At 44.5% G+C, this 105,297-nt stretch carries 66 protein-coding genes and 1 tRNA gene (1 of these 67 cut by a window edge); 53 read left to right on the top strand and 14 right to left on the bottom strand.

Translation table 11 applies throughout. The annotated features are described in order from the left end of the window. From BUB99_RS17645 to BUB99_RS17635, 3 genes are all read right to left on the bottom strand, one after another. The coding region (locus BUB99_RS17645; protein ID WP_139281083.1) for a BspA family leucine-rich repeat surface protein at positions 1-4,169 on the bottom strand (4,169 nt) is incomplete at its 3' end. A gap of 131 nt (positions 4,170-4,300) precedes the next feature. Next, positions 4,301-6,355, bottom strand: coding sequence for a tetratricopeptide repeat-containing sensor histidine kinase (locus BUB99_RS17640; RefSeq protein ID WP_073124727.1), 2,055 nt, complete (start codon positions 6,353-6,355; stop codon positions 4,301-4,303). A 57-nt stretch (positions 6,356-6,412) separates the two neighbouring features. After that, positions 6,413-7,165 carry a LytR/AlgR family response regulator transcription factor gene (locus tag BUB99_RS17635; protein ID WP_073124726.1) on the bottom strand — a complete coding sequence of 251 codons (753 nt, stop codon included), beginning with the start codon at positions 7,163-7,165 and terminating at the stop codon, positions 6,413-6,415. Positions 7,166-7,484: 319 nt separating this feature from the next. Here BUB99_RS17635 and BUB99_RS17630 point away from each other — a divergent pair, with 319 nt between their 5' ends. The 3 genes from BUB99_RS17630 to BUB99_RS17620 are packed head-to-tail and all read left to right on the top strand — an operon-like array spanning position 7,485 to position 11,416. Beyond that, positions 7,485-8,855, top strand: a complete 1,371-nt coding sequence (locus BUB99_RS17630; protein WP_073124724.1) for a 3-keto-disaccharide hydrolase — start codon at positions 7,485-7,487, stop codon at positions 8,853-8,855. Positions 8,856-8,857: 2 nt separating this feature from the next. Further along, complete coding sequence (locus BUB99_RS17625; protein WP_221407528.1) at positions 8,858-10,063, top strand: Gfo/Idh/MocA family protein; 1,206 nt, start codon at positions 8,858-8,860, stop codon at positions 10,061-10,063. Between the two features lie 24 nt (positions 10,064-10,087). Continuing rightward, positions 10,088-11,416 carry a Gfo/Idh/MocA family protein gene (locus BUB99_RS17620; protein ID WP_073124722.1) on the top strand — a complete coding sequence of 443 codons (1,329 nt, stop codon included), beginning with the start codon at positions 10,088-10,090 and terminating at the stop codon, positions 11,414-11,416. 876 nt (positions 11,417-12,292) lie between these two features. On the opposite strand, the gene BUB99_RS17615 is transcribed toward BUB99_RS17620, so the two are convergent. From BUB99_RS17615 to BUB99_RS17605, 3 genes are read right to left on the bottom strand one after another with little or no spacing between them, the layout of a single operon-like run. Continuing rightward, complete coding sequence (locus BUB99_RS17615) at positions 12,293-14,215, bottom strand: AAA domain-containing protein (RefSeq protein ID WP_073124721.1); 1,923 nt, start codon at positions 14,213-14,215, stop codon at positions 12,293-12,295. 9 nt (positions 14,216-14,224) lie between these two features. Further along, a complete protein-coding gene (locus tag BUB99_RS17610; RefSeq protein WP_073124720.1) occupies positions 14,225-14,908 on the bottom strand; it encodes an HAD family hydrolase in 684 nt (227 codons plus the stop codon). Between the two features lie 44 nt (positions 14,909-14,952). Continuing rightward, entirely contained in the window at positions 14,953-15,495 is a 543-nt protein-coding gene (locus tag BUB99_RS17605; protein WP_073124719.1) for a hypothetical protein, read from the bottom strand. Positions 15,496-15,743: 248 nt separating this feature from the next. On the opposite strand from BUB99_RS17605, the gene BUB99_RS17600 reads away from it, so the two are divergent. Next, positions 15,744-18,101 carry a glycoside hydrolase family 2 protein gene (locus tag BUB99_RS17600; protein WP_073124762.1) on the top strand — a complete coding sequence of 786 codons (2,358 nt, stop codon included), beginning with the start codon at positions 15,744-15,746 and terminating at the stop codon, positions 18,099-18,101. A 117-nt stretch (positions 18,102-18,218) separates the two neighbouring features. Here the strand turns inward: BUB99_RS17600 and BUB99_RS17595 are convergent, their stop codons facing one another. Then, positions 18,219-19,277, bottom strand: coding sequence for a LacI family DNA-binding transcriptional regulator (locus tag BUB99_RS17595; RefSeq protein WP_073124717.1), 1,059 nt, complete (start codon positions 19,275-19,277; stop codon positions 18,219-18,221). A gap of 384 nt (positions 19,278-19,661) precedes the next feature. Between BUB99_RS17595 and BUB99_RS17590 the strand changes: the two genes are divergently transcribed. The 10 genes from BUB99_RS17590 (at position 19,662) to BUB99_RS17545 (ending at position 36,694) form a co-directional block, all read left to right on the top strand. Continuing rightward, positions 19,662-22,946: a SusC/RagA family TonB-linked outer membrane protein gene (locus BUB99_RS17590; protein WP_221407527.1), complete on the top strand. Its 3,285-nt coding sequence runs from the start codon at positions 19,662-19,664 to the stop codon at positions 22,944-22,946. Between the two features lie 18 nt (positions 22,947-22,964). After that, positions 22,965-24,563, top strand: a complete 1,599-nt coding sequence (locus tag BUB99_RS17585; protein ID WP_073124715.1) for a SusD/RagB family nutrient-binding outer membrane lipoprotein — start codon at positions 22,965-22,967, stop codon at positions 24,561-24,563. A 34-nt stretch (positions 24,564-24,597) separates the two neighbouring features. Then, positions 24,598-25,956: a glycosyl hydrolase family 18 protein gene (locus BUB99_RS17580; protein WP_073124713.1), complete on the top strand. Its 1,359-nt coding sequence runs from the start codon at positions 24,598-24,600 to the stop codon at positions 25,954-25,956. 59 nt (positions 25,957-26,015) lie between these two features. Next, the gene (locus BUB99_RS17575) at positions 26,016-27,230 is read left to right on the top strand and encodes a glycosyl hydrolase family 18 protein (RefSeq protein ID WP_073124712.1); all 1,215 of its coding nucleotides are present in this window, start codon (positions 26,016-26,018) and stop codon (positions 27,228-27,230) included. A 53-nt stretch (positions 27,231-27,283) separates the two neighbouring features. Continuing rightward, the gene (locus BUB99_RS17570) at positions 27,284-29,173 is read left to right on the top strand and encodes a beta-N-acetylhexosaminidase (protein ID WP_073124710.1); all 1,890 of its coding nucleotides are present in this window, start codon (positions 27,284-27,286) and stop codon (positions 29,171-29,173) included. A 25-nt stretch (positions 29,174-29,198) separates the two neighbouring features. Continuing rightward, a complete protein-coding gene (locus BUB99_RS17565; protein ID WP_073124708.1) occupies positions 29,199-30,092 on the top strand; it encodes an ROK family protein in 894 nt (297 codons plus the stop codon). A 308-nt stretch (positions 30,093-30,400) separates the two neighbouring features. After that, positions 30,401-30,955 (top strand): TetR/AcrR family transcriptional regulator, encoded by a 555-nt coding sequence (locus BUB99_RS17560; RefSeq protein ID WP_084190636.1) that lies wholly within the window; start codon positions 30,401-30,403, stop codon positions 30,953-30,955. A 103-nt stretch (positions 30,956-31,058) separates the two neighbouring features. Next, entirely contained in the window at positions 31,059-32,363 is a 1,305-nt protein-coding gene (locus BUB99_RS17555; RefSeq protein ID WP_073124706.1) for a TolC family protein, read from the top strand. A gap of 23 nt (positions 32,364-32,386) precedes the next feature. Beyond that, a complete protein-coding gene (locus tag BUB99_RS17550) occupies positions 32,387-33,499 on the top strand; it encodes an efflux RND transporter periplasmic adaptor subunit (RefSeq protein WP_073124756.1) in 1,113 nt (370 codons plus the stop codon). 30 nt (positions 33,500-33,529) lie between these two features. After that, entirely contained in the window at positions 33,530-36,694 is a 3,165-nt protein-coding gene (locus BUB99_RS17545; RefSeq protein WP_073124705.1) for an efflux RND transporter permease subunit, read from the top strand. Positions 36,695-36,924: 230 nt separating this feature from the next. On the opposite strand, the gene BUB99_RS17535 is transcribed toward BUB99_RS17545, so the two are convergent. The 4 genes from BUB99_RS17535 to BUB99_RS17520 all read right to left on the bottom strand — a co-directional run bounded on the left by BUB99_RS17535 (position 36,925) and on the right by BUB99_RS17520 (position 40,686). Continuing rightward, complete coding sequence (locus tag BUB99_RS17535) at positions 36,925-37,611, bottom strand: response regulator transcription factor (RefSeq protein ID WP_073124754.1); 687 nt, start codon at positions 37,609-37,611, stop codon at positions 36,925-36,927. Continuing rightward, on the bottom strand, positions 37,608-39,182 hold the full coding sequence (locus tag BUB99_RS17530; protein ID WP_073124702.1) for a sensor histidine kinase: 1,575 nt from the start codon (positions 39,180-39,182) through the stop codon (positions 37,608-37,610). Before BUB99_RS17530 ends, BUB99_RS17535 begins: the two co-directional genes overlap by 4 nt. 16 nt (positions 39,183-39,198) lie before the next feature. Next, positions 39,199-39,963 carry a type I methionyl aminopeptidase gene (map, locus tag BUB99_RS17525; protein WP_073124700.1) on the bottom strand — a complete coding sequence of 255 codons (765 nt, stop codon included), beginning with the start codon at positions 39,961-39,963 and terminating at the stop codon, positions 39,199-39,201. 147 nt (positions 39,964-40,110) lie between these two features. Then, positions 40,111-40,686, bottom strand: a complete 576-nt coding sequence (locus BUB99_RS17520; RefSeq protein ID WP_073124698.1) for a PhnA domain-containing protein — start codon at positions 40,684-40,686, stop codon at positions 40,111-40,113. A gap of 33 nt (positions 40,687-40,719) precedes the next feature. Between BUB99_RS17520 and BUB99_RS20475 the strand changes: the two genes are divergently transcribed. The 3 genes from BUB99_RS20475 (at position 40,720) to BUB99_RS17505 (ending at position 44,496) form a co-directional block, all read left to right on the top strand. Continuing rightward, positions 40,720-40,866, top strand: coding sequence for a hypothetical protein (locus tag BUB99_RS20475; RefSeq protein WP_170863837.1), 147 nt, complete (start codon positions 40,720-40,722; stop codon positions 40,864-40,866). 762 nt (positions 40,867-41,628) lie between these two features. Then, positions 41,629-43,773, top strand: a complete 2,145-nt coding sequence (locus tag BUB99_RS17510) for an AAA family ATPase (protein ID WP_073124695.1) — start codon at positions 41,629-41,631, stop codon at positions 43,771-43,773. Between the two features lie 171 nt (positions 43,774-43,944). Then, the gene (locus BUB99_RS17505; protein ID WP_073124693.1) at positions 43,945-44,496 is read left to right on the top strand and encodes a hypothetical protein; all 552 of its coding nucleotides are present in this window, start codon (positions 43,945-43,947) and stop codon (positions 44,494-44,496) included. A 288-nt stretch (positions 44,497-44,784) separates the two neighbouring features. Here BUB99_RS17505 and BUB99_RS17500 read toward each other — a convergent pair whose 3' ends face one another. Continuing rightward, positions 44,785-45,351: a helix-turn-helix domain-containing protein gene (locus tag BUB99_RS17500; protein ID WP_073124692.1), complete on the bottom strand. Its 567-nt coding sequence runs from the start codon at positions 45,349-45,351 to the stop codon at positions 44,785-44,787. Positions 45,352-45,599: 248 nt separating this feature from the next. On the opposite strand from BUB99_RS17500, the gene BUB99_RS17495 reads away from it, so the two are divergent. The 16 genes from BUB99_RS17495 to BUB99_RS17420 all read left to right on the top strand — a co-directional run bounded on the left by BUB99_RS17495 (position 45,600) and on the right by BUB99_RS17420 (position 67,756). Further along, a complete protein-coding gene (locus BUB99_RS17495) occupies positions 45,600-48,842 on the top strand; it encodes a SusC/RagA family TonB-linked outer membrane protein (RefSeq protein WP_073124690.1) in 3,243 nt (1,080 codons plus the stop codon). 38 nt (positions 48,843-48,880) lie between these two features. After that, positions 48,881-50,431, top strand: a complete 1,551-nt coding sequence (locus tag BUB99_RS17490; protein ID WP_073124688.1) for a SusD/RagB family nutrient-binding outer membrane lipoprotein — start codon at positions 48,881-48,883, stop codon at positions 50,429-50,431. Positions 50,432-50,592: 161 nt separating this feature from the next. After that, the gene (locus tag BUB99_RS17485) at positions 50,593-51,633 is read left to right on the top strand and encodes a sulfatase-like hydrolase/transferase (protein WP_245816873.1); all 1,041 of its coding nucleotides are present in this window, start codon (positions 50,593-50,595) and stop codon (positions 51,631-51,633) included. A gap of 9 nt (positions 51,634-51,642) precedes the next feature. Next, positions 51,643-53,310: a metallophosphoesterase family protein gene (locus BUB99_RS17480; protein WP_084190635.1), complete on the top strand. Its 1,668-nt coding sequence runs from the start codon at positions 51,643-51,645 to the stop codon at positions 53,308-53,310. A 44-nt stretch (positions 53,311-53,354) separates the two neighbouring features. Beyond that, positions 53,355-54,449: a phosphatidylinositol-specific phospholipase C1-like protein gene (locus BUB99_RS17475; protein WP_073124683.1), complete on the top strand. Its 1,095-nt coding sequence runs from the start codon at positions 53,355-53,357 to the stop codon at positions 54,447-54,449. Continuing rightward, positions 54,446-55,801 carry an alkaline phosphatase PhoX gene (locus BUB99_RS17470; protein WP_073124681.1) on the top strand — a complete coding sequence of 452 codons (1,356 nt, stop codon included), beginning with the start codon at positions 54,446-54,448 and terminating at the stop codon, positions 55,799-55,801. The genes BUB99_RS17475 and BUB99_RS17470 overlap by 4 nt, the downstream gene beginning before the upstream one ends. Continuing rightward, a complete protein-coding gene (locus tag BUB99_RS17465) occupies positions 55,798-57,681 on the top strand; it encodes a metallophosphoesterase (protein ID WP_073124680.1) in 1,884 nt (627 codons plus the stop codon). Before BUB99_RS17470 ends, BUB99_RS17465 begins: the two co-directional genes overlap by 4 nt. After that, positions 57,674-59,041, top strand: coding sequence for a (R)-1-hydroxy-2-aminoethylphosphonate ammonia-lyase (gene pbfA / locus BUB99_RS17460; protein ID WP_073124678.1), 1,368 nt, complete (start codon positions 57,674-57,676; stop codon positions 59,039-59,041). Before BUB99_RS17465 ends, pbfA begins: the two co-directional genes overlap by 8 nt. A 31-nt stretch (positions 59,042-59,072) precedes the next feature. Further along, positions 59,073-59,762, top strand: coding sequence for an HAD-IA family hydrolase (locus BUB99_RS17455; RefSeq protein WP_073124676.1), 690 nt, complete (start codon positions 59,073-59,075; stop codon positions 59,760-59,762). Between the two features lie 3 nt (positions 59,763-59,765). Beyond that, on the top strand, positions 59,766-61,049 hold the full coding sequence (locus BUB99_RS17450; RefSeq protein ID WP_084190633.1) for a DUF5690 family protein: 1,284 nt from the start codon (positions 59,766-59,768) through the stop codon (positions 61,047-61,049). Position 61,050: 1 nt separating this feature from the next. Beyond that, positions 61,051-62,211: a TIGR03364 family FAD-dependent oxidoreductase gene (locus BUB99_RS17445; protein WP_084190632.1), complete on the top strand. Its 1,161-nt coding sequence runs from the start codon at positions 61,051-61,053 to the stop codon at positions 62,209-62,211. Positions 62,212-62,715: 504 nt separating this feature from the next. After that, positions 62,716-62,931, top strand: coding sequence for a tyrosine-type recombinase/integrase (locus BUB99_RS17440; RefSeq protein WP_139281081.1), 216 nt, complete (start codon positions 62,716-62,718; stop codon positions 62,929-62,931). Positions 62,932-63,048: 117 nt separating this feature from the next. Beyond that, entirely contained in the window at positions 63,049-64,383 is a 1,335-nt protein-coding gene (locus BUB99_RS17435) for an AAA family ATPase (protein ID WP_073124672.1), read from the top strand. Positions 64,384-64,585: 202 nt separating this feature from the next. Next, positions 64,586-65,152: a cysteine hydrolase family protein gene (locus BUB99_RS17430; protein WP_073124748.1), complete on the top strand. Its 567-nt coding sequence runs from the start codon at positions 64,586-64,588 to the stop codon at positions 65,150-65,152. A gap of 444 nt (positions 65,153-65,596) precedes the next feature. After that, positions 65,597-67,555, top strand: a complete 1,959-nt coding sequence (gene rpsA, locus BUB99_RS17425; protein ID WP_084190631.1) for a 30S ribosomal protein S1 — start codon at positions 65,597-65,599, stop codon at positions 67,553-67,555. A 127-nt stretch (positions 67,556-67,682) separates the two neighbouring features. Next, a tRNA-Cys gene (locus BUB99_RS17420) sits at positions 67,683-67,756 on the top strand. A gap of 319 nt (positions 67,757-68,075) precedes the next feature. On the opposite strand, the gene BUB99_RS17415 is transcribed toward BUB99_RS17420, so the two are convergent. Continuing rightward, on the bottom strand, positions 68,076-69,374 hold the full coding sequence (locus BUB99_RS17415) for a cryptochrome/photolyase family protein (protein WP_073124671.1): 1,299 nt from the start codon (positions 69,372-69,374) through the stop codon (positions 68,076-68,078). A 274-nt stretch (positions 69,375-69,648) separates the two neighbouring features. Between BUB99_RS17415 and BUB99_RS17410 the strand changes: the two genes are divergently transcribed. The 14 genes from BUB99_RS17410 (at position 69,649) to BUB99_RS17345 (ending at position 89,125) form a co-directional block, all read left to right on the top strand. Continuing rightward, positions 69,649-70,650: a glycoside hydrolase family 11 protein gene (locus BUB99_RS17410; protein ID WP_170863835.1), complete on the top strand. Its 1,002-nt coding sequence runs from the start codon at positions 69,649-69,651 to the stop codon at positions 70,648-70,650. A 710-nt stretch (positions 70,651-71,360) separates the two neighbouring features. After that, positions 71,361-74,471, top strand: a complete 3,111-nt coding sequence (locus tag BUB99_RS17405; RefSeq protein ID WP_073124667.1) for a SusC/RagA family TonB-linked outer membrane protein — start codon at positions 71,361-71,363, stop codon at positions 74,469-74,471. Positions 74,472-74,482: 11 nt separating this feature from the next. Further along, positions 74,483-76,123 (top strand): RagB/SusD family nutrient uptake outer membrane protein, encoded by a 1,641-nt coding sequence (locus tag BUB99_RS17400; protein ID WP_073124666.1) that lies wholly within the window; start codon positions 74,483-74,485, stop codon positions 76,121-76,123. 25 nt (positions 76,124-76,148) lie between these two features. Further along, positions 76,149-77,417, top strand: a complete 1,269-nt coding sequence (locus BUB99_RS17395; RefSeq protein WP_073124664.1) for a hypothetical protein — start codon at positions 76,149-76,151, stop codon at positions 77,415-77,417. Between the two features lie 77 nt (positions 77,418-77,494). After that, positions 77,495-78,259: a rhamnogalacturonan acetylesterase gene (locus BUB99_RS17390; protein WP_073124663.1), complete on the top strand. Its 765-nt coding sequence runs from the start codon at positions 77,495-77,497 to the stop codon at positions 78,257-78,259. Beyond that, positions 78,259-79,623: a pectate lyase family protein gene (locus tag BUB99_RS17385; protein ID WP_073124661.1), complete on the top strand. Its 1,365-nt coding sequence runs from the start codon at positions 78,259-78,261 to the stop codon at positions 79,621-79,623. Before BUB99_RS17390 ends, BUB99_RS17385 begins: the two co-directional genes overlap by 1 nt. Further along, positions 79,620-80,834 (top strand): glycoside hydrolase family 88/105 protein, encoded by a 1,215-nt coding sequence (locus tag BUB99_RS17380; protein ID WP_073124659.1) that lies wholly within the window; start codon positions 79,620-79,622, stop codon positions 80,832-80,834. The genes BUB99_RS17385 and BUB99_RS17380 overlap by 4 nt, the downstream gene beginning before the upstream one ends. Before the next feature lies 1 nt (position 80,835). Beyond that, entirely contained in the window at positions 80,836-81,816 is a 981-nt protein-coding gene (locus BUB99_RS17375; RefSeq protein ID WP_073124657.1) for a pectinesterase family protein, read from the top strand. A gap of 23 nt (positions 81,817-81,839) precedes the next feature. Next, positions 81,840-83,540, top strand: a complete 1,701-nt coding sequence (locus BUB99_RS17370; protein WP_073124655.1) for a glycoside hydrolase family 28 protein — start codon at positions 81,840-81,842, stop codon at positions 83,538-83,540. A 71-nt stretch (positions 83,541-83,611) separates the two neighbouring features. After that, entirely contained in the window at positions 83,612-85,048 is a 1,437-nt protein-coding gene (locus BUB99_RS17365) for a right-handed parallel beta-helix repeat-containing protein (protein ID WP_073124653.1), read from the top strand. Positions 85,049-85,054: 6 nt separating this feature from the next. Further along, entirely contained in the window at positions 85,055-86,023 is a 969-nt protein-coding gene (locus BUB99_RS17360; protein WP_245816872.1) for an alpha/beta hydrolase, read from the top strand. 120 nt (positions 86,024-86,143) lie between these two features. Next, positions 86,144-87,403 carry a DUF4861 family protein gene (locus BUB99_RS17355; RefSeq protein WP_139281079.1) on the top strand — a complete coding sequence of 420 codons (1,260 nt, stop codon included), beginning with the start codon at positions 86,144-86,146 and terminating at the stop codon, positions 87,401-87,403. A 124-nt stretch (positions 87,404-87,527) separates the two neighbouring features. Then, on the top strand, positions 87,528-88,697 hold the full coding sequence (locus tag BUB99_RS17350; RefSeq protein WP_221407526.1) for a glycoside hydrolase family 88/105 protein: 1,170 nt from the start codon (positions 87,528-87,530) through the stop codon (positions 88,695-88,697). Between the two features lie 20 nt (positions 88,698-88,717). Further along, positions 88,718-89,125, top strand: coding sequence for a cupin domain-containing protein (locus BUB99_RS17345; RefSeq protein ID WP_073124739.1), 408 nt, complete (start codon positions 88,718-88,720; stop codon positions 89,123-89,125). Positions 89,126-89,189: 64 nt separating this feature from the next. Here the strand turns inward: BUB99_RS17345 and BUB99_RS17340 are convergent, their stop codons facing one another. Then, positions 89,190-91,661 carry a glycoside hydrolase family 9 protein gene (locus BUB99_RS17340; protein WP_073124651.1) on the bottom strand — a complete coding sequence of 824 codons (2,472 nt, stop codon included), beginning with the start codon at positions 91,659-91,661 and terminating at the stop codon, positions 89,190-89,192. Between the two features lie 283 nt (positions 91,662-91,944). Here BUB99_RS17340 and BUB99_RS17335 point away from each other — a divergent pair, with 283 nt between their 5' ends. The 6 genes from BUB99_RS17335 to BUB99_RS17310 all read left to right on the top strand — a co-directional run. Continuing rightward, positions 91,945-96,291, top strand: a complete 4,347-nt coding sequence (locus BUB99_RS17335; protein ID WP_084190629.1) for a two-component regulator propeller domain-containing protein — start codon at positions 91,945-91,947, stop codon at positions 96,289-96,291. Positions 96,292-96,478: 187 nt separating this feature from the next. Further along, the gene (locus BUB99_RS17330; protein ID WP_073124647.1) at positions 96,479-98,191 is read left to right on the top strand and encodes a hypothetical protein; all 1,713 of its coding nucleotides are present in this window, start codon (positions 96,479-96,481) and stop codon (positions 98,189-98,191) included. 26 nt (positions 98,192-98,217) lie between these two features. Continuing rightward, positions 98,218-101,460 carry a SusC/RagA family TonB-linked outer membrane protein gene (locus BUB99_RS17325; RefSeq protein ID WP_073124645.1) on the top strand — a complete coding sequence of 1,081 codons (3,243 nt, stop codon included), beginning with the start codon at positions 98,218-98,220 and terminating at the stop codon, positions 101,458-101,460. Between the two features lie 15 nt (positions 101,461-101,475). Then, entirely contained in the window at positions 101,476-103,209 is a 1,734-nt protein-coding gene (locus BUB99_RS17320; RefSeq protein ID WP_073124643.1) for a RagB/SusD family nutrient uptake outer membrane protein, read from the top strand. A 186-nt stretch (positions 103,210-103,395) separates the two neighbouring features. Then, complete coding sequence (locus BUB99_RS17315; protein WP_073124642.1) at positions 103,396-105,015, top strand: arabinan endo-1,5-alpha-L-arabinosidase; 1,620 nt, start codon at positions 103,396-103,398, stop codon at positions 105,013-105,015. A gap of 68 nt (positions 105,016-105,083) precedes the next feature. After that, a protein-coding gene (locus tag BUB99_RS17310; RefSeq protein ID WP_073124737.1) for an alpha-L-arabinofuranosidase C-terminal domain-containing protein crosses the window boundary here: on the top strand, positions 105,084-105,297 show its 5' portion. 1,802 nt of this gene lie beyond the right edge of the window; 214 of the gene's 2,016 nt are visible here — the first part of the coding sequence; it begins with the start codon at positions 105,084-105,086; the stop codon falls past the right edge of the window.

Here is a 105,297-nt window from a genome sequence, read left to right as displayed (position 1 = left end):
GGGGCTGTCACGTCTGCGAAAACGACCTCTTGCGTTTGCGTACTTGTATTGCCATTGGCATCACTGTATATCCAAGTCACTGTTGTTGTACTTGTAATCGGGAAGGTCGTTTCAGTAGTGGCAGTGATCACACTGGTACAGTTGTCTGTAGCAGTAGGAGCAATCAATGTTTCTACTTCACCACACTCGATATTTACAACGGCAAGTGTCATTACATCAGCAACGGGAGACTCACTATCGGTGATTGTTACTTGTTGGGTTTGCGTCGAGCTGTTGCCTTCACGGTCTGTGAATGTCCATGTGATCTCAGTACTTGCGAATATTGGAAACTCTGATTCCGTTACACCCGTGATGGTTTCATCGTTCTCGGCATCATAGGCAGTCGGCAGTACAGTCGGCATATCTACGCTACAAGCACCTACTAAGTCGTCCAACTCTTCGGCGACCGTAGGGGGACAGTTTTGCTCATCGCCATCGAAGCTCCATACATAGCCAATGCCTAGTGTCGCTCTTGGGTTTCCGTCACAATAGTACAACCCCTCAACACCTAGACTGATATTCGACGGGATGAGTGTTTCTCCTGCCTCGGTATCCAGTGTCGACCAACCAGCTAGGGTGAGATCATAATTTTGGACGGAAAGTCCAGAATAATTAAGCATTTCTTCCATGTTTAGAACCGAGCTAATGTCCCAATGGCCCAAACTTTGATCGAAGGAAGAAGCTCGGTAAAACATGTTTTCCATGTTTTCCACCTGACTCACATCCCAGTTGCTCAGATCTCCATTGAAAGAAGACGCGTAATAAAACATGTCGCTCATGTCAGTGACGTAGGACAAGTTAGGCGCATCTGTAGCGTTGTATACCATGTTTTCGGTGTACCTAAATGCAGACTCCATGGTTTCCCATTCGATATCCCCCCATTGTTCGATACTCATCAAGAATTCTCCTCCGGGTCCATTTGAGGCACTTAAGCCAGGAAATTGGCCGTAGATAGATACCGTGTAGATGCCTGCAGTGGCATAGCTATGTATAGGGAAGGAGTTTTTGGTGTAGACAGTATTGTCTACTGTGCCATCGCCCCAATCTACAATAAAGTTAAAAGGAGAATCTGTATTCGTATTGATTGGAATAAAAACAAAATTGCTAAACCCGAAATCATCGATGGTTTGCCAGGTCGTGACGAATGGTCGTCCGACAAATACATATTGCTCCTGCGTTGCGGTACTACCGTCCGTTGCGGTATAATTCCAGACGATAGTCTGTGGTTCGGTGATTGGGAATATGGTCTCTGTTGTTGCGGTGATAGCTTCTCCATCGCAAGTCGTAGCAGTCGGTGCGTCTATTGTCTCTATAGACTCTTTACTGATTACACTAGCCAAGTTGTTGGTGTTGGGTACTATTCCGTTTTCGGCTTCACCGTCCCCGTCAATAGTCCAAGAGTATGTATCTATGAGGATATTTCTGTCCGTATCGTCACAATAGCGCAGCCCTTCTGCTCCTAAATAGATGTCAGTAGGCACACTTGTCTCTCCGTTGTCTGTATCCAGTGTAGACCAACCTGCCAAGGTCTGCTGATAGTTTTGTGCAGACAATCCTGTCCCACTCAACATCTCTTCCATGTCTTCGATACTGCTGATGTCCCAATTCCCAAGGTTTTGATTGAAGGATGAGGCGCCATAGAACATATCGTCCATGTATTCGATTTGACTCACATCCCAGTTGCTCAAATCAGCATTGAAAGAAGTTAAGCCATAAAACATACCCGAAAGGTCCGTGACATATGAAAGATCAGGTGTGTCAGTGGCATTGTAGACCATCTTTGTGGCTCCTTCAAACATGTAGCTCAGATCATCCCATTGGATATCTCCCCATTGATCTATGCTCACCAATTTGTCAGGAGAGTAGCTGTCGTAGGCATAAAAATATGGAAACTGCCCATTCACAGAAACCGTATAGGTCCCAGCAGTAGCGTAGCTGTGCACCGCATCGACATCTTCAGAGTATATTGTTTCGTCTACAGTGCCATCTCCCCAGTCTACCACGAAGTTAAAATCTTCGTCGTATCCAGGGATATATACTACATTGTTCTGTCCTTCCAAATTGTCAATTGTTTCCCATGTGGTGACAAAAGGCCTTCCTGCAAAAACATATTGCTCTTGGGTCGTGGTGTTGCCTCCAGTAGCGGTGTAAGTCCAAGTGATGGTCTGTGGAGAAGTGATTGGTAAGACTGCATCTGTGGTCGCAGTGATGATCTCTCCATCACAAGCAGTCGCCGTAGGCGCTACTAAGCTCTCAAGGCTGCTTTTGCCTATGACTGTAGATAAAAATTTGGCATCTGGCACGATACCTCCGTCAGCCTCTTGATCACCTGAAATATTCCAAGAGTAGTTGTTGTTTAGCGTAGAGCGGCTTGTGGCATCACAGTAGATCAGTCCATAGGGTGATGGATACTGATTCGTTGGAATCTTCGTTTCTCCTCCCTCAGTATCCAATGTTGCCCAGCCAGCCAGTGTCTGGTCATAGTGAGGAGTAGAAAAACCAGAGTAGCTGAGCATGCTTGACATTTGCGTCACCGAACTGATATCCCAGTTGGCTAGACTCTGATCAAATGAAGACACTCTGTAAAACATGTACGACATGTTGGTCACGTGGCTGACGTCCCATGCACTAAGGTCACTGTTGAAAGATTGGGCGTTGTAGAACATACTGGACATATTGGTCACATGACTCACATTCCATCCACTGAGATCTCCCGTAAAGCGCGTAGCATTGTTGAACATGTTGTACATGTCTGTCACCTGCGTGAGGTTAGGTACGTCTGTCGCATTACAAACCATGTTTGATAGGTTGGCAAATGCACTATTCATTGACTTCCACTCGATATCCCCCCATTGTTCGATTGTCATGAACTTGGATCTGTCAAATGCGGAACTTGATGAGATAGCCGGGAAATCACCATATATCGAAACGGTATAAGTTCCCTCAGAGGCATATTCGTGAATTGCCTGGTTAGCTTTCGTGTAGATGGTATTGTCTGTACTGCCATCGCCCCAGTCTACCTTATAGCTATAATTATAAATCAATCCGCTGTTGATTGGAATTCTAATGAAATTTTGGGCATCTATGAAATTGGCTGTTTCCCATGTGGTAACGAAGGGTCTACCTACCCAAATTTCTTGTTCTTGGGTTCTACTAGCTCCGCTTGTCGACGTATATGTCCATGTGATGGTCTGTGCTTCACTGATTGGAAATGTTGCATCTGTCGTAGCAGTGATTGCCTCTCCATCACATGTCTCTGCGGTGGGAGGGGCTAAACTTGTGATAGGCTCTTGACTGATGATGTATTCTAAACTTGCATTGTGCAGTATAATCCCTTGTTCTACAGGCGCGTCCCCGTTGAGGGTCCAACCATAAGTGTCTGCTAGCAAGGTCCTAGAAGAATTGTCACAGTAGCGGAGTCCTTGAGCACCAAATGTAACGCCTGTGGGTATACTGGTTTCATCTGTGTCTAGTGTGGACCACCCTGCTAGTGTCTGCTCGTAGTTGTCAACAGAGAGATTTGTGCCATAGAGCATTTGGCTCATGTTGGTCACATGACTAATGTCCCAAGCACCCAGATCCGCATCCAGTGATGAAGCTCCCTGAAACATCCCAGACATGTCCGTCACAGCAGACAAGTTCGGTACGTCAGTGGCATTGATCTGCAAGTTGGTAGTATTTGCGAATGCGGAGCTCATCGTCCGCCAGGGGATGTCTCCCCATTGTTCGATACTGAGCAAGTTAGAGCTGCTACCATTGGGCATGAGTATGGCGTCAAAAAAACCACTGATTTGTACTTCGTAAATCCCTGGTTCGGCATAGGTATGATTGGCATCATTTGCTACGTGTGTATCGACAGAGCCATCACCCCAGTCCACCGTATAATCCAAACTGTATGTGTTGGAATTCCAGGGAATTCTGATGGATTGATTAGAACTTGTCGTCTCCCAAGTCGTGATGAAAGGGCGATCCTGCGCCTGAGCCAATCCTGCAATAAGCATGAGCAGCATGGCGATTAGCACTGTCTTGGTTTTGAAAGAAGGGATAAAGCGCCATCTTGAGACAGCAGATGACTCGGCAAGAGTTGCATTGAGTCGGTGGAATAGGGAAGTAAAAAATTGTATAATCATCGATTCACGGTTTTATTATCAACCGTGAATTTCTTCAATCCAAAAACCTTACTTTGATGACTTGTACATGAGTTGCTCAAATCCCTTCATGAGTAGTTCAAATTGCTACACGAAATCGATGACTGAGCTTCTTATTGTTCGTGCAAGATGCTCGTTTTCACCAGTTCTAAGGAGAAACTGACAGTGGTACCTTCATGGATCGTCACGTTGAGTTGACTGCCATGTATTTCTACAAATTTTCGACAGAGTATCAGTCCGAGTCCTGTGCCTTTTTCTCCGTCGGTACCAGTTGCGCTGGCGTTTAGACTTTCTTCCATGATTCGGCTTTTTGCCTCTTCGCTCATCCCGATTCCTGTATCACGGACATGGACAATCAACTGATCCGACCGTGACTCAATAGCAATTGTCACTTGCCCAAGTCGTGGGGTGAATTTGATAGCATTGCTCAGTAAATTACGCAGTACGGTGCCTATCATATTGATGTCTGCACGTACCCAGACACCTTCCTCTTCATAGATAGAGTCGACGATCAATTCTACCTCTTTGGCTCGTGCACTGGGGGCAAATATCGTCACCGCATCATCTATCAGGAGTTGGAGGTTGATCTCCTGCGGTTGGTAAGGCAAAGTGCCAAGCTGGTTCAAGGTCCATTTGAGGAGGTTATCCAATAGGTGATTGACTTTGTCTGCAGATTTGTCTACTTGTTCTATCAGTTGGTTTACCTTTTGAGTGTCGCCCTTTTTCATTTGGTAGTGGAGCATGCGTCCAATCCCCTGAAAGGACGTCAGAGGTCCTCGGATATCGTGAGCGATCAGTGCAAAGAACTTGTCCTTCATCTTGTTGCTTTCCATCAGCGCGTCTTGAGAGGCATTCAGTTTTTTGTTGATATCAGTGATAATTAGGTTTCGCTTGTCCAGTGCTCGTTTGGATCTTCGGGTCTGGATGAACCCAAAGATGAATCCTCCACAAGCGAGTAAGGCTACTCCTGCCAAGATAGTCAAGCGCATTTTTTCCATCCGACCCTGTTCCAGGTCCAAAGTAGCCAATTGGTTTTGCTGTTGGAGGGTTAAGATTTCATTCTCTTTCTTTTCTGCTTCGTACTGTTCTTGTAGTGCCAGTTTATTTCGTTGGACTTCCTCACCTGACAGGCTATCTCCTAATGTTTTGAACTGCTTGTAAGCAGCGAGTGCTAGATCATATTGTCCAAAGGATTTATACGCTTCTGACTCAATCTCATAGACCATCACCATGGTATGCCATGCGTCGTATTTTTCGACGATTTGTTTGGCTCGATCCAAGTGATACATCGCCAGATCTCTGTTCTGAAGTTGGGCATACGCAGAAGCAAGGTTGGCATGAGACTCGATAGATATCACCTCATCATTGCGCTCTTCTTCCATCGCCAATCCTTTCTTCTGATAGTCAATGGCTTTTTGTAAGAGGTTCTGCTCTAGATAGACAGAGGCCATGTTGCCATAGCTATAGGCTTCTAGGTCGTTCCATCCATTTGGTTTTGACAACTTGATGGTCTTCTCGTAATAATACAACGCACTGTCATAATTTGGCCCCCCGGAGTAGGCGTTGCCCAGACCCAAATACGACAAAGCTTCGCCGCGTAGGTCTCCAGTATCCTGGTGATAAGCCAAGCTCTTTCGGTGGTAATCGATGGATTTTTCATTGTCTCCCATCTCGTGCAAGGTAGAGGCAAGGTTGGCCAAAGTACTGGCGTAAAGTCCGCCGTGTAACTTTGGGTCTATTAAGCGTAAGGCTTGATAAAACAGAGCGATGGATTCATCAAATCGACCAAACTGACTCAGTGCAAATGCCTTTAGTTCTAACCCCTCCGCTGTGAGCATCTTGTGATCGATTCCCTCACTCAATCGAATTCCTTCATCTATTAGGGTAATTGCTTCAGAAGCACTTTTTCCCGTAATAATGGGAGCAGCTACATCATAATAGAAATCTATCAAGATAGAGTCCGAATCAATTGACGCAGACAACGAGTCAAAATATGAAGCCCAGTCTAACGTACTAGATTTGGCATACATCTGATTGATCAAGGAGTCCAACAATATTTCATTATCTGCCTGCTGCGCTTCTATCATTTGTCGCAGGATAGGTGATTGGGCATAGGATGTCCCGACGAGAGTCAGGCATAGTGCTAAAAGGTAATTTCTAATTTGCATGAACTGGTTCAATCTTAAAATCATTCTCAATATTATCGCCCCTCTTTGAACAGGTAATTAGTGTAGCATTTGTAATCTTTTAAACAAAACGGTCTTGTAGCTGCGACCAAAAGGGATCTCCCTGCCTTCAATACCGATCATTAGATCAGCTTCTTCTATACTATTAATTCGGTCTATGCTGACGATGTAGGCTCGATGTACCCTCAAAAACAGCTTAGGGTCGAGCTGTTGTTCCAGTGCCTTGAGCGACATGCGCAAATGATATTGGTGTGTAGTAGTGATGATTTGACAATAGCGTTCATCTGTTAATTCTATCCAGAGTATATCTTTGACCTGTACTTTCTCAAGTTTACTTCCTCTTTTGAGGAAAAAACTGTTTTGAACGAGTACGTCAGTATTCCACTCCGATTGCTGAGTGTGAGAGGTCGTCTCCTGTCGACTAAATTTGTGGATGGCGAGTTCTATCGCAGCTTGTAGGTTGCCTCGCTCGACGGGTTTGATAAGATAGGCATAGGGATTTGTCTCCATGGCTTTGCCCAAAGTTTCTTTGTCATCAAATGAGGTCACAAAGAGAAAAGGAGTAGGGCGAATGCGTTGTATTTTTTGAGCAATACTGATGCCGCTGTCTGTGTTTTTGAGTGAAATATCTAAAACAATCACATCGGGTTTCATGATTTGAATGCTGCGAAGTAAATCCTTCTCATTGTCGTGAACCCCGACACAGTTGTATTCCATTTCATCGAGTAGCATTTCCATTTTAGTCGCATGAGTCGTGTCATCCTCAGCAACGAGTATCTTTAATTTGGCCATAATTACTTCTGTAATAGTAGGTTGTGGTTGGCTGTTTAGTATAAGGATACGATGGAACGTGAATTTAGCATAAATTCGCTATTACAGATTAAATACTTCATGTATGATTAAAATAATTCTAGAGAAAGAATGACTTGATCGAATAAATACAATAAGGATGGATTGTACAGACGATAAAAGATTAACAGTATGAATTTTATTCTAAGGAATAATCTTTAATACGTAGTATTATTTAGTTCTCTTATATATTTTTGAAATACGTGTGTACGTTAACACAACTTGTCGAATGACAAGAAATTGAAAGCAAACGAAGATAAGCATGATTAGGAAAGTAGGATTAGCACTATGCTTAGCATTAAGTGTAGGGACAGTGAGTGCACAATGGGTGGACTTGTTCAACGGCAAAGATCTAAAAGGATGGACTCAATTAGGAGGAAAAGCGACGTATGAAGTCATTGATAACGAAATAGTTGGTGCAGCCGTGCCAGACACACCCAATAGTTTTTTGACTACCAAAAAGAAATACGGTGACTTCATTCTAGAACTGGAAGTTTTTATTAATTCTGGTCTCAACTCAGGAATACAAATAAGATCAAATACCGACAAGGACTACAGAGATGGAGTAGTTCATGGATATCAAGTGGAAATCGACCCATCGAGTCGTGGTTGGTCTGGCGGTATATACGATGAGCAGAGACGGGGATGGATCTATCCCTTGAGTCGAAACTATAAGGCAGCTTCAGCGCTCAACAAAGCAGGTTGGAACAAAATTCATATAGAAGCAATCGGCTCTGAGATCAATACATGGGTTAATGGTGTGCAATGTGCCAGACTCGTTGACGATATGACCGCTGAGGGATTTATTGGGTTGCAGGTGCATAGCATCTGGGAAGATCATCTCAAAGGTGCTCAGATCAAATGGAGGAATATCAAGATACTGACGAGTGGGTTTGAAAATGAGGAGTGGGACAGAGCCCCTGCCGTTCCAGAGTTGAGTTACTTGAAAAATCAACTGACTGACTGGGAGCAGCGCAACGGATTTAGATTGTTGTGGGACGGAACGACGAATGCTGGATGGAGAGGTGCAAAATTGGATGAGTTTCCAGTGTCTGGTTGGAATATGGCCGATGGAGTATTGACAGTACAAAAGACAGATGGAGGAGAATCTACGGGTCCAGGTGATATAGTGACCATCAATAAATTTGCCAATTTCGAGTTGGAATTGGAGTTTAAAATCACAGAAGGAGCCAATAGCGGCATCAAATACTATGTTGATCCCAGTCTCAACAAAGGAGCAGGCAGTGCCATTGGTTGTGAGTTTCAAATCCTAGATGATGAAAAGCACCCTGATGCCAAAAAGGGTGTCAACGGCAACCGTACCGTTGGATCGTTATACGATTTGATCACCGCAGACAACCTATCTGTGAAAGACCGTGGTAAGCAATTCAAAGGTATAGGTCAATGGAATAAAGCCAGAATAGTAGCTAAAGATGGCAAAGTAGAGCACTGGCTCAACAACGAAAAAGTAGTAACGTATGACCGTCATTCGCAGCTATTTAAAGCACTGGTGGCCTATAGCAAATATGCGAAGTGGGAGAATTTTGGTCAGTGGCCTGAGGGCTGTATTTTGCTCCAAGATCATGGAGATGAGGTCAGCTACCGTAGCATTAAAATCAGAGAACTGAACTAAGTATGAGGGACAAGATTGATAGAAGAAAATTTGTAAAGGCTGGAGCTGTGACTGCTGGTGGTATGTTGTTGGGTGCCAACTATGCTACGGGGATGTTTGGGCGAAAGCCTGATGAGGTCGGTGTGGGAGTGATTGGTACGGGAGACCGTGGTACTGGGATCATCCATCTCATCGGTGAGATAGAGGGAGTGAAAGTCACAGCATGTAGCGATTTGATTCCCTTTAGGTTGGAGGCTGCATGCCAGAAGGCGCAGGTCAAGAAAAGCTACGAAGATTACCGAGAACTACTAGAGGACAAATCTGTAGATGCGGTCGTGATCACCACGCCATTTAGTACGCACGGGGAGATTGCTATCGCAGCATTAGCAGCAGGAAAGCATGTCTACTGTGAGAAAACTATGGTCAAAGGCGTATCGGAGACGCAGGCTGTGATTGATGCGGCCAAAAGAACGGACTTGGTCTTTCAGACCGGCCATCAGTACCACAGTAGTCCGCTTTATAACCGTGCACGAGAAATCATCCAGTCAGGCTATATTGGAGAGGTGACTGCCTATGAATGTCAGTGGAACAGAAACGGAGACTGGCGTAGACCCGTGCCAGATCTCAAATGGGAGCGACTGATCAACTGGCGCATGTATCGAGAATTTTCTGGAGGTTTGCCAGCGGAGCTCATGTCACATCAGATTGATTTCGTCAACTGGGTTAGCGAGAGCCATCCAGACAAAATCACGGGATTCGGTGGGATTGATCACTGGAAGGATGGTCGTGAGACCTTTGACAATGCGCACGTACTGTTTAGGTATCCATCGGGATTAAATGCGTCCTTCACGTGCACGACGACCAACGGATACGAAGACTATCAGATCAAAGTACTTGGCTCTGAGGCAACTTTGATTCTTGATTATACAGCTGGCAAGATATACCATGAAAAAAGAGGAGGGAAAGCAACAGGAGTCGTGGATGGCGTATCAGGTGCTACGATTCAGGCATGGCAAGAGGGAAAAGGTGCTCCGATAGATGCGCCAGGCAATGACCCGACGATAGATGCGCTACGCCAGTTTCATAAATCCATCGTTGATGGAGATGCCGTGATCTCAGATATTCAAACAGGAGCTACTACGGCTAAATGTGTACAAATCGTATTGGACGCATTGCACGAGGGTGGTGTCAGGCAGTGGTCTGACTATCCCGAACTCAACTTTAAATAGAAACACGACCTAAAGCGCAGGATTATGTCAACAAGAAGAAATTTTATAAAGAAGTCAGCCATTGCTGGAGCAGGAGCTTCATTTGTACTGTCAGGCACTGGAGCTTGGGCTTTCTCTCCTAACGAAACGATCAATGTAGCCATTTTGGGCACAGGAGGGCGGTCTTATGCCTTGATGCAAGCCATCAGTTTTTGTGATAATATCAACTTAGCCATGTTATGTGATGTGGATCAGGTTCGTTTGGATCAATCCAAAAGTCACGCAAAGGAGAAATATGGATTCAAAGTGAAAACAGAGACAGACTTTAGAAAGGTTCTAGAGAAAAAGCAGATAGATGCCGTGCTCATCGCGACACCAGAACATTGGCATGCGCCTATGGCCATCATGGCGATGCAGGCGGGCAAGCATGTGTACGTGGAAAAGCCCTGTAGCCACAACCTTCATGAAAATGAACTGCTCAATGCAGCGTACAAAAAGTATAACAAAGTCTGTCAGATGGGGAATCAGCAGCGTTCGGCACTGACTTCCATACAGGGGATAAAGGATATCCGCGACGGAAAAATAGGGGATGTATATGATGCCAAGGCTTGGTATGCTAATACGCGAGGATCGATAGGGATCGGCAAACCGACTCCTGTGCCAGAGACGTTGGACTGGGATCTATGGCAAGGGCCAGCGCCGAGAGAAGCCTATAGAGACAATGTGCATCCCTACAACTGGCACTGGTTTAGAAGCTGGGGTACTGGCGAAATCCATAACAATGGGACACATGAGATAGATATCTGTAGATGGGCACTAGGTGTGGATATGCCCAATAGGGTCGTGTCGACGGGTGGTCGGCTGCATTTCAAAAGCGACGACTGGCAGTACTATGATACCCAGTTGGTGAGTTACGAATTTGACGGAGGCAAAACGCTCAACTGGGAAGGGCGAAGTTGCAATGGCATGAGTTTGTACAATCGAGGTAGAGGAGCGATTATTCATGGTACCGAAGGATCGATACTGCTCGATCGTGAGGGATATCAATTGTTCGATTTAAAGGGGAAGGAAATAAGTTACCAAGCAGAAAAAAGCGTAGGTACCTCAAGCTCGACGCAGGATACTACGGGGTTTGACTGGCTAACAGTTAGACACATGCAGAACTTTGTGAATGCAATTCGTAGTGGGGAGCAATTACGCTCTCCGATTGATGATGGAAGTATTTCGACACATCTATGTCACTTGGGTAATATGGCGCAGCAGCTCGAAACGAGTCTCGACGTAGACCCAGAGACAGGTAGAGTGATAGATAACGCTGATGCGGATGCGCTCTGGAAGCGCACGTATGAGCCAGAGTGGGAGCCTAAGGTGTAAGTATTGTAAATAATACTGCACAGTGGTCGCAAAACCGAGATGTGCTAAAGTGCGTCTCGGTTTTAGCTTTAAAAGTGATTTCCTTGGTTTGTTGGGTAGTCTGTTATGATACTTTTATCTTATAGAGGTTTAACTAGTAACCTGAGTTCGATTAATAAAGGATATAAATCATCTTCTTAATTCAAGGTTTTTGAAAATTATACTGTCTGAGCGATAGCGAGTTTATAATTTCTAGCCTTTTTGCTTCCTTTTTTGGCAATGAAAAAGAAGCGTTTACCTGCCGGAAGCATGGCCTGTCTGGCTTGAAGACAAAGTACAATTGATGCATTTCAGAAACGGTTTTAATGAAAGTTAAAATCAAACTCAGGTTAGTAATTGGGCACAAGAGGGTATAGATGTAAGGTGATGCTGTGTGACTCCACAGCATCTTACAACAAAAAGATATATATCTAAACTTAAAAAGATTTATATCTAAATACAAAATGATATATATCTAAACTTGATAAGATATATATCTAAATATAGAATGGTATATATCTAAACTTAGAAAGATATATATCTAAAATGGTTTAGATATATATCAAAAGGCTACAACCTAACGAGGTTTGATACACTTTGTGCTTATGTCTAATGCTCATCTACCTTTTAACCTGAGTTTGATTAAAAATGAATCATGCTCTATATACTTTATTCAAGGGGATTGAAAATTATACTGTTTACACGGTAGCGCGTTTATAGGTTTCTAGCCTTTTTCATTGACAATGAAAAAAGAGGGAGCTATTTATCTACCGGAGACATGGTCTATCTGGCTTGAAGACAAAGTATGATTGATGCATTTCCGACAAGGGTTTAATGAAAGTTGAAATCTAACTCAGGTTAGTACATCAATTCAAATGCACTGCGGTAGGCGTCTATTTCGTGGATGTAGTCTAGGAATTTTTCGTAGAAGCTGTGCTGACCTATGGTGGCACTGTCTCCGATTACCACTAGCTTTTTCCTAGCGCGCGTCAGGGCGACATTCATGCGTCGGGTGTCTTTGAGGAATCCGATTTCTCCTTTGTCATTGGACCGAACGAGGCTGATGTAGATTACATCACGCTCTTGCCCTTGGAATGAATCGACGGTGTTGACTTGTACTTTTTTTGCTGTATCAGGTGCTAAACCGCTCGCGAGTAATTTTTCAGAGAGTAGTGCTGTCTGTGCCTTGTAGGGGGAGATAATGCCGACACTTTCTAAATCCTCTTGTCGCTCCATACTGTCTAGACTGCCAAGGTATTCGATGAGGTGTTTCATCACGATATCGGCTTCTTCTTCGTTGAACGAGCTGCGTGTTTCTTTGTCTACAGCTTCGTAAAATGCACAGCCTGCTGTATCGATGAACTCCACTACACTGTCCTCACCAAAGACTTTCCAATCCTTGACCATGGCATCTGCTGTCAGGTTGTTTTTGTAAAACGTTCGGCTGGAGAAGTTCATGATCTGCTCGTGCATGCGGTACTGGATAGAGAGCATTACGTCTGCTTCGTTGCGGTCTATGGCCTTTTCGAAGAGTGTCACTTCTAGTCCTTTTTTGGCTGCCTCGTAGGACTTAATCGTAGGTGGTAGTTGGCAGTGGTCTCCAGCGAAGATCACGCGCTGAGCCTTTAGGATGGGGATCCAAGTGGCAGCTTCCATGGCTTGAGCAGCCTCATCGATGAACACTGTACCGAAACTCATGCCTTTGATATAGCTGTTCGTCGACCCTACCAGGGTGCAGGCAATGACCTGCGTCTTTGCGACGATATCGTTGATGATGTAGTACTCTAGGTTGTTGGCAGCATCCTTGAGTTTTAGTGCTTCTGCTTTGATGGCGCGTCGCTGAGCTTTTTCGGCGTGACCAAAGTTTCGCTTGTACTTACTGGCGAGTTTGAAATACTCCTCGGCTTGCTTGCGCATGTCTTTGAGGCTCTTGAAGTCATCGTGGTTGGCTATTTTGGCATCCAGCGTTTTGTTGAGGATGTCTTCGTGTACACGAGCGGGATGACCGATACGGAGGACTTCTATGTTTTGCTGCCCGAGGCGGTCGGTCAGTAAATCTACCGCTGCATTGCTCGGAGCACAGACCATGACTTGTTTTTCCGATTTCAGTGTTTCGGCGATCGTGTGTACGAGTGTTGTGGTTTTTCCCGTGCCAGGAGGGCCGTGGATGATGGCTACATCTTGGGCATTGTGTACAAGTCGCAATGCCTCATTTTGGCTATCATTCAGGCCGATGTCTCGGATGACTTCTTGGTTGTCGAATCGTGCTGCAGTAGTGCCTAGGATCACGTTTTTTAGTTCCTCGATACGGTCTCCTTTGGATTTGATGACTTTGAAGAGTGCCTTTTCCATTTCTCGATAGGCATTTTCATCAAATAGCAATTGAATACCGAGCTGTCCGTGATGCACCCACTGAGGTACATCGTCTACATTGAGAGTGATGTGCATGTCAGTCTTGGTGACCGAGTTGACCACTCCAGATACCGCTTCTTCGTGTTGACTATCGCCCGTACTGTTGGAGAACATACTAATGAGCTTGCCAGACTGAAAAAGGTGCGCATCGGTGTGCTCGGGCTGCCGAGATACTTTGACGATGAGTCGTTCGCCTGCATCAAAGCGTGTCTTGTTGAGGTCTACGGGATACCAGCATACACCTGCTTTGCGTCGCTCTTTGAGGGATGTGCTAGACATCTTGAGACGATACTGACGTAGATCTTCTTCTTTCTCTTGGTGTAGGAGTTGTACTTGTAGTTTGAGTTCTTCCTGAATGTTTTTGGACATAAACGTGGGCTATAGATGCTGAAGGATTTGGCGGATATCGGTGAGTTGGATCAGTTGTTTGTGCTCGATTTTTCGGTCTACTTTTTCGTGTTCCCATGTGATGTGATAGGGGATGTGAAAGGCATGACCACCTAGGTTGAGTACAGGTAGTATGTCCGACTTGAGCGAATTGCCTATCATCGCAAATTCGGCGGGATTGATGTCGAGATGCTGGATGACGCGCTGATAGTCATTCTCTTTCTTTTCGGACATGATTTCTATGTGATGAAAATACTTTTCTAATCCTGATTTTTGGAGTTTGCGTCGCTGGTCTAGTAGATCACCTTTCGTTGCGAGTATTAGCCTGTATTTTTCTGATAGGGAAGAGAGAACATGCTCGACATCATCTAGCAGTATGACGGGTTTTTCGAGGAGTTCTTTGCCGATGCGCAGAATCTGCTCGATATCTGTGACGTTGATGGTACGACCGGAGATTTCGATGGCACTCTCTATCATCGACAGCATGAAGGCCTTGATGCCATAGCCATAACGTGTCATGTTGAGTAGTTCGATGCGGTAGAGTTCTTTGACAGAACTATGCTGCGGCATGTAGTCTTCGAGCAGCCGACAAAATTCAGTTTCGGCCTCTCGAAACAGACCTTCGTTGTGCCAGAGCGTGTCGTCCGCATCAAAGGCGATTGTTTGGATATTCATACTTTAAGATTGGAGTCCATTGTAGACCCAAAGTAAGAACTTTTTTAGCGTTTGAGCATAGGGAATGGACGGTTTAGATGACCGATGGCATAGCGCATTATTTTTTTGAATACTGTTTTTTGAAAGTTGAGAAAAGGGAACTCTTCTCGCAGGTGTATATAGCGTGAACGGGGCAGTCCGTGTCGTATCGTACCAAAGCTCAGATCCATCAGATCTGCTTTGCGAAAAGCCTCTATGAGTGACTGGTTAGCACCTTGGTAGGAGCTGATTTTGTGATGGGTGACGATGAGGTCATGCACCAGAGGGGTCAGGATGTCGCTATGGTTTTCGGATAGGTAGGCTTTGGCTAGGTCAGTACTGGGCTGTAGGTAGTCCATGGTATGATTGGACCAAATACCTAGGTCATGAAATGCCGCTGCTATAGCCAGTGCGGCTTGTTCCTCGGGAGTAGGTTCTTCGGTGTTGAGCAGTAGCGTGAGATGGTAGACCCGATAGACATGGTTGCGATAGGCATTGTAGTCAGCGCCTAGGGCAGGGGTGTAAAACTGTAGAATACCCTCGATGCGAGGGATGGATTTGTTAGCCATCTGGGGAGTGTTTCGTCTGGTTACGAAGCTACTAGATTTTGTGCGGTTTTATGTGTGTGTTGCATGCTTATGGAAATTGAGTGAGAAAACGGTAGGGGGATGTTTTCCTGTTAAAGCCTGTTTTCTCTCCGTATGGTGTGTTTTTTAGATGCGATGTAAGACAATTACCATTTTGTGGTCGATTAGTACAAGTGCTTTGAGATTGGATCAATGAATATTGTATTGTAAGCATCATGATTAATTTGGATATGAGACAAGGATTACTAACGACGATATGGATAGCCGCTGTAGCGGTTTGCTCTTTTCAGTGTAGCGCACCTGGTGAAGGAAATACACGGAGCGTTACTGGTTTTAATGAGGGGTGGAAGTTTACGAGAGATACGACAGAGACCATAATTTGGGAGGAGGTACAGCTGCCCCATACCGTGCAAATAGAGCCGCTGGTCGTCAACGACATGTGGCAAGGTACCAGTTGGTACGAAAAGGATGTTGACCTTTCGCTTCAGGATGGCCAGAGGGCGTTTGTGAGATTCGAAGGAGTCATGCACGAAGCAGACGTCTGGTTCAATGATAGATTCGTGACTCAGCATCAGGGAGGTTACTTGCCTTTTTCTATCGATATCACAGATTATCTCGATGAGGGGTCTTCTAATACATTGCGTGTACGTGTCAACAACGAAAACAATCCGGTCATTCCACCAGGGAAAGCTATTGAGGTGTTGGATTTTAGTTACTACGGAGGGATCTACCGAGATGTAACCCTTTCGGTTACCGATGATATTTATATCACGGATGCAGTGCATGCCAATCAGGTGAATAGTGGAGGCGTTTTGGTGCATTTTACAGAGGTCTCTTCGGAGGTAGCCAAAGGGATACTCAAAGTTCATATCAAGAACGATAGTCACAAAGAGCGTGAGGTATATATTAACTACAAGTTGGATGGTAAGGATTATACTTCAGAGACTGTACGATTGGCAGGGGAGTCCGATACGACTTTGATGCAGACTTTGGAGGTCAAAAGTCCGAGGTTGTGGTCGCCTCAAAGCCCTGAGTTGTATGAAATAGCGATTGAGGTGATGGCAGATCATAAGCCGGTGGATCAACTGATCGAAACGACCGGGATTAGAAAGATAGAACTAACCGATGACGGTTTTTTTATCAATGGTAAAAATACATTCATCCGAGGAACAAATAGGCATCAAGAGTATCCATATGTAGGTTATGCCATCTCTGATGCGGCGCAGTATCGTGATGCAGTTAAGATTAAAAATGCTGGTTTTGATATGGTGAGGCTGTCTCACTATCCACAGGATGAGGCGTTTTTGAAAGCCTGTGACGAACTAGGAATCATCGTCATGAACTGCCTAACGGGTTGGCAATTTGTAGGAAATGAGGCATTTGTAGCGAACTCCTATCAGGAGATTCGGGATATGATCCGTAGAGATAGAAATCATCCGAGTGTCTTCTTTTGGGAGGTGTCGCTCAACGAGTCAGGGATGAGCGACGAGTTCATGGTGATGGCCAATGATATATTGGATGCTGAACTGCCCTATCAGGATATATATAGTGCAGGGTGGATAGATCACCCATCCTATGATTTGTTCATTCCTGCCCGTCAGCACGGTAAGAGTCCTGATTATTGGAATAACTATCAGGGTGGTGTGCGAAAAGTGTTCATCGCAGAGTACGGAGACTGGGAGTATTATGCCCAGAATGCGGGATTCAACCAAAAGGCATTTGAGGATCTCGCGGAGGAGGCTCGTACGAGTCGTCAGCTCCGAAGTGCCGGGGAACAAAGATTGCAGCAGCAGGCACTTAACTATCAAGAGGCGACTAACTCTAATAGAAAAGGACGAGATGTGGGCACCATTGGAGATGCCAATTGGCTGATGTTCGATTACAACAGAGGCTATGCTGATGACTTGGAGGCTTCAGGGATTAGTGATGTTTTTCGCATACCAAAATTCGCACATAGTTTCTATAGAAGCCAGCGCCCAGCCGCGGAACAGTATGGTTTTGCTGGTATAGCCGATGGATCAATGGTGGATATCGCGACGTTTTGGACAGAAAGTTCTTCACCAGTTGTGAAAGTCTATAGCAACGCCGATGAGGTAGCACTTTACCTCAATGAGGAGTTGGTCGAGAAGAAATTAGCCGAACGAGATATATACGCTACGGACTTGGACTTTCCTCCATTCGTGTTTGACTTGGGAGAGTTTGAAGCAGGAACATTGAGAGCAGAAGCTTTTGTAAATGGCGAAGTAGTAGCGAGCGATACAGTGACTACAGCGCTAGAACCTACAAAACTAGGACTGAGCGTAGATTTATCTGGGGTGGCACTGACGACAGAGCGGTCGGATGTTGTATTTATCTATGCCACGGTCGTAGATCAAAACGGAACTTTAGTGAGTGATGATAGCCGTGAAGTAACGTTCGCACTACAAAGTGAGGAGGCTGAACTGATAGGGGAGAATCCTGTTAGGGCTGAGGCTGGAATAGCCACGATTTTGTTACGTACTACACGGTTTACGAAGGAGATTAAAATAACAGCTACTGCAGAAGGGATGTCTGAGGGTGAGCTAATCTTGAGTCCCGAGATGCAGTAAAAGAAAATAGTTTCAATACCTAGTTGTACTATTCTAAGTCTAGGCTTGGCGTTCATTCGCCAAGCCTTTCTTATGCTTATTTAAGATATGCTGGAGGCCTGTTGAGGAAACGGATGCCTAGTGGATTCGTGAGTTTAGGTAAGAGCCTACGTTTTGCTTGCTGATGATTTCTAAAGGAAACAGCTCTTCTCTTGGGAGTTCTTTGTGAAAGAGTAAATGGTTGGTTAGATGACTGATTCCGACTTGTGTCATGCGTTTCGGGTTTTGGTTGATCAGGAAGTTGATAACACCTTTTTCTAGGTAGTGGAGGTTGGCTGCTAGTAGGTCATAGCCCACGAGCTTGATGTGGGTACAGTTGTGCTTTTCCATGAGTGTAGCGATGATGTTGGTGCCTTGAGAAGTGGAGACAAATGCAGCGCCTAGATCTGATTGGTGTAAGATTTTTGAGACGATTTGATTCAATTCACCACTGTTCACATGGTTGAGATCATAGCTTTCTATATCATATGCAGTGCCGAGGAAGTCGCGCAATCCAGTTTCTTTGGCCTTGAGGTGGACTGAGTTGTCTATACTCTCGTGGATGTGAAACACTGCGACTCCTTTCTTTTCGGTATTGTCTAGGCTGAGTAATTCTCCTCCGACCTTTCCACTTTGATAGAGATCCTGACCGATGAAGGACAAAGGTTGGGCTTCTGGTATGTTGGTATTGAAGAGTACATAAGGAATCTGATCCCTATCTAGTTCCGCAAATAGGTTCAGAGATTCGTTGTGAAAAATAGGGGCAACGATGACACCATCTGGTTTACTCGACAAGACCTCTTTAGCAGATGTGGCAAAGGATGTGCTTTCATAGAGATCAAAAAAGTTCGGAGCGATCTCTAATCCATATTGTGACCACTCTTCTAAGCTAGGCTTGACACCCGATTCGGCCAATGCCCAGTATTCATCTTGTTTTGGATCGGGGATGAGTAGAGCGATTTTGAGTGCTTTTTTAGACCCGAGTGTTCTAGCGAGTAGGTTGGGTTTATAACCAGTCGACTGGAGTACATTCTCCACTTTTTTTCGAACTTCTTCAGCGACTTTTCCACGTTTGTGTATCACTCTATCGACGGTTCCTACCGATACACCAGCCATCTCAGCTATGTCTTTTATTCGTATGTTTTTGTTGTCGCTCATGTAGGTAGATTGTTTCAATGTCAAAAATAATCAAAGCACGTTGAATTAAAATTTTTAACCCTTATGAAAGCGGTTTGCTGTCAAAAGTCAGATTTGGCTCTGTACTTGCTTGTAAAAATTGTGTGCGAACACAAACTAATTGTGTGCGCACACAATTAGTTGTGAAATTGTTTTGTTTTTGTTAACTCTATTTCTATCTTGAACCCATCAAGTTGCAAAATGCCAGAATGTTAGCCTATAGCTAGAGGGGGATGAACTGTCGGTTTTGAGAGAAGAATGACGCTAGAGAATGAGCTATTGTGAGAGTGGTAGAAGGGGGGATTTAGTACGTGTGGATTTGATTAGAAACAATTACTAATTACTTATTAATACAAACCATTTTATATGATGAAACATTACAAAACACAAGTGAGGGCTTTGCTTGGTGTGAAGATTGACACGAGACCGGAGAAGGATCCTGGATTGATCTCCTTATGGGTATCGTCTACGAGTCAGTCATGGCTCAAAGGAGGTCTGACACTCTTAGTGGTATTGTTATTAGCGCTTAATTATGCGCAGGCACAAGTGGTCATATCAGGCACAGTAGCAGATGGGGCAAACGGATCTCCGCTTCCTGGAGTGACTGTACTGATGGACGGAAAAACGGGCGGTACCGTGACGGATTTTGATGGGAATTTCAAGTTGAACGCAGAAGAAGGGGATGTTTTGATCTTCTCTTTTATTGGTTATTTGAGTCAGCGTGTCACTGTAGGTAGTCAAACGATCATTGATGTGGAACTGGCAGAAGACTCCAAACAACTCGACGAAGTAGTTGTGACCGCATTAGGGATAGAGAGGGAAACTAAGTCTTTGGGGTATTCCGTGAGTCAAGTAGATGGAGACAATCTATCGAGAGCTAAGGAAGTGAATGTAGTCAATTCCCTTTCGGGTAAAGTCGCCGGAGTAGATGTGAATCTCTCAGGTGCTGGGCCGACTGGATCATCCAGTGTCACGATTCGAGGAAAAGCATCGCTGGGAGGGTCAAATGAACCGTTGTATGTAATAGATGGTGTACCTATGGATAACCGATCACAGGGAGAAGGAGCAGGCCAGTGGGGAGGATACGATTTGGGTGATGGAGTATCTAGTTTGAACTCTGACGATATAGAGTCTGTATCCGTACTCAAAGGACCATCGGCTGCTGCACTATATGGATCGAGAGCATCCAATGGAGTTATCCTCATTACGACCAAAAAAGGTAGAAAAAGAAACGGTATAGGGGTAGAATTTACCAGCAATGCGACCTTCGAAAAAGTCAGTGCTAGATTTGATGATTATCAGACAGTCTATGGACAGGGAAGAGACGGGCAGATTCCAGATGTGGACGATGCACAAAATACAACTCAGTCGGCTTGGGGAGCCAAAATGGATCCCAACTTGACGATTCCAATTTACAATGGTCAGTTGAAGCCTTATGGCGTAGTAGAGGACAATATATTAGACTTCTTCAGAACAGGTTCTACCTTCACCAATACCGTCGCACTGACGGGAGGTAGCGAAATCGCCAATATGCGTGTGTCGGTATCAGACATGAGAAACAAAGATATCATCCCAGGGTCAGAGATGGCTCGAAATACTTTTTTGGTCAACGGGTCGCTCAAATTGGCAGACCGCTTGACGATTACAAGTAAGGTAAACTACATACGTGAGTCGGCGACTAATCGTCCAGCACTATCTGATAACCCAAACAATGTGGGACTATCTCTCATCGGTCTCGCACCTAGTTTTGATCAAAAATGGCTGTCAGAAGATTACAAAGATGATGAGGACAGATATGTCGACTGGAATGGCGGCAATATCTACCGGATCAATCCCTACTGGTCGACACGAGAGATATCAAATGAGTCTTCGAGAGATCGCATCATCGGGTATTTGCAGGTGGATTACAGATTGACGGATTGGTTGAATTTGAATTTGCGTGGAGGTACTGATTTTTATCAGTCTAGATTCACCAATTTCTCACCTGTTAGCACGCCTACATTGGAAACAGGTAGTTTGACTGAGCAGAGTAGGTTCAATCGCGAGGACAACTACCAAGCGATGCTCGAAGTGCACAAGGATTTTAATGGAGGTTTTTCATTGTCGTCATACGTAGGCGGCAACATCATGACGTATAATGCGGAGACGTTTAACCAGGCGGGTACTGGAATCATACTCGAAGATGTGCAGACTATTCAAAATTTCCTGCAGGTCAACAATGGCTACTCGAATGTGCGCAAGCAGATCAATTCACTCTTTGGAGCAGTACAGTTAGGCTATAAGGATACCTACTTTTTGGATGCGACTTTGAGAAACGATTGGTCTTCTTCTCTAGACCCTGATTATAATTCATATATGTACCCATCTCTCTCAGGTAGCTTTGTGTTTTCTAATTTATTAGAGAGTAGCAAGTTTTTATCTTTTGGTAAGTTGAGGGCTTCTTATGCTGAAGTAGGTGGTGATACAGAACCGTATCGTTTGAGTCAAAACTATGGAGTAAAGGACTTTTCGTTGCTGGGCAAACCACTCGGAGAACTGTCAGGAGTCGAATTGGCCAAGGTGGATTTGAAACCGACGCGAACCTATTCGTACGAAGTAGGGGCAGACATTCGTTTTTTTCAAGATAGGTTGAGATTGGACGCAGCGTACTACTATCAGTTGACGAGAGATCAGATTTTGACACTCAACATCCCCGCGACGAGTGGGTACGATATAGCTGTCATCAATGCGGGAGAGATTCTCAACCAAGGAGTCGAAATCCAAATGGCAGCCACACCGATCCAAGTAGGCGATTTCCAGTGGAATGTGACGGTGAATTTTGCGAAGAATGTCAATTCTATCCCTGTGCTACACCCTGAGTCAGACACGTATTTGTTATCCAATGCAAGGTGGGCCAATGCGGCGATCGTGGCGACCGAAGGAGGCAAGTATGGAGACATCGTTGGCAAGAAATGGTTAAGAGATCCTGACGGAAATATCGTACACAATGCCGCAGGACTACCGGTACTCGATGATGAGGCAGGACAGCAGGTTTTGGGCAACGGTCAGTACGAATTCACTACGGGTATTATCAATGATTTCTCCTACAAAGGCTTCACGCTTCGTGCCTTGATTGATTACAAATCAGGAGCAGATGTGTACTCGATGAGTAGTGGTTTGGCGTATGCCAATGGTACTTCTAAGGAGACACTCGAAGGCAGAGATGCATGGTATGCGTCGGAAGAGGCTAGATTAGCAGCAGGTGTGACAGATATTGCGGCATGGACGCCTACGGGTGGATACGTCGGGAAAGGGGTCAAAAACACAGGTACAGCGGATAATCCAGTGTATGAGACCAACGACATCCCTACCAACCCACAAAACTACTGGGGGAGTTTATACACCCAATCACCGGAGTTGTTCATCTATGACGCATCTTATGTCAAGTTGAGAGAATTGGTGATTGGCTATAGTTTTCCTAAGAAGTGGTTGGGCAATATTTTGACGGCAGGATCGATCTCTTTCGTAGGTCGAAACCTCTGGCTGATCTACAGCAATGTGCCCAATGTAGACCCTGAATCAGGCTATAACAACAGCAATGGCCAAGGGTTTGAGTATGGATCGATTCCTTCTAGACGAAGCTATGGTGTCAACCTAAGCTTGAAGTTTTAATCACTAAATAGAAATCAGATGAAGACTTTCATAAAGAAAAATATATATATCATCGCGCTGATTATGACGGTAGGTTTTGCTGCCTGTGATGATTTTGAGGAGATGAATCAGAATCCTACCACGTCGACGGACATGGATCCCAATCTGATGCTGCCAACGATACAGATGCAGCTATCTGGGGAGCGCTACGAGACATGGAGAAACAGTTTCATCTATGCCTCAGATTGGATGCAACTATGGACAGGCGAGTACGCGACGGTGGAGATTGGCGGAAAAGGTCAAAAGAACGATACCTACATGAGTGCTCTTTGGGATAGAGAGTATTCTCGCGAGGTGCGAAACATCACGGACATGGTGGAGCGAACCAAAGACAGTCCAGAACAAGTCAATATCAACGCGGTCTCACGGATCATGAGGGTGCTGATCTTTCATCGATTGACGGATTTGTATGGAGATTTACCGTATTTCACAGCGGGTAAAGGATATTTCGAAGGAGTACTCAAGCCGGCCTATGATACGCAAGAGGATATTTACAATGATTTCTTCGAAGAACTCGCGCTGGCTACAGATGCTTTGGACCCTAGTGCAGATCAGGTGACCCAAGACTTTTACTTTGAGGGCAACATTGCACAATGGAAAAAATTTGGGAATTCGCTGCGATTAAAATTAGCCATGAGACTGGTCAAAGTGAATGCCGCCAAAGCACAGAGCGAGGCTGAGGCTGCCATCGCTGGAGGAGTCATGGAAAGCAATGCCGACATGGCGATCATGTATCACAACGACGCACCGTTCAACGGCGGAGGTATGGGGGGCAATGGTACTTCGTACACCTTCATGTCTGCATCGCCTGATGTGAGTAGTTTCAGAATCTGTACGACACTCGCTGAGCAGCTGGAGTCTACAGGCGATCCTCGCATCACTCTCATGGCTGGTAGCTATCTGGACAACAAAGACCGTACGGATGTGAGCCAAGAGGTATACGACGAGATTGGTAGCTATACAGACTTATCAGTATTGCCGAGCAATTTCATCTGGCAAGCAGCTGGCGGCACGATAGAGGTCGACGTAGACGGTACACCGACTGAGGTGACTGGGCCGCTACAGATATTACAGCCTGCTAAGGCATTGACAGCTATCGATGCGCCTTTCATCATGATGAGTTATGCTGAGGTCAAACTGTTGATGGCGGAGGCAGCCTTTAGAGGGTGGTCTGCTGGTGGTGATGCTGCGACGCATTATGCGGAAGCACTCGCAGCAGGGGTGATGCAGTACGATGCGTATGGTATCGAACTGCCGGATCAAGGCACGATCGATGCATTCGTAGCGGCCAATCCTTTGGGCGCAGGTACAGAGCTCGAGGATATCAATACGCAGCTATGGGTCAACTTTGCTTTCAACCCGATGGAGGCGTATAGCAACTGGAGGAGATCAGGCTTCCCTGCACTCGCGTATCCAAACGTCGACCCAGGGATCAACCAGACCAACGGGACGATTCCTCGCAGGATGCAGTATCCGATCAACGAGTACTTGCTCAATGAAGCCAATCTGCTAGAAGCGGTAGATCGCCTCGAGGGTGGAGACGATTGGACCTCACGTGTATGGTGGGATGTCCAGTAGTCCGGTGCTTATGTCAACTAAAAAATTGAACCAAATGAAAAATTATAGATTTATAAAGGAAGCATTTCTACTGATGGTCATCGTCTCGATGTTCGTCAGTTGTGCGGAGGAAGTAGAGAACCCGAGCTTTGATTCGGACGAATTGCCGAGGATATTTGGCTGGGAGCAGCTCTACGGTACCAATATCGAAGACTCACTAAAGATCGCCGTGCAGGTATCTCCGAGCGATGGGGTGACCTACAGCTGGACACTCGATGGAGTAGAGGTTTCTACTGAGCCTACTTTTGAATATCTCTTTGATGATCCCAAAACCTACGAAGTGCATCTAGCTATCGAGCGAAATGGTGTGCCCAATACCCGGACAGCTACTGTCGAAGTGAACCAGCCTTTTATCCCGAAGGACTATGCCAAAATGATGGTTGGCTTCCTCACGAGTGCTGGGTCGATTTCGGATGTTGATTTCAGTAGCTTGACGCACTTGGTGATCTCATCTGCCGTGGTGGATGAAGTGGCATTTCCTGAGACCATCGTGGATACGACATTCGCAGATGCGATGAATATCCCACAGATCGTGCAGTCTGCGCACAATGCTGGTGTGTATGTCATGCTGGACGTGACGGATGATATGGCAGCCATCACTGGTGGAGGTCTGTATGGAGATGTGACCTTCTTTGACGCGGTAGCAGACGCAGACAAGCGTGCTAAGGTCTTGGAAACGATCATGAAGTTTGCGGTGGACAATCAGCTGGATGGAGTTAATTTCTATCTTAACGATACTTGGGGAGGGCCAGGTAGTTTGGATGCTGCTGCGATTGGTGCATTCTATGCAGCGGTACCGGATTATTTGCCCGAAGGGCCAGGGCCTGACGGAGAGTTCTTTTATTCCGTGTCTGTACCGGGCGGTTGGACGACTAGTTTGTTGAGTCCATTGGCGGCAGTAGAGCGCATCGATTGGGTGAATATACAACCTTATCGATATGAAGATTTGTCTCCGACATCACACTCGCCTGGCTGGGCTTATACCAGTCTAGCGGATACTTGGATAGGTTTGGGGGTTCCCGCAGAGAAGATTGTAGGCGGGTTTCCAGCTTTCGGACTGAAGTACGACATGCCTACAGACGGCACGGTCGTCGGCTGGGGCAACTTGTGGATGTTTGCCACTTACCATACTTACAAAGAGATTTTATCGATGGATGCGGAAGCGTATAGTAAAAACATGCTCAGCGTAGACGATGGTTTATTCTACGATGGACACCCAGCGGTGACCGAAAAGGCCAACGCAGTACTCTCTCAAGGGTATGGAGGGATGATGATGTGGAGTATCGAGAGCGACACCAAAGACCCTGAAACCTCCTTATTGAAAGCTGCATATTCAGCATTAGGTAATAATTAGCGTTAAGTTTAAAGTAACTAGTCCCCGATGGAGAAACGGGGGCTAGTTTTTCTTATTGAATGAAAAAAGCAATCCTATTTTTTAGCTTGACAGTGTTCTGTATCACTGCGAGCATAGCCCAGTCCTCACCTTCGCGTGTGGTCGGGTATATACCTACTTGGGTCAATTTTAGTGCTCTACTTCATGAGACAGATTTTTCGTCGTATTCGCACATCATGTTGGCATTCGCCAATCCGGATATAGATGGGAATGTCAGTATCGGAGCATCGGAGGCAGATGTGAAGCGACTCATCCGCAAGGCCCACCAATCAGGGTGCCTAGTCCTCATGTCTATTGGTGGAGGATCTACTACCATCAATGATGCTTGGCACGAAAACATGAAATCTAGCAATCGCCCACGGGTCATCGGCAACTTGATTGCCTTTATGCAAGCGCATGGTTTTGATGGAATCGATGTGGATTTGGAGGGTGATTTGGTACTCAGCAGTGCCTACCCTGCATTCGTTCGGGAGTTAGACGAACGTTTGCCTGAGACTAAACTGTACACTGCCGCCATGGCAACTTGGAGCGCAACCAATTTGCAGTCCGAGACCCTAGATCGTTACGATTTCATCGGGGTGATGTCCTATGATCAGACTGGTCCATGGACGCCCAATGCACCGGGGCAGCACTCGAGCTATGAGAATGCCGTATATGACATTGATTATTGGAAGAATACAAAAAAACTATCTGCGGACAAAGTAGTACTTGGTCTGCCGTTTTATGGCTACAACTTTGAAAGTGCCACGCAAATCAGATCGATGGTCTACCGAGATATTGTTGCGCAGTACGAGGGGGCGGAGGCTCTCGATCAAGTGGACAACATCTACTACAACGGTCAGCCAACCATCCGAGCCAAATCAGAACTAGCACTGGAACAAGCAGGCGGAGTGATGATTTGGGAAATCACCCAGGATGTATCCTATAGCGACGAACGTTCACTTCTTCGGACGATACACGAGGTGATTGAGCCGGTTCATCAGGAGATATTGTCGACGGGTTTAGGCGTAGAGGTAGATAGTATTTACCCCAACCCAACGTATGATTTCTTGGTTTTACCAGAGCTGGGAGCAGATGATACCGTCACAATCGTTACTTTACAAGGAGCACACGTGTGGAGCGGAATGGCAGATACCGAGCGTCAAATTGATGTACGTTCACTCTCGTCAGGGATATACTTGGTAAGGATAGAGAATAACCAAAGAGTCAAAAGTCTCCGCTTTATCAAAGAGTAGCTTATCTGTCTTGATGAATTTTGAAAACAATTAAAATATTAACTGATCATAGCATGAGAAAGACATGGAATGTAATACTGAGCGTTGTGTTGGGAGGCCTGCTGGCCTGTAGCCCGAAACCTCAGGGAGAATACAAGGGAACTGTTCAGATTATCCCTGAGCCTGTATCCCTACAACAGTCAACTGGTCAACTGGTTCTCACAGAGGACCTGAAGTTGTTTGCACAGGCAGATAACGAAGAGGCGAATCGCGTGGCGCAGCATTTAGCGGAGGATTTGAGGCAAGTTACAGGCTGGGCTGTCCCAGTAGCCCCGATCACGAGTGACCAATCGGTGGGGGATAACCAGATCGTATTTACGTCTGAGGGAGTAGCCAATGATCAACCCGAGGAGGCTTATACACTCAGTGTCACCACAGATGCTGTGGTTGTACGTGCTGTATCTGGCGCAGGCTTGTTTTACGGGATGCAAACGCTGAAGCAGTTGTTGCCTGTAGAAATCTATGGCAAAGCGAAGGCTACTGAGGTGGAGTGGAGTCTGCCGCTGGTGCAGGTTGAGGATTATCCACGATTTAGTTGGAGAGGATTGCACCTGGATGTGGGACGCAACATGAGCTCCGTGGAGTTCATCAAGGAATACATCGACAACATGGCCATGCACAAACTCAATACCTTTCATTGGCACTTGACAGATGATCAAGGATGGCGGATTGAAATCAAAAAATATCCGAAACTGACAGAGATTGGAGGGTTTCGCAAGGAGAGCTTGACCATCACAAGTCGTCATCAGCCCAAAGTCTATGACGGCAAACGATACGGAGGGTTCTATACACAAGAGCAAATCAAAGAGATCGTGGCGTATGCTGCAGACAGGTATATCACGGTGATCCCTGAGATAGAGTTACCAGGGCATGCTACTGCGGCGATCGCTGCGTATCCAGAGTTGGGTACATCAGGTGAGCGTCCAGAGGTGGAAGTGAACTGGGGCATATTCCCTGATATCTTCAATGTAGAGGATGCCACTTTTTCCTTCCTCGAAGATGTATTGGCAGAAGTCATCGAACTGTTTCCGAGCCAATATATTCATATAGGTGGAGACGAAGCGATGAAGGTTCAGTGGGAGGAGTCGCCACGGATACAAGCCAAGATGAAGGAATTGGGACTGAAAGACGAACATGAATTGCAGAGTTATTTCATTACGCGCATAGAGAAATTTGTCAATTCCAAAGGGCGTCAGATCATCGGTTGGGACGAAATCCTCGAAGGAGGACTTGCACCCAATGCGGCGGTGATGTCTTGGCGTGGAGAGTCTGGTGGTATCGCTGCAGCGAGGAGTCAACACAGCGTAGTGATGGCACCTTATCAGTTTCTGTACCTCGATTATTATCAAGGAGATCCACGATTCGAACCGACTGTGGTGGGACGTGAGTTGACCATGGCTGATGTATATGCCTACGATCCGCTACCTGATTCGCTCACGGAGGAGGAGCAAAGCTACATCCTCGGTGCACAGGCCAATGTCTGGACGGAGTACATGCCTACCGAAGATCAAATCGAGTACATGGTCTACCCTAGGATCAGTGCACTCTCCGAACTGGTGTGGTCACCAGGCAGTACCAAGGATTGGGAGCGTTTCAAAGAGAAATTGCCAAGACAGACAGCGCGCTATGCTGCGCTCGATATCAACTATGCCAAGAGTCTATTTCATGTGACCTATACCGTGTCCGAGGATTCTACCGATGGTTACCAAGTCGAGTTGGACAACCAGATGGACTGGCCAGGGATGTATTACACCACGGACGGTAGTGAACCTACACTAGAGTCTTCACGCTATGAGTCACCGCTCATGGTGGCAGAAGGCACGAGGCTCAAGGCGATATTATATGCTACGGATGAAACCCTATATGGCAAGGTTACAGAGATCGTCGTAGGAGCAGAACAATAAGGTCAACGAATTATTTGTACAGAGAATGAACAACAGTCAATACATAGTAGGAGTGGATGTAGGCGGATCTACCATCAACCTAGGGGTGATTCGCAACGGGGAGATCGTGAAGAAAATCAGCGTACCGACTCCAGCTCAAGAAAGTAAGGATGTGGTGGTCGATGCGATTATAGCAGGGATCGAACAGGTGAGTATGGGTTTTGACATACTCGGTATCGGGATAGGTGTCCCGGGACTAGTTGATGAGAAACGTGGCATTGTTTATCAAGTGACCAACATACCGTCATGGGATGAGGTGCATCTCGTGGATAGCATCAGCGAGCATTTCGGGTTAGAGGTCTGCCTCACCAATGACGCCAACTGCTATGTACTAGGAGAGAAGTTTCATGGCAAAGGAAAGCCCTATGACAGTGTCGTGGGGATTACGCTCGGTACGGGACTGGGAGTGGGACTGGTCATCAACGGTAGTTTGCACGCTGGCCTCATGTCATGCGCGGGAGAGTTGGCGGTGCTTCCATACCTGGCGCACAACTATGAGCACTACTGTAGCGGACAGTTTTTCCAGAAAGAGCATGGGGAGGAGGGGAAAGTACTCTTTGCTCAGGCGGCGGCTGGTGACGAGCGTGCCTTGCGTATCATGGCAGAACTGGGGACGCATATAGGGCAGTTGGTCAAGTTGACCTTGCACATACTGTCCCCGGAGGCTATATTTTTTGGCGGTTCGATCAAGGACTGTTCCCCTTATTTTGAAGCTTCGATGCGAGAGGTGCTCAAGACCTTCCCTTATCAACGGGTATTGGATTTGTTGGTGATTGACTACTCAGGAGAGGCGGACATGGCTCTGCTAGGAGCCAGTGCCATCTTCGAAATGCGTAATCAGGAAATAGTAGAGTCAGGATTGTTAGAATCAAGACCCTAGACCAAGTGTCTCTAAAGGATCTCAAACTTTGGACAAGTTAATCTTAGAATATTTTCAAAGCCACTATAGCATTTTAACTATAGTGGCTTTGTGTTTCTGACCAATATTAGGTTCAGTCGGTATTTCTGGAGATACAAATCAACAACGGGTTTCGATCAATGAATCGTTGGATAACGAAGTGATCTACTATTCCCCTCCATAGGAGATTCTCCTAAATTTCATTTTTCTTCTTCAAATTGTATCAAGGGTGTAACCTTTTTGACAAAAGGAAAGTAAAACCGAATGAACATTCAATCTATATTTGCGGTATGGTAGAGAAGAAGCAAGCGATATTCGATAGTGCCCTAGAATTGATCAACGAATGTGGGTTTCATGGGACGTCTATGAGTCAACTGGCTAAGCATGCAGGTGTGGCGGCAGGGACGATATATCATTATTTTGAGAGCAAAGAAGCAATGATTTGTGCTTTGCATACGGATATCGTGGACAAGCTGTTGGAGAGCTTAACGACAAGTGACGACAAAAACCTTTCTTTCAAAGAGCGTTTTGAGAAAAGGTGGAAATGTATCTACCAGTTCCATATAGATCGTCCTCATGTCCTACGGTTTTACGAGCAGTTTGTCAATTCGCCATTCTATTTCAACTATCCCAAAAGGAAAGAGATTCAATTGTATTTTTCGGCATTTTTTCAAGAAGGAATCAGCCAAGGAATAATCATCGATAAAAACCCAGAATTGATTTCAGGGTTGTTTTTCGGGAGTGTGATTTCCGCCTTGAAAATGAAGTTTTACCGAAAGGTGGATATCGATGGGTCAGATTTGAATGACATCATTGACATGCAATGGAAGGGCATGATCATTTAAATGACTAAACTATTTTACTAGGAATGAATTGTGTCTGGGAGATAATCAGGCATAGGAAAACTATTGTCAAAACATAATTAACAACAAAGAGAGTAGAAATCATATGAAACAAAAACTCAGTTTCTTAATCATACTATGCCTGGTCACGACGCTTCACGTGTCGGCGCAGCAGAGTTATTCACTCGAGGAGTGTATTACTTTTGCGCTGGAGCACCGACCAGACATGGAGCAAACGATGATCGATGAGCAGATCGGTCACCATGAGATCAACGCCAGTTTGTCGGCTTGGCTGCCACAGATCACGGGGAGCTACAGCTTGGTCAACAACACCCAGTTGCAGAGTACTGTGTTTGCTGGCAATGTCGTGCAGATCGGTCAGAAGTACAATTCCAACTTGTCTCTGCGCGCTGACCAGACGCTCTATAGCAACGAGGTGCTCTTGGCGAGCAAAGCTGCGAAGCATAGCCGTCGACAGCTCGAACAAAACATCGTATCGAGCAAGATCAGTACGGTTGTGGATGTGAGCAAGGCGTTTTACGACATCTTGTTGACACGCGAGCAGCTCAATATCCTGCAGGGCAACATCGTGCGTCAGCAGAAGCAGTACAACGATTCGCGTGCACAGTACGACAATGGTATGGTGGACAAGACCGATTACCAGCGGGCTAGCATCACTTTGGCCAATTCGAGAAGTGCCAAGAAGAGAACCGAGGAGTCGCTCAAGGCCAAGTTTGCATACCTCAGACAGCTGATGGGCTTGCCGATGGAGGAGCAGTTCAATCTGGAGTACGATACAAAGCAGATCTTGGAGAGTGATATTCTGTTGGATACCACGCAGAATCTAGCGATCGAGAGTCGCATCGAGTACCGACAGTTGCAGACGGACATGGAGTTGCTCAAGCTCAACACGTCATACTATAAGATGGGCTTGATCCCGACGATTTCGGCGTATGCCAATTATAGCCCGCAGTACTTTCACGATGATTTCACGAGTCTGTACAACAACAACTACACCACGTCGAGCATAGGGTTGACGGCTAGCATTCCGATTTTCACGGGCAACAAGCGAAACCAACAAATCAAGATCGCCAAGCTCCAAGAAGAGCGACTCGACGTGACACTGGAAGATGCCAAGCGTGTGATCAGCACCGAGTATCAGACGGCACTCGCAGGATACAAGAGCGACTACTACGACATGGAAACACTCCGTAGCAATGCCGATCTCGCAGCGGATGTCTACAAAACCATCAAACTACAATACGACGAAGGCATCAAAACCTACTTGGAGGTAATCGTAGCGGAGACCGAATTGCAGACAGCCCAACTCAACTATCTCAATGCGGTATTTCAGTTGCTATCTAGCAAACTGGACTTCCAAAAATCCATCGGAACCATCGAAATCAATTGACAACAATGATCTTTCAAAAAACCATGAACATACATCGAAATTTATATCTCAACGCCATCCTGATAGTCCTAGCCGCAGTAGCCGTGACCGCATGTACGGGTGGGAATGGTGCGCCTCGAATGGCAGGAGCAGCGACTGTGACGGCCATGGACGTATTGTCCAAAGAAGTGGAAAGTTTGGATAGCTATCCAGCTACTGTCGTACCGGTCAACGAAGTGGAACTTCGTCCTCAACTGTCTGGATACATTACCGAAATCTTCGTCAAAGATGGCGAAACAGTCAAAAAGGGGCAGAAACTCTATGAAATAGACCGAACCAAATATATCGCGTCCTATCATCAAGCCAAAGCAAATGTGTCTACGGCAGAAGCCAATTTGGCAAAAATAGAGCAGGACGTGAAGCGCTACGAAGCACTGCGCGAGCAGGATGCCATCGCTGCGCAAAAAGTAGATTACGCCAAAGCAGACCTCCAAACAGCCAAAGCGCAAGTCGATGCGGCCAAAGCGCAATTGTCTTCTTCGACCAATGACTTGCAGTACTCTACGATCAAAGCACCATTCGCTGGGACCATCGGGATACATCAAGTTCGCGTCGGTGCGCAAGTATCGCCCGGTCAGCCATTGCTCAATACGCTCTCGTCTGACGATCCTGTGGCGGTAGATTTCGTGATCAACGAAAAGGAAATTCCACGATTCAACAGGCTGAAACGTGAGGAGCAGCCTGATTCGTTGTTTACCATGGCGTTGAGTGACGGCAGCAAGTACCCCTATTCGGGAAAGGTGATAGCCATCGATCGTGCAGTAGGCCGTCAGACGGGGACACTGACGATCCGTTTGAGTTTTCCTAATCCGGAGAAGGACCTGATTCCAGGGATGACTGTGGATGTCAAGGTACTTAATCAAGACCATGGAAAGCAAATTGCGATCCCTTACAAAGCAGTTGTCGAGCAGATGGGCGAGTACTTCGTCTATGTCGTCCAAGACGGTAAAGCACATCAAGTCCGTATCCAACTCGGTAGCATTGTCGGTGGAGATATCGTCGTACGTGACGGGCTCAAGGGAGGCGAAAAACTCATCGTCAACGGCATCCAGAAACTACGCGAAGGATCAGCAGTAGAGGTCGTGAGCAACAATTAATCAATTCGGTTCAAAACATAACATAGAAGAATGATATCTGATGTATTTATAAAACGCCCGGTCACCTCGATCGTCATCTCGCTCTTGCTGCTGTTGACGGGGACCTTGGCGATCATGAACCTGCCTGTGACCCAGTATCCGGAGATTACGCCCCCAGTGGTGTCGATTTCGGGTAATTATACAGGGGCAGATGCCCAGACCGTAGAGCAGACGGTCGCGACTCCTGTGGAGACACAGGTCAACGGTACTCCGGGTATGGCCTACGTGTCATCCAACAGTACGAGTACGGGACAGATGCAAATGAACGTCACCTTTGAGGTGGGGACCGATGTGGATATTGCCACATTGGATGTGCAAAACAGAGTGAGCATCGCCGAACCGACACTCCCAGAGGCGGTCAAGCGTCTCGGTATCGTCGTACGCAAGCGTAATCCGAGCATCATGATGGTGGTAGGGATCTACTCTCCAAACGGGACACACGACGTAGGCTACCTCGACAACTATACCAACATCTTCGTGCGAGACGCTTTGTTGCGTGTGCCAGGTGTGGGGGATATTACTTCTCTAGGGCAGGATTTCTCGATGAGACTTTGGCTCAAGCCAGACAAGATGGCTCAGTATGGGATCCGTACACAAGAAGTCAGTGCAGCGATACAGGAGCAAAATCTCCAAGTCGCGGCGGGGAAAGTAGGCGCTATGCCGCAGGTAGATGATCAGGCTTTCGAGTACCCGATCACTGTCAACGGCCGACTGTCGTCAAAAGAAGAATTTGAAGATATCATCGTTCGTACTAACCCCGAAGATGGCTCTTTGGTCTATCTCAAAGATATCGCGCGCATCGAGTTTGGTCGATTCGACTATGGCCGTGCGTCTGTGGTCAATGGAGACCCTACGGCGCTGCTTTTGATCTATCAAGCGCCGGGTAGCAATGCCCTCACGACGGCCGATGGGGTCAACGAAGCATTGGAAGAGTTGAAGAAAGCATTTCCTAATGATGTGGATTATGTGGTCTCTTTTGAGTCGGTCTCTGTGGTAGAGGTGTCGATCGAGGAAGTGTTGCATACGCTGTTTGAAGCCTTGCTGCTCGTGACGATCGTGGTGTTCCTGTTCTTGCAGAGCTGGAGAGCGACTTTGGTGCCGATTTTGGCAATTCCGGTTTCGATTGTGGGTACGTTCATCTTTTTTATTCCCTTGGGCTTCACCATCAACACACTGACGCTGTTTGGTTTCGTCCTTGCGATTGGTATCGTAGTGGATGACGCGATTGTGGTGGTAGAGGCAGTACAGCACTACATCGATCACTTCAAGCTTTCGCCCAAAGAAGCCACACGCCGAGCGATGAAAGACATCACTGCGCCAGTTATTGCGATTGCTTTGATCTTGGCGGCTGTATTTATTCCGGTGGGATTCATCCCAGGTATCGTAGGACGATTGTACCAGCAGTTTGCGATTACGATTGCGATTTCGGTATTGATTTCGGCTTTTGTCGCTCTGACACTGACACCAGCGCTTTGTTCGCTGATGCTGCGTCCGATGAATTTGTCCAAGAAATCTACGGGTATCAATGGGCTGTTCTTCAAGTTCAATACTTGGTTTGAGCGGACTACTGAGTCTTATGGCAATGGTGTCCGGAAGGCCATCAAAGCCACGCCGATGGTATTGATCGCGCTAGTATGTATCTATGTAGGCACGGTGGGGATGTTCAACATCAAACCGACTGGATTTATCCCAACGGAAGATGAAGGACGTATTTTCATCGCGATGGAACTGCCCGAAGGGTCGTCTACGGCACGTACACTGGAAGTGATGGACAAAGTAGGTGCGACACTCGGCGAGCACCCCGCGATCAAAAACTACACGGGTATCGCTGGACTGAATGCGATCAACTTCTCGTTCAAATCCAACTCAGCGACCTACTTCATCCAGATGCATCCTTGGGAGGAAAGAAAAGATCCATCCATGCAGTTGCAGGGAGTGATCGGTCAGCTCAATGCCGCATTTGCGAGTGTACACGAAGCGACCATTCGCGTGGTGTCTCCACCTGCGATTCCAGGTTTGGGTAACACAGGGGGATTCAGTTTCATGCTGGAGCAGCGTGCTGGCGGAGAGGTCAAGGAGCTCGAAGGAGTCTTGGGGCAATTTCTCATGGCAGCCAATCAGCGACCAGAGATTGCGATGGCCTATAGCTTCTTTACCGCACGAGCACCGGGCTACCAAGTAGATGTAGACCGAGAGAAAGCCAAGAAATTGGGTGTGTCCGTATCGGATGTTTTTGCAACCATGTCGTCGTTTATGGGGAGCCAGTACATCAATGACTTCACGCGCTACGGTCGAAACTTCCGCGTCGTGGCTCAGGCCGATACGAGCTATCGCATGGATATCAAAAATCTAGAAAAGTATTACGTCCAAAACCGCAACGGCGAATCAGTACCGCTGAGTGCATTGGTCAGCTATCACGTCAAGGAAAGTGCACCGGTGATCTCTCACTACAACCTCTTCCGATCGGCAGAAGTCAATGGGGCTGCAGCACCGGGCTACAGTAGTGGTCAAGCGATGGAGGCACTCAAAGAGGTGGCGGATGAAGTGCTGCCAGCAGGCTATGGTTATGATTTTTCAGGGCTGAGCCGTGAGGAGCTGTCGTCAGGCAATGCCACGGTAGCGATTTTTGGACTGTCAATCGTGATTGTGTTGTTGCTGCTCGCTGCACTGTATGAGAGTTGGTCTGTACCGTTTTCGATCTTGCTGACAGTGCCTTTGGGTGCTTTTGGAGCGATCGTGGCGTTGATGTTCTTGCCACACCTGAGCAACAACGTCTATGCGCAGATTGGTTTGATTACCCTGATAGGTCTGGCTGCTAAGAATGCTATCTTGATCGTGGAGTTTGCCAAAGAACGGGTAGACCGTGGGATGGAAATCGTCGCAGCTACACTGGAGGCGGTCAAATTGAGATTGAGGCCGATTGTGATGACGTCTTTGGCATTTATATTGGGAGTCGTGCCGTTGGCGTTGGCTTCTGGTGCGGGAGCTGTCGCGCGTCAGACGATCGGGTGGACCGTGATCGGCGGGATGCTCGCTGCGACCTTCCTAGCGATCTTCATCGTGCCAGTACTCTATATCGTGATTACGAAATTGGCCTACGGCAAAAAGGGGTTGGAAGAACTCCAAGCCAAAGCAGGGCTTGAAGAGGATAATTAAAATACCGTATTGGTTATTATTATTGATTGTTAGTGAAGGGCTTCTCGAAAGGGGAGCCCTTTTTTTGTGTCAGTCCAACACGTGGGCGCTATGATGTGGAAGGTCGAGTTAACCAATCACTCAAGGATAAAATCAAGTTGGTCCTCAATGAAATTAAGAATGAAAGTGGAGAAATACATGGTACGAGAGTAGAACTACAGGTGCCTTTTGGTACTTACGTTTAAATCAATTTAAAGCATTTTATACCCCATACCGTGGACAGTCAGGATGATTTTTGGATCGTTGGGGTTGTTTTCTATTTTTTGACGAAGACGTAGAATGAAGTTGTCTATAGTCCGTGTGGTAGGGAACTCGTCATAGCCCCAGATGTTTTTGAGTAGATCGTCTCGACTGACGATCTGTTGACGGTGATTCCAGAGGAAGTGTAACACTTCGAATTCTCGGTGGGAGAGTTTGATTGTTTCCGATCCCAACTTGGCTTCATAGGTTTTGAAATCTACCTGCATTAGCCCGATCTGCTCAAAATGCTGAGGAGAAGCGGTTTGTTGTCCTTGCTGTGTGCGTCTGAGAATGGCTTTGATTCGAGCGACTAGTTCACGGACACTAAAGGGTTTGGAGATGTAATCATCTGCACCGAATTCTAATCCGAGTACACGATCTATTTCTTCTCCTTTGGCTGTGAGCAGGATGATGGGGATGGGATTTTGTTCACTGCGCAGTTGTTTGCACACATCGAATCCAGACATCTCAGGCATCATTACGTCTAAAACCATGAGGTCGTAGTGTTGGTCTTTTAGTGCAGCTAGTGCGGCGCTACCATCACTGGCTGTATCGACCTGATACCCTTCGAAGATCAAGTTGTCATGTAACCCTTCCCGCATAGCGGGCTCATCATCTACTACTAATATTCTAGTCATGCGCTGGTCTGGTTTAGTGGAAAACATAAGGTGAAAGTACTGCCTTGATTCAATATCGAATCTACAGTGACTCGCCCTCCATGAGAGGTCATGATATGCTGTACGAGACTCAACCCAAGTCCTGTCCCTTTTGTTTTTTGAGTTAGGGCGTGCTCTACACGGTAGAATTTATCGAAAATCTTGCGCTGTGCACTTTTGGGTATCCCAATGCCGTAATCCTGGATTTGGCAGCAAGCATAGTCGCCTTTGCGGTAGGTTGAGATTTTGAGTTGATCGCTGTCTCCGTGGTATTTGATTGCGTTTTCGATCAGGTTAGACAATGCCTCGTCAAATGCCTGAAGATCTAGATTGACGAGGAGTGGACTACTGGATAGTGATAGTTCGCAGCGAATTCCTTTTTCTCGTAGGGTGTGTGAGTAATGTTCTATGAGTTGCGGGATGGGTTCGTTGAGGTCCTGAGCTTCGAGTCGGTAGGTCTTTTTGTTTGCCTCTATTTTGGAGAAATCAAGGATGTTGTTGACTAGGTAGGTGAGTCTCCCGGCTTCATGATGGATGACCTCATAGTAGTGTTTTTTTTTCTCCTCAGAGGGTAGCCTGCCTAGCATGAGGGTTTCGGCGTACATTTTGATGAGGGAGAGGGGAGTACGAATCTCATGAGATACGTTGGATACGAAATCCGATTTGAGCTGTGCAACCCGTACGGTGTTTCGGATGTTTCGGAGCATGATGAGTGTACCTAGTAGCATCGTCGATATGGATGCTAGTAGGATGTAGAGATTGTTTCGGCTTCTGGATCGGATCAGTTCAGCGTAGCTTTCTCCTTTGGTCTGTATGGCTAGTGAGGTATTGGGGAGTATCCAGAGTTCGTTGCGTATGTAGTCTTTGTCTAGGTCGAAGGTTTCCGTGCTGAATGCGATGCGTGGAGTGTCTAAGGTGTCGGCGGATTGTAGTACCGCTATTCGGAGGTTGTCTTGAGCAGATTCTTGCATTTTGGATCCCAATGTCTGTTCTATCCAGTAGTTGGTCTCTAGGATGAAAAGGGCATTGTATAGGGTTGAGTCACGGTCGTAGAGCATGACTGTGATGCCAGATTGGGCTGGTTGTAGACCGCTGATGGCTTGCCAGTCTGTAGCGGGTTGGATTTTTTGAAATCCCGCATCGAGGTATTTGGTCAATTGGAAGAGGACGGAATCCTTGGAGTCGTACCAGTTGTTGATGTTGCGACGGGTATCATCGGTAGATATCACATAGTCGTTGACACAGATGCTGTCGGATCGGTTAGACATCTGACGAATGACGAGCATTTGGATGGACTCGTTGGCGAGTAGCAGATCAGATGCATTTTTGGATAGGGGATGTTTTTCGTTGGTGAGTTTTCGTACCCAACTATCCATCATATCATCTGCATACTGGTTGAGCGAAAACATGATGGTCTCTAACTGCTTTTGGTAGATTTGGTTTGCAGTCTCTTCGTCTTCTTCGAGTGATTTGACCTGAAGTAGCGCATAGAGCAGGAGAGGGGTTAGGATCACCACCGCGAGTAGTAAAACCGTCCGGATGTTTTTGGTCATCGTCGAGGGGCTAGGTTTACTTCCATATCTCGTTGGCTTCTGTCAAGACAATCGGCTGCTCATCAGTCACCACGATGGTGTGTTCGTGCTGTGCGACGAACCCTCCTCGGTTGCCTACCAAAGTCCATCCATCTTTCAGTTCTACAGCTTGGGTAGATTTGGTAGAGATGAAAGTTTCTATCGCCACGACAGAGTTTTTTTCGAACCTTTGGTGATCATGTTTGTCTCGGTAGTTGAGGATGTTTTCGGGTTTTTCGTGGAGGCTTCTGCCTACTCCGTGACCTGCTAGATTTTTGATTACTTTGAATCCACTTCGATTAGCCTCTGACTCGATGATGTGTCCTATGTCGGATATTTTGACGCCATCTTGGATTTTGTTGATCGCATTGAAGAGGGCTTTTTTGGATGCTTCGATGAGTGGTTGATGTACATGTATATCCTCGCCTAGCACGAATGATCCGCCATTGTCTGCCCAAAAACCGTTACGCTCTCCAGACACGTCTATGTTGATGAGGTCACCATTTTTGAGGATTTTTTGTTCTGAGGGAATACCATGCGCGATCTCCTTGTTGACACTGATGCATGTCCATCCAGGAAATCCGTAGGTTTCGAATGGGGCAGATTTTGCTCCATGCTTTTTGAGTATTTCATAGCCATACTCGTCGAGTTCTTTGGTGGGCATGCCTTCCTTGGCATATTCACGCATTTTTTTCAAGGTAAGTCCCACGATGGTGCTAATTTCTCGCATCCCTGCCATTTCAGCGTCAGTACTTATGGACATAGTTGTCGAATTTATGTTGTTAAGTCTAAGGCACAATTTAACCTGAATTATTCAATTTGATAATCCCTCTGAATCAGATAGTAGGGTTTGTTCCTTAGAAAAACAGTATTTGTGATTGTATGGGTTTTGTAGGAATCTACATGCTAACTAGCTCTTCTTGACGAACTGGGTGAGGATGACGATGTGTTGTCCGTTGACCTTGCCTTCGATATGTTCGGCATTGTCATGGGTGAGGGTGATGTTGCGGACTGCCGTGCCACGTTTGGCAGTGAAGTTGGCACCTTTGACGTTGAGGTCTTTGATGAGAACAACCGAATCCCCCGCAGATAGCTGTACGCCGTTGCTATCGATATGCTTAATGGCCTTTTGCTCATCAGCGACCATTCCTTCTTTGGCCCATGCAAGGGTGTCATCGTCGAGGTAGAGCATTTCTAGGAGGTTTTGTGCCCAGCCTTCAGCGATCAAGTCGTTGAGCATTCTCCATGCGAGTACTTGTACGGCAGGTACTTCGCTCCACATGCTGTCGTTGAGGCAGTGCCAGTGGTTGGGGTTGATTTTATCTTTGTCGTCTATTTGTTCCAAACAAGAGCCACAGATCATTGCGTTTTCGGAGAGGTCCTGCCCAGATTTTGGAGAGACGATGTGCACGTTGAGTGTTTCTGTCGCGCCGCATAGTTCACATTTGGATTCACTTCTTTTAAGTAGTTCTTGTTCTATATTCATCTGTGATTTGATTTTCGATCCTGATTAAATGTCATGAGCATTGATGTCGCACAAAGATACTACAGTAGCTATGGAAACAAGAAATATGTGGCCAGTAGCTGTACATCTTCTTTGGTAAGCTTGTGGCAGTATGAGAGAGGGCAGGGACTAGAAATAGGCTTAGGAGCATCACTGGACTAGCGGCTATCATGAGACCCACGGGTCAAAGGGCACGGTCATGTAAGTTTGTTTTTGAATGATTATTACTTTTTGAATCACTTCCTGTCCAGTATTTTTTTCTCCTCTATTGGACAAAAACCATATTCATAAGAGAAGTAGTATCGTCTGTCTTTGACAGGGTAGATCGAGCAAAATATTGAAATGAAAACCCTAAATCCTGTAGCACCTGCGACTGGGAACACTCCAAGCGCCGATCTGGCCTTGCGCAAGGTCGGCCTTCCCCTTGCGCAAGGGGAGGCCTGTGCTTGGGCAAGCGCAACGGTCTGCTTGCCCAAGGTGGACCTTCTGCTTGCGCAAGCAGAAACCCGAACCTTTATTACTCTCCTCAAAACGTTCTGAAAGGTGAAAGCCTTTGACCCGCTACCCAGATTTGGGTATATATAGGTTGTACTTTGATCTTAAAGACCTGCTTGCTTGCCGCTACGCTGGGAAAAAGGTATTCTTGAGGAAATCAATGGTTGACGAGGTGTCGGTAGCCGTGGTTTTTAAGCGTGTAAAATGAATAGTGTGCAGCTTGGCTGTCTGTTGTTTTAGGCCTTCCGCAGAGTGACTGAAAACCACTGAAACGAAAAGCATTGTCTCGACACGGCAGGCACTAGGGAGCTTTATACACATGTTGCTCATAACACTATGAAAAACATTAAAAACCCACTAGATTAGCTTGATACCAATAGTATATATATGCAATTGCGTATAGCGAAATGTTAGCTACAACTGACCAAAATGGATATTACAAGAGTTACCATAGACAATTACAGAGGAATAAAGAATGCAGACTTTTTTCCTTCAGCATTGACATGCGTAATAGGTGAAAATAACGCTGGTAAATCAACGGTTTTAATCGCCATAAGTCTATTCTTTTCAGGTAGCGCAATTTCACCATCAGATTTTTACAATTCAGAAGATCAGATATTAATAGAGCTCGAATTTTCTAATATTTCAGATGAAGATCTGCTCCGTCTTTCACCCGAACACAAATCGAAAATCGAAGATTTAATCATAGATGGTAAGCTAAGCTTAGTAAGACTTTATGAAACTGATGGTAAATCGAAGCTTTATTGTAAGAAACTTGGTCCGAAAGATTCAAGATTATCTGAAGACAATATTAACAATCTTTTAAAAGGAAAAAAGGGTGCTGATATTTCGAGTAGCTTAATAACAATGTTGCCTGAATATGAGCCAGAATTAACTGATCTAAAAACTCAAAAAGCCGCGAAAGAGAAAATAGAATCAATTGTTAACAATCTTGATAGTGACTGTCTTGAAATGCAGATAACCAACCTCCCTACAGGAATTGATAACAGTGTCACAAACTTTTTACCAGAACCAATTTATATCGCGGCTGTCAAAGATTTAAAAGATGATGTTAAAACCAAAGAATCTACAACCTTTGGTAAGCTTTTAGGTATCCTTCTAAGGTTTCTTGAAAACACAGAAGAATTTGAAGAGATCTCAAGCTCCTTTGAAAAATTACATGGATTACTCAATGTTGTTGAAACGAAAGAAGGTATTTCAGATAATAGGATTCAACAAATAATCAACATTGAGAATCAAATGGAAACATACCTTAAGGAAAACTTTCCAAAGGTAGAAGTTGAAATCAGTGTGCCAAAACCTGAGCTTAAGCAGGTTTTTAGCAACTCCAAAATATTTATCAATGATGGTGTTAAAGACACAATTGAAACTAAAGGTGATGGAATTAAAAGAGCTCTTACATTTTCTCTTTTAAGAACATACGTTGATCAGCTCAAGGAACATAAAAAGAGAAAGTTTGAAGAAAATAACGAAGGAGAAACATTAGACGTAAATTCTCAACCATACATATTCCTTTTTGAAGAGCCTGAACTCTACCTTCATCCAAATGCGCAAAAAATACTTTTTGAAGCCTTGGAAAGTTTATCTAGTGAACTAAATCAAGTGTTCGTTACTACTCATTCTCCTCTTTTTTTCTCAGCTAATTCTACAGGAACATTTATAAAGGTCAAAAAAGTATATCCTGATGAAGAAAAGCCATTTGGAAAACTTATTGCGGTAAATCTAGAACGTGACATATCTTACAAAGATGCTTTTCAAATGTTATGTTATGAAAATAGCACTCCAGCATTCTTCGCAAATAAAGTTTTACTGGTTGAAGGCGATTCTGATTTGATTTATCTCAAAGAGTTATCCAAAACCATGAACCCTAATTGGGATTTTGACAACCAAAACATTCCAATAATAAGAATGAGTGGTAAATCAAACCTTAAAAAATACACGGATTTTTATCACCATTTTGAAGTCCAAGTATTTTCCTTGGTTGACTTAGATATGTTAATTGACGGATTTGATAAATATGAGGTTGGTGCAGAAATTCGATCAAAAAGAGAAGAATTGCTCAAAAATTTAGATGACATATCTGAATCAGGTGATTTTGAGTCTGACCTAAAAAAGTCAAAAATTAAAGAATTAACGAGAAGATATAACTGGAAGGAAAAGTATGTACGTCTAAAAGAGCTTGCTGCTTTAGTTAAGGAAGGTGGAACAATTTCTAGCAATGATATTTCAGATATAGACTTTTTGTTTGCAGAGGAATCCAATAATTTGAGAAGACAAGTTCTTGGGTATCCTGAAGGGGATTTAGACCTTAAGCATGAGTTACTAAAAGACCTCAGAGACATAAACATTTTCATCCTTGGTAAGGGAGTGATTGAGGACTATTATCCAGAAGGGGTAACAGGTGAAGATAAACCCTCCAAAGCATTAAATGCTATCAAAAAAATTAAGGAAATAGATGATTTGAGTTCATTTCTACCAACAACTAGAATTGGAGACAAAGAAGTCTGTGAGTTGAGTCAAATCTTCGAACAGATATTTAAAAAAAGTAGCTAACAAGACCTATAACACCATGTCGTGTCAGTGGGTTACGATATTTGTGGTTATTTGATAGCCCGCGAATTCTCTGAATTCGCTACTTAGATAAACGAAACAGAACACGAACTTAAACACGCCACGACGCACAACTAGAGCGTTGTGTGTAATTTAAAACAAACTCGATAGAAATTGGAAACTAAAGATGTTTTTTACATAATAGGAATTTGTGCTACTCTAACTTTGAGTATAATAACATTGTATTTGAATTTAAAAAACAGACGAAATGCTTTAAGAGAACATCTTTACAAAGAGCAAATAGATTTCTTCAAAGATTTATTTCTTGAACTTAATAAAATGAATGCCGAATTTGATAAAATCATAAACAATCCTAATAGAATAAAAGAATCCGAATATCAAAATATTATAAATAACATTGCTTCAGTATTCCAAAATAATGAATTTTTGATTCCAAGTGAAATTGCGGAATTGAGCAAGAATCTGATAGTTGATAGTCAGGAATTTTATTTAATTCAATTAGGTAGTGATACTAAAAAGAAACAGTTGGCTTATGAAGTTTATTATGAACAATATTATTCTCTTCTAAAATATGTAAAAGATTTTTATGGAACTGACAACCTTTCAATCGAAAATAAAAACCTACACAAGAAATCAAATTTGTCTGAAAATAAAATGCTGAGAGAAGTTTTAACTCAAGTAACTAAAAATGTTTTGGAATTATAAAAAACTACACCTAATCGAGTAGACGGCTGACGATCAAATGACCGCCAGTGCGCCTCTCACACCACCCAGCGTACAGCCTGTCCCGTATCAAGTACGGGACAGGCTGTACTGGGCGGTTCATCCAATCAGACTTTCACTTTGGCGTAGTAATCCATCATACTTTCAGTGTATGGACGAAATCGCGTGTGCACTTCCTTTAATTGGGGCGCAGTGGTGTCACGTATGCAGGACCGAATTCAGTTTGTACTGGATAGAGGTTAGTTGATTTGTGATGCTTTCATCATCTATTTATGGGAATAAAAAATAGATGACTAGCAGCTGAACCCGTTCCTCGGCAGCTTTGGGATAGTGGGGGATACGGGCGTCAAAGAATATCGAGTCACCTTCTTGCAGCAGGGTGCTTTCTTCTCCTATGATGTATTCGATTTTTCCAGAGAGAACAATTTTGAACTCATAACCATCGGTGCTGGTGGGTTCATATTTGGCGTGTGGTTCTACTGTCAGGTGTACGATATCTACATTGAGGTTGAGGAGGCTTTGGTTGATGATGGAGTGATACTTGAATCCCACACGATCTTCCTTTTCTATTGTTTTTCGATCTTCTTTTTTTACGACTGTGAAATTGTGACCGTTTTTTAGGTACATGTCTTCAAAGAAATCTTTGGGTGCTACTTCGAGTGATTCTAGGATATTGATGAAAACAGGTAGAGAAGGGATCGTGCGTGAGTTTTCTATTTTTGAGAGTAGACTTTTACTGATTTTGGATTGGTTGCTTAGTTCGTTGAGTGAGAGGTTTTTTTGGTTGCGGAGGGACTTGATTTTGTTACCGATCCAGCTAACTACGATGTTGTTCATGGCTTTTCTTTGGTTTCTTATTTGTCAACTTACGTACAAGTATAGTTTCATATTAGTAAACTTAACATTTGTTTAATGACTTTATTTTGATTCAGTGTTGTCAATTGGGTTTCATATTAGTCAATTAATTTAATGTTAACAAATGGACTTTTTGCGCTACTGATCTTACAGATAGTGTAACATTTTCAACATACTCACTTCAAAGTAGAATTTGATATTGCGGGATCAAAACACAAAAATCAAATTCTATGAACTCAATTTTATTGAATCCAAAAAACATTAAGCTACTGCTACAAAGCTTGGTGCTCGTTTTTGTTCTCATGGGTAGTATTGTCGCTAGCGCACAGGATAGACGCATCGAAGGACAAGTATCTGATGCTACAGGGACTGCTGTCATCGGCGCGACTGTGATCGTCAAAGGGAATGAAACTGTAGGTAGTATTACAGATGTCAATGGTCGTTACTCTCTTACGATTCCATCTGGTGCAGAGAAGCTGATCATGACTAGCATAGGTTATGCGACTCAGGAAGTAACGATAGGTAGCCGCACAGTAGTGGACGCTACATTAGCAGAAAATGTAAAAGAACTCCACGAGGTAGTGGTCACTGCTCTTGGTGTGGAAAGAGAAACTAAGGCACTAGGCTATTCAGTGCAAGAAGTACAAGGTGATGACATGACCGAAGCGCGCGAGACCAATATGGTCAGTGGGTTGAGTGGTAAAGTCGCAGGTGTACAGGTGACTAACTCAGGATCTACCATAGGAGGATCGGCTAGAGTTACGATCAGAGGAGAGTCCTCATTGAACATCAATGGAAATCAGCCCTTGTTCATCGTGGATGGTATTCCAATTAGTAATCAAGTGCAGGGCGCATCGGGTAGTGGAAACCTAGAAGTGGATTACGGGAACGCCGCAGGAGAAATTAACCCAGATGATATTGCTACGGTGTCTGTTCTTAAAGGGCCTGCAGCAGCAGCCCTGTATGGCTCACGTGCTGCTAACGGGGCAATTTTAATCACAACCAAGACAGGGAAATCCTCCAAAGGAATCGGGATAACTATCAACTCTAATACGACTTTTGAGAATCCATTGCGTTTGCCAGAGTGGCAAAATACATACGGACAAGGAAACAATGGTCAGTTCGAGTTTGTAGATGGTTCGGGATCAGGGATCGCGGATGGTGTGGACGAAAGCTGGGGTCCTAAGTTGGACGGTCAGTTGATCTCGCAGTTTGACTCACCACGAAATATTGATGGGTTTAGGGGAGGTGATCTTAATGCACCTGCTGGGAGTACTATCACACCTACTGCATGGTCTCCAAGTCCAGACAATATCAATGACTTTTTCGAAACAGGAGTGACACTGACGAATAGTATCTCGATTGCTTCGTCTAATGACAAAGGAAACATAAGGCTGTCATATACCAATTTGGATCAAAAGGGAATGGTACCAAATACTGATTTGAAAAGAAACACACTTGCTTTGAATACAGGGGTGAACTTGACGGATAAATTGAAAATCAATGCTTCTATCAACTACATCAATACTGAGAGTGGCAACCGCCCAGCGATTAGTTATGGTACGGAGAGTTTGATGTACTTATGGATATGGTATGGTCGTCAGGTCAATACCAACAACCTGAAGAATTATTGGATGCCAGGGATGGAAGGTGTACAACAGTTCAATTACAACTACAACTACCACGACAATCCTTATTTCACGACCTACGAAAATACTAATGGTCAATCCAAGGACAGAGTATTGGGGAATGTGTCTGCTACCTACAAGTTTACCAATGAGTTGAGCTTGATGGTTAGAACAGGTACTGATTTTTACAACGAACTCAGAGATAGAAAAAGAGCCTTTAGTACACAGAGATTCCCATTAGGTATGTATCGTGAGGATAAATTGTACTTCAACGAACGCAATTCTGACTTCCTTTTGACATACAATAAGCAATTGAATAAGGACTTTGGTTTCACGGTTTCAGTAGGAGGTAATCAAATGAAGCAAACCTTCAACTACAATCAAACCGTTGCTCCTCAGCTATTGATTCCAGGGATTTATAACTTCTCTAATTCGGCTGTCAATCTTCAAGTTTCTCAAAACGATACTGAGAAGAAAATTAACTCGCTATATGGTTACGCTCAGTTCGCATACAAGAACATGATCTTCTTGGATGTCACAGGACGAAATGACTGGTCTTCGACATTGCCAGTTGATAACAATAGCTATTTCTACCCATCAACGACATTGAGTGCGGTGATTAGTGATATGGTAGCGCTTCCGTCACCGATTTCATTTGTTAAGTTGAGAGGCGCATACGCACAGGTTGGTAACGATACAAATCCATACAGTCTGTCTAATGTCTATGTGTCAGAGACTGCATGGGGTTCTACTCAGGCTAAAAGTGAGTCTTCTGTTTTGGCTAATGCTGAGTTGAAGCCAGAGAAAACAGCTTCATTCGAGTTGGGTGCAGATGTGAGGCTCTTTAAAGGTAGATTGGGATTAGATTTTACATACTATGACAATCGTACAAGTGATCAGATCATCCCGATCGCATTGGATATAGCTACAGGCTATAATAGCCGTATCATCAACGCAGGAGAGATTCAAAACAACGGAATCGAACTTATGGTGAACGCTACGCCAGTTCAGTTGGCCAATGGATTGACCTGGGAGATGGGAGTCAACTTTACACGAAACAGATCAAAAGTAATCGAATTGACGGAAGGCTTAGATACATATACCATGACTGAAATAAATGGAGCTTATGTACAAGCACGAGTAGGTGAGCGAATGGGGGATATCTATGGTGTTGGTTTTGCGAGAGTTGAAGATGAGAACAGTCCGTATTACGGTCAGATTATTCACTCAGCTGAAGGTACACCTCTCCGTGGTTCTGAATTGGAAAAACAAGGCAACTATAACCCAGACTGGATGATGGGTATCCAAAATACGCTTTCATTCAAAGGCCTATCATTGGGGGTTTTGTTTGATATCCGTCAAGGAGGTATAGTTGTGTCTCGAACCAAGACGATTGGCAGTACTTCTGGTCAGTTGAAAGAGACATTATATGGAAGAGAGAATGGCTATGACCTAGCTTTAGATGGAAACGGTATCATTTCTGAAGGTGTAATTCAAAATGCCGATGGTTCTTTTATACCAAATAATGTGAAAGTTGCTTCTAGAAATTGGCACAACAGATACTACGAGCGAAACAACGTAGAGGCTGCAAAGTATGATGCGTCGTATGTCAAGTTGAGAGAGGTTAAGTTGAGCTACACGATGCCTAGCAAGTGGTTTGTTAGTACGCCAGTTAGATCGATCAAAGTATCTGTAGTAGGTAGAAATCTAGCTCTTTGGACGGAGAACCCGCATTTTGACCCAGATGTCATGGCGATGAGTGGAGGGACACTACAGCCAGGGATAGAAAACATGGCCTACCCATCTGCGAGAAGTTACGGTTTCAATATCAACATCAACCTATAATTCAGGGACATATTTCTAAATAGTATAAATACAGAAAGATGAAAAAAATTAATATAAAAGCAATTCCCGTAGCGCTAGCATTAGCATTTGCTGTGTCAGCCTGTGACCAAGGGTTCGAAGAAACCAACGTCAACCCCAATAGCCCTGAGGCTGTGCCTGCTTCTCTCTTGCTTCCGACTGTCATCAGAAAAGGAGTGTCTGAGACCGCTGGTCTAGCATGGGGGTATGGTAATGTCGTGATGCAATATTCTGCAAAAATTCAGTTTACTAACGAGGATCGTTATAACTGGGGACCCGCTAGTGATCCGTATGATCCATTCTTCAATTCGATGCGTGATGTGCAGAATATCATCAATATCTCTGAAGAGTCAGGTGAGGACAATTACAAAGGAGTCGCACTCGTGATGAAATCTTGGATGTACTCTGTGATGACAGATACTTATGGCGATTTGCCATATAGTCAAGCTGTAGCGGCCAAGTCTGGTGTGAATTCACCGGTTTTTGATACGCAGTCCGATATATACGCAGGGATTATTGCTGATCTAGAATCAGCTAATACACTTTTAGATCCATTAGGAGCGAGTATCGAAGGAGATATTTTGTTCGCTGGAGACATCATGTTGTGGAAGAAGTTTGCAAACTCCCTATTGTTGAGAATTCACATGAGACTGTCTGATAGAATAGATCCTAGTGCTGCGATGCAAGCGATCATGAGTGATGCGAGTACTTACCCAATCATGACAGGCAATGAAGACAATGCCGCATTGCAGTATTTGCAAGATAACCCGAATCAGCAGCCACTTTATACGACGCGTTCAGGTTCATTTGATGAGTATCGACTGAGCGAAAATATGGAAGACATTCTCAAGTCATTGAATGACAACAGAATCTACGCTTATGCTCAACCTACTACTAATTCTGGCGCAGGGCTTGTTGGGGCTTTGGATGACTATCAAGGAGTGCCTAATGGCCTAGCTGATGAAGAGGCATTGGCTTACTCTCCTAGTGGTGAAGCGGATAAGGGCGGATCTAACTACATCTCTAGAGTAGGCTTGATGTTCTCCTGTTCAGCATGTGATGATTTGGCTTCACCGATTGCAAGACAATCGATCTTGATGAGCTATTCTGAGTTGCAGTTTGTATTGGCAGAGGCGAGAGAGCGTGGGTTTATTTCGACGGGTGATGCCGAGACTTACTACACGAATGGCATTCAATCTTCATTTGACTACTACATATCGAGACTTGATGTGGGTGGTTATACTGATATCAGTGCAGCAGTAGCGCCAGACGCGACTTATTTCACACAAGCAGATGTGGCTTACACTGGGACGCAAGCAGAGCTTTTGGAGAAAATCGGGACACAAAAGTGGATCGCATTGTTTTTCAGCGGAATGGAGGCATGGTTCGACTGGAGAAGAACGGGTTACCCGACGATCACGCCTGGAGCAGGAGCAGTACAGTCGACAGTGCCAGTGAGATTCATCTACCCGACTGATGTACAGGCTCTCAACAAGGATAATTACGATGCAGTGATCGCTCGTCAGGGACCAGACAATCTCAACACGAAAGTGTGGTGGGATATAAATTAATACGATAAGGATATAAAAACCACCCCTTCACCTCTGAATAAGAGACGGGGTGGTTTGTCTTTTCGATATAATGATGTCTAGCACACTAGCAATCAAATTTTGTCAAAAAACACAATACTTTAAGGATGAAAAAAATATCAATACTGTGCCTACTATGCTCAATGTCAATTATGAGCTTGGCGCAGAAAACAGAAAATGTCATACTCGTATCTCTTGATGGTTTGAGATGGCAAGAATTGTTCGGTGGAGCGGACTCTTTATTAGTTGATGATTCTAAATATGTCGAGAATCCAGAAGAACTGACCGAAGCATTTTGGGTCAATGATCCACTACAAAGAAGAGAAATGTTGATGCCTTTCTTTTGGAACACCATCGCAGCAGAGGGGCAACTCTATGGCAATAGGAAGTATGGAAATAAGGTAGACTGCAGCAACCAAATGTGGTTTTCATACCCAGGCTATAACGAGATATTGACGGGTTTTGCAGATGACGAAAACATCAGTAGCAACGATAAAATCAACAATCCCAATGTCACCATTCTAGAGCATCTCAACAATACCAAAAAATACAAGGGGCAAGTAGCAGCCTTCGGCTCTTGGGATGTGTTCCCCTACATCATCAACAGGGAGCGCAGTGGTCTCCCAATCAATGCCGGGTTTGAGAAAGCAACTGATAGTCCTAACGAGACCGAGTCTTTCTTGAACAAGATTCAGGACGAGATCAGAGGCCCTTGGGGTGGCGTTCGGTTGGATGTGTTTACCCATCACTATGCCATGGAGTACATGAAGAAAAACAAGCCTAAGGTGCTCTATGTCGCCTACGGTGAGACGGATGATTTTGCTCATGATGGCGAGTACGACCAGTATTTGAAATCTGCGAAGCAAACGGATGCTTATATCAAAGAGCTATGGGATTATGCACAGTCTCAGGAACAGTACAAAGGCAAGACGACTCTGATCATCACAACGGATCACGGCCGTGGCACACACCCAAAGAAAACTTGGCAGCACCATGGCAACCGCATCAAAGATGCTGGTGAAATCTGGATAGCAGTGATGGGACCAGATACCCCTACTAAAGGTGAAATAAAAGAAGAAGGGCAGTTTTACCAAAACCAAGTGGCGCGTACTGTCATGGAGGCTCTGGGAGAAAAATACAAGCAACCTAAAGCTGGTGAGGCAGTGCAGGGAGCAATTCAGTAGTAGTGATTTATGAATAGACTAGTTGTTACGTTTGTAATTTTGTTTGTCTGGGGGTGTAGTAGCCCTCAGACTCATTTCCCCATTCCTACTTATTCGGATGTGTTATTAGGAGACTTGACAGCCAATGCAAGGTTGGACTCTCTGCTGCATTTGCCTATGATGGTTGGCATGGATGTCAATCAAGACTGGCAGGTAATTGCCACAGATACGGTTGGAGGCTTGAATCCCACCATACCGTCCTTTGATAGTAGCGAGTCTGTAACACTCCCACATCGAATCCTACTGCCCAATTCACCGATTTGGTACAGAACCTCTGTGCCACTCGATAACGGCGTACTGCACATTCGTGCCGATGATGGCGCACAGCTTTGGCTCAATGGCCAGCGTGCTCATCGATTGACAGGAGAATATTTTCCCATTCATGCTACATCCAATCAACCTACAGAAATCACGATTCGAGTGCTCAACAACGCCATGGAGGGTGGGCTCAGAAGTGTCCAATGGATTGCTCAAAAGGGCTGGTCAGACTATCAGAGCACCCAACAAAAACATTACGATCAGTGGATCACAGAGCGAAAGCTCAGCTTGATTCATCCAGATTTGAAACAAGCAGATTTGTCAGTATATCCAGCCATGCTTACCGATCCCTACTGGCAAGCAGCCAATGATAGTCTCTACCTAAGGTGGCAATCTGAGGGAATAGAGCAGGCAATCCTCCGATTCGGAAAAGATTCTTTAGATCTCAATCTGCACAAAACGGTCTCAGGTGTTTCAGGGAATTTTCTGACTTCTTTTCCATCCTTTGAGAACATAATCTATTACCAAATACAACAAGGAAAGACGCAATCGCAGATCTATAGTTTCCAAAAACAAATGGTAAAGGACACTTTCCAATTGGCACTCTGGGGAGATAGCCAAGGAGGTTGGACAACATTTGGGCAGCTTATATCTCGTATGAATGAACATGAACCCGCCTTCGGTTTAGGAGCAGGGGATCTTGTTGATCAGGGTAGTGACCGTTTCGCATATTTACAGTTTGTAGAGGCCTTGAGTCAGTCCACTTTTGTGCATTATCCAGTGCCGGGCAATCATGATTATGACGGGTATTACGATGACCTCCATCCAAAGAATTACTTTGAGTTTGCTGCTTTGCCTCATCAAAAGCAGTATTTCTCATGGACTGAGGGCAATTGTGCTTTCATTGCATTGGATCCTGATGAACGGTTTCCTGTTGGGATACCAGAGGGCTCTGCGCAGTACGATTGGTTTATTGAGCAGATTCATTCATCCGCTTGGGTGTCAGCGGAGTGGCGATGGATTGTATTGCATCATCCGCCTTACTCACAAGGTTGGCCAGGCTATCACGGTGAGGTATCTATACTGGAACTCCTAGAGCCGCTTTTTGAATCCACTCGCATCGATCTAGTGGTCGCTGGACACAGCCATGACTATGAGCGATTGATCCGTCAGTTTGGAGCGCAAAAGACAGCGTTTCTGGTTGTAGGTGGTGGAGGAGGAGGTCTTGAACCTTCGGGTTTGTCCGACTGGCCAGTCATGGATACCGTCATCAAAAAACACCACTATGGTATAGCTACAGTACAAGGCAAATCATTGACTTTCAGAGCCTATGATCTGGAAAATCAATTGATGGATAGTCTAACCTTAACGCACCAATGATTCACCCAACCCAAAAGAATTTAGCAATTAATCATTTTATATTCATGAAACATTTGACCCCCATATTCTTTCTCTTCCTGACAGCAATCGCCTGCCAACCCAAGCAAGAAACCCAAGTACCAATCAAGCTCAACCAAATGCAAGTCATCGGTAGCCACAACAGTTACAAGAGCGGTATAGAACCCGCCCTGATGCAATTGTTGATTCAAGAAGACTCTGGTGCGATGGGCTTGGACTACAGACACCTGCCACTCGATCAGCAGTTGGATTTGGGACTGAGGAATCTGGAAATAGATGTCGTGTATGACCCAGAAGGAGGGCGTTTTCAGCAGCCTTTGGCTTTGCAGTTGATGGATTCTCTGGGAATCCCAGCCTTACCATTCGATACGGCTCATGAGTTGTCGACTCGGGGCATCAAAACTTTTCATATCCCGGACATTGACTTTAGGAGTCACTGTTTGACTTTCAAGGGATGTTTGTCGGATGTACGGACCTGGTCTATGGCAAATCCTACCCATTTCCCTATCATCATCACGATCAATCCTAAGAACTCCGGCATCAACAAGCCAGGATATACCGAAGTGACGGCTTTCGATGCACAGGCTTTGGATAGTTTGGATGCGGAGATCGCAGCTGTATTTGCAGATGAAGAGCTGATCACCCCTGGACTGGTACAGGGATCAGCAGCGAGTTTGAGGGAAGCGGTCTTGACTACTGGCTGGCCAGCATTGGACGCTTCGAGAGGGAAAGTTTTGTTTGTCTTCGATGCAGGTCGTGAACTAACTGAGCAGTATTTGCAAGGTGACGTAGCGAGCAAACCGATGTTCGTGGATGTAGAAGAGACGCACCCTATGGCTGCATTTTTCATCATGAATGATCCGATTGAGCAGGAGCAGGAAATCAGAGAGCGAGTCAAAAAAGGCTACATGGTCAGAACCCGCGCAGATGCCAATACAGATGAAGCGAGGAAGAACAACTACGAGCGATTCGAGGCTGCCAAACGCTCAGGCGCACAGGTGATCACCACAGATTACTATATCAAAGAAATCAATCCATTCAGTACTTTCCAAGTCACATTTGATAGCTCGACCTACGAAAGAAGCAATCCAGTGTCCATCCATCCCAATCCAGCACTATGAATTCAAGAAGAAAATTTATCAAGCAGTCTGCAGTAGTTTCCATAGGATTTGCAGGACTAGCACAGTACCTGACCCATTGTTCGTTTGCCAAAAATGAAACCATGACAGCTGCCAATCAATGGTTGGAATTACCAGAAGGATTTGAGGCAAAGATCATCTCTCAGTGGGGAGAAAAAATGTCAGATGGATTCTTTGTACCGAGCAGAGCAGATGGCATGGCGGCTTTTGATTTGGATGGAAAAGTCGTCCTCATCCGCAACCATGAGAACAGCCCTAATCCCATTGAATTTGGTCCATTTGGCAAAGATTTGGAGCTGTTTGATCTGTTGCACAAAGAGCAGTTTTATGACCATGGATTTGGGAAAAACCCAAGTCTAGGAGGTACGACTACTGTGGTATTTGACGAAGAGAAGCAGGAAGTCGAGAAGCAGTTTTTGAGTCTGATCGGTACCAATCGCAACTGCGCAGGTGGACCGACTCCATGGAACACCTGGATCACCTGTGAGGAAGACACTACGCCACAAGGCGAAGAAAATGAGCAGTCTCATGGATACAATTTTGAGATTCCTGTCAGTGGCACAGGATTGATCGTACCTAAGCCCATCAAGGCGATGGGTCGCTTCAACCACGAAGCGGTGGCTGTAGATCCCAGTACTGGCATAGTCTATCAGACCGAGGATCAGCACGACAGTTTGATCTATCGTTACCTGCCTCATGTGCCGGGAGAGCTCCATGAAGGAGGCGTGCTACAGGCCTTGGTTATCAAAGACCAGTTGAGCTTTGATACACGAAATATTGAACAACAGGCGCTGGCAGTTGGCCAGTCACTTGCTGTGGAATGGATGACGCTTGACAATGTCGAAAGCCCAGCGGATGATTTGCGCCACAGAGGTTTCGAAGCGGGAGCGGCTGTTTTTGATAGAGGCGAAGGCATGTGGTATGGTAACGAGGAGGTCTATTTTGCCTGTACCAATGGCGGCAAGAACCGCTCAGGTCAGGTGTTCAAATACAAACCGAGTCCGTTTGAGGGGACTGATCGGGAAGCCGAACAGCCCGGTGTTTTGACTTTGTTTGCAGAACCCAATGATACCGAGATACTGAAGTTCTGCGACAACCTGACCGTTTCACCATGGGGTGATGTGATCTTGGTGGAGGATGTAGCGGATGCCTACATCCGAGGCATCAAGCCGGACGGAGAGATCTACAACATTGGTAGAAATGTAGGCTCCAAATCAGAGCTCACGGGCGTATGTTTTTCGCCATCCGGCAAAACACTATTCGTCAATGTACAAGAAGAAGGGCTCACCATGGCCATCACAGGGCCTTGGGATCAATTGAGAGACAAAGCATGAAAAGATTATTAATTCTAGTTGTTTTAATAGGAACAGTACAATTTTCGCGAGCACAGGACGCCCTCAGCGAATGGTGGTTTTGGCCAGACTATACGCTGGATCGCCATGCCAATAACCCCATCGGGCCAAGATTAGAATCGCCTAAGTCACCCGTTGCTCCTTTGAAATACAAGACCTATCCGTTTGAGTTTTTCGGTCAAGATCCGACGGAGCGAGTCGAAGGGTTTTTTCCTTCTGAGCGAGTGCCAACGGAGGCTTTTTCGGTGGAACTCTGGTTGCTCTATCATGTCAATCAAGAGGTGGGCATCATGACCACCTATCGTTATCAGCATCAGGAGCAAGATCCGCTGTGGTTGCTGGGTGTCTATGGTCGTCAGGTAGTTTTTACACTCAAAGATCAGGAGTCGGCGTTTTCTAGCGCGCTGAATGTTGAAGTGGAGGGACGCGGATGGAAGAATTACTGGGCACATCTGGTAGCCACCTATGACGGGCAGTTCATGAAACTCTACCTCAATGGCGAACTGAAAGCTCAGATGAAAGTCGGTAAAATCATGCAATACGACCCGAAAGTCATGCAGTTGGAGAATGCTGCCTACCTCTCTCATGAGCCCTACATGCAGATGGGAGATTTGTTGAAGTGTCAGCGACTGTATCGTCAGGCTTTGAGCAAAAAGGAGATTGAAAAGAACTTCGAAGACTTTCAAAACCTGACCATAGAAGGCAAGCTCTACCCAGACCTATTTCATTACAATGCTGGACCTTACCTACAGATGGGTACGCCTACCCAGATGGGGGTCGTCTGGGAAACCAGCGAACCCACCAATACAGTGATTGAGTACGGGACTTCTGTGCCCTTGACGGAAAGTGTGAAGCTAGAGACCCTAAAAAGCAACCGCGAAACAGGCACAATTGAAGGCAGCAACATCAATCAATACGTATTCAAAAACCTAGAGCCGGGTCAAGCTTATTTCTACAACATCAAATCAACTACCAAGGATGGGCAGGTGATAGAAAGCGGAATTTCGACCTTCAAAACTGGGGAGGTTGCGCCAGCATCTTTCACCTTCTCGGTGATTGGTGATACGGAGGCGCGCCCACATGTCAACAACCGTGTGTCCAAGTTGCTTTGGGACGAGCGACCTGAGTTTTTGCTCAATCTTGGAGACTTGACTGATGGCGGTCAAGAGGCCAACAAGTTCCAGTGGAACTATGAGTACTTCCATGCCATGAGTCAACTGACCTCACGCATTCCGGTGTATCCAGTTGCGGGCAATGGAGAGGGTGATCTGTATTGGTTCAATCAGTACCACATCTTGCCGTACAAGGACAAGGCCTACTACAAATTCACCTTTGGCAATGCGGAGTTCTTCATGCTCGATAGCAACCGAAAGGATCAGTTTGCGGAGGGAGCGGAGCAGTATGTCTGGCTAGAGGAACAGCTACAGCACTCTACTGCTGAGTGGAAGTTCGTGGCGCATCATCATGCACCCTATTCTTCGGATGAGGACGACTATGGTGACAGTTGGAAGGAGTCTACCTCCATGGGCGACCCAGAGATCAAGCCCATCGTGCCACTCTACGAAAAGTATGGTGTGGACATGGTCTTCTTCGGTCACCTGCATACCTATCAGCGGACCCATCAGATATTGGACAACAAAGTCACCAAAACCAAAGGTGTGACTTATGTCCAAGCCGGTGGTGCAGGCGGTAATTTGGAGGATTTTGCACCGACTCGTTCATGGTTCAGTGCCAAGACATTCAGGGGACATCACTACTTGACCATCGAGGTGTTTGGGGACGAGCTGGAGCTGCGCATGTACGATAGCGAAGGCCGAATGAAAGACATATTTAAACTCAATAAATCAACCAACCATGAGTAACATGACTGCCTCCTTCGTACAGCAAGGAGATACGCACAAGTCTGGGGTGCAGAGCCGAAAGGCCGAATCCCTGAGTCAAGCGTCACGGACGATATTGAATCGTGATGCCAATATTTTTTTGCACCAAGCATTGTCTTCGCCTGTGATGAATGTCATCGAGAGGGCAGAGGGCGCTTACATCTTCGACCATGACGGCAAGCGCTACTTCGACCTGCATGGCAATGGCGTACACCACATCGGGTACAACAACCCTGCTGTCGTAGCAGCCATCAAACGTCAACTGGACGATCAGTTGAGTTTTGCTCCGAGACGCTACACGGCACAGGTGACGGTGGATTTTGCAGAGAAGTTGGTGTCGATGGCACCTGAGGAACTGGACCGGGTGTTGTTTTGTCCGGGAGGATCGGAAGCCATAGAGATGGCCGTGATGCTCGCCAAGCGTGTGACGGGCAAGTGGAAGACAGTTTCCTTTTGGAATCAATTTCATGGCAGCACCTTTCAAGCAGCGACGCTCAGTGGCAATGCCCACTGGACGACTGGCGTGGGGCCCATGGTGCCGGGTGCATTTTTCGTGGAGTTCCCGAACTATTACCGCAATCCCTGGGGTATAGATCCTGCTGATACAGATGCCATCGATGCTGCCTATCTTGATCAGCTGCGTGTGGTGTTTCAGAACAATCCAGATATCGCAGCGGTGGTCGGGACGCCTGTGGCATCTACGCCTTTTATCCCGACAGCTAGATATTGGCAGACTGTGAGAACACTTTGCGATGAGTACGGCGCATTTTTGATCTTTGATGAAATCGTGTGTGGCATGGGGCGAACGGGTAAAATGTTTGCCGCGGAGCACTATGTCACCCCTGATGTATTGGTAGTGGGCAAGTCTCTAGGCGGAGGAATACTGCCGTTTGCAGGTATCTTGACCAAGGACAAATACAACGTCGTGGCAGATTATTCGATCGGGCATTTTACGCATGAGAAGAGTCCGATTAGTGCAGCAGCGGGGCATGCGACCATTGACTTCATTCAGCAAGAAGAATTGGTGTCACGTGCGGAATCATTGGGTAGCTACCTGCTCAAAGGATTGCAAGAGATGGCAGCTGCATATGATCAGATCGGTCATGTGGACGGGATCGGTTTGCTCCTGTCGATAGATCTGGTGACCTCAAAGAAGTCCAAAGAACGGAACCCAACTTTAGCGAATGCGGTATTGGAATATGGCCTGTCCAAAGGCTTGTCATTCAAAGTGATCGATACCAATGTGGTCACACTGCATCCTCCCTTGATCATCAGTCAGGACGAAGCGGATTTTATACTGGAGAGCTTCAGACAGATTTTCAAAAGCTTAATAAAAAATTAACCATTGTGCTTCGGCATTATAATATAGATATATGAATTTGAACGGAATAGAGCTGGTCGTATTTGACATGGCTGGCACCACAGTAGAAGAAGGAAAAACAGTGTATCAGTGTGTGAAAAAAGCATTGGAAAGAGTCGGCATCCATCTGGAGTTGGAAGAGGTGTTTAGAGCAGTGGGTGGGATGAACAAAACCGAAGGCATCAATCAGTTGATTGATGCGCATGCGCCTGAGACTAGTGATGAAGAGCGTGAGGCAGTCAATGCAGATTTTTTTAAGATTTTGATCAAAAAATACGAAGAGACAGATGAAATAAAGGCTTTTCCAGGAGCGGTAGAGTTATTTGCAGAACTACACAACCGTGGGATCAAAGTAGCCCTAGATACTGGCTATAGTCGGGAGATTGTGGACCTATTGCTCAAGCGTCTAGGCTGGACTGGAAGTGATTTGATCGATTTCACAGTGACCAGTGATGAAGTAGAATCGGGCAGACCCTCGCCAGAGATGATCCAAAAGATCATGGCGCATTTTGGAATCACAGACGCACAGCGAGTCGTCAAAGTAGGGGATACCCAATCCGATATGGAAGAGGGACTCAATGCCCAGTGCAAGTACATCGTAGGCGTAGCGTCCAACATGTACAGCCGCGAAGAATTGACAGCTTTGGGCGCGACACATGTCGTCTCCAATCTGATGGAAATCATGGATTACGCCAAAGTATAAGACATGGATGTGACCTTGCCTGCTGCTTTCTCCCAAAAATCCAAAAACGCTTGGTTCCTCGTGATCTCTATGGGTTTGGTGGCATTTTCGACTTATTCATGCATGTATGCTTTTCGAAAGGCTTTTTCTGTGGGTGTATTTGCGGATGTTACCTATCTGGGGTTGGAGTTCAAGAGTCTGCTGATCATCGCTCAGGCACTGGGGTATATGTTCTCGAAGTTCATAGGGATCAAGTTCATTTCTGAACTAAAGAAGAGCCAGCGGGCTTGGTTGATCTTGGCGCTGATTGGTTTTGCAGAGTTGGCCTTGGTACTGTTTGCGTTCATCCCAGCTCCCTATAACTTCTGGTGTCTTTTCCTCAATGGTCTGCCCTTGGGTATGATCTGGGGTATCGTGTTTAGTTACCTCGAGGGTAGGTCTAGTACGGAGATATTGGGTGCGATCCTGTCGATCAGTTTCATCATGGCATCCAATCTCTGCAAGTCCGTCGCACAATGGCTCATCATCAACCTCAGTGTATCGGAGTACCACATGCCCTACATTGTTGGGCTGATATTCACCGTGCCACTGTTGGTCTCGGTTTATTTGCTCAACAAAATGCCCGAACCGACAGAGGAGGACAAAGCGGAGCGGATGGCACGTGTCCCCATGGATGCCGCAAGTCGCCGTACAAGCCTCAAAAGTATCGGAGGATTGATGCTGGTCATGGTACTGAGCTACATGATGCTCACCATCTTTAGAGACCTGCGCAGCAATTACGCTTCCGATATTTGGCTGGCTTTGGGCTTTGCGGAGGAGCCGTCGATCTACTTGAGTACGTCGATACCTTCCACCATCATTGTACTGATCGTGATGAGTTCGATTTTCCTGATCAGGGACAACTTCAAGGCACTGTTGGCCATACAGTTGATCATATTGGTGGGCTATGTCACGATTGCACTGAGCACTTTTGGGATGGAACAAAAAGTGGTATCTGGTTCGCTGTGGGTGATTATGATCATGACAGGCGTGTATTTGGCCTATATACCGTTCAACTGCTTTGTGTTTGAGCGGGTCATCCCGGTCTTCAAAATCTCTGGTGCTAACATAGGTTTTTTGATGTACATCGCGGATGCTTTTGGCTACCTAGGCAGTGTGGGAGTGTTGTTGTTTAAGAATTTTTATTCACCCAATGTGGATTGGTTGGACTTTATCGTCCAGTCCGCCTATGTGGTGGCCGTGATAGGGATCGTGATGACGGGCTTTACGGTAGTTTATTTGTTGCGAAAGATTAGAATAGCGAATTGAGATGAGTACAATGAAATATGATTTGATCGTAGTGGGTGGCGGTATCTTGGGTACCTTTCATGCCTACCATGCACTGATGGCAGGCAGGTCCGTCGCGATGATCGAGCGAGACCATGAACCGATGAGTGCCACCGTGCGAAACTTCGGACAGGTCGTCCCCTCGGGTATGGATGCCAAATGGCAAAAATATGGACGCAGGAGTCTAGAGATATACAAAGACATACAGGCTAAGACAGATATATCGATTCGTCAAAACGGCTCGATCTACATTGCCTCAGACGAGGAAGAAATGACACTGATCCACGAACTGCATCAGATCAATCAGGTCAATGGATATGCTTCACAGTTGAAATCCCCTACCGAATGTCTAGAGACTTATCAGGGTTTGAAAGCGGACTATGTGAAGGGAGGCTTGTTTTTTCCAGATGAGGTGACCGTAGAGCCGAGAGTGGCGGTACATCAGATCAGAGCCTACTTGATCGAGCAGTACGGTTTGCAGTATCTCTCGAACCGCTGTGTGACAGAGATTGAGTCTGCCAGTGACAACCAGTGGGTATTTTGCAATTCAGGCGAAGTATTCATGTCCGAAAAGGTCGTCGTATGCACGGGCAGTGATTTCAAAAATCTGTATCCAAAACTCTACCAGGAGAGCGATCTCGAAGTGACCAAGCTGCAGATGATGCAGACAGTACCGCAAAGGAATCAGTTCATACCTGGCTCTGTGCTGACAGGACTGAGCATCCGACGTTATGAGAGTTTTAGCGAATGCAACTCCTACGCAGCAATCAAGGCCAAAGAAGACCCACAGTCCAAACACAAAGAATGGGGGATTCACATCCTATTCAAGCAAGCGATGGATGGCAGTGTCATCATCGGTGATTCCCACGAATATGCAGATGCCGCCCAAGCAGATGCCTTGGGTTTCGATATCAATCAGGAGATGAATGCGTACATGATCCGGTTAGCCAAGGAAATCTTCGACCTAGAATCTTGGGAGCTGCAGCGCACCTGGTTTGGGGTTTACAGCCAGTGCAAAAACAAGGATGTTTTCGAGCATACCATTGACCAGCACATCCACATTGTCACCGGGATAGGAGGCAAGGGCATGACAGGTAGCGCAGGATTCGCCGAGGAGAGTATTCGGAGGATTTTTGGAGAATAAGGGACTGGATTCTTGGGGATTCAAGTGGGGATATTGTCTGGTTTGAGTGCTGTTTTGCTTCTATGAATCTTGTACCAAAGGCAAGTCAATAAACTGCCCCTCAGGTCTTCTAGAGGCATAAAATGTACTTGTTCAAAAAGTCTGCGCAGACTTTGCTCCAAACCTACCGAAGCTTTACCAAAAACCTACTGATACTTTGCCACAAACCTGCTGTGACTTTATGCTAAACCTGTACAGGTTTGCCAGAAAACCCGCGCATCATTGCTAGAAATCCGCGCAGACTTTAGATCAAACCCGCGCAGACTTTGCTCCGAATCTGCGCAGACTTTAGGTCAAACCCGTGCAGACTTTGAGCCGAACCTGCACGGGTTTTTGAAAAGACAAAAACAGGCTTTTTTTGGTACCTCATAATCGATAGATATTGGAGGGGTTTTTAGGTATCCTATGGGTACTTCCTAAGAAAATATTAATGCACTATTTGCGTGGATTAGAATCTGAAATCAGGTGTTTTTGAGATTGTTGTCTATTCAATACAGCGCTACTAGCCTGGCTAAAATTATAAAAGTCGCTGCAAGAAATGCAAAAATATTAAAGGTCGTTACACCACATATGCTGCGTCACAGTTTTGCAACACATCTGTTAGAAGCAGGCATAGATTTACGCACTATTCAAACATTATTGGGACACAACTCTCTAGAAACCACCCAAATGTATACCTAGTGTAGCCACCTCAAGTTTGCGAGATATCAAAAATCCATTAGATTCGCTCTGATACAACCGAAGTAAACACCACAAAGGTGTGTTTATTGAATTGTTGGCATTAATTAAAACTTAACCATGATAAAATCCTTGCTTAATTTTTTAGGGATCAACCGATATTCACTTGAATCTGTTTTCACTCCTTCTAATGCAGCTAAAATCAACTATATAAATCGTCCAGAATTGGAACGAAAAGTAGATAAGGCACTGAAAATTGTTGGTACTCAGCTTATTGTATATGGACATTCTGGAAGTGGAAAAACTACTCTAATAAGAAGGGCTTTAAATAGATCAGAGAGAAATTTCATTAAAACGAGCTGCATTTCCACAAGTACTTTAGAAGAGCTGATAATAAACGCATTTGATAAATTAAACCCGTTTTATACCTCAAAAAAATCGCACAAATTTTCCACGAAAATATCATCTTCACTAAAAGCAACGTATTCAGGAATTGAATCTTCTCTGCAATCTGAGTTTTCAACTGAAACATCAACTGAGTTTCAAAGAGTTCTTCCTGTTCAATTAACTTATGAAAAGCTTGCAGAGTTTCTTGGAGCGGCTAATTGCGTATGGCTAATTGATGACTTCCATAAAGTTAGCGATGAAGAAAAGAAAAAATTAGCAGAGGTAATGAAAGCCTTTGTGGATATTTCAGATGAATATCCAAAAGTTAAGATAATTGCAATAGGCGCAGTGAATTCACCTAGAGAAGTAGTAAACTATAACGATGAATTAAAACCTCGGTTATCAGAAACATTAGTCCCACTTCTTGATGATGAAGAACTTAAAGAAATACTTCTAAATGGATCTAGACTTCTAAATATTACATTCACAAACAAACTGATCAATCAAACAATAAGTTATTCAAATTCATTAGGCTCTATATGTCATATTTTAGCATATAATCATTGTGATTCATCAGGTATTGATAAAACTCGTAGATTCAATCAAGACATATCTGAATCGGTAATAAATACTTCCATAGAGGATTATGTTAAGGATAAAGCAGATACGTTTCAACAAAAATTAGATAATGTTTTAAAACAACGTGAAAGGAAATTTAAAAACGTTCACTTCATATTAAATGCAATAATTGAACTTAATAAGGAGAACGTAACTCACAATGAAATACTTTCAAAAATTCAAGAAACCACCAGAGATTATCCGCAGGGAAATTGCACAACATATTTGAAAAAGTTAATCTCCAGTGAAGGCAATGAAATATTGAGACTCGATGAGAACGCTGGAACCTACTCTTTTTCAGATCCCTTTTTTAAAGCATTTTGCAAAATGGCTTTGTCCAAACTTGACGAGGATGAATCTCAAGACCTAGGCAATATAAGAGAGTTGCTAATTAAGAGTCTGTTGGAAAAATTCAGAGTGGAACTAAAAACTAATGCCAACATTCTGTGATGAAATCATGCGTGGGCAATGCTAGACGGGAGTTTTCTGCATTCTGGAAGCCCCGCCAAATCTCCGATTTGGTCTATTGTGAACAAAAAAAATGTAATAGACCAAATCAGAGATTTGGCTATTTTCAATCCGAAACATGATCTTCACCAAAACGCACGATTCATACAGTGTCGTTGTGCTTAATGTAAAAAATGACCGAATAATGAAATTAAGAGATAAAAAACCTGCACTAATACTAATCGATGTACAAAAAGCATTTTTGGACGAAGATTATTGGGGAGGAAACAGGAACAATAAAAATGCAGAGTTTGTTTGTGCTAAAATTTTGGAGAAATGGAGAGAATTAGATTTACCAATATTTCATATAAGACATAGTTCAACTAATCTGAATTCCAAGTTAAACCAATCTAATGAAGGATTTGAATTCAATGAAAACGTAATACCCTTAGAGAAAGAACCGATAATTACAAAAGAGGTTAATAGTGCATTTATTGGAACAGACCTAAAAGAGCAATTAGACAAATTAAATATTGACACTCTAGTTATTGTAGGAATAACGACTAATCATTGCGTATCAACAACGACACGAATGGCTGGTAATTTTGGATACGAAACTTATCTAATTTCCGATGCAACTGCAACATTTGACAGAATTGGAATTAACGGAGAAAAATATGATTCAGAAACCATTCATTTGACTACTCTTGCTAATTTGAATGATGAATTTGCAAGTGTTTGGGATTTTAAGAAATTAATGTCTGAAATTTAGCAGAACGAAGAAAACACTAAGCACAACAATGTGTAAAATTAATTGCTACTAAAGGTGATCATACCCCAATAGTTAGGACAGGAATCAAAGGATTCTTATTTTATGCCATTGGATATGGTATCGCAATAATTACTTTCTTAACACGTTCATGTACCCGCTCCATTTCATTTCATCATTTTTATTATCGGCTCAACCTGGTTTGTTGTTTCAACTATAAAATACTTATTTAAACACTATTTCTATTTCCTATTGAATAATCAGGGGTAAAAAACACAGTTGAAAGCGGCTGATTTCAACAACTTAGTGTATTAGTTCGGGTTTAACGATTAAATACTTAACTTTGCGCTCCATTCAAGTGGGTGGGTTCTGATCTAATCAGAATATGTAACAAATAATGATGCGCTCATGCCCGTGATTGCATTGTATAACTAGGGCACAGTAATAATGGCACAAGAAGAAAAAGAGGTTGCTAAAGAAGAAGTAACTGAAAAAGCAACAGAGGCAACTCCAGTAGCTGAGACAGCGACAGAAGAAGTAGCAGCTGAAAAGCCTGCAAAGAAAGTAGTCGTAGAAGAAGAATTTGATTGGGATAATATCCAACCAAAAGGTTTCGGTGACGGTTACTCTAAAGCACAAAAAGAAGATCTAGAAGCACTATACGGTGATTCACTGAATACTATCGAAGAAAAAGAGGTAGTGAAAGGTGTGATCGTTAGCATGACTGCTAGAGACGTGATTATCAACATCGGGTTTAAATCTGATGGTTTGGTATCTGCTTCAGAATTCAGAGATCAGCCGGATTTGAAGGCAGGTGATGAAGTAGAAGTATTCATTGAAGAGCAAGAAGATAACAACGGTCAGCTCGTTCTTTCTAGAAGAAAAGCGAAGATCGTAAGTGCTTGGGAAAATATACAAAAATCTTTCGACCAAGATCTCGTGATCGACGGTATGGTCAAGAGAAGAACCAAAGGTGGTTTGATCGTCGATATCTTCGGAGTGGAAGCGTTCCTACCTGGTTCACAAATTGATGTGAAGCCAATTAGAGATTTCGATATCTTCGTTGACAAGAAGATGGAAGTGAAGGTTGTGAAAATTAACTACACGAACGATAACGTAGTAGTATCTCACAAAATCCTGATCGAGAAAGATCTAGAGAAGCAAAAAGCACAAATCCTAGAGAACCTAGAGAAAGGTCAAGTACTAGAAGGAGTAATCAAAAACATGACCAACTTCGGTGTATTCATCGATTTGGGTGGTGTAGATGGTCTGCTTCACATTACAGATATCTCATGGGGTAGAGTTAATCACCCAGAGGAAGTATTGGATCTAGATGCTAAAGTGAATGTTGTTGTTCTTGATTTTGACGATGACAAGAAGAGAATTTCTCTCGGTATGAAGCAGTTGTCAGAGCATCCATGGGATTCTCTAGACGCTACTGTTGAGATCGGTACTAAGGTGAAAGGTAAGATTGTAAACGTTGCTGATTACGGTGCGTTCCTAGAAATTCAGCCAGGTGTTGAAGGTCTAATTCACGTATCTGAGATGTCTTGGTCACAGCATTTGAGAAATCCTCAGGATTTCATCAATATCGGTGACGAGCTAGAAGCAGTTGTATTGACTATCGATAGAGATGATAGAAAAATGTCTCTAGGGATCAAGCAACTCACTGAAGATCCATGGACTAAGCAAGACGTATTGACGAAGTATGCTGTAGGTACTGATCACAAAGGAGTGGTTAGAAACTTGACTAACTTCGGATTATTCATCGAGCTAGAAGAAGGAATCGACGGTTTGGTTCACGTATCTGATTTGTCATGGACAAAAAAGATCAAGCACCCATCAGAGTTTGTCAGTGTAAACGAAGAGCTAGAAGTGAGAGTACTGGAGCTAGACGTAGACAACAGAAGATTGGCACTAGGACACAAGCAACTAGAAGAAAATCCATGGGATACTTTCGAAACTGTATTCTCAAAAGGAACAACTCACAAGTGTACGGTCAATACGATCATAGACAAAGGAGCTATCCTAGAGCTACCATACGGATTGGAAGGATTCTCATCGACTAGAAACTTGAAGAAAGAAGATGGATCTACTCCAGCAGTAGGTGATAGTCTAGATTTCGTCGTGATTGATTTCTCTAAGGATGAAAGAAGAATCGCTTTGTCTCACGTAGGGACATATAGCGATCACATCGTAGAGAAAGCTCCAGCTAAGCCAGCTAAAAAAGGTGGTAAAGGTGGACAAGGCGGACAGGCGATCAGCAAGCTGAACTCAGAGTCTGAGAAATCTACTTTAGGTGATCTAGCTGCTTTGACTGCTCTAAAAGAGCAAATGGAAGGTGGTGCTAAAAAGCCCGCTGCTAAGAAAGAAGAAGGCGATTCAAAAGACGAATCAGCTAAATAATAATACATAAAAAGGGTGTGTGATATGCGCACCCTTTTTATTCTTATCTCGTAAGAGATATTAGTTGTATTAGATCAAGAATTGTTTGCGCATCGCCTAAATAATTCTATTTTTGCAACATCAAAACGGTCCTGTGGCCGAGTGGCTAGGCAGTGCTCTGCAAAAGCATCCACAGCGGTTCGAATCCGCTCGGGACCTCCAGATTGATAAGGACTACTCAAGAATGAGTAGTCCTTTTTTTGTTTGTGCACAAAGGTTTTTGACGTGTAGTAAGGGATCAATCTGTATTTATGGAGGAGAGGTAGATCATTTCGTTATTCAAGATTTATTGTTCAGGACTCATCATTGTTTTTTATAAAACAATCACCTACTATGAGTCTTTGAGGTAATATTTAAATGATTGGAATAATGAATATCGAAGGCTCAATGTCTAGCATTAATTTTATCCCTCAATTTACCGACTGATCCGAAAGTAGCCTAGTGTTAGGGCTACTGTCAGTATGATCAGAATAGGCTACCACTATTGATTAGTGAGTGCGAGTCCTTTCTTGTAGGTTGATATGGCTCTTTCTCGGGCTTGTTTGTGGTCTACTATTGGCATGGGGTAGTGGAGTTGGTTTAGCTCAGGGACCCACTTTTTGATGTAAGTCATTTTGGAATCAAACTTTTTGACCTGCTCGTATGGGTTGAATATGCGGAAGTAGGGTGCAGCGTCACAGCCTGTTCCTGCAGCCCATTGCCAATTTCCGTTGTTGGAAGAGAGTTCGTAATCTAGCAGTTTGCTGGCAAAATAAGCTTCTCCCCACTGCCAGTCAATTAGGAGGTGTTTGCACAAAAATCCTGCAACGATCATCCTGACCCTATTGTGCATATAACCTGTAGCATTTAGCTCACGCATACCTGCGTCTACTATTGGGTATCCTGTTTCTCCTTTTTTCCACTTTTCAAATTCTTCTGGGTTGTTTCTCCATTGAATATGGTCGTATTTGTTCTTGAAATTGGAATTGACCACCTTGGGGAAATGATATAGAATCTGCATGAAGAACTCTCTCCAAATGAGCTCGCTGAGAAAGATTACATTGCCATCCATCTGTGATATGATCTGGCGGATGCTAACAGTACCAAAACGTAGATGAGGAGATAGATGAGAGGTTTGATTTAGGCTAGGGTAGTTTCTGGTTTCTTCGTAGGTGTCTAATTCATCTAGTGTGTAATCTAAAACTTCAATAGTGGATCTTTCGAACCCTAGTTCAGCAATGCTGGGGAATTGATTGTTGAGATTGAGGAAGTTTGTACCTACTTCGGAGGGGTACATATTGAAACCTTTCAGTTCAAATTGGCTCAGCCATTTATTTTTGTAGGGAGTGAAGACAGTGTAGGGTGATCCATCAGCTTTAAGAATATCGTCCTTTGCGTAGACCACTTGATCTTTGTGCAGGTTAAATTGTATGTTACTTTGGGCTAGGAGCTGTGCTATGTTTTTGTCCCGCTGAATGGCATAGGGTTCGTAATCTTCATTGGCGTATACCGTATCGATATTGAACTCTTTGATGATACTTTTCCATATCTCCAGCGGATCTCCTTGTTTGCAATACAGTTGACTACTCTTACCTACTAGTGTTTTGGATATATGTGTTAGTTGATCGTAGATGAAAGTGATTCTAGGATCTGCTTTGTCTAGTTCAGCGGTAATATTATCATCAAAGATGAAAATAGGTAAGACGGGGGAGTTGCTACTAAGTGCACGCCATAGTCCATGGTTGTCTTCTAACCTGAGGTCTCTTCGAAACCAAAATATAGATATTTTTTCTTCTTTCATTGTTCGCTATAGGAGAGTTCGGGGCTGACCAAAGTTGCTAGGATTGATTCTAATCACTAAAGTATCATGTTTTTTACTCTTTAGTGTAACGCCTCACGTTACATTGAACATCCTTTAGTAGACGGTTGGGCTAAAAGGCATCTTGATTTGGGCATTCTATGATTTAGTCTTATTCCCTCGGTCGTGTTTGTTTGTGCCTACATAGAAAGGGGTACGAATGGGTATTGTGTTCAATATCTTCAACCCAAATTCGGCAACTGAACTTCGTTTCATTATGGAAAAGGCTAGTTTTTACAGGGTAGAAAAAGTAATATGTTTATCATTGATCGGTGTGCTTCTGAGTATTCAGAATTTGCATTCTCAGACGTTTTGTATTGAAAGTGGATCTGATCAGGTTGCAGGTGTGCAAGATGATTATCGATATGAACTATGGAATCAAAACTCAGAGGGAACCGCATGTATGACGCTCGGGAGTGGAGCTTTGTTTAGTGGTGAATGGGATGATATACTAAACTATTTGGCCCGTCGTGGTTTGGATTATGACCAGACACAAGAACATGAGGAAATCGGTAGGTTCTATGCGACCTATGATTGTGACTATAATCCTGAAAGTGCTACGGGGAATTCGTATTTATCCATCTATGGATGGACGGTAGATCCATTGATTGAGTTTTATATAGTCGAGGACTGGCGAAACTGGATCCCCTCTATGGCTAATGGAGTTTCTTCAAAAGGTTCGATTTCTGTCAATGGAGCAACCTACGATATATATGAGAATACGAGAGTGAATCAACCATCAATCTTAGGTAATACTACTTTTCAACAGTATTTCAGCATTAGGAGAGATGAACGAAATGCAGGGACGATTAATATTTCTGAGCATTTTGATCGGTGGGAGTCACTAGGGATGGATTTGGGCAAGTTGTACGAAGTGTCATTTGTGGTGGAAGGCTATAAAAGTACTGGAAGTTTTGAGTTCACAGCGCTGGATGTATTTGTGAACAAGGATGAACCTATATTAGGGAGTGATACCAATGCCGTCACCTCATGGCTAGATGTATATCCAAACCCTAGCTCAGGAAAGGTCTCGATCAACATAGACCCATCTGTGTCTAATCCGGCCATTAATATTTATGATAATACAGGTAAACTTGTTTTGTCTCAGAAGAATATACGAGACCATCAAGTTCAGCTTTCCAAGCTCGTTAGCGGTATTTATATTATCAATATACACAGTAGCGGAAGGAGCTACACTACTAAGTTATTGGTTAATTGAAGGAAGGAGGTGTCTCTCGAAAGTGAGGAGTAGCCAAGAGACTCTTTAAAAGAACCTTAACCATGCCCGCTTGGGACGGGGGGATTAGTTAAGACTGGCCTTTCTGCTAGGTGATTTATAGTTATAAAACTTCCTTTAGATACCTATCTAAACAATTGTTTATAAGCAAACAATAATCTAGGACTAGGCAAGGTATGTTGCTTTTCGTTCTGGTTAAGGACATTTTCTGAACGGGTAGGGTTAGCATAGCGCTTGATTTTTCGTTGCGTGATGGTTAATCAGTATACATTCTATTACCGTATCGGAGACAAATGTTATGTCTGGGAGGCACATTTCTACCGTTATTTTGTAGTTAATAGACCAAAAGTGCTGTTTAGCAAATATTTATTGAGGGGGGAGGATTTATATGTATGCTTTCCTATTCAGTCTATTTTAATAGCTAATTTATTTGCTTTTCGCATAGGTGCATGAATTCACTTTTATTCTTCATGTTGTGATTAAAACGTGTAATGCGTTGATTTATGAGGGTTTTTGAAGAAGCGAGGTTGGGAAAGTGTCAAAAGATTATTGCTGATCAAGTGTTAATTTTTGAATAGCCGAATAAATCTTGAATAGTCACTTTTGGGATATCGCTCATTTGCACAAAAGACTAATTACAATGAAGTGAGTGATGGTTTGTTCAATCATTTCTAATATTTAAAAGACTAAGTATGATTAAAGAATTACTATTTGGATCATTCCTGAGACAATTGGGAAGAGTTCAGCTGGGATTAATAGGTTTACTCTTCATGAGTTTCGCCTCGTTTGCCCAGACACAGATAAGTGGTAAGGTGGTAGGTGATTTAGGAGAAGGACTTCCTGGCGCAACCATTTTAGCAGAAGGTACATCTGCCGGTACAGTGACTGACTTTGATGGGAACTACAAACTGTCAGTGCCAGAGGGTACGACTAATCTTGTCGTTAGCTACATCGGCTATACTACGAAGACTGTAGGTATCAACGGACGATCTACTATTGACGTTGGACTAGAAGTTGACGCAGAGACGTTGACCGAAGTGGTTATTGTAGGTTATGGTACACAAAAGAAGAAGGATTTAACAGGGTCTATTACTGGAGTAAGTGCTGAAGAGATTACAGGTAGAGGGGTGACAAACCCTATTCAAGCGCTGCAAGGAGCCGCACCTGGTGTCCAAGTGAGTAATTCTACTGGTAGAGTAGGAGATAGTTTCGATGTAGTGGTTAGAGGGCAAGGCTCGTTTACTGGAGGTTCCCCTCTTTATGTGGTAGATGGTGTGATTGTAGAAGATATTGACTTCTTGAACCCACAGGATATTGCAAAACTAGATATCCTAAAAGATGCTTCTTCTTCAGCTATTTATGGTTCTAGAGGAGCTAATGGAGTTGTGATGATCAAAACCAAAGGTGGATCTAGTGTACCGAGCGGCACGACAGTAAGCTATGATGCATTTTATGGATTTAAAAATCCAGCGCGTTTGCCAGAGATGATGAGCTATAGTGATTGGAATGATTATCACTTGTCTGCTTACATGGCCACTACGAGTGGGTATGACGATCTAACACCTGATGAGTATTATGACAAAGTATATCCGACGAGCTCTAACTCAGTATTGAGAGAGCGAGTACAGAATTTGGATGGATTTGATTGGTACGATGCAGTATTGCAGCCTGGTATGCAGTCTAATAACTACGTGTCTATCGCACACAGAAACGGTGGGTCATCTTATACGATCGGTGCAGGTTACCAAAAAGAAACAGGTAACATTGAGAACGAAGGATTAGAGAAGTTTACATTGAGATCCAACATCGATCAAGAGATCAATGATAAATTCAAAGTAGGAGCGGCGTTTACATTAGCGAAGACAGAGACGCAAAGAGGTAGCCGATATGCGATGCAGGAGGCCTTCCGTTTGAACCCTTTCTTGCATCCGTATGCCATAGATGAGAATGGTGCTGAAACAAGTGAGTTGTTTCCACTGCCAGGTAAGTTGACGGATGTGGATGGCAACTATGTAATCAACAAAACGAGTACATACAATCCACTGTTGGAGATTGCTAACTCTAGTGATCTACAGAGCCAGTGGAACACCATTGGTAACATGTACCTACAGTACAAGCCAGTAGAGTGGCTGATGCTGAAGTCTAGTTTTTCTGGAGGGTTGAAATCTTACAGTAGAGGTAAGTTTTCTGGAGTATTGACCAATGATGGTTCTAAAAATAATGATTTGGCTTCTTCTGAGTTAGAGAGTTATCAAAACTTCAATTATACCTGGGACAATCAAGTGAACTTCACTAAAGAATACGGTAAGCACAATATCAATTTGATGGGACTGCAGAGTGTTTTTGTGACTCAAACAGATAGATCGAATATGTCTTCGAACAATCAGCCGTTTGAGACAGGGTTTTATAATGTAGGGTCTGGTTTGCAATCAAGCTACAACTTAGGTAACAGCTTTAGCAAGAGTCAATTGCTTTCTTATGCGTTGCGTTTGAACTATGCTTACAATGACAAGTATCTTTTGACTGTGACCAATAGATGGGATGGGTCTTCTATTCTTGCAGAAGGCCACCAGTGGACATCTTTTCCATCAGTAGCAGTGGCTTGGAGATTGAGCAATGAAGCATTCTTGAATGGGATTTCAGAAATAGATGATTTGAAATTAAGAGTAGGATATGGTACTGCAGGTAATAATAATGTGCCTACTTATTCTTCTGTCAACACTTTGACTCAGCCAACATACTATGACTACAATGGTTCTACTGCGAATGGCTGGGTAGCGAATAACATCGCAAACAAAGCCTTGACATGGGAGACTATGACAGAGTTAAATATAGGGTTAGATTTTGCGTTGCTACAGCGAAGATTAAGAGGTTCTGTTGATGTTTATGATAGACTACATGACGGTATGTTGATGGAGCAAACTTTGCCTTTGGAGACTGGGTACGAAAAAATATGGGCCAATGTAGGTTCTATGAGAAATAAAGGAGTCGAGTTAATGTTGACTACTACCAATGTAGAAACTGATTTGATTACTTGGGAGACTACATTTACTTTTAGTAAAAATGTCAATGTAGTAGAGTCTATTTATGGACAAAGCGAAAATGACGATGTAGGAAATGGGTTCTTCATCGGTGAGTCTTTTGATGCTTATTATAACTACCAGTTCGATGGTGTATGGCAAGCAGACGAAGCAGAGTTAGCGGAGCTATATGACCAAGCAGAAGGCCAAGCGAAAGTTGTAGATGTAAACAACGATGGCAAAATTGATCCAGATGATGATAGAATGATTCTAGGGTCGTCTAATCCAGACTGGACGGGTGGTTTGGTCTCTACTCTAAAAGTAGGTGGGTTTGATTTCAATTTTACACTATCCACGGTACAAGGCGTGCTGGCATATAGTAGGTTCCACGAGAACTTTGAAAATGTAGGAGATAGAGGTCGTCAGAAATTGGATATCGATTTTTATGTCCCTGCCAACAATGTAGGCTTGACACCAAGACCTTCTAACACTTACCCACAAGCGCGTAACGAAGGTACTTACTGGAACCAATCAGGTGCAGGCGTAGGCTACTACAAAGACGCCTCGTATGTTAAAGTGAACAACATTTCTTTGGGTTATTCTTTGCCGAGCAGCGTACTGGAAAAATTGAGAGTTCAGCAGTTGAGAGTATATGTCAACGTATTGAATCCATTTACTTTCACAGACTACACTGGGTTTGATCCTGAGTGGGCTACGGCTTCATTTAGCACTGGTGGGGTGAGTAATGTCATCACACAGTTGGGACTTAATTTGAAATTTTAAAATAAGGAAAGATGAAAAATATATTTTCAATAATAACATTGGCATTGATCTTTCTAGTGGGGTGCGAGAGTTTCCTAGAAGAAGAAAACAAGTCTAATGTCACTGCAGAGGAGTTTTACCTCACAGAGGAGGGGTATGAATCATTGATCAATGCGAGTTATTCTTCGATGAGATCACTGTATGGTCAAGATCCATGGATGTTTGCTTCTGGTACGGATTTGTACACAGATGGTAGAAACCAGTCACCAGTAGGGTTGGCAGGCTATACGCAGCTAAATGGTGCTGCTGAAGGAGTAGACTTTATTTACTTGAAAGCTTATGTGGCTGTGCAACGTGCAAACACTGCTCTGCACTATGCTACATTGACTGCACCTACTGATAACTTAGATCAGTATGTCGGTGAAATGAAGTTTATCAGAGCCAATGCTTACTTTTTGTTGGTTCAATCTTATGGAGGTGTAGCCTTGATCACTGAGTTAGTAGATGAAGCTGTCACTGAATTTGATAGAGCAGAGGCTTCTGCGGTGTATGATTTGATCATTCAGGATTTAGAAGAGGCATTGATTACAGTATCTAAAGATGGTTTTGCAGGTCGAGTGACTGAAAGAGCAGTTCAGGATATGTTAGCAAAGGTTCACTTGACTAGAGCCTATGAGGATTTTGCAGCCAGTGATGATTTCTCTAAAGCGGCTTCTTATGCGGATGCAGCGATAGGATCACAAACGTTAAACCTATCGTTCGAAGAATTATGGACACCAGGTAACGAGATGAACGAGGAAGTAATCTTCTCTGTTCAGTTTGACGCAGCGAGTATCAGTACAGCACCTACAGAGTTAGGTAACCAACAGCAAAATTTCTTTGGTTCGTACACAGGAGGAACAGAGGTAGCAGGAGATGCACCTTACAAGTCATACAACTTGTGTCCAACGAGATTCGCCTTGGATCTTTTCGAGCAAGGAGATGAGCGTTGGGAGGCAACTTTCATGACAGAAGTGTACGCGAGATACTTTGATTACTTTGATGTAGCAGATCACTCGACTTTAGATGTAGTTCATTTCTATGCACCAGCATGGTACACGACTGTGGATAGTACAGCATACGTAAGTGCTTTGTCTACAGATGAGTTGGCGAACTTTAGATATCATAAATATGGAACTTATGATCCAGAAGGTGGAGATATCTCTGGTAACTATGCTACCATCATCGTAAAGAAATTCGATGATCCTACTTCACGATTTGCGTCTGCCGGAAACGATGCTTACACGAGTACAAGAGACGTAGTGGTTTCTAGATTGGCTGAGACTTACTTGGTGGCTGCTGAAGCTTACCTAGGAGCTAACAATGAGCCTACTGCACTAGACAGAATCAACGAAGTGCGCTCAAGAGCAAATGTGGCTGATATGACAGCCCTTGACCTTGACGATATCCTTGACGAGAGAGGTAGAGAGTTGATGGGAGAATACAAGAGATGGTTTGATCTCAAGAGAACAGGTAAACTCGTAGAGAGAGCATCTGCTCACAACCCTCAGGTAGAGACGACTAACTTTACAGGAAACAATAGTACTCAGAAGATTTTGAGACCTATTCCTCAGTCAGCGTTGGATTTGAACCAAAATCCAGATTATAAGCAAAACCCTGCTTATTCTAAGTAATCTGTATCATCAAAATAGAAGAATTATGTTTAGAAAGATAAATTATTTGTTTGCGATACTATTGACTTTGGTAATATTCGCATGTAACGAAGACGATGCAGGTAGTGATGCGTCTATCACGATCAGTATCGATCAAAATCCAGTGGATTACGCACCAGTAGATTTGGATGTAGAGGCACAAGCGGGTTTCTCAGGTCATATATCATCTGAGTCGAATCTAGTGAAAGTGACGATTAGTGTTGATTCTGATCAGGGCCGTATCATGATAGACGAAGCGACGAGCTTCGACGGAAATGCACGTTCGTATGATTTCGACGTACAGCCTGATTATGCCTTGGGCATGACTACATTGATCGCTACTGCTGAAAACGAGAGTGGTGATATCGTAGAGGAGTCTCGTAAGATCAATGTCAAAGGTGGCCCTGTTTTGGCTTTGGATGTGACCGAGTTCATCATTGATTTGTCTGTAGAGGCTACAGGTACGTTGACAGGAAACGTAACCTCAGCAAAAGACATCTTATCTCAAGTGGATTACACACTTATTTCAGGTGACGTACGAGGTGATACCAAAACGGTGACTTTGTCAGGAGCAGATAAGTCTTCTTATGACATCTCAGAAGTTTTTACTTTCGAAATGGGAATGACTGCTCTAGAAGTAGCCGTGACGGACGATAGAGGAAATGTAACGACGAACACACTAACGGTATCAGTAGTAGCTTCTCCAGTATTCTTGTACTATGAGTATATTGGTAAAGAGCTACATGGTACAGACAAGAGAAAAACTGCTGGAAATGGAATAGGCATTGCATTAACTGACGGAAAGGTCTATGACATGGCGACTATCACTGCAGATCCTGACGGTATGGGCATTGACTTCATGATCACCAATGCAGACAATACTACGCCAAAAGTTAGATTCTACTCACCATCAAGTCAGAATGGAGATAAATTCAAACTAAGCGAGATTAATGGTGAATTGAACCTGAATACTACCACTTTCTCTGTGTTGGATAGAGGAGACGAAGCATTCTTTGATGCAGCTACCAAAGATGATATCATGGCTATGACCTTGACAGACGAAGGTGCGAGTACAAGAGATACTGATATCAGAGGTTTAGCAGATGGTTCTTCCAATGTCGATATCGTAGGAGGAAGAGTTATTTACTTCGAAACTCAATGGGGAGCACAGTGCCTAGTGAGATTGAGAGAAGTGAAGGAAAACCCAGAAAGTAGCACAATGAAAGGTGACTACTATGTCATGGACTTCAAAGTGGTTTACCAAGACCTCAACTAAAATTTAGAATACATACAACCAGGGTGCTTGTCACCTTGGTTGTATTCTTCTCTCAATTTCATTTTTTGACAACATCAATGTTGAAATATTTTCTGATTTTTCTTCTCACGATATGGATGAGTGGATGTCATCAGCAGGAATCCTACACGCTTCATTTGGTGGGAGACTCGACGATGGCAGACAAAAAGGATCCAGAACTCAATCCAGAACACGGATGGGGGCAAGTGCTGCCGAGTTATTTTGACTCAGCAGTGACAGTGGTCAACCATGCGGTGAATGGTCGTAGTACCAAGAGCTTCATCGAAGAAGGAAAGTGGGACCGTGTGAAAGCACAAATCAAATCCGGAGACTATGTCTTCATTCAATTCGGTCACAACGACCAAAAAAGCAAAGATGCCGAACGCTATACGAACCCGTATACCGGCTACCGCAACAACCTCAAGACCTATGTGACTGAAGCACACGCTTTGGGAGCAAAACCAGTATTATTTAGTTCGATCGTCAGACGAAAATTCAATGAAGAAGGTGTTCTCATCGACACACACGGCGTGTATCCTTATGTGATGAGACAGCTGGCCATCGAGCTAGACGTGCCATTCGTGGACATGCAGTGGTATTCCGAGCAACTCGTCGCGAGTATGGGAGACCCAAAATCAAAAGAACTATATCTCTGGCTAGAGCCGGGGGAGTCTTCTTACAAGCCAGAGGGCAAACAGGACGATACACATTTCTCCAAATATGGGGCACAACAGATGGCTCAACTGGCCATCAAAGAAATGAAAAATCAGGGCTTTCCCTTTGTGAAATATTTGAAGGCTGAGAACCTAAAAACAAATAATTAATGCTAGACCAAAAGTCTATATTGTCTATTTCATTCAAGCACATTCAAATTTGCCTTGCGGTAGTTTGTACCTTCTTTTCAATAGGATTGCAAGCGCAGACTTTGGCATTCCCGAGCGCGGAGGGCTATGGTCAGTACACGACAGGGGGCAGAGGTGGACAAGTGCTCATTGTGACCAGTTTGGCAGACAGTGGAGCAGGTACTTTGCGTGAAGCCATCGAGACCAAAGGGCCAAGAACGATTGTATTTGCAGTCAGTGGCAACATCGTCTTAGAGTCAGAATTGAAAATCAACAGTGGCAATGTCACCATCGCTGGGCAGACCGCACCAGGAGAAGGCATCTGCTTGCAAAACTATGCTCTCAAGGTCAGCGCATCGAATGTCATCATACGCTACATCCGCGTGCGTATGGGGGATTTGGCTGCTGAGCAGGATGACGCCATCAGTATCACCCGAAAGAAGGACATCATACTCGATCACTGTACATTCAGCTGGGGAACGGATGAGACGGCCACCTTCTATGACAATGAGAACTTTACGTTGCAGTGGTGCATCATCAGCGAGAGTCTCAACAACTCGGTGCATAAAAAAGGTGAGCATGGCTATGGCGGAATCTGGGGAGGGAAAAAAGCTTCCTTTCATCACAACCTATTGGCACATCACAAGAGCCGAAATCCAAGATTCTGTGGGGCGCGCTATCACAAGGTACCCGAAGAAGAAATAGTGGACTTTCGCAACAACGTCATCTACAACTGGAAGGCCAACAGTGCTTATGGTGGCGAAGAGGGTAACCACAACATGATCGGCAACTACTACAAACCTGGTCCAGCTACGCAAGGCAAAAAAGCAAGGATTATCGTAGAACCTTTCGCTCCTTACGGAACATTTTACTTGTCAGGCAACAGGATCTTGGGGCAAGATGATATTACCGCTGACAACAGTTTGGGTGTCAAGGGGGATTTTCCTGTCGAGGGCCTACTCACTGAACCTATCGATGTAGCGGGAGTCACTACGCAGTCTGCGGACGAAGCGTTGGCACTTGTGCTGGCACAGGCAGGGGCGAGCCATAGACGAGATGTCTTGGATCAACGCATCGTGACAGAGGTCTCCGAGGGTACTGCTACGTATGGTAAGGAGTCCAATGGGATCATCGATACACAGAGCGATGTAGGCAACTGGCCCGTATTGGTCGGAGGCAAAGCACCAAAAGACAAAGATCAAGACGGTATGAGTGATCGATGGGAAAAGGAGAATGGGCTAGATCCTAAAGATCCAAAGGATCATCAAGCGTACGACTTGGGTAGTGATTATACCAACATCGAGTATTATTTCGAATTTCTATTGGCTAAAAAGACGAACAAATGAGGGTAACCAAAACATACATCTATATTCTATCCGTACTACTGGCGGCTTGTACGACGACTGGTAAAGAGAAGCAGGAAACCGTGACCGAAAGCAATGAGGCTCCCATGTCTGTACGTATGGCGGACTCGGAGATGCAGCGCAATCCTGACCCTCGGTTGTTGGATTTTCGGGAGAAACCCAAATGGGAGTATACCAACGGTTTGGTATGCTCTGCGATGGTACAAGTATACGAGTCAACAGGCAAGGAGAAATACCTAGACTATGCCAAGTACTTTTTGGACTCGATGATCAACGAAGACGGGAGTATCAAGACCTACAAAAAAAGAGATTTCAATATCGACCGAATCAATCCAGGTAAAGTATTGATGGAGGTGTACAAACTCGATCAAAAACCAAAGTACCTCAAGGCGATCGATACGCTAAGAGATCAAATGAACGGTCACCCGCGTACCTCGGAAGGTGGGTTTTGGCACAAGAAAAGATACCCCTATCAGATGTGGTTGGATGGATTGTACATGGGCTCACCTTTTTTGGCTCAGTACGGTGCGGCGTTTGACGAACCTGCTTTGTTTGACGAAGTGATCCATCAGATCACATTGGTAGACAAGTACACCTATGACCAAGACAAAAAACTCTACTACCACGGATGGGATGAGAGCAGAGAACAAAAATGGTCCAATCCTGAGACGGGCGTTTCTCCACACTTTTGGGGACGAGCGATGGGTTGGTATGCGATGGCTTTGGTAGATGTACTGGATTACATCCCGGCCAATCATCCGAGACGATACGAGGTGATAGACATTCTCAATAAACTCGTAGAGGGTTTGGTGACCTACCAAGATGCGTCAGGGCTGTGGTGGCAGGTGTTGGATCAGGGCGATCGTGAAGGCAACTACCTCGAAACATCATGCACGAGCATGTTTGCCTACGCTCTACTAAAGGCTGTCAAATATGAATACATCGATCAAGCGTATTTGGCGAATGCCAAAAAGGCCTACGAAGGGATGCTTAACGACTATGTGATAGAAAATGCTGATGGGACAGTCAGTCTGACCAAAGTATGTGGTGTAGCAGGATTGGGTGGAGATCCTTATAGAGATGCTTCTTTCGAGTACTATGTGGGCGAAGAGATTCGAGACAACGACCCGAAAGGCATAGGGCCATTCATCATGGCAGCCTTGCTATACGAAAACCTCAATACAGAACTGTAACATGCGATTGCCTCTTATCATAGCGTTGTTTTGGATTGGTAGCACCTTGGGAGCGAGTGCGCAGGCGGATCAGTATGATTTCGTCGTGGCGCTGGATGGCTCGGGGGATTATACGACCGTACAAGCTGCACTGGATGCCGTGCCGGATATCCGAAAAGCAGAGACACGTATTTTGATTAAAAAAGGGGTGTACAAAGAGAAATTGGTCTTGGCAGGTTCTAAGACCAACGTCACACTCATCGGTGAGTCTGTGAAAGAGACGGTGTTGACCTACGACGATTTTGCGGACAAGCTCAACCGATTCGGAGAACGCATCGGTACGTCAGGGTCATCTAGTTTTTATGTTTATGGCGATGGTTTCAGAGCGGAGAATCTCACGTTTGAGAATTCGTCTGGACCCGTAGGGCAGGCAGTGGCAGTACGGGTCGATGGAGACCGAGTGGCATTTGTGGGCTGTAGGTTCTTGGGCTACCAAGATACGCTCTACCCACACGGAAAAAATTCGAGGCAGTACTACAAGAACTGCTACATCGAAGGGACAACAGATTACATATTCGGTTGGTCTACAGCAGTTTTCGAGCAATGTGAGATATACTCGAAGACGGGAGGGAGATACATTACAGCGGCGAGTACAGTAGAATCCTCTGCGTATGGTTTTGTCTTCCTCAACTGTAGATTATCAGGAGATGCACCCAAGGGATCGGTCTATTTGGGACGGCCTTGGAGAGATTATGCACAGACGGTATATATCGGATGTACGATGGACGAGCACATTGTACCAGAGGGATGGCACAATTGGGACAAACCCAATGCGGAATCAACCGCATACTATGCCGAGTACGAGTCTAGAGGGTCAGGAGCAGCACCCGATGAGCGTGTCGCTTGGTCACATCAGCTGAGTCCGTCGGAGGTGCAGAAGTATGATGTAGTGACAGTCCTCGGTGGGTGGAATCCCAACGAACAAACAACAGTAGAGCCTTAAGAAAGAGATTTAATACAGTGAATATGAAAATAGACATGAAAAGAATTGTAGGGGTAGTATTGATAGCAGCACTCGGTATGCAGGCGTGCCAGCCCAATGCTACGGTAGCGGTAGAGACGGTCGACGAGACGGCGTTTTTGTATGACGGCCTAGAGTTTGATATGCCCAAAGTGGAAGAACCTTCCTTTCCAGACTACACGGTGAGTATAGAGGAGTATGGTGCGGTAGGAGACGGTCTGACCGAAAATTCGGAAGCTATCAATCAAGCGATCTTAGAGGTGTCTCAAAATGGAGGAGGAAAAGTAGTTATCCCTAAAGGAATTTGGCTCACCGGTCCGATCAAGTTGCAGAGCAATGTGAACTTGAATACCGAAGACGGTGCTTTGGTACTTTTTAGTACTGATTTTGATCTATATCCTATCGTCGCGACGAGTTTCGAAGGGTTAGAAACGTTCAGATGTACATCCCCCATCAACGGTAAAAACTTGACCAATGTGGCGATCACAGGAGGGGGAGTATTTGACGGATCAGGGGATTCATGGAGACCCGTGAAGCGTAGCAAACTTACCGAGGCGCAGTGGAGGAAATTTGTCAAATCTGGAGGTGTCACTAGTGATGACGAGCAAACATGGTATCCGAGTGAAAAATCTAAGAAAGGAGATACAGCGGGCAATTTTAACGTGCCTGATCTCAATTCATTAGCTGAGTTCGAAGAGGTGAAAGACTTCTTGCGCCCCGTGATGGTCAACATCATAAGTAGCAATAAAGTACTGTTTGATGGTCCTACTTTCCAAAATTCTCCCGCATGGAACCTACACCCTATCATGTGTGAGAATGTGATTCTGCGTAACCTGACGATTCGCAATCCATGGTATTCACAAAATGGTGATGGTCTGGATCTGGAGTCTTGCAAAAACGTCCTGATTTACAACAATAGCTTTGATGTTGGAGACGATGCGATCTGTTTCAAGTCAGGCAAGGACGAAGATGGGCTGAAAAGAAATATTCCTACTGAGAATGTCATCGTGAGGGACAACATTGTCTACCACGGTCATGGTGGATTCGTCGTAGGGAGTGAGATGTCTGGTGGAGTCAAAAATGTTCACGTGTCGCATTGTACATTCATAGGTACGGACTGTGGGTTGCGCTTCAAGAGTACGAGAGGTAGAGGTGGAGTGGTAGAGCAGATTTACATCTCTGAGATCAATATGGTAGATATAGGAGCGGAGGCAATTCGTTTCAATTTGTTTTATGGAGGAGAATCTCCAGTGGCGTCTGATGGATCAGTGGGCAAAGACATGGCCAAGGCCAAAGAAGTAGCGGTGACGCGTACCACTCCGTCGTTTAGAGATATCTACATCAAGAATGTAACCTCTACAGGTTCTGGCGTAGCAGCGTTTTTTCAAGGTTTGCCTGAGATGAAACTCAAAAACATCCAGTTGGAAAATGTGATGCTGGAAGGAGAAAGAGGAATAACGATGATTGATGCGGATGATATCGTTTTCACGAATGTGACGATCAAACAGCAAAAGGGAGCTGGGTTGACGACTTTCAATACGTCTGGATTACAGATGACAGGCTTAGAAGTAAGAGAGCTGGAAGGTCCTTCGATCAATATCTATGGAGAGGAAACTAAGAATTTTGTCTTAGCGAACTCGCATATTGACAAAGCGGAAGTGAATATCGGTTCGGAAGTAGATTTAAAATCTGTCGAATTAAATTAATTAGTACATTGAGAGGAGAACGTAGCGTGAAGAAAAGGGTGTTATATATACTAGGAGTTTTTTTTGTATCCATGTTGTCATGTAGTGAAGACGAAGGTTCAGATACTGGTGATGGAGACGGGGTAGTAGAAGCGATCTATGTGGAGGAAGTGGTCTTGAGTGCGGAGGATTTGACTACTGATTTGGTTAGGGAGATTGCTGTGACGATCCTGCCAGAGGATGCGGATGACCAAAGTTTGACTTGGTCTGTCTCTGATACTCAGGTAGCGGAAGTCTCTTCACAAGGAGTCTTGACTGCCAAGCAGAATGGTCAAGTGATTGTAACCGCTGTGGCAGCAGATCAAGGTACAGTAGAAGGGAAGGTTACGCTTAATATCACGAGTGTCGCAGCAGAGATGGGCAATACCATCAATGTATCGACGCAGGCTGAGTTGGAAGCAGCATTTGATGCAGTGGAGCCAGGAGATATGATTCTATTGGCTGGGGGGACTTATGATATGTCGTCTCGTATCAGAATCAAGGACTCTGGTACGGAAGAAAAAATGATCATTGTAAAGGCTGATCCAGAAGCTACTGAACGACCAGTATTGGACTACTCTCAGATGAGCGAAGGCTCGTCCAACCAAGGGATTTTGTTGGAAGGAGACTACTGGCACTTCAAGGGGTTTGATATCAAAGGAGCAGGAGACAACGGGATGCAAGTCAAAGGCAGCAAAAATATCATAGAGTTTTGTGCTTTCTATGAAAATTCTGACACGGGGTTACAGCTCGATGGTGGTGCGTCGGATAACTTGATTCTCAACTGTGATTCGTACTTCAATGCGGACTCTAGTTTGGAGAATGCAGATGGTTTTGCAGCCAAACTGACCGTAGGGTCTGGAAACAAGTTCGTAGGCTGTCGTGCGTGGCAAAATTTAGATGATGGCTGGGATGGCTACCTCAGAGACAATGACAATGTGAAGACGACTTACGAAAACTGCTGGGCTTTCAAAAACGGCTTTCTAAAAGATGGCACAGAAGGAGCAGGAGACGGCAATGGCTTCAAAACGGGTGGTAGTGATGGCAAAGACTTGAAGCACCATGCGGTCTATAGCAACTGTATCGCTGTAGGTAATACACACGATGGGTTTGATCATAATAGCAATCGCGGAGCAGTCATTATCTACAATGCAGGTGCTTATGACAATGGAACCAACTACAATTTTAGCTCAACCAATAGTCTTGCGAGTCTGACGATTAAGAACAGTGTAGTAGTCGGTAGCGTGGGGAGTATCAGTGCAGCTAGTAAGGATATCTCACACAACAGTTGGGATACCAGTGTAGCCAGTGCGGACGATTATGAGAGTCTAGACATAGATTGGTTGTCTAGTGCGAGGCAAGCAGATGGCAGTTTGCCTGATGTAGCTTTTATGAAATTGAAATCAACAAGTGCGCTGATCGATGCAGGTACAGATGTTAGTCTGCCATTTAATGGTACTGCACCAGATTTAGGGCCTTTCGAAAACTAGTAGATAGTGCAATTCATTAATTTTAGTAAATGTGTTAGTCCTGCTGTATTGATTACGGTGGGACTTTTACTTTTGGGGGTATTGACGACATGGGGTCAGGGTTATCCTAGAGATACATCCTACACTGTCAATAGTGCCTATACCAAGTACAAAAAGAAGTTCCCTCAGATCGAAATTGCCAAGACACTTTCTTCTGTTCGAATGGAGGAAGGAGTCGTCTATCGGTCGATTGGGGCACGTGATCTAGCACTAGATATTTTCTATCCCAAAGATACTGCCGCCAAGCATCCGTTGGTCGTGATGGTGCATGGTGGAGGTTGGGTATCTGGTACACGCGATCACCTGCATCCTTTAGCAAGTCGTTTGGCCGGTGCGGGTTTTGTGGCAGCTACGGTTTCGTACCGTCTGTCTCCCGAGGCGGTTTATCCAGCAGCAGTTCATGATATTAAATTTGCGATTCGCTGGCTCAAAATGCAGTCCAACACGTATGCAATTGATAGTTCGCAGGTTGCGATTTTGGGATGTTCGGCTGGGGGGCAATTGGCAGCATTGGTAGGATTGACTGCTATGGACAGTCTATATGAGTCTGTGAATGACTGTCCAGCGAGTGATAAGGTACAGGCGATGATAGATATGGATGGTGTACTGGCGTTTCACCATCCAGAGTCAGCTGAGGGTCGAGTGGCAGGACTATGGCTAGGAGGTAGTTATGAAGAAGTTCCAGCGATTTGGGAAGAGGCATCTGCACTTAATCATGCCTCTGCAGAAGATCCACCTTGTTTGTTTATCAATAGTTCTACGCCACGCTTTCATGCAGGACAAGACGACCTGATTGCACAGTTGTCTGCTTTCGATATTTATACCGAAGTACATCAGATTGCAGATACCCCACATACGTTTTGGTTGTTTGATCCATGGCTAGACCCTACCACGGATTGGATTGTAGATTTTTTGTATCAAATGTTCGAAAAGTAGACTGTACCACAGCAGCTGCAAGTCAAATGTTAATTATTGAATATCGATACGGCGTGTAGCAAGTTAGTTTTACAGGATGTAGAAACATAAGTCCCGCTAAGGGATGATAAGAATTAGAGCATGAATAGGAGAGAAAAATCAGTTTGGAGTCAGATGTTAGTGTTGGCTTGTGGAGTAGCTATCGTATATGGCTGTGCTTCTAAAGGAGCGACGAATGAGGAGGCAAATACCTTAGTATTGACTAACCCACTGGACGTATCTAGAGAAGAGGTGGTCACCTTGACACTATCAATAGATCAACAGGCTAAAATGGCAAAGATGAAACCAGGGATGTATCAGACGGCTGATACATGGGTAGAGGCTTTGGATCAGGATGAGAATGGCACGGTGGATCAACTAGCCGTTCGTGCTCAATTAGCACCTAAACAGACTGTTTCGATTGATCTGAACAAGGATTTGATATCAGGTACTGATCTGCCCAAAAAAACACAAGCAGAGCTATCTATCGGAACGGGAGGTACATGGAACGGTAGAAAATACGATGACAAAACTGGTTTTGAACGTGTGCAACAATTGAGAGTACCTGATGCACATACGGATCATTCCTATTTTATTCGCTACGAAGGACCAGGGTGGGAAAATGAGCAGCTGGGCTATCGCTTTTATCTAGACTGGCGAAATGCCATCGATATCTTCGGGAAAAAAGTCGATACCTTGGTTTTGCAAACCGTCGGTCAAGATGGATTTGACTCCTATCACGAGCCATCACCATGGGGTATGGATATACTCAAAGCGGGAAAGTCACTCGGCGTAGGTTCTATTGGGCAGTACATAGGTGGTGCCGTGGAGCATTTCAAACAGACTGATTCGGTGACGTGTGAGATTACGACTGACGGGTACCTAGGGTCGCAGATAGATACGAGGTATTATGGATGGACGACTTCTGCATCGACTACTGATCTCTCTTCGACGTTGCGCATAGAGACGGGTGACCGAGCCGTAGAGCACCAGATACAGTTGAGTAAGGCGGTAGAAGGGTTTTGTACGGGGCTCGTGAAGCATCCTAAAGCAGAGAAAATGGAATCACTCGTAGGTACAAACGGCTGGGCATACATCGCTACCTATGGAGAGCAAAGCCTGGCTGGGGACAATCTAGGCCTAGCAATCATCTACCATGTCAAGGACGTGGATTATGTCAAAGTATCGGACTATGATCATTTGGTGGTATTCAAACCAACGACTAAGAAATTTAGCTACTATCTCTTGGGCGCATGGGAGCAAGAGCAAAATGGTATCAAAACCAAAGAGGCATTTAGTACATATCTCAAAGAGAAAATTGAAAGGTTGAAAGAACCTGTGACTGTTCAACTGGCTTTTTAAGTTCAGAACTGAAACCGTACAGGTGTTGACTAGAAAGAAATCCAATGTTTGTTGGAGTTTGTAAAGTGGGGTCTCTGTTCGTAGAATGGAGACCTTTTTTAATCCGGGATTAAGTTAAAAAGTGATGATGAAAGCTATAATGGTATTAGTACTGTGTGGAGTTATTGTGCCAGTGTTTGGGCAGAGGACCCAATGGGGCGTTGATTTCAGTGATGCCATCATTAGCCGTTATCAGCCCAATATCAATGCCATGACGGGCAAAGACTGGGATCATGCCAATAGCATCATTCTGCATGGCATGGAGAAGATTTATGCACACACGGGAGATAAGACCTATGTCCAATACATCCAGTCTTTTGTTGATGATTTTGTTTCGAGTGAAGGAGAGGTACGAGGACTGAAGACTGAGTTGGACGGGATACATCCGGGAGTGTTGTGCCTGTTTCTGTACCAAGAGACGGGAGAGGAGCGATACCAAGTCGCAGCTCAACAGATGAGAGATTTTTTGATCGGTACGGTTGATCATCCTTCTGTTTTTCAGAAAACACCTGATGGAGGGTATTGGCATAAAAATAACGATCACTACGAGCAGGTAATGACAGTGGATGGAGCATACATGTCCAATCCTTTCTTAGTCAAGTATGGTCAGATGTTTGATGACGCAGAGAGTTTAGATGTAGCCACATTTCAAACGCTACTGATTGCGTCTCGTTCTTTCAATATCGAGAGTCATTTGCCGTATCATGGGTGGAATTATGCCAAAAACAAATCTTGGTCAAACGCTATTGGGACGTCCACTGAGGTGTGGAGTAGGAGTGTAGGGTGGTTTTCTATGGCGCTAGTAGATATCTTGGATGATTTGCCAGCTACACATTCCGATTACCAAAACATACTGTACTTGTTTCAGCAGCTGTCTGTTGGGATCAAGGAGACCCAAAACCAGCAAGGTCTCTGGTATCAGATGGTCAATCACCCATCTGCATTCGGTAATTATATTGAGACCAGTGGGTCAGGTATGGTTATTTATGCACTGAAAAAAGGAATGGATAAAGGGTGGTTAGACACCTCATATGAAGGAGTTGTAAACCAAGCATGGAATAGCATGCAGACATATATTTCAACTAACCCAGATGGACTACCTCAAATCAATTCTTTTAACCCAGGTATGGGGATCAAAGACAATTTGGATGAGTATGTCAAAGTTAGGCCAGTGTCTTGTCCATCTGAATCGGAAAAGCAACACCCTCATGGGTACTGTGCCATATTGATGGCAGCATCAGTTATGGAATTTTAATCTTGAATGAGACTTTAGATATGAAAAGGAAATTAGCATTAACAGTATTGAGTATGGGGATGATATTTTATGCTCATGCTCAAGAGTATACTATGGACAACTGTGTCAACACGTTGGATACAACACGATCTGTAGAGACCAAAAGTGGATACCAGTATTGGTTTGCAGACAAGAGTTTTGCCGAAGGCAACACGTTAAAATTAAGTGTAGTTGAGCTGGGTATGTCTACACATGCACCTCATCAGCATTCGGAAGATGAGTTTTTTTACGTGCTGGAAGGAACCGCTGAGTTCTTTCTTGACGGAGAAACACGAATCGTAGGCTCGCATACGAGTCTATATTGTCCATCACAGTCCATGCATGGTATTAAAAATGCAGGCACAGGTCTGCTTAAATATCTCGTTATCAAAAAGTACGAGTTAGAATGACAAAGGCTCATCCCGTATCGATTTGGGTAAAAGTAAACTTAGGGAGCTATCATGCTTTAGTCGTTTAGTTTTTAAGAATGTCCTGTACAGCCAACACCAAAAACATATAGTCTGTTGATCCTCCTCCCATGACATACTCGGTCTGCTGCCAGAAAAATGGCCATACTTTCAGTTCTGGTAGATCCGGTCGGATTAGTGCCGTACCCGAGGCTACTCCTCCAGGGATAAAGGACCAATCCGCACGATTCACTCCATACGCTACAGTGACCGATTTTGATCCTACCCCAGAGGCAAACGAAGAAGTATTGATCCCTGGGTGTACCCCGAGTACAAAGTTGAGGGAGTTGAGTGTAAAGTCAGGAGTACAGATCTCTGGCCAACCCTTGTAAAAGAAGTATTGCTCGACACCAAAGCGCTGGATGGACCAACCAGCTCCCCAGATGTTAGGGGTGTAGGGGACGCCGTAGGGCGAGTCTGCTTTTTGTGCTGTTTTCAATTGATTATGATAGGTTTGGACCGCACCATCTATTGCTTTTCTAAATTTTCGGTCATTTGCCTGATCCATGACACGGCCTATAGCCCAGCCGCATTTCTCGATATTTTTTACTATTTGAGGTTGCAGTGTAAGTAATTCGTCGATGTATTTTCTCTTTCCAGTGCTCAGTATCAATTCCGAGAGGGCAATACTTTTGGCAGTAGCGAGAGAGGTGTCATCTGGGATCAAGTCATACAATGCCTCCGCTGCGACCAGAGATTCTGTAGCTAGGTCATCGTTATAGCCTGCGAGTACTCTACTGGCAGCCGCCAAGCCACTAATGACATGGAGTTCTCGTCTAGGGTTCTCCTCGGTAAACACCCAGCGATCATCTGACAAAGAAGAGTTACGTGCTGTTCGATCTCCTTTGGCGAGTGCTGGATCATAAAATAAATTGTCTGTCATTGCACTGGCATCTCCGAGCATCACATACTGACGGAGTGTAGGACAGATGATCCCACGATAGAGTCTGCCGAGTGACCGATATCCTGCTAATACGCTATGGAGTCCATGTTCTATTTGTTGCAAGGCATCTGATTTGCCATCAGGCTGGTGGATTTCGACCAGTTGATTGTAGGGGTCAACCATGGTAGCATCATAGTTGATACCAAATTCCTCGATCATCCAAGCGAGGTTACGGATCGTGCCGATTTGAGACTCTACGCGCAGGTCATAGTCACCTGCATCGTGCCATCCGCCTTGGTTGAGTGCAGGTACGATCTCTCCTGATTTATACTCTGTGAGTGTGGAAGTTTCCTGAATATAACCATCGAAATGATTGGTGTTAACGGGGGCCATGCGTGCATCGTCTAGGTGACAGTAGTCGTGCCATACCCGATATTTTTCGTTGACCCGCATGTGGCACATTTGTACGGGTAGGTAGTATTCCAGTACAGGTTGCCAGATATTGCGGTCATAGAGTTCTTTGCTGATTTGGAAAGCATGGGTTTCTTGCGCTCCGAATTGTACCGTGTACAAACCAGCTTCCTTTATCTCCGAAAAATCAAAAATACGATATTGGTAGCGAAGAAATTCTCCCCAGTTTTCAGGATTAACCTCTTTGACAAGTGATTTACCTTCCTGACCTATTCGGTAGAGTCGTGCTGTTTGCGGCGCAGTGCTTCTTTTGTCCAGTTCGATCACTGCTCTTTTTTCCTGATCAGGGTGATAGCCCAGCTGAGATACTTGGATGACTGGCTGATACACCCAGTCCTCTACAGTATTGGGAGTGATGATCCATACGATGGCATTTTGAGTAGTGCCTGAGGGTACGGCTTCATTGATGATGAACCAGCCGTTGTTGTGGTTGGAGCGTCCGTCACGTAGTTGTAGTATTCCACTCTGGGACTGAAAGCGAATGCGCTGTAGATCGCTTTCTGGTGCGACGGTCAGGCGCTGTCCTTTGGCCATGGGGAGTGAAATGTTGGTGTCGTTTTGCTCGATGATTGGGCCATTGGGTTGAATGGGAAACTGTCCCGTTTGTTGATCCATGAGCCAAGATTTGCCAAATAAATCACCAGGAAAAAGTTCGAAATTGAAGTGGACTTTTCCGATCCACTCTTCGGGGAGCGCCTCGTCCAGATGAACAGCCACTTGAAAGCTATTGCCTTCCAATGCCTTTACTTCCACCTCATAGGCAAATGTGAGGTCTGGGTAGAGAATCGGATTGAACCCTGTTCGGTTTTTGGACGAATCTGGATACCAAAGTCGCTGTGTAATGCGCTGATTGTCTTCGTCAATTTTTATATGCCCTCCCTTGGGTACTGGTGACCATTGTCCGGGAGATGCTTCCAATCTAAGGTCACCGTTGGCAGCCACTCGATTACCATGCTGGATAATAGTCACACCTGTTTGGTGTCCATCAGGGTAGATATCGCTAAATACTGTGATATTCAATCCCGGTTTTTCAAAATACCCCTGCTCGTTTATTTTTAGTCCTTGACCAATAGTGCGAAGTGAAAAAAGTATACACAAGATGACCAAATAGGCTGTTCTGTTCATAATCACGGTTTAGAATAGTGTAAGTCTTTGCTACCTACTGATTCATATTATCAGGGAAGATTCTGTGTGTAGCTTAACGCTAAGTTACTAAAATGTTTGATTTACAGGAGTGTCAATAAATACGCTCAATTCCATCGAAGGGATTGAACACGTGAAACACCATATAAATGGATATTGCTCTCGTTACAATTTGAAAGAGCTTTTTATTGTGGTGTAGTTCTTACACTTCTTTTGTATTTTTGAGCAAGGAACGAGTAGAGACTTTCTATACTCGAAGCAGCAGATGATGAAAAAACGAATACTTGTATGGGCTTTACAGCTTTGGGCTGTTGGGTTGTCGTGGGCTAGTCACGAACCAAACATTCGTTTTCAGCATCTCACGACCGCCAATGGTTTGGCGCAAAATATGGTTGACTGCATGCTCCAAGACAGTCAAGGCTATATCTGGCTAGGGACATGGAACGGTCTCTGCAAGTATGATGGGTATAGTTTTGAAACTTTTGATAGTCAGGCCAATGTTGAATCTACCCTTGGGAATAATTTTGTCTATGCACTTCTAGAGGATCATTTTGGCAACATCTGGGTCGGTACGAGTAAGGGATTGTATGTCTATCTGTATGATAGCAAGACCTTTCGCTATACTGATCTCTCTTCTTATGACCTACCCAAGGTCGCTGCTGTTCACTCTCTTCATACCATGGATAGTATCCTATATATAGGGTCTAGTGAGGGACTGACATCCTTAGAAATCAAAGATAATCAAGGGGAAGTAAAACTTCTTCAGCACCTCCAACTAGACGGTAGAGGTGAATTGAGGGGGACAGTGGTCAATGCTATAACACATGATACCAAAGAGGCACTATGGGTAGGGACGGACTCGGCGCTTTACCGATTGGGGCAGGGGCTCCAACTGGATCAGACGTATCAGTATGATCCGATGGATGGAGCGAGTATCACAGCCAACCTGATATTGGATATTTTATTGACGCGTGATGGACAGCTTTGGATAGCTACGGAGATAGGAGTCAATCGCTATGATCCTGTCACTGATGGTTTTGTGCGCTATTATAGTCAAGCAGATGACTCCAATAGTTTGCTTCACAACTCGGTGCTGGATCTAGCTGAGAGCGGAAATCAACTCTATATAGCCACTTTGGGTGGGTTGTCGGTATTGAATGTGAAGACCGATGAGTTTAGCAATTACCGCAACAACCCTTCGGATAATTTCAGTCTCAACAATGATTTTTTGAATTGTCTACTGGTCGATACGGAGGACAATGTATGGATCGGGACCGAACGTGGAGGGGTCAATATCATCAATGCTCGTCAAAATAGTTTTGAGCAAATCAAGTTTGAGATTGGAAACCCGAATAGCTTGAGTCACAGCACTGTCAATTCGATTTATGAGGGGGACAAACACGTATGGATAGGTACTGCTGGTGGAGGCCTCAATCGGATGAATAAGAAAACAAAATTCTTTAAGCATTTCAAGATTTCGTCTACCGATCATGGGGCAATTTCGAGTGATTTTGTGACCAAAATTTACCGAATGAAGAACGGAGAGCTCTGGGTAGGTACGTGGGGTCAAGGCATAAATATCCTACCAAAAGGTCAGATGGAAGCCCCATTCCTACGGATGAATGAAGTGTATGGCATGGGTAGTAATGCATTCATTTCCTCGATCATAGAGGACAATTGGGGCTATGTATGGATTGGTACTTTGGGAGGGCTTTATCGATTGGACAGGGCCAAAAGGGAGATGATACAAATCCAACCAGTGAATCAAAAGGTGGCGATTAGTGGAGTAGGATGTTTGGCATTGGATTCTAGGGAGAAAGTCTGGGTAGGTACTCGGGAGGGGTTGTTTCAACTCGACCCATTGCGGCCCAACGAAAGCATTCAAATATTTCAGCATGAGAGTCAAAACACCAATTCGATTAGTGGCAACTATGTGATTTCACTCATAGAGGACTACCAAGGCAATATGTGGGTAGGGACCTACGGTCAGGGCATCAATAAGATAACCCTTGAGGGAAGGTCTAAAATCATCAAACGATACGATACACGATCTGGCCTGAGCAACAACATCATTTTTGGGATAGAGGAGGCAGGGGACCACTCACTCTGGCTCAGTACGGACTATGGGTTGAGTCGCTTCGATCCAGAGACCGAGACTTCTCGAAACTTCTATGTATCGGATGGTTTGCTCAACAACCAGTACTATTGGTCTTCTTCGTACAAAAACGAGGAGGGGAAGTTCTATTTTGGAGGGATGAATGGAGTGGATGCACTGCATCCAGATTGGATCAGTGATGAGATCGATCAACCGCATGTGGTCATCACTGACTTGAAATTACTGGATCAATCTGTCGTGCCTAATCATAGTTACAACGGAGTGGTCGTCAGTGAAGGATTGCTCTCCAATGCCAAAAGTATTGAGCTGTCCTACAAGGAAAAAATTGTGTCATTTGAGTTTTCCACCTTCAATTTTTTGGATTCGGATGTGATCACCTTTGCCTACTATCTCGATGGGTTCGATCAGCAGTGGAACCACATCGGTTCGAAAAGACATTTTGCGAGCTACACTAACTTGAAACCAGGAGAGTATATATTCAAGGTCAAGGCAGCAGGTCCTAATGGTATATACAATGATATACCCACAGAGTTGAAAATCCGCATTCGGCCGCCGTATTGGCAGACGACTTGGTTTCAGTTGCTTTTGGTAGCCATCATAGCATCTGTGATTTTGGGCTATATCCGCTACCGTGTCTACAGTCTCAAGCGACAAAGGGCAGTACTGGAACAGCAAGTGAGAGAACGTACCGAGGAGATCAATCGTCAGAAGGAGGCATTGACCTATCAATCCATCCAGTTGAAAAAGACCAACGAGTCGCTAGAGGACAAACAGAAATACATCGAGGGACAGAATCAAGAGTTAGAAAGCAAGAACAAGGAGATCGGAGATAGGCGTGATGAGTTACTGGAGCTTAATAACAAGCTGAAGCTCGTGAGCCAGCTTCGCTTGAGCTTTTTTACGAATATTTCCCATGAGTTTCGTACACCGCTGACACTGATTATCGGTCCTTTGGAGCGGCTGATGTCACACTATAGTTTTGGAGAGGACGTGAAGAATAACCTAGACGTCATCAACCGCAATGCCAAGCGTCTGCTACATCTCATCAATGAAATCATGGATTTTAGAAAAATTGAGCAAGGCAAAGCAGAGTTGAAAGTGAGTCGAGGAGATATCAAAGGGTTTTGTATCCAAATCTTTGAAGCTTTTGAGCCTTTGGCTGAGATCAAAAGCATTGATTTTAGCCACGAAGTAGGGGAGATGCCGAGTGAGGTGTGGTTCGATGTACAGAAAATCGAGAACATGCTGTACAACCTACTCTCCAATGCATTTAAGTACACTCTGAATGGTGGTAAGGTCAAAATGGTGATTAGCAATCCATCTCTGGAGGAGAGTAAATTGACGTTGGATGAGGAGTACAATGCCGCAGATCAGGAGATCATCAGTGTCAAAATCACAGATTCTGGATCGGGGATTAGCGAAGAGAATCTTCCGTTGATTTTCAAGCGGTTTTATCGTATAGAGTCCGAAAATGCCTTTAAGATCGGCGGGTCTGGAATCGGTCTAGCCATCACCGAGGAACTGATCAAGGCACACCACGGAGAGATATTTGTAAGTAGTCAGCTTGGGGAGGGATCGGTATTTGAGGTTCAGTTCCCATGTCTACGCGCCTTGGCGCATGACGCAGATCAGGTGGATGGAGGAGCACCTAATATTCAGTCGCAAATCGAAATATTGAAGAACGAACTCGTGATTCGGGAAGACGAACCCCTGGTTTCTGAAAATTTGGTGATCGATGAACAACGTAGAACTGTTCTCGTCGTGGAGGATAACTTGGATTTGAGAAAATTCATATCATTGCGATTGAGCGAAAAGTACAACATCGTCGAAGCAGGCAACGGACTGACAGGGATGGAGTTTGCGGAGCAGTACAACCCAGACTTGATCGTCAGTGATGTCATGATGCCCAAGATGGATGGGTTTGAACTTTGTACTTCTATCAAAAACAACTTTAGTACGAGCCACATCCCTGTGGTACTGCTCACAGCCAAGTCCTCCGTAGAGAATCAGATCGAAGGGCTGCAGATCGGCGCAGATGACTACCTGCCCAAGCCTTTCAACTTCGAATTGCTAGAGGCACGTATCTCCAACCTCATCGAGTCTCGTAGAAAACTCCGAGAGCAATTTGCAACAGAGGAAGATGTACGCCCTGCTGCCTTGACACAAAATACTAAAGATCAAAAATTTCTAGAGCAAGCCATTACCGTCGTGGAAGAGCAAATGTCTAACTCTGATTTCAGCTCCAAAGATCTAGTGACCTCTCTGGGTATCAGTCGCAGTTTGCTGCACAAAAAACTAAGCGCTCTCACCAACCAATCTGCTTCTGAGTTTATCAATCATTTTCGAATGAAGAAATCGAAGGAATTGCTCAAAACACAAGAACTCAATGTCTCAGAAGTCGCGTACGCTGTAGGCTACAATGACCCCAAGTATTTCTCTCGATTATTTAGCAAATACTACGGGCATTCTCCTAAACAGTACCAAGAAGGGGAGTAGGTTTTCGTTGATTTATTAAGAAATAATAGTTTGTAAGTATTTGGTTTATAGTGTGGTTGTACAATAGTCCAACCCAAAAAGACATAGCTCCACCTCGTTTTTATCCTCATTGGTAACCTTTACGATAAGGATGGTCATGATCCATCTCGTAGACTAAATTTTTTAACAATTAAGAACTAAGTATGATATGAAAAAAACTAGACTAATGAGTTGCGTTTTGTTTGCAGCGTTTTTTATAGCATTTGCCTTAGCTGGCTGTGAGGAGGACGAAATCTATAGGATAGATGCTCCTTCTGACCTACAAGCTAGAATTGACTCGGTCGCAGCTGCGAAAGCAGGTATAGATACAGGTGATACGACTTATATCGATATCGCTACGGCGATAGTAGGGGCTGAAGATTATAGTTCCGCTTGGTGGACAGCATTCTCTGATTACTTTACCATCCCTTCAAACAAGCTCTTACACTTAGAGTTTATTAATCATAATGGAGGTAGCGTCAACAACTGGAACAACTGGAATGTAGCGGTAGTCAACAATGTAGCGGATCGAGAAGGCGAAGGATATGCAGAATACTTTGTCTTGCGTTCAGATGCGTTTGGCTGGGGCAATACAGATTTTGACCTTGGCCTTGTGGCCCAGGATTATCCAGTGATCGAAGGTTCTGATCCTGAAGAAGTGGACTGGAATCTATTCCGCACGACGATGGATGGTGCTTATGTGTCTCTTGAAATAGATCACTCGGTGACGGGCAACGTCTATGTGACCGCTACTGTAGAAGGTACCAATGGTATCGAGATGGTGATGACCTATAATCAGCCCGTGTCTGCTGCCGATGATATCAACGCATTTTTGGTAATGGACGCTAGCTATGTAGAGATGGAGACGGCTTATCTGCTGCCATCGAATGTATCGGTAGTAGTGGATTACAATCCTGTATCGATCGCTGTAACTGGGGCACCTGCCACAGTGGAGATTGGCAATGAAAACTTTTGGGGTAGTGCAGTGGCTACCGTGACTTACGAAGACGGATCATCGACCGAAGTGGACTCCACTGACATCTCATTCAATGTGGTGCCTGATATGACCACACTGGGCGAAAAGACTGTAGTAGTTGCTTACAGCAAAACCAAACTTGGAGAATTTACCCAAGCGGTATCAACTTATTACAATTTGGAGGTGACCAATTCTGTGGTCAGTATGGACGTGACGACTATGCCGGATATTACGAGCTATTACTTCTACAATACTGACCCTATTGTTTTTAATACTAAGGGATTGGTAGTAACAGCGACCTATTCGGATGCTACGACGGGGGTGATATCAAACGAAAATCTACAGTTCGGTACGATCACAGCTGCTGCTGGTGCACAAACCGCAGAAGTGTCCTACGTAGGATCCTCTAGTACTGTAACAACTACGGTTCCACTGACGCTGACTCAGGGAATCGATCAAGTAGGTCTTACGGATATGACGACTCCATGGTGGTCAGATTTTTCTGATGATTATACAGTCGCTTCTGGATCTAGCACGACGATCAAAATGTACTGCTACTCCAACGGTCTTAATTCTTACCACAGTCCTAGTACAATCCTTCGCAAAGCTGACGGGACTGAAAATGGAGTAGTTCGAATGGACAACTTCGGATGGGGAACTGGCTATGAAGGTATAGCTACGGCCACTAGTGACTGGAATTGGGATGTGTTCGCAGCAAATATAAGCGGCTCTTATATAGAGATCACTGTGACAAACAATGGTGATGATACCGCGGATATACGCTACGATGTTACTTATGCTAATGGGGATACACATTTCCAAGAGTATACGGGTATAGCGGTAGACAGTGCGGATTTGAATGCTGCACTCGTGTTAGAGGGAGCTTACCTCGTAATTGTTGAATAATCACTAGGATAAAAAATACTGAAACAATGAAATATTTATATATAATACTGTTAGGGGTGCTGGCGCTCGTACCTGCAACATACGCAGCAGGTACTAACAATGCCGATGTGATGGCTAGGGCTCAAGCAGAAGATATCACAGTAACTGGTAAAATCATCGATGATACGGGAGAGGCACTTCCTGGCGCTACCGTGACACAAAAGGGCACTACCAATGGAACCATTACGGATATCGATGGTAATTTTACACTTACTGTTCCTTCAGATGCTACGGTGGTAGTTTCTTTCATAGGGTTTAAAAGTACAGAAGTGATCGTTGGTGGAAGGTCTGTACTAGGTAATATCACATTAGGTATAGATTTAACCGAACTCGATGAGGTGATAGTAGTGGGATATGGTACACAGCGCAAGGTTGATCTCACGGGTTCAGTGGCGATAGTGGACACTGAGGAGATGAAGAAAGTCTCCAATTCTAACATCTCTACTATGCTGCAAGGTAGAGTGGCAGGTGTTCAAATTACATCTGACGGGCAGCCAGGTGCTGATCCTGCAGTACGTATTCGTGGTATGGGATCCTTTGGTAATACTTCGCCTCTCTATGTAGTTGATGGGGTGATTATGGGAACAACGATTAGAGATTTCTCTCCCAACGATATCGAATCAGTACAGGTTTTGAAGGATGCTTCTGCGGCGGCTATTTATGGTGCGCGTTCTGCCAACGGAGTAGTGATCATTACTACCAAGTCTGGTAAAAAGGATCAACCCATGAGGATAGATTATAGCGGATACATAGGGTTTGACCAAGTACAGAAAGATGTTTATGACGTGATGGATGCTGAGCAGTATGGTCAACACTTGACCGATGTATTTGGCAACAGTGGTCTGGATGTGCCTTCTGGTTACAATCCAAATAGTGAAAACTATTTGTACAACGCCGACGGTACTGCAAAAGTGAATACAAATTGGTACGATGAAGTCTTCAAAACAGGTATTCGCCAAAACCACAACATCAACCTGTCAGGTGGTGGTGAGAACAATACTTACAACGTTGCGATGGACTACTTCACTCAGGAAGGAACCATGGAAGGTGCAGGGCCGAATTTTGACCGTTACACGGCTCGATTCAAAAATTCGATGGATGTGAAGTTTATCAAATTCAACACGAACGTAGTGTACAGTCACAGCGATCAGGACAATATGGCTCTTAGCAATGCCAATGAGTATGTAGAGGGGTTATATGGTTCTCAATTTCCAGTGATGGCCTCAGCGCTCATTACACCTCCCACCATCAAGGCTTACGATGAATCTACTTGGGTTCTGGATGGTACGCTTTCTCCAGCATCTGGGTACCAATACGATTCCTATGGTTATGGCACTTACTATGACGATATTCATGGTGACCTTCGTGTAACCAACGTTTTGCTCACTAATAATTTGTTAGAGAGAAACTCTACAGTAGATCGTATAGTAGCCTCAGGGTCTGCCAATGTGGACTTCTTAGAAATGTTGAATGCTGAGAGCGGCAAACACAAGTTGAGTTACAACCTGAACTTGTCGTACAGCAAGACCCATGTCAAGGATTTTACGTTTGTGCCTGCTTTTATACAAAGTACAACAAACTACTTGACCAAGAGCAATGAGACGTTGACAGAGGAGCACCGTAGCTATACGGAATCTTTGATAGAAAACACGATCAATTACGATGGTCAATTCGGCCGTCATCATGTCAATGTGCTGGCGGGTCAGTCTTTTCAGCGTTGGGATCACAATAGACTTACAGGTATAGGTAACAACATGACCGAGCCTTATTACCTGCAAGTAAATAACTCTGAACAGACGCAATCATCTACATACGAGGAAGTGAGCTTGATGGAATCTTATTTTGGTCGTATCAACTACGATTTTGATGAGAAATACCTGTTTTCTGCAACTGTTCGTCAAGATGCATCAAGCCGTCTTTCACCTGATGACAATACGGATATATTTCCAGCGGCTTCTGTGGGGTGGCGTATAGACCGAGAGGGCTTCTTTCCTGTCAGTGAATCGACTATAAGCTTGTTCAAAATCCGTGGTAGCTATGGTGAACAAGGCAATATTTCGAACTTGGGACCCTATGATTATATGGCCACTATGGCGCGAGGAGATTATACTTATAGCTATCAAAATAGTGTAGTGATGGGGTCGGCCATCTCTAGTTTTGTAAATGAAAGACTCTTATGGGAAAAGAAGAAAACCCTTGATATTGGGCTTGATCTGGGGCTGTTCGATGATCAATTAGAGTTTACCTTCGATTGGTATGAAGCCACGGCAGAAGACCTCCATTATGATGTAGCTGTTCCAGCTCAGGCAGGTTTTACCAATGCAGCAGTAAAGATGAATGCAGCGACGATGGTCAACTCAGGTATGGAGTTTTTGTTAGCCTATCACAACTATAACAATGAAGTGAAATTTGATGTGTCTGCTAACTTTTCTACCCTCACCAATGAGGTGACAAAGTTGGGTGTATTAAATGCACCTCGTACCGATGGTACGGCTCGTACAGAGGTAGGCCGTGAAATAGGTTCCTTCTATGGATATGTTTATGAGGGGATTTTTCAGTCGCAAGATGAAATCGATAACCGTGTCAACTCAGAAGGTAATTTTATTGATCAGCCTGGTGCACAGCCTGGTGATGTAGCCTATGCAGACATTGCTGGTGCATTTGATGCGGAGGGTAATCCAATACCTGATGGTCAAATCACCAATGAAGATCAAACCTATCTGGGCAGCGGCTTGCCTAAATACAGTTTCGGTCTGAATGCTCGTGTGGAATGGAAAGGGTTGGATTTGAGTGTCATGGCATTCGGAGCGGCAGGTTTCAAAGCGGTAGATTTTGTTGATGTGACTTTGCGTAGTTCCTATGGTGCGCTCAACAAGAGCACGGATTTATTGAATGCTTGGACACCAGAAAATACCAATACTGATGTACCTCGTGTAGCCAATAGATCGAATGGTGACATTACCAACGATATGTTCAGTTCGCGCTTCATTCAGGATGCTACTTATCTGAAAATAGCCAATATTCAAATTGGCTATAACTTTCCTGATAGTTGGTTTGGAGACTATATCAACAACGTTCGCATTTATGCCACGGGGCAAAATTTGTTCGTGTTCTCTAAATACAAAGGATACAATGTGGATTTTGCTGGAGGTACATTCACTCCTGGATACAACTACGCATCGTACCCAACACCACGAACCGTCATGGGCGGAGTTCAATTTTCATTCTAAAAATAAGGGATCAATATGAAAGGTATATATAAAATTCTAACAACGTTGGTGCTGATCGTAGGCATGGTGGCCTGTAGCGACCAACTCGAAGTTGAGAACCCAAACAATCAGACGACCTTTGATTTTGGGGATTCTGAGACAGAACTTAGAGAAGTAGTGATTGCATGCTACAACCGTATTCGTCTCGACGGTACATTTGCCCGTGTAGGTTATACATTGGATGCGGTTCGTGGTGATGAGGTATGGAACTCATCTCAACAGTGGTATTTAGAATATGATAATTTTAATTCTCCAGGCACCATCGGAATTGGTGATGAATGGCCGTGGAGAGACAATTATCATGTGGTGAACCGTGCCAATTTTATTTTGTCGAATGTAGATGAAGTAGAAATGTCTGAGAATGCATACAATGAGATCAAAGGACAAGCACTCTTTCTGAGATCTTTGGCGTACTATCATCTGGCTACTTATTACCAGGATGTACCTTTGATCACCGATTATGCTGCTTACTCAGACTTAGAAACACTCTATTCGTCTAACAACACGCAAGACGAAGTGTTTGATCAAATAGAGAAGGATCTCACGGAGGCAATGAATATCCTACCATCCAGAGATGCCGGAGGCGAGTGGGCAGAAGGTCGTGCAACCAGTGGTGCTGCTGCGGGTTATTTGGCTCGTGCATTGATGTTTCGTCATAAGTTTGATTTAGCTCTACCTATTTTGGAAGATATCATAGCAGGTACCTACGGGACTTATGCCCTGACTGCAGATTATGGTGATAACTTCAGAGAAAGTACCGAAAACAATTCAGAGAGCCTTTTTGAGGTTCAGTTTATGGATTTTGGTACAGGGGGAACCGACGAAGAGTGGACTCCAGTAAATATCAGTAGAGTGGCTACTCAGGGTCATGCAGTAGAAAGCAACTTTGCTTCTCAGGATTTGGGTAGCTGGGGCGATCTAGCGGGTTCGCCTTGGTTGTACAACCTGTTCAAAGCAGAGAATAGTACGGATGGACGACTTGACCCTCGTTTGTACTGGACATTGGTTTCGTACGAACCTGAGTACAGCAACTATACAGACATTTCTACGGCTGCATATCCAGAAGGCGATCCTCGTAGCAATATTGTTTACCAAGCTGAAATAACAGAATCACCTCGATCGAACATTGCTCAGGGTGGGTTATCAATTGCCAAGTTTACCAATGCAAGGAACAACATCTATGCTTCCATTACTAATGGTTTGCAATGCGGGGTGAATATACGTTTGATGCGATATAGCGATGTATTGTTAAGAGCAGCAGAATGTATCAATGAAATCAGTGGCCCAAATCAACAAGCTATCGATTATATCAACGAAGTGCGTGAGCGTGTGGCTCTCGAAGAGCTTCAATTGGCAGATTTTCCAACTGCCGATCATCTCTTCGAGCAAATTGCCAATGTAGAGCGTCCTAAAGAATTCGGTTGCGAAAACGGTCGGGGTATTGACTTGATCCGTTGGGGATTCTTCTACGATGCTGCACGTTTGCAGCAGTTGACTGAGCATGGATATTATGTGACAGATGGTACAGCCAACACCGATGCTTTGACTGCAGCAACTGCTAGTAACTCATCGTTCAATACCTACACTCCTGGAAATGAGTATTTTCCAATATTCCAAGGTACGCTAAATGCCAACCCTAATTTGGTAGGCAATTCAGCCAATAAAAATGAACCTGCTGATAAATGGGATGCACGCCCTATTGTAAACTAGGGATCATTCTATAAAATCAGAGCCTCCTTATCGATGTGCTTTTGTATGTCGATAAGGGTGCTTTTAATGTTAAACAGACGGACTTATCCCCTAAACATACTAGTAAAATATTTGGCGTATCAGTATTTGGCAATTTCAACAAAGTGCTGAGTTATACCCGTCGGATTGATAAAAAATATAATTGAAATGAGACATAAGTATTTTCTGTTTTTATCTGTCACCCTAGCTGCTCTATTACTTATAGGGTGCAACAATGATGATTTAGAGCCTACAGGCATCACCGTAAAGGAGGATGAAGATGAAGTGACTGATACCACCTACACCATTCCCACATACGCTGACGACTATGCAGCGATGGCTTCTTGGAATGATCGCTCTGATTGGAACCTGGCCAATGTACATGACCCAAGTGTAGTTTTTGATGGAGACTACTACTATATGTATGGTACCAATGCTTCCTATGGCAATGCCCATGATGGACATGGACATTTTCATGGTCGCCGATCCAGAGATTTAGTGAATTGGTCCTATATGGGAGCTTCTATGTCAGTGACACCAACATGGGTAAAAGATACGCTAAACAGTATGCGAGATGCAGTGGGTTTGGCTCCAATCAACAATCCCGCTTTTGGACACTGGGCTCCTGTGGTCCGTAAGGTCGGCAATGTCTACCGAATGTATTACAGCATCATTATTGATAATTTGATTGGTAATGGATTGCCATGGTCTGAAGAAAATTTTGATAACACTTGGACAGAAAGAGCCTTCATAGGTATGATGGAAACGACAGACCCTTCCTCGAACAATTGGGAAGACAAGGGGATGGTCGTTTGCTCTGTTTCTGATCGAGGAACTGACTGGTCTAGATCGTCGACTAACGACTGGAGTGGATATTTTAAATACAATGCCATCGACCCCTCTTACGTCGTTACTCCTGAGGGTGAACACTGGATGTTTTATGGTTCATGGCATAGCGGTATTGCAGCGGTTCAAATTGACTCGGATACAGGATTGCCATTACATGAATTTGATATCAATGATGAATCCACTTGGGGTACACATATCTACACCCGAACAAACGGCTCAAGATGGCAGGGATCAGAAGGGCCAGAGGTGATGTATAGTGAAGAAACTGGGTATTACTATTTGTTCTTGGCCTATGACGGTCTGGATGTACCCTACAATACGAGAGTCACCAGATCAGAAAATGTAACAGGGCCGTACAAGGGATATGATGGTGCTAGTGTGACGAATGGTGGAGATGTCTACCCAATTGTTACTCACCCTTACAAGTTTAACAATCATTCTGGATGGGTTGGTTTTGCGCACAATGCCATGTTTCAATATGAAGAAACGGGAGATTGGTTTTACGCTTCACAGGCGCGTCTGCCAGCTAACACAGGAGGCAATGCCTATAGCAATGCCATCATGATGGGGCATGTCCGAAAAGTGAGATGGACAGAAGGCGGTTGGCCAGTGGTCATGCCTGAGCGATATACTGGAGTCCCAGAGACAGAGATCAGCGAAGCTGACCTAGCAGGAAATTGGGAGCTTATCACACTACGATACGAGTACCGAACACAGCAAACATCAGTAGCGCTCACGCTATCAGCAAATGGGGAAGCTACAGGTGCTTTAACGGGCGCATGGTCGTTTGATGAAGCAGACAATGTCCTTACGATTGGCAATACAAAACTGTATGTCGAGCGTGAAGTGGATTGGGAGGCATCTCCTAGAGAGCTGACACTTGTTTTTGCTGGGTTGAATTCTTCTGGGGTTTCGCTTTGGGGAAAGAAAACGCAATAGTGGAATTGATACTGTATACCAAAATGATAATCAGGCCAAATGGCTTTTTCTATAGAAATGAATTAACGATGAATAAAATAATAAATCAAATACTGGGATTAGGAGTGGGAGTTGTGCTTGCTTGTGGTTGTGGTACTACTCCGTCCGAGACGCAGACCGAAACTGCCGCATCGCATACCTTTCAAATCGACGCGAGCAAAACCATTGCCAAGGTAGAGCCTACGATGTATGGCATCTTCTTCGAGGATATCAATTTTGCCATCGATGGCGGCTTGTATGCTG

Origin of the sequence: Reichenbachiella agariperforans, assembly GCF_900142205.1 — a bacterium.
GTDB lineage: Bacteria > Bacteroidota > Bacteroidia > Cytophagales > Cyclobacteriaceae > Reichenbachiella > Reichenbachiella agariperforans.
This window is presented reverse-complemented; position numbering and strand designations above follow the sequence as displayed.

What these genes read in the sequence shown, in the direction of transcription:
- BUB99_RS17640 (WP_073124727.1), bottom strand. Translation starts at nt 6,355, where the DNA reads ATGCAAATTAGAAATTACCTTTTAGCACTATGCCTGACTCTCGTCGGG.
- BUB99_RS17635 (WP_073124726.1), bottom strand. Translation starts at nt 7,165, where the DNA reads ATGGCCAAATTAAAGATACTCGTTGCTGAGGATGACACGACTCATGCG.
- BUB99_RS17630 (WP_073124724.1), top strand. Translation starts at nt 7,485, where the DNA reads ATGATTAGGAAAGTAGGATTAGCACTATGCTTAGCATTAAGTGTAGGG.
- BUB99_RS17625 (WP_221407528.1), top strand. Translation starts at nt 8,858, where the DNA reads ATGAGGGACAAGATTGATAGAAGAAAATTTGTAAAGGCTGGAGCTGTG.
- BUB99_RS17620 (WP_073124722.1), top strand. Translation starts at nt 10,088, where the DNA reads ATGTCAACAAGAAGAAATTTTATAAAGAAGTCAGCCATTGCTGGAGCA.
- BUB99_RS17615 (WP_073124721.1), bottom strand. Translation starts at nt 14,215, where the DNA reads ATGTCCAAAAACATTCAGGAAGAACTCAAACTACAAGTACAACTCCTA.
- BUB99_RS17610 (WP_073124720.1), bottom strand. Translation starts at nt 14,908, where the DNA reads ATGAATATCCAAACAATCGCCTTTGATGCGGACGACACGCTCTGGCAC.
- BUB99_RS17605 (WP_073124719.1), bottom strand. Translation starts at nt 15,495, where the DNA reads ATGGCTAACAAATCCATCCCTCGCATCGAGGGTATTCTACAGTTTTAC.
- BUB99_RS17600 (WP_073124762.1), top strand. Translation starts at nt 15,744, where the DNA reads ATGAGACAAGGATTACTAACGACGATATGGATAGCCGCTGTAGCGGTT.
- BUB99_RS17595 (WP_073124717.1), bottom strand. Translation starts at nt 19,277, where the DNA reads ATGAGCGACAACAAAAACATACGAATAAAAGACATAGCTGAGATGGCT.
- BUB99_RS17590 (WP_221407527.1), top strand. Translation starts at nt 19,662, where the DNA reads ATGATGAAACATTACAAAACACAAGTGAGGGCTTTGCTTGGTGTGAAG.
- BUB99_RS17585 (WP_073124715.1), top strand. Translation starts at nt 22,965, where the DNA reads ATGAAGACTTTCATAAAGAAAAATATATATATCATCGCGCTGATTATG.
- BUB99_RS17580 (WP_073124713.1), top strand. Translation starts at nt 24,598, where the DNA reads ATGAAAAATTATAGATTTATAAAGGAAGCATTTCTACTGATGGTCATC.
- BUB99_RS17575 (WP_073124712.1), top strand. Translation starts at nt 26,016, where the DNA reads ATGAAAAAAGCAATCCTATTTTTTAGCTTGACAGTGTTCTGTATCACT.
- BUB99_RS17570 (WP_073124710.1), top strand. Translation starts at nt 27,284, where the DNA reads ATGAGAAAGACATGGAATGTAATACTGAGCGTTGTGTTGGGAGGCCTG.
- BUB99_RS17565 (WP_073124708.1), top strand. Translation starts at nt 29,199, where the DNA reads ATGAACAACAGTCAATACATAGTAGGAGTGGATGTAGGCGGATCTACC.
- BUB99_RS17560 (WP_084190636.1), top strand. Translation starts at nt 30,401, where the DNA reads ATGGTAGAGAAGAAGCAAGCGATATTCGATAGTGCCCTAGAATTGATC.
- BUB99_RS17555 (WP_073124706.1), top strand. Translation starts at nt 31,059, where the DNA reads ATGAAACAAAAACTCAGTTTCTTAATCATACTATGCCTGGTCACGACG.
- BUB99_RS17550 (WP_073124756.1), top strand. Translation starts at nt 32,387, where the DNA reads ATGAACATACATCGAAATTTATATCTCAACGCCATCCTGATAGTCCTA.
- BUB99_RS17545 (WP_073124705.1), top strand. Translation starts at nt 33,530, where the DNA reads ATGATATCTGATGTATTTATAAAACGCCCGGTCACCTCGATCGTCATC.
- BUB99_RS17535 (WP_073124754.1), bottom strand. Translation starts at nt 37,611, where the DNA reads ATGACTAGAATATTAGTAGTAGATGATGAGCCCGCTATGCGGGAAGGG.
- BUB99_RS17530 (WP_073124702.1), bottom strand. Translation starts at nt 39,182, where the DNA reads ATGACCAAAAACATCCGGACGGTTTTACTACTCGCGGTGGTGATCCTA.
- map (WP_073124700.1), bottom strand. Translation starts at nt 39,963, where the DNA reads ATGTCCATAAGTACTGACGCTGAAATGGCAGGGATGCGAGAAATTAGC.
- BUB99_RS17520 (WP_073124698.1), bottom strand. Translation starts at nt 40,686, where the DNA reads ATGAATATAGAACAAGAACTACTTAAAAGAAGTGAATCCAAATGTGAA.
- BUB99_RS20475 (WP_170863837.1), top strand. Translation starts at nt 40,720, where the DNA reads ATGAGCATTGATGTCGCACAAAGATACTACAGTAGCTATGGAAACAAG.
- BUB99_RS17510 (WP_073124695.1), top strand. Translation starts at nt 41,629, where the DNA reads ATGGATATTACAAGAGTTACCATAGACAATTACAGAGGAATAAAGAAT.
- BUB99_RS17500 (WP_073124692.1), bottom strand. Translation starts at nt 45,351, where the DNA reads ATGAACAACATCGTAGTTAGCTGGATCGGTAACAAAATCAAGTCCCTC.
- BUB99_RS17495 (WP_073124690.1), top strand. Translation starts at nt 45,600, where the DNA reads ATGAACTCAATTTTATTGAATCCAAAAAACATTAAGCTACTGCTACAA.
- BUB99_RS17490 (WP_073124688.1), top strand. Translation starts at nt 48,881, where the DNA reads ATGAAAAAAATTAATATAAAAGCAATTCCCGTAGCGCTAGCATTAGCA.
- BUB99_RS17485 (WP_245816873.1), top strand. Translation starts at nt 50,593, where the DNA reads ATGTCAATTATGAGCTTGGCGCAGAAAACAGAAAATGTCATACTCGTA.
- BUB99_RS17480 (WP_084190635.1), top strand. Translation starts at nt 51,643, where the DNA reads ATGAATAGACTAGTTGTTACGTTTGTAATTTTGTTTGTCTGGGGGTGT.
- BUB99_RS17475 (WP_073124683.1), top strand. Translation starts at nt 53,355, where the DNA reads ATGAAACATTTGACCCCCATATTCTTTCTCTTCCTGACAGCAATCGCC.
- BUB99_RS17470 (WP_073124681.1), top strand. Translation starts at nt 54,446, where the DNA reads ATGAATTCAAGAAGAAAATTTATCAAGCAGTCTGCAGTAGTTTCCATA.
- BUB99_RS17465 (WP_073124680.1), top strand. Translation starts at nt 55,798, where the DNA reads ATGAAAAGATTATTAATTCTAGTTGTTTTAATAGGAACAGTACAATTT.
- pbfA (WP_073124678.1), top strand. Translation starts at nt 57,674, where the DNA reads ATGAGTAACATGACTGCCTCCTTCGTACAGCAAGGAGATACGCACAAG.
- BUB99_RS17455 (WP_073124676.1), top strand. Translation starts at nt 59,073, where the DNA reads ATGAATTTGAACGGAATAGAGCTGGTCGTATTTGACATGGCTGGCACC.
- BUB99_RS17450 (WP_084190633.1), top strand. Translation starts at nt 59,766, where the DNA reads ATGGATGTGACCTTGCCTGCTGCTTTCTCCCAAAAATCCAAAAACGCT.
- BUB99_RS17445 (WP_084190632.1), top strand. Translation starts at nt 61,051, where the DNA reads ATGAGTACAATGAAATATGATTTGATCGTAGTGGGTGGCGGTATCTTG.
- BUB99_RS17435 (WP_073124672.1), top strand. Translation starts at nt 63,049, where the DNA reads ATGATAAAATCCTTGCTTAATTTTTTAGGGATCAACCGATATTCACTT.
- BUB99_RS17430 (WP_073124748.1), top strand. Translation starts at nt 64,586, where the DNA reads ATGAAATTAAGAGATAAAAAACCTGCACTAATACTAATCGATGTACAA.
- rpsA (WP_084190631.1), top strand. Translation starts at nt 65,597, where the DNA reads ATGGCACAAGAAGAAAAAGAGGTTGCTAAAGAAGAAGTAACTGAAAAA.
- BUB99_RS17415 (WP_073124671.1), bottom strand. Translation starts at nt 69,374, where the DNA reads ATGAAAGAAGAAAAAATATCTATATTTTGGTTTCGAAGAGACCTCAGG.
- BUB99_RS17410 (WP_170863835.1), top strand. Translation starts at nt 69,649, where the DNA reads ATGGAAAAGGCTAGTTTTTACAGGGTAGAAAAAGTAATATGTTTATCA.
- BUB99_RS17405 (WP_073124667.1), top strand. Translation starts at nt 71,361, where the DNA reads ATGATTAAAGAATTACTATTTGGATCATTCCTGAGACAATTGGGAAGA.
- BUB99_RS17400 (WP_073124666.1), top strand. Translation starts at nt 74,483, where the DNA reads ATGAAAAATATATTTTCAATAATAACATTGGCATTGATCTTTCTAGTG.
- BUB99_RS17395 (WP_073124664.1), top strand. Translation starts at nt 76,149, where the DNA reads ATGTTTAGAAAGATAAATTATTTGTTTGCGATACTATTGACTTTGGTA.
- BUB99_RS17390 (WP_073124663.1), top strand. Translation starts at nt 77,495, where the DNA reads ATGTTGAAATATTTTCTGATTTTTCTTCTCACGATATGGATGAGTGGA.
- BUB99_RS17385 (WP_073124661.1), top strand. Translation starts at nt 78,259, where the DNA reads ATGCTAGACCAAAAGTCTATATTGTCTATTTCATTCAAGCACATTCAA.
- BUB99_RS17380 (WP_073124659.1), top strand. Translation starts at nt 79,620, where the DNA reads ATGAGGGTAACCAAAACATACATCTATATTCTATCCGTACTACTGGCG.
- BUB99_RS17375 (WP_073124657.1), top strand. Translation starts at nt 80,836, where the DNA reads ATGCGATTGCCTCTTATCATAGCGTTGTTTTGGATTGGTAGCACCTTG.
- BUB99_RS17370 (WP_073124655.1), top strand. Translation starts at nt 81,840, where the DNA reads ATGAAAATAGACATGAAAAGAATTGTAGGGGTAGTATTGATAGCAGCA.
- BUB99_RS17365 (WP_073124653.1), top strand. Translation starts at nt 83,612, where the DNA reads ATGTTGTCATGTAGTGAAGACGAAGGTTCAGATACTGGTGATGGAGAC.
- BUB99_RS17355 (WP_139281079.1), top strand. Translation starts at nt 86,144, where the DNA reads ATGAATAGGAGAGAAAAATCAGTTTGGAGTCAGATGTTAGTGTTGGCT.
- BUB99_RS17350 (WP_221407526.1), top strand. Translation starts at nt 87,528, where the DNA reads ATGATGAAAGCTATAATGGTATTAGTACTGTGTGGAGTTATTGTGCCA.
- BUB99_RS17345 (WP_073124739.1), top strand. Translation starts at nt 88,718, where the DNA reads ATGAAAAGGAAATTAGCATTAACAGTATTGAGTATGGGGATGATATTT.
- BUB99_RS17340 (WP_073124651.1), bottom strand. Translation starts at nt 91,661, where the DNA reads ATGAACAGAACAGCCTATTTGGTCATCTTGTGTATACTTTTTTCACTT.
- BUB99_RS17335 (WP_084190629.1), top strand. Translation starts at nt 91,945, where the DNA reads ATGATGAAAAAACGAATACTTGTATGGGCTTTACAGCTTTGGGCTGTT.
- BUB99_RS17330 (WP_073124647.1), top strand. Translation starts at nt 96,479, where the DNA reads ATGAAAAAAACTAGACTAATGAGTTGCGTTTTGTTTGCAGCGTTTTTT.
- BUB99_RS17325 (WP_073124645.1), top strand. Translation starts at nt 98,218, where the DNA reads ATGAAATATTTATATATAATACTGTTAGGGGTGCTGGCGCTCGTACCT.
- BUB99_RS17320 (WP_073124643.1), top strand. Translation starts at nt 101,476, where the DNA reads ATGAAAGGTATATATAAAATTCTAACAACGTTGGTGCTGATCGTAGGC.
- BUB99_RS17315 (WP_073124642.1), top strand. Translation starts at nt 103,396, where the DNA reads ATGAGACATAAGTATTTTCTGTTTTTATCTGTCACCCTAGCTGCTCTA.